The organism is Achromobacter kerstersii (assembly GCF_902859595.1).
GTDB lineage: Bacteria > Pseudomonadota > Gammaproteobacteria > Burkholderiales > Burkholderiaceae_B > Achromobacter > Achromobacter kerstersii.
Genome location: NZ_CADIJQ010000001.1, coordinates 1659917 through 1773116, shown reverse-complemented (window position 1 = coordinate 1773116; position 113200 = coordinate 1659917). Strand labels below are relative to the sequence as shown.

General features: G+C 63.7%; 107 protein-coding genes (2 of these 107 cut by a window edge). 69 read left to right on the top strand and 38 right to left on the bottom strand.

Annotation, left to right across the window (positions count from 1 at the left end; translation table 11 throughout):
• From HV765_RS07745 to aqpZ, 4 genes are all read left to right on the top strand, one after another.
• Positions 1-1534, top strand: partial view of an FAD-binding oxidoreductase gene (locus HV765_RS07745; protein ID WP_175169289.1) — the 3' portion only. 23 nt of this gene lie to the left of the window's left edge; the window shows 1534 of its 1557 coding nt (coding positions 24-1557); its start codon lies off the left edge, out of view; its stop codon occupies positions 1532-1534.
• 2 nt (positions 1535-1536) lie between these two features.
• A complete protein-coding gene (locus HV765_RS07740) occupies positions 1537-2121 on the top strand; it encodes a glycerol-3-phosphate responsive antiterminator (protein WP_175169288.1) in 585 nt (194 codons plus the stop codon).
• Positions 2122-2251: 130 nt separating this feature from the next.
• Positions 2252-2644 (top strand): VOC family protein, encoded by a 393-nt coding sequence (locus HV765_RS07735; protein ID WP_054425085.1) that lies wholly within the window; start codon positions 2252-2254, stop codon positions 2642-2644.
• Positions 2645-2902: 258 nt separating this feature from the next.
• Positions 2903-3616 (top strand): aquaporin Z, encoded by a 714-nt coding sequence (aqpZ, locus tag HV765_RS07730; protein ID WP_054425086.1) that lies wholly within the window; start codon positions 2903-2905, stop codon positions 3614-3616.
• A 73-nt stretch (positions 3617-3689) separates the two neighbouring features.
• Here aqpZ and HV765_RS07725 read toward each other — a convergent pair whose 3' ends face one another.
• Complete coding sequence (locus tag HV765_RS07725) at positions 3690-4907, bottom strand: DUF1444 domain-containing protein (protein ID WP_054425088.1); 1218 nt, start codon at positions 4905-4907, stop codon at positions 3690-3692.
• Between the two features lie 266 nt (positions 4908-5173).
• Between HV765_RS07725 and HV765_RS07720 the strand changes: the two genes are divergently transcribed.
• From HV765_RS07720 to HV765_RS07710, 3 genes are all read left to right on the top strand, one after another.
• Complete coding sequence (locus HV765_RS07720; RefSeq protein ID WP_054425090.1) at positions 5174-5863, top strand: MgtC/SapB family protein; 690 nt, start codon at positions 5174-5176, stop codon at positions 5861-5863.
• Between the two features lie 176 nt (positions 5864-6039).
• Positions 6040-6897, top strand: a complete 858-nt coding sequence (gene kdsA, locus HV765_RS07715; protein WP_054425092.1) for a 3-deoxy-8-phosphooctulonate synthase — start codon at positions 6040-6042, stop codon at positions 6895-6897.
• A 66-nt stretch (positions 6898-6963) separates the two neighbouring features.
• The gene (locus HV765_RS07710) at positions 6964-7272 is read left to right on the top strand and encodes a carbohydrate isomerase (protein WP_054425093.1); all 309 of its coding nucleotides are present in this window, start codon (positions 6964-6966) and stop codon (positions 7270-7272) included.
• On the opposite strand, the gene HV765_RS07705 is transcribed toward HV765_RS07710, so the two are convergent.
• Positions 7269-7763 carry a GNAT family N-acetyltransferase gene (locus HV765_RS07705; protein WP_175169287.1) on the bottom strand — a complete coding sequence of 165 codons (495 nt, stop codon included), beginning with the start codon at positions 7761-7763 and terminating at the stop codon, positions 7269-7271. The two genes, HV765_RS07710 and HV765_RS07705, sit on opposite strands and share 4 nt — an antisense overlap.
• Before the next feature lie 173 nt (positions 7764-7936).
• On the opposite strand from HV765_RS07705, the gene HV765_RS07700 reads away from it, so the two are divergent.
• Together HV765_RS07700 and HV765_RS07695 are read left to right on the top strand one after the other, a co-directional pair.
• Positions 7937-9577, top strand: coding sequence for a PqiB family protein (locus HV765_RS07700; RefSeq protein WP_175169286.1), 1641 nt, complete (start codon positions 7937-7939; stop codon positions 9575-9577).
• A 143-nt stretch (positions 9578-9720) separates the two neighbouring features.
• Positions 9721-9978, top strand: coding sequence for a hypothetical protein (locus tag HV765_RS07695; protein ID WP_054425097.1), 258 nt, complete (start codon positions 9721-9723; stop codon positions 9976-9978).
• 52 nt (positions 9979-10030) lie between these two features.
• Here HV765_RS07695 and HV765_RS07690 read toward each other — a convergent pair whose 3' ends face one another.
• The 3 genes from HV765_RS07690 to HV765_RS07680 form a co-directional block, all read right to left on the bottom strand.
• Positions 10031-10339: a hypothetical protein gene (locus HV765_RS07690; RefSeq protein WP_175169285.1), complete on the bottom strand. Its 309-nt coding sequence runs from the start codon at positions 10337-10339 to the stop codon at positions 10031-10033.
• Between the two features lie 113 nt (positions 10340-10452).
• Positions 10453-11886 carry an MFS transporter gene (locus tag HV765_RS07685; protein WP_175169284.1) on the bottom strand — a complete coding sequence of 478 codons (1434 nt, stop codon included), beginning with the start codon at positions 11884-11886 and terminating at the stop codon, positions 10453-10455.
• Between the two features lie 93 nt (positions 11887-11979).
• Positions 11980-12564, bottom strand: coding sequence for a TetR/AcrR family transcriptional regulator (locus tag HV765_RS07680; RefSeq protein ID WP_175169283.1), 585 nt, complete (start codon positions 12562-12564; stop codon positions 11980-11982).
• 95 nt (positions 12565-12659) lie between these two features.
• Here HV765_RS07680 and HV765_RS07675 point away from each other — a divergent pair, with 95 nt between their 5' ends.
• Entirely contained in the window at positions 12660-13850 is a 1191-nt protein-coding gene (locus HV765_RS07675; RefSeq protein WP_054425105.1) for an MFS transporter, read from the top strand.
• A 66-nt stretch (positions 13851-13916) separates the two neighbouring features.
• Entirely contained in the window at positions 13917-14315 is a 399-nt protein-coding gene (locus HV765_RS07670; RefSeq protein WP_054425107.1) for a RidA family protein, read from the top strand.
• Here HV765_RS07670 and HV765_RS07665 read toward each other — a convergent pair.
• Positions 14312-15232 carry a LysR family transcriptional regulator gene (locus HV765_RS07665; protein ID WP_054425110.1) on the bottom strand — a complete coding sequence of 307 codons (921 nt, stop codon included), beginning with the start codon at positions 15230-15232 and terminating at the stop codon, positions 14312-14314. The genes HV765_RS07670 and HV765_RS07665 overlap by 4 nt on opposite strands.
• A 126-nt stretch (positions 15233-15358) precedes the next feature.
• Between HV765_RS07665 and HV765_RS07660 the strand changes: the two genes are divergently transcribed.
• The 3 genes from HV765_RS07660 to HV765_RS07650 all read left to right on the top strand — a co-directional run bounded on the left by HV765_RS07660 (position 15359) and on the right by HV765_RS07650 (position 17261).
• Positions 15359-16504: a DSD1 family PLP-dependent enzyme gene (locus HV765_RS07660; protein ID WP_175169282.1), complete on the top strand. Its 1146-nt coding sequence runs from the start codon at positions 15359-15361 to the stop codon at positions 16502-16504.
• A 25-nt stretch (positions 16505-16529) separates the two neighbouring features.
• A complete protein-coding gene (locus tag HV765_RS07655) occupies positions 16530-16925 on the top strand; it encodes a RidA family protein (RefSeq protein ID WP_175169281.1) in 396 nt (131 codons plus the stop codon).
• Between the two features lie 63 nt (positions 16926-16988).
• Positions 16989-17261, top strand: coding sequence for a hypothetical protein (locus tag HV765_RS07650; protein WP_054425115.1), 273 nt, complete (start codon positions 16989-16991; stop codon positions 17259-17261).
• A 15-nt stretch (positions 17262-17276) separates the two neighbouring features.
• On the opposite strand, the gene HV765_RS07645 is transcribed toward HV765_RS07650, so the two are convergent.
• On the bottom strand, positions 17277-17579 hold the full coding sequence (locus HV765_RS07645; protein ID WP_054425587.1) for a DUF2513 domain-containing protein: 303 nt from the start codon (positions 17577-17579) through the stop codon (positions 17277-17279).
• A 120-nt stretch (positions 17580-17699) separates the two neighbouring features.
• Between HV765_RS07645 and HV765_RS07640 the strand changes: the two genes are divergently transcribed.
• The 5 genes from HV765_RS07640 (at position 17700) to HV765_RS07620 (ending at position 20379) form a co-directional block, all read left to right on the top strand.
• Positions 17700-18098: a hypothetical protein gene (locus HV765_RS07640; RefSeq protein ID WP_175169280.1), complete on the top strand. Its 399-nt coding sequence runs from the start codon at positions 17700-17702 to the stop codon at positions 18096-18098.
• 96 nt (positions 18099-18194) lie between these two features.
• Positions 18195-18515, top strand: a complete 321-nt coding sequence (locus HV765_RS07635; protein WP_054425120.1) for a hypothetical protein — start codon at positions 18195-18197, stop codon at positions 18513-18515.
• 370 nt (positions 18516-18885) lie between these two features.
• On the top strand, positions 18886-19089 hold the full coding sequence (locus HV765_RS07630; protein ID WP_006220190.1) for a cold-shock protein: 204 nt from the start codon (positions 18886-18888) through the stop codon (positions 19087-19089).
• A 176-nt stretch (positions 19090-19265) separates the two neighbouring features.
• A complete protein-coding gene (locus HV765_RS07625; protein ID WP_217483362.1) occupies positions 19266-19829 on the top strand; it encodes a DUF924 family protein in 564 nt (187 codons plus the stop codon).
• Between the two features lie 343 nt (positions 19830-20172).
• The gene (locus HV765_RS07620; RefSeq protein ID WP_006225311.1) at positions 20173-20379 is read left to right on the top strand and encodes a cold-shock protein; all 207 of its coding nucleotides are present in this window, start codon (positions 20173-20175) and stop codon (positions 20377-20379) included.
• Positions 20380-20498: 119 nt separating this feature from the next.
• Here HV765_RS07620 and HV765_RS07615 read toward each other — a convergent pair whose 3' ends face one another.
• Positions 20499-21044, bottom strand: coding sequence for a TIGR00645 family protein (locus HV765_RS07615; RefSeq protein ID WP_054425124.1), 546 nt, complete (start codon positions 21042-21044; stop codon positions 20499-20501).
• 264 nt (positions 21045-21308) lie between these two features.
• Here HV765_RS07615 and loiP point away from each other — a divergent pair, with 264 nt between their 5' ends.
• From loiP to lon, 5 genes are all read left to right on the top strand, one after another.
• Positions 21309-22064 carry a metalloprotease LoiP gene (gene loiP, locus HV765_RS07610; protein WP_054425126.1) on the top strand — a complete coding sequence of 252 codons (756 nt, stop codon included), beginning with the start codon at positions 21309-21311 and terminating at the stop codon, positions 22062-22064.
• Positions 22065-22228: 164 nt separating this feature from the next.
• Positions 22229-23539, top strand: a complete 1311-nt coding sequence (tig, locus tag HV765_RS07605; RefSeq protein ID WP_054425128.1) for a trigger factor — start codon at positions 22229-22231, stop codon at positions 23537-23539.
• 4 nt (positions 23540-23543) lie between these two features.
• Positions 23544-24197: an ATP-dependent Clp endopeptidase proteolytic subunit ClpP gene (gene clpP / locus HV765_RS07600; protein WP_054425130.1), complete on the top strand. Its 654-nt coding sequence runs from the start codon at positions 23544-23546 to the stop codon at positions 24195-24197.
• A gap of 101 nt (positions 24198-24298) precedes the next feature.
• Entirely contained in the window at positions 24299-25597 is a 1299-nt protein-coding gene (clpX, locus tag HV765_RS07595; protein ID WP_054425132.1) for an ATP-dependent Clp protease ATP-binding subunit ClpX, read from the top strand.
• Positions 25598-25803: 206 nt separating this feature from the next.
• The gene (gene lon, locus HV765_RS07590; RefSeq protein WP_054425133.1) at positions 25804-28254 is read left to right on the top strand and encodes an endopeptidase La; all 2451 of its coding nucleotides are present in this window, start codon (positions 25804-25806) and stop codon (positions 28252-28254) included.
• A gap of 111 nt (positions 28255-28365) precedes the next feature.
• Here lon and lexA read toward each other — a convergent pair whose 3' ends face one another.
• Positions 28366-29016, bottom strand: coding sequence for a transcriptional repressor LexA (gene lexA, locus HV765_RS07585; RefSeq protein WP_054425136.1), 651 nt, complete (start codon positions 29014-29016; stop codon positions 28366-28368).
• Between the two features lie 158 nt (positions 29017-29174).
• Positions 29175-30374, bottom strand: coding sequence for an amino acid aminotransferase (locus HV765_RS07580; protein ID WP_054425142.1), 1200 nt, complete (start codon positions 30372-30374; stop codon positions 29175-29177).
• A 76-nt stretch (positions 30375-30450) separates the two neighbouring features.
• On the opposite strand from HV765_RS07580, the gene uvrB reads away from it, so the two are divergent.
• From uvrB to HV765_RS07525, 11 genes are all read left to right on the top strand, one after another.
• The gene (gene uvrB / locus HV765_RS07575; protein WP_420840104.1) at positions 30451-32583 is read left to right on the top strand and encodes an excinuclease ABC subunit UvrB; all 2133 of its coding nucleotides are present in this window, start codon (positions 30451-30453) and stop codon (positions 32581-32583) included.
• 249 nt (positions 32584-32832) lie between these two features.
• On the top strand, positions 32833-33324 hold the full coding sequence (locus HV765_RS07570; protein WP_006225301.1) for a low molecular weight protein-tyrosine-phosphatase: 492 nt from the start codon (positions 32833-32835) through the stop codon (positions 33322-33324).
• A 193-nt stretch (positions 33325-33517) separates the two neighbouring features.
• On the top strand, positions 33518-34063 hold the full coding sequence (gene iscR / locus HV765_RS07565; RefSeq protein ID WP_175169279.1) for a Fe-S cluster assembly transcriptional regulator IscR: 546 nt from the start codon (positions 33518-33520) through the stop codon (positions 34061-34063).
• 21 nt (positions 34064-34084) lie between these two features.
• Complete coding sequence (locus HV765_RS07560; RefSeq protein WP_054425147.1) at positions 34085-35296, top strand: IscS subfamily cysteine desulfurase; 1212 nt, start codon at positions 34085-34087, stop codon at positions 35294-35296.
• A gap of 33 nt (positions 35297-35329) precedes the next feature.
• Positions 35330-35734: a Fe-S cluster assembly scaffold IscU gene (iscU, locus tag HV765_RS07555; protein WP_006225297.1), complete on the top strand. Its 405-nt coding sequence runs from the start codon at positions 35330-35332 to the stop codon at positions 35732-35734.
• Positions 35735-35736: 2 nt separating this feature from the next.
• Positions 35737-36060: an iron-sulfur cluster assembly protein IscA gene (gene iscA, locus HV765_RS07550; RefSeq protein ID WP_006225296.1), complete on the top strand. Its 324-nt coding sequence runs from the start codon at positions 35737-35739 to the stop codon at positions 36058-36060.
• 3 nt (positions 36061-36063) lie between these two features.
• Positions 36064-36576, top strand: a complete 513-nt coding sequence (gene hscB, locus HV765_RS07545) for a Fe-S protein assembly co-chaperone HscB (protein ID WP_175169278.1) — start codon at positions 36064-36066, stop codon at positions 36574-36576.
• 73 nt (positions 36577-36649) lie between these two features.
• Positions 36650-38512, top strand: coding sequence for a Fe-S protein assembly chaperone HscA (gene hscA, locus HV765_RS07540; protein ID WP_054425150.1), 1863 nt, complete (start codon positions 36650-36652; stop codon positions 38510-38512).
• 9 nt (positions 38513-38521) lie between these two features.
• On the top strand, positions 38522-38863 hold the full coding sequence (gene fdx / locus HV765_RS07535; protein ID WP_006225293.1) for an ISC system 2Fe-2S type ferredoxin: 342 nt from the start codon (positions 38522-38524) through the stop codon (positions 38861-38863).
• Positions 38863-39057 carry a Fe-S cluster assembly protein IscX gene (gene iscX, locus HV765_RS07530; RefSeq protein WP_054425153.1) on the top strand — a complete coding sequence of 65 codons (195 nt, stop codon included), beginning with the start codon at positions 38863-38865 and terminating at the stop codon, positions 39055-39057. Before fdx ends, iscX begins: the two co-directional genes overlap by 1 nt.
• Positions 39058-39180: 123 nt before the next feature.
• Positions 39181-40071, top strand: coding sequence for a methylglyoxal synthase (locus tag HV765_RS07525; protein ID WP_054425155.1), 891 nt, complete (start codon positions 39181-39183; stop codon positions 40069-40071).
• 64 nt (positions 40072-40135) lie between these two features.
• On the opposite strand, the gene HV765_RS07520 is transcribed toward HV765_RS07525, so the two are convergent.
• Positions 40136-40939: an enoyl-CoA hydratase/isomerase family protein gene (locus tag HV765_RS07520; protein WP_175169277.1), complete on the bottom strand. Its 804-nt coding sequence runs from the start codon at positions 40937-40939 to the stop codon at positions 40136-40138.
• Between the two features lie 267 nt (positions 40940-41206).
• On the opposite strand from HV765_RS07520, the gene HV765_RS07515 reads away from it, so the two are divergent.
• From HV765_RS07515 to HV765_RS07480, 8 genes are read left to right on the top strand one after another with little or no spacing between them, the layout of a single operon-like run.
• Entirely contained in the window at positions 41207-42031 is an 825-nt protein-coding gene (locus tag HV765_RS07515; protein WP_054425161.1) for an ABC transporter ATP-binding protein, read from the top strand.
• Positions 42031-42909: a branched-chain amino acid ABC transporter permease gene (locus HV765_RS07510; protein WP_054425163.1), complete on the top strand. Its 879-nt coding sequence runs from the start codon at positions 42031-42033 to the stop codon at positions 42907-42909. Before HV765_RS07515 ends, HV765_RS07510 begins: the two co-directional genes overlap by 1 nt.
• A gap of 3 nt (positions 42910-42912) precedes the next feature.
• Positions 42913-43950, top strand: coding sequence for a branched-chain amino acid ABC transporter permease (locus HV765_RS07505; protein ID WP_175169276.1), 1038 nt, complete (start codon positions 42913-42915; stop codon positions 43948-43950).
• Positions 43951-43998: 48 nt separating this feature from the next.
• On the top strand, positions 43999-45180 hold the full coding sequence (locus HV765_RS07500) for an ABC transporter substrate-binding protein (protein WP_175169275.1): 1182 nt from the start codon (positions 43999-44001) through the stop codon (positions 45178-45180).
• Positions 45181-45238: 58 nt separating this feature from the next.
• Positions 45239-46033: an ABC transporter ATP-binding protein gene (locus HV765_RS07495; protein WP_054425593.1), complete on the top strand. Its 795-nt coding sequence runs from the start codon at positions 45239-45241 to the stop codon at positions 46031-46033.
• A complete protein-coding gene (locus HV765_RS07490) occupies positions 46030-47886 on the top strand; it encodes an AMP-dependent synthetase/ligase (RefSeq protein ID WP_175169274.1) in 1857 nt (618 codons plus the stop codon). Before HV765_RS07495 ends, HV765_RS07490 begins: the two co-directional genes overlap by 4 nt.
• Complete coding sequence (locus HV765_RS07485; RefSeq protein WP_054425171.1) at positions 47883-49037, top strand: thiolase family protein; 1155 nt, start codon at positions 47883-47885, stop codon at positions 49035-49037. The genes HV765_RS07490 and HV765_RS07485 overlap by 4 nt, the downstream gene beginning before the upstream one ends.
• Before the next feature lie 6 nt (positions 49038-49043).
• Positions 49044-49682, top strand: coding sequence for a TetR/AcrR family transcriptional regulator (locus tag HV765_RS07480; protein WP_054425172.1), 639 nt, complete (start codon positions 49044-49046; stop codon positions 49680-49682).
• 7 nt (positions 49683-49689) lie between these two features.
• On the opposite strand, the gene HV765_RS07475 is transcribed toward HV765_RS07480, so the two are convergent.
• The 4 genes from HV765_RS07475 to prfB form a co-directional block, all read right to left on the bottom strand.
• Positions 49690-50019 (bottom strand): preprotein translocase subunit TatB, encoded by a 330-nt coding sequence (locus HV765_RS07475; protein WP_175169273.1) that lies wholly within the window; start codon positions 50017-50019, stop codon positions 49690-49692.
• Between the two features lie 24 nt (positions 50020-50043).
• Positions 50044-51567: a lysine--tRNA ligase gene (lysS, locus tag HV765_RS07470; RefSeq protein WP_054425176.1), complete on the bottom strand. Its 1524-nt coding sequence runs from the start codon at positions 51565-51567 to the stop codon at positions 50044-50046.
• 10 nt (positions 51568-51577) lie between these two features.
• Positions 51578-52333 carry an SDR family oxidoreductase gene (locus tag HV765_RS07465; protein WP_054425178.1) on the bottom strand — a complete coding sequence of 252 codons (756 nt, stop codon included), beginning with the start codon at positions 52331-52333 and terminating at the stop codon, positions 51578-51580.
• 41 nt (positions 52334-52374) lie between these two features.
• A protein-coding gene (gene prfB, locus HV765_RS07460; RefSeq protein WP_175169272.1) for a peptide chain release factor 2 occupies positions 52375-53479 on the bottom strand; the annotation gives its coding sequence in 2 pieces (ribosomal slippage) (positions 52375-53397 and positions 53399-53479; 1104 coding nt in all).
• 263 nt (positions 53480-53742) lie between these two features.
• Between prfB and HV765_RS07455 the strand changes: the two genes are divergently transcribed.
• The gene (locus HV765_RS07455) at positions 53743-55053 is read left to right on the top strand and encodes an MFS transporter (RefSeq protein WP_054425182.1); all 1311 of its coding nucleotides are present in this window, start codon (positions 53743-53745) and stop codon (positions 55051-55053) included.
• Positions 55054-55131: 78 nt separating this feature from the next.
• On the opposite strand, the gene recJ is transcribed toward HV765_RS07455, so the two are convergent.
• Together recJ and HV765_RS07445 are read right to left on the bottom strand one after the other, a co-directional pair.
• Positions 55132-56832: a single-stranded-DNA-specific exonuclease RecJ gene (gene recJ, locus HV765_RS07450; protein ID WP_054425184.1), complete on the bottom strand. Its 1701-nt coding sequence runs from the start codon at positions 56830-56832 to the stop codon at positions 55132-55134.
• Complete coding sequence (locus HV765_RS07445) at positions 56814-57848, bottom strand: hypothetical protein (protein ID WP_175169271.1); 1035 nt, start codon at positions 57846-57848, stop codon at positions 56814-56816. The genes recJ and HV765_RS07445 overlap by 19 nt, the downstream gene beginning before the upstream one ends.
• Positions 57849-58086: 238 nt before the next feature.
• On the opposite strand from HV765_RS07445, the gene HV765_RS07440 reads away from it, so the two are divergent.
• The 4 genes from HV765_RS07440 (at position 58087) to HV765_RS07425 (ending at position 63359) form a co-directional block, all read left to right on the top strand.
• On the top strand, positions 58087-59319 hold the full coding sequence (locus HV765_RS07440) for a lipoprotein-releasing ABC transporter permease subunit (protein WP_245636394.1): 1233 nt from the start codon (positions 58087-58089) through the stop codon (positions 59317-59319).
• Complete coding sequence (gene lolD, locus HV765_RS07435; RefSeq protein ID WP_054425190.1) at positions 59312-60016, top strand: lipoprotein-releasing ABC transporter ATP-binding protein LolD; 705 nt, start codon at positions 59312-59314, stop codon at positions 60014-60016. Before HV765_RS07440 ends, lolD begins: the two co-directional genes overlap by 8 nt.
• A gap of 39 nt (positions 60017-60055) precedes the next feature.
• Entirely contained in the window at positions 60056-60871 is an 816-nt protein-coding gene (locus tag HV765_RS07430; RefSeq protein ID WP_175169270.1) for a TatD family hydrolase, read from the top strand.
• Positions 60872-61082: 211 nt separating this feature from the next.
• Entirely contained in the window at positions 61083-63359 is a 2277-nt protein-coding gene (locus HV765_RS07425) for a TonB-dependent receptor domain-containing protein (RefSeq protein ID WP_175169269.1), read from the top strand.
• Positions 63360-63369: 10 nt separating this feature from the next.
• Here HV765_RS07425 and HV765_RS07420 read toward each other — a convergent pair whose 3' ends face one another.
• On the bottom strand, positions 63370-64767 hold the full coding sequence (locus HV765_RS07420; protein WP_054425194.1) for a sensor histidine kinase: 1398 nt from the start codon (positions 64765-64767) through the stop codon (positions 63370-63372).
• The gene (locus HV765_RS07415) at positions 64764-65480 is read right to left on the bottom strand and encodes a response regulator transcription factor (protein WP_054425197.1); all 717 of its coding nucleotides are present in this window, start codon (positions 65478-65480) and stop codon (positions 64764-64766) included. Before HV765_RS07415 ends, HV765_RS07420 begins: the two co-directional genes overlap by 4 nt.
• A gap of 211 nt (positions 65481-65691) precedes the next feature.
• Between HV765_RS07415 and HV765_RS07410 the strand changes: the two genes are divergently transcribed.
• From HV765_RS07410 to HV765_RS07390, 5 genes are read left to right on the top strand one after another with little or no spacing between them, the layout of a single operon-like run.
• Entirely contained in the window at positions 65692-67713 is a 2022-nt protein-coding gene (locus tag HV765_RS07410; protein ID WP_175169268.1) for a ligand-gated channel protein, read from the top strand.
• 50 nt (positions 67714-67763) lie between these two features.
• On the top strand, positions 67764-68714 hold the full coding sequence (locus HV765_RS07405) for a siderophore ABC transporter substrate-binding protein (RefSeq protein WP_082387146.1): 951 nt from the start codon (positions 67764-67766) through the stop codon (positions 68712-68714).
• Positions 68715-68754: 40 nt separating this feature from the next.
• A complete protein-coding gene (locus tag HV765_RS07400; protein ID WP_175169267.1) occupies positions 68755-69747 on the top strand; it encodes an ABC transporter permease in 993 nt (330 codons plus the stop codon).
• A 52-nt stretch (positions 69748-69799) separates the two neighbouring features.
• The gene (locus tag HV765_RS07395; RefSeq protein WP_054425605.1) at positions 69800-70735 is read left to right on the top strand and encodes an iron chelate uptake ABC transporter family permease subunit; all 936 of its coding nucleotides are present in this window, start codon (positions 69800-69802) and stop codon (positions 70733-70735) included.
• Entirely contained in the window at positions 70732-71490 is a 759-nt protein-coding gene (locus HV765_RS07390; protein WP_175169266.1) for an iron ABC transporter ATP-binding protein, read from the top strand. Before HV765_RS07395 ends, HV765_RS07390 begins: the two co-directional genes overlap by 4 nt.
• Before the next feature lie 104 nt (positions 71491-71594).
• On the opposite strand, the gene HV765_RS07385 is transcribed toward HV765_RS07390, so the two are convergent.
• From HV765_RS07385 to HV765_RS07365, 5 genes are all read right to left on the bottom strand, one after another.
• Positions 71595-72815, bottom strand: coding sequence for an MFS transporter (locus HV765_RS07385; RefSeq protein WP_054425204.1), 1221 nt, complete (start codon positions 72813-72815; stop codon positions 71595-71597).
• 264 nt (positions 72816-73079) lie between these two features.
• The gene (locus tag HV765_RS07380; RefSeq protein ID WP_175169265.1) at positions 73080-75200 is read right to left on the bottom strand and encodes a 5'-nucleotidase C-terminal domain-containing protein; all 2121 of its coding nucleotides are present in this window, start codon (positions 75198-75200) and stop codon (positions 73080-73082) included.
• 158 nt (positions 75201-75358) lie between these two features.
• Complete coding sequence (gene thiM / locus HV765_RS07375; protein ID WP_175169264.1) at positions 75359-76180, bottom strand: hydroxyethylthiazole kinase; 822 nt, start codon at positions 76178-76180, stop codon at positions 75359-75361.
• A 101-nt stretch (positions 76181-76281) separates the two neighbouring features.
• Positions 76282-76869, bottom strand: a complete 588-nt coding sequence (locus HV765_RS07370) for a hypothetical protein (protein ID WP_175169263.1) — start codon at positions 76867-76869, stop codon at positions 76282-76284.
• A gap of 179 nt (positions 76870-77048) precedes the next feature.
• A complete protein-coding gene (locus HV765_RS07365; RefSeq protein WP_175169262.1) occupies positions 77049-77507 on the bottom strand; it encodes a YMGG-like glycine zipper-containing protein in 459 nt (152 codons plus the stop codon).
• A gap of 163 nt (positions 77508-77670) precedes the next feature.
• Between HV765_RS07365 and HV765_RS07360 the strand changes: the two genes are divergently transcribed.
• On the top strand, positions 77671-78645 hold the full coding sequence (locus HV765_RS07360) for a metallophosphoesterase family protein (protein WP_054425214.1): 975 nt from the start codon (positions 77671-77673) through the stop codon (positions 78643-78645).
• Between the two features lie 39 nt (positions 78646-78684).
• Here the strand turns inward: HV765_RS07360 and HV765_RS07355 are convergent, their stop codons facing one another.
• Positions 78685-79194, bottom strand: a complete 510-nt coding sequence (locus HV765_RS07355; protein ID WP_175169261.1) for a hypothetical protein — start codon at positions 79192-79194, stop codon at positions 78685-78687.
• A gap of 346 nt (positions 79195-79540) precedes the next feature.
• Here HV765_RS07355 and HV765_RS07350 point away from each other — a divergent pair, with 346 nt between their 5' ends.
• The gene (locus tag HV765_RS07350) at positions 79541-81928 is read left to right on the top strand and encodes a DNA internalization-related competence protein ComEC/Rec2 (RefSeq protein WP_420840103.1); all 2388 of its coding nucleotides are present in this window, start codon (positions 79541-79543) and stop codon (positions 81926-81928) included.
• A 69-nt stretch (positions 81929-81997) separates the two neighbouring features.
• On the opposite strand, the gene HV765_RS07345 is transcribed toward HV765_RS07350, so the two are convergent.
• A complete protein-coding gene (locus HV765_RS07345; protein ID WP_175169259.1) occupies positions 81998-82951 on the bottom strand; it encodes a LysR family transcriptional regulator in 954 nt (317 codons plus the stop codon).
• A 190-nt stretch (positions 82952-83141) separates the two neighbouring features.
• Here HV765_RS07345 and HV765_RS07340 point away from each other — a divergent pair, with 190 nt between their 5' ends.
• Genes HV765_RS07340 through HV765_RS07315 form a run of 6 tightly spaced genes read left to right on the top strand, consistent with a single transcriptional unit; the run spans position 83142 to position 89433 of the window.
• On the top strand, positions 83142-84347 hold the full coding sequence (locus HV765_RS07340) for an aminotransferase class V-fold PLP-dependent enzyme (RefSeq protein ID WP_175169258.1): 1206 nt from the start codon (positions 83142-83144) through the stop codon (positions 84345-84347).
• 51 nt (positions 84348-84398) lie between these two features.
• Positions 84399-85952, top strand: a complete 1554-nt coding sequence (locus tag HV765_RS07335) for an ABC transporter substrate-binding protein (RefSeq protein WP_175169257.1) — start codon at positions 84399-84401, stop codon at positions 85950-85952.
• Positions 85953-85962: 10 nt separating this feature from the next.
• Positions 85963-86919 carry an ABC transporter permease gene (locus HV765_RS07330; RefSeq protein WP_175169256.1) on the top strand — a complete coding sequence of 319 codons (957 nt, stop codon included), beginning with the start codon at positions 85963-85965 and terminating at the stop codon, positions 86917-86919.
• Entirely contained in the window at positions 86916-87746 is an 831-nt protein-coding gene (locus tag HV765_RS07325; RefSeq protein WP_175169255.1) for an ABC transporter permease, read from the top strand. The genes HV765_RS07330 and HV765_RS07325 overlap by 4 nt, the downstream gene beginning before the upstream one ends.
• Positions 87743-88612, top strand: a complete 870-nt coding sequence (locus HV765_RS07320; protein WP_175169254.1) for an ABC transporter ATP-binding protein — start codon at positions 87743-87745, stop codon at positions 88610-88612. Before HV765_RS07325 ends, HV765_RS07320 begins: the two co-directional genes overlap by 4 nt.
• Entirely contained in the window at positions 88609-89433 is an 825-nt protein-coding gene (locus HV765_RS07315; protein WP_175169253.1) for an ABC transporter ATP-binding protein, read from the top strand. The genes HV765_RS07320 and HV765_RS07315 overlap by 4 nt, the downstream gene beginning before the upstream one ends.
• A gap of 34 nt (positions 89434-89467) precedes the next feature.
• Here HV765_RS07315 and HV765_RS07310 read toward each other — a convergent pair whose 3' ends face one another.
• The 6 genes from HV765_RS07310 to HV765_RS07285 all read right to left on the bottom strand — a co-directional run bounded on the left by HV765_RS07310 (position 89468) and on the right by HV765_RS07285 (position 96900).
• Positions 89468-90391 carry a TonB family protein gene (locus HV765_RS07310; protein ID WP_175169252.1) on the bottom strand — a complete coding sequence of 308 codons (924 nt, stop codon included), beginning with the start codon at positions 90389-90391 and terminating at the stop codon, positions 89468-89470.
• Positions 90392-90555: 164 nt separating this feature from the next.
• Positions 90556-92064 (bottom strand): four-carbon acid sugar kinase family protein, encoded by a 1509-nt coding sequence (locus tag HV765_RS07305; protein WP_175169251.1) that lies wholly within the window; start codon positions 92062-92064, stop codon positions 90556-90558.
• Positions 92061-93338 carry a ribulose-bisphosphate carboxylase large subunit family protein gene (locus tag HV765_RS07300; protein ID WP_175169250.1) on the bottom strand — a complete coding sequence of 426 codons (1278 nt, stop codon included), beginning with the start codon at positions 93336-93338 and terminating at the stop codon, positions 92061-92063. Before HV765_RS07300 ends, HV765_RS07305 begins: the two co-directional genes overlap by 4 nt.
• A gap of 37 nt (positions 93339-93375) precedes the next feature.
• On the bottom strand, positions 93376-93915 hold the full coding sequence (locus tag HV765_RS07295; protein ID WP_054425222.1) for a VOC family protein: 540 nt from the start codon (positions 93913-93915) through the stop codon (positions 93376-93378).
• Between the two features lie 72 nt (positions 93916-93987).
• A complete protein-coding gene (locus tag HV765_RS07290) occupies positions 93988-95868 on the bottom strand; it encodes a TRAP transporter large permease (protein WP_054425224.1) in 1881 nt (626 codons plus the stop codon).
• A 9-nt stretch (positions 95869-95877) separates the two neighbouring features.
• Positions 95878-96900, bottom strand: a complete 1023-nt coding sequence (locus tag HV765_RS07285) for a TRAP transporter substrate-binding protein (RefSeq protein ID WP_054425226.1) — start codon at positions 96898-96900, stop codon at positions 95878-95880.
• A gap of 112 nt (positions 96901-97012) precedes the next feature.
• On the opposite strand from HV765_RS07285, the gene HV765_RS07280 reads away from it, so the two are divergent.
• The 5 genes from HV765_RS07280 (at position 97013) to HV765_RS07260 (ending at position 102801) form a co-directional block, all read left to right on the top strand.
• On the top strand, positions 97013-98074 hold the full coding sequence (locus tag HV765_RS07280) for a LacI family DNA-binding transcriptional regulator (RefSeq protein WP_054425229.1): 1062 nt from the start codon (positions 97013-97015) through the stop codon (positions 98072-98074).
• A gap of 33 nt (positions 98075-98107) precedes the next feature.
• Positions 98108-99391, top strand: a complete 1284-nt coding sequence (locus tag HV765_RS07275) for an MFS transporter (RefSeq protein ID WP_338077789.1) — start codon at positions 98108-98110, stop codon at positions 99389-99391.
• Between the two features lie 64 nt (positions 99392-99455).
• Positions 99456-100652 carry an arsenic transporter gene (locus tag HV765_RS07270; protein ID WP_254600489.1) on the top strand — a complete coding sequence of 399 codons (1197 nt, stop codon included), beginning with the start codon at positions 99456-99458 and terminating at the stop codon, positions 100650-100652.
• Positions 100653-100728: 76 nt separating this feature from the next.
• Positions 100729-101184, top strand: a complete 456-nt coding sequence (locus HV765_RS07265; protein ID WP_054425616.1) for a MarR family winged helix-turn-helix transcriptional regulator — start codon at positions 100729-100731, stop codon at positions 101182-101184.
• An 84-nt stretch (positions 101185-101268) separates the two neighbouring features.
• Positions 101269-102801, top strand: a complete 1533-nt coding sequence (locus tag HV765_RS07260) for an MFS transporter (protein WP_175169247.1) — start codon at positions 101269-101271, stop codon at positions 102799-102801.
• A 13-nt stretch (positions 102802-102814) separates the two neighbouring features.
• Here HV765_RS07260 and HV765_RS07255 read toward each other — a convergent pair whose 3' ends face one another.
• Genes HV765_RS07255 through nirB form a run of 6 tightly spaced genes read right to left on the bottom strand, consistent with a single transcriptional unit; the run spans position 102815 to position 110514 of the window.
• Complete coding sequence (locus HV765_RS07255) at positions 102815-104077, bottom strand: nitrate- and nitrite sensing domain-containing protein (protein WP_175169246.1); 1263 nt, start codon at positions 104075-104077, stop codon at positions 102815-102817.
• A gap of 27 nt (positions 104078-104104) precedes the next feature.
• Positions 104105-104929, bottom strand: a complete 825-nt coding sequence (cobA, locus tag HV765_RS07250) for a uroporphyrinogen-III C-methyltransferase (RefSeq protein ID WP_254600488.1) — start codon at positions 104927-104929, stop codon at positions 104105-104107.
• 16 nt (positions 104930-104945) lie between these two features.
• On the bottom strand, positions 104946-106703 hold the full coding sequence (locus tag HV765_RS07245) for a bifunctional protein-serine/threonine kinase/phosphatase (RefSeq protein WP_175169548.1): 1758 nt from the start codon (positions 106701-106703) through the stop codon (positions 104946-104948).
• 22 nt (positions 106704-106725) lie between these two features.
• Positions 106726-107538 carry a formate/nitrite transporter family protein gene (locus HV765_RS07240; RefSeq protein ID WP_054425243.1) on the bottom strand — a complete coding sequence of 271 codons (813 nt, stop codon included), beginning with the start codon at positions 107536-107538 and terminating at the stop codon, positions 106726-106728.
• A gap of 40 nt (positions 107539-107578) precedes the next feature.
• Positions 107579-107956 carry a nitrite reductase small subunit NirD gene (gene nirD, locus HV765_RS07235; protein WP_175169245.1) on the bottom strand — a complete coding sequence of 126 codons (378 nt, stop codon included), beginning with the start codon at positions 107954-107956 and terminating at the stop codon, positions 107579-107581.
• The gene (gene nirB / locus HV765_RS07230) at positions 107956-110514 is read right to left on the bottom strand and encodes a nitrite reductase large subunit NirB (protein WP_175169244.1); all 2559 of its coding nucleotides are present in this window, start codon (positions 110512-110514) and stop codon (positions 107956-107958) included. Before nirB ends, nirD begins: the two co-directional genes overlap by 1 nt.
• Positions 110515-110989: 475 nt before the next feature.
• Between nirB and HV765_RS07225 the strand changes: the two genes are divergently transcribed.
• The 3 genes from HV765_RS07225 to HV765_RS07215 all read left to right on the top strand — a co-directional run.
• A complete protein-coding gene (locus tag HV765_RS07225) occupies positions 110990-111535 on the top strand; it encodes a sigma-70 family RNA polymerase sigma factor (RefSeq protein WP_420840112.1) in 546 nt (181 codons plus the stop codon).
• Positions 111535-112530 (top strand): FecR domain-containing protein, encoded by a 996-nt coding sequence (locus HV765_RS07220; protein WP_254600487.1) that lies wholly within the window; start codon positions 111535-111537, stop codon positions 112528-112530. Before HV765_RS07225 ends, HV765_RS07220 begins: the two co-directional genes overlap by 1 nt.
• A 142-nt stretch (positions 112531-112672) precedes the next feature.
• Positions 112673-113200, top strand: partial view of a TonB-dependent receptor gene (locus tag HV765_RS07215; RefSeq protein ID WP_254600486.1) — the start only. It continues 1941 nt past the right edge of the window; the window shows 528 of its 2469 coding nt (coding positions 1-528); the start codon lies at positions 112673-112675; its stop codon lies beyond the right edge, outside the window.

Genomic DNA, 113200 nt, shown 5'->3' with positions numbered 1-113200 from the left:
GCGCGGCTACAACCGTGGCAACTACGTGGTGGGGGCGCATACGCCGCCGGCCTATGCCGCCACGCTCACGGCCACCGGCACGGAACCCGGGCTGCAACGCAAGCCCGTGCGCGTCACCGATGCACAGATCGATGCGCTGCGCCATGTGGCCGACGATGTGTTGACGGCAACCGCCGACGTCGTGACGTGGACGCGTGACTGGTGGGCCGGGTCGATGGTGACGGAAACGGGCGGCAAGCCCGCCACGCCGCAAGCGGTGATCGTTACGGTATCGACGGTTGAGCAGGTGCAAGCTGTGATGCGCATTGCGCACGCGGACGCCATTCCCGTCACGGTGTCAGCGGGCCGAAGCAACGTCACGGGCGCGGCCTTGCCCGTGCGCGGGGGCATCGTGCTGGATGTGTGCCAGTTGAACAAACTGATCGGCGTAGACCGCGAAAGCCAGATCGTTGACGTCGAGGCCGGCATGTTCGGCGACGTGTTCGAAGAGACCATCCAGAACGAATACGGCTTGACGATGGGCCACTGGCCGTCGTCGTTTGGCATCAGCACGGTGGGCGGCTGGGCGGCGTGCCGCGGGGCAGGGCAGTTGTCCACGCGCTACGGCAAGATCGAAGACATGGTGTTTGGCATGGACGTGGTGCTGGCGGACGGCAGTCTCATCACCGTGGGCGGGTACTCGCGTGCGGCGGTGGGCGGTGACGTGCAGCAGATGTTCATCGGGTCGGAAGGCACGCTGGGCGTGATCGTGCGCCTGCGTCTGAAGCTGCACCGCTTGCCTGACTACGGCCGCGCCATCGCCTACGGTTTCAAGACCTTCGCCATCGGCCTGGACGCGTGCCGCGAAATCATGCAGCGCGGCGCCAACCCGGCCGCGCTGCGTTTGTATGACGAATTGGAAAGCGGCGTGCAGTTCAATCGCTCCGATCTGAACGTGCTGCTGGTGGCTGACGAGGGCGCGCGCCAGATCGTGGACGCCGTCATGGAAATCAGCGAAGGCGTGTGCGAAGAGCTGGGCGAAAAGCTGGATGGCGACGCCATCTTTGAGCGCTGGCTGGAAACGCGCTATCTCACGGGGAAAAGCGCAGAAGGCTTCAAGCGCAGCCCGGGGTTCGTTGCCGACACGCTGGAAATGTCGGGCCGTTGGAGCGACCTGGCGGCCATCTATACCGAGGTGGTGGACGCGGTGAATGCCGTGCCCGGCACGCTGGCCGGATCGGCGCATCAATCGCACGCCTATGTCGATGGCGCTTGCCTGTACTTTTCTTTGCGCGGCGACGTCGAGGTCGAGCGGCGCGGCCAGTGGTACCGGGCCGCTTGGGATGCGGCCAACGCGGTGCTGATTAAATATAATGCCGCGCTCAGCCATCACCATGGCGTGGGTCTGCTGCGCGCGCCTTATATGCAGGAATCGCTGGGCGGCGCGTTCGACGTGCTGCGCACGGTCAAGCGCGCGCTGGACCCGCAGAACATACTCAACCCCGGCAAGCTGGGCTTGAGCGATCAGCGCTTTTACGATCAGGAAGATCGATAACCATGGATAGGTCATTCGGGGCATGCCTGGCGCGCCATCCGGTCATTGCAACGATGTTCGGGCTTGAGCAGATCAATACCTTTGTGGGCAGCGTGGCCGAAATCGGCATCGTCGCCAACGTGGAATTGCGCAAGCTCGCGCCCGTCATTGCAACGCTGAACCGGGCGGGCAAGTTCGCCATCGTCAACATCGACAGTTGCGAAGGCTTGTCGCAAGACAAGGGCGGCGTGGAGTATCTGGCCGACATTGGCGTGGCGAGCCTGGTATCCACCCGCGTGGCCACGATCCAGCGCGCCAACCGGGCGGGCATGGTCACGATGCAGAAAGTGTTCGTGACCGACCGTTCGACCTGGCCGCGCAGCGTCAAGGCGCTGGAGCAGAGCGACCCCAACCTGGTGCAGCTGATGCCCGCGCCCATGCTCACGCACATGGCTGCGCAAGACCTGAAAGCCTTGCCGCCGATCATCGCGTCGGGCTTCGTGTGCAATCAGACAGATATCGGCATCGCCATGAAGCACGGTGCGGTGGGGGTGTCGACCAGCGATCCGGAGTTGTGGAGCCTGGACCCCCGGCAGCTCAAGGGCTAAAGGGGGCGGGGTTGGCGGGGGCCATCGGTTGAATCAAGATGCTGGATATATAACCAGCATTCTGATTCAATCGTGGCTTGCGGCGGCGGCTACCCCGCGCCGCGCCAACTTCAACTTTCAGGGGATCACCATGAAATTCGGATACACCATCGTTTATGTGCCCGATGTGGCGTCGTCGCTGGCATTCTTCGAACAGGCGTTCGGGTTTTCGACTCGGTTTCTGCACGAGTCCAAGACGTACGGCGAACTCGAAACGGGCGAAACCACCTTGTCGTTCGCCGCGCATGAATTGGCCAGCATGAACTTTCAAACGGGCCACGTCGAAGCGTCGTCGTCGCCCAAGCCGCTGGGCATGGAAGTGGGATTCGTCACCGATGACGTGGCGGCGGCCCACGCAAAGGCCGTGTCCTTGGGTGCGACTGAACTCAGCGCCCCGACGGCCAAGCCCTGGGGGCAAGTGGTGTCTTACCTGCGTTGCCCGGATGGCACGTTGGTGGAATTGTGCACGCCGGTGCACGGCTGATTTCTCGGCATCAATGCATGCCGCTGCGGCCGGCTGAACGAACGGTGCCGCGTGCCGTGAAGCAAGCCTTGGGACAGCACGCGAAGCGGGGTTAATCCCGCATCGTTCGTTTGCTCGATGCCGCAATCTGTAGAGTTGCCCTATGGTCGATACAGACCAGGCATCGGACTTATCTTAAATACTGTCAAACTTATCAAGCCTTTGAAGCTAGGCCGTTTCCTGCGCGCTACCTTGAACATTTCACTTCTGGAGAAGGTCATGGTTTCGCTTTCGAAGCGTTGTGGCGCAGAGTTCTTCGGCACGTTTTGGCTGGTGCTGGGTGGGTGTGGCGCAGCCGTGCTGGCCGCCGGCTTTCCGGAGTTGGGCATTGGCTTTGCAGGCGTCGCGTTGGCCTTCGGCTTGACGGTGCTGACGATGGCGTTTGCCGTCGGCCATATCTCTGGCGGCCACTTCAACCCGGCGGTGACGGTCGGCCTGGTGGCGGGCGGCCGCTTCCCGGCGAAGGAAATCCTGCCCTATGTGATTGCGCAGGTGCTTGGCGCCATTGTGGCGGCGGCGGTGTTGGCGTGCATTGCCAGCGGCAAGCTGGGTTTCGATTTGAAAGGCAGTCACTTCGCGGCCAACGGCTATGGCGCGTATTCGCCGGGCAAGTATTCGATGGTGTCGGCGCTGGTGACCGAAGTGGTGCTGACCGCGGGCTTTCTGTTCGTGATCCTGGGCGCCACGTCCAAGCGGGCGCCCGCAGGTTTTGCGGCGATTCCGATCGGGCTGGCCTTGACCTTGATCCACCTGATCAGCATTCCAGTGACGAATACATCGGTGAATCCGGCGCGTTCGACCGGGCCTGCATTGTTCGTGGGCGGATGGGCGCTAGAACAATTGTGGCTGTTCTGGTTGGCCCCGATTGCCGGGGCCATCATCGGCGCCATAGCCTATCGTCTAGTCAGCGAACCGGCTGCGGAACGTGGCTAACGACGCATGCCAGTGGCGAAGTGCTCAAGGAACTTCAAGGAACTTCAAAGCGCTCACGGCGCTTCAAGGAGCTTCAGGGCACTTCGTCCAATTGCGCGAGCTGTGCGTCTTCCGGAAAGCCTTGCGTGCGGTATCGGACGGGGTAGCCCTTTTCTTCGGCCAGCAACGGCTCCAGCAGATGCGCGGCCTGTTCCCAAGATACAACCCGCACTTCGCCGATATCGTCTTCGGCGTCGGGGCGGACCAACGCCAGCCGGTCCACCTTTGGCAATGAGGTGTCGACACCGCGTGTCCATGACGCCAGCGAGAACGACATCGCCGGATCGTCGTCCGCCGTGAACAGGTTGTAGTTCGCGACGTAGATGTCTGCGCCTTGCTCTTCGTGGATGTGGTCCAGCGCCGCTTTTTGCGCGTCGTATTCGGCTTTTTCCAGCAAGCGGGCCAGATGGGCCAGGCGCTGAGCGAGCCCCGCGTCATCAGGCACATAACGCTGCGCCTGCCGCTCTTCGTAGTGGTACATGTGCGCGCTGACCACGCGGCCGTGTTGCACTGCCTGGTGGCAGAGTTCAACCATGGTGATCAGGCCGGCATCATCGTTGTCGCCGGTGACCAGCAGCACATCGCGCGTGGGCATCATGAACACGGGGCGGCCGCGTACCGGCACGCGTTCAATCATGTCGGGCAACAGCGCGCGGCTGATGTCGTAGCCGTCTGCCCAGGCGCCGCGAAACACCCCCGGCGTCAGTTCTGAAAAATCGTCAGGGGCGTCGCGCAGGTTGTCGACGGCAATGGCCAACGCTTGGTCGAACGTTAATTGCCAGGCGGCTTCGGGGCCATTGGTCAGGGTGGAGATGGCGTCGGGGTGGTCAAGCGCCAACAGCACCACGCAGTCATCGCCAAAGGAAAGAAAGGCAGGGTGGAAGGCCGTGTCGTTGCCTTCGGTGCGCACATGATGCAGGCGGATGTCTTCCAGTGCGCTGCGGCTGCGGATCACGGGGCGAAGCATCGGCCGGGCCTCTGCTGCCTGCTGCGGCGTGGTTTGCGTGCTGCTGGCCAACGCCGAGACGAAGCCTTGCAGCGCGCGCTTTTGTTCGGAGCCGCGCGTGTTGCAGTACGCGTGGTAGGCGTTGTGCAGATTGAAGAACGAGCCTTCGCCCAGCAACAAGCGGAATTCATCAGCCTTGTAGGTGACGTCCCCGTCAAAGCCTTGCCGCCGCGCCGCCGCCACAAACAGCGTGGCGAACTGATCCGGCGAGGGCTTGCGCCGGAACAGCGTATCGAAGAAACCCATTTGCCTGCCTTTGATTCAAATGCGGGACGGCGCAAGCGCCAGTCCGCGACGGGTCATTGTGGACAGGGATGTCCCTGGCGTCCAGCGATAACGCCGCGCGAGGCGGCCCGCGTCGGGGCATGGCCGGGCCGGGCCGGGTCTAGTCTGGCCGGGCCTAACCTGGCCGGGCCTGACCTGGCCGGGCGATAATACGTCGCGGCCGCCAGCCCTTGTTCCTTGCGGCCGTTGATGTATCCAAGAAGAATAAGAAGTACCGGTAGTGATCCATGAGTGAATTCTCCATTGCAATCAATCTCGTCCTGGCCATGCTGTTGGGCGGCGCGGTTGGTGTCGAACGCCAGTGGCGGCAGAACTACGCCGGGATCGTGACGCACGCGTTGGTCTCGCTGGGCGCGGCGGCGTACACCTCATTGCCCGCTTTGTTGGACGCCGGCGCTGACATGCGCCTGGGCAGTCAGGTCGTAACAGGCATCGGCTTTCTCGGCGCCGGCCTGATCATGCGCGATGGCCTGACCATCCGCGGCTTGAGCGCCGCAGCCACCATTTGGGCCACGGGTGCCGTGGGTGTGCTGGCGGGCTACGGCTTCGTGGCCGAGGCCAGCGCGGTGACTGGGCTGATTTTGGTTACGAATGTGCTGCTGCGCCGAGGCGCAAAACTGGTCGACCGGCATGTCCCCGAAGCGGAAACGGAAGAACGCTACTACAACATCGCGCTGACCTGCGCTTCCTCGGACGAGGCCATGGTGCGCGCTGAATTGCTGAACGCCTTGGGCAAGCACAATCTGCGCCTGCGGGGAGTTGAAAGCCAGCAGCGCGACGGCGGCCGCTCGGAAGTGCATGCCGTGGTGTATACGACGCATCAGGAAGACGAGCGGGTTGAAAAGCTGGTCGGCAGCCTGAGCCTGCTGCCTCAGACGTATTCGGCAAGATGGACGTCCGACACCGGTGACGCCTAGGCGCGGTTAGTACAGGCGTACCCGGCTGTCACCATTACTACCTGCGCCACGGGTGCTCGGGCGCATGCTGTCCAGCCGGTGAATCCTGAGGGGAACGGGTGCAGGGGATGAAATCGGGACCGGGCAGGTTGTACATTACGCACTGTCCCCGCCTTATTTCTAGGATGCACCCCATCATGACCGCCCCCGAAGTCGTTATTTCCTCGTCGATCCAATGCGCAAACGATCGCCCCTTTGTGCTTTTCGGCGGCATCAATGTGCTGGAATCCCTGGATCTGGCTTTGCGCGCATGCGAGGAATACCAGCGCGTGACGACGAAGCTGGGCATCCCCTACGTGTTCAAGGCGTCGTTCGATAAAGCCAACCGCTCGTCGATTCATTCCTACCGCGGCCCGGGCCTGGAAGCCGGGATGAAGATTTTCGAAGCCGTGAAAAAGGAATTCGGCGTGCCGGTGATTACCGACGTGCACGAACCCTGGCAGGCCGCGCCCGTGGCCGAAGTGGCCGACATCGTTCAGTTGCCGGCCTTCCTGGCAAGGCAGACGGATCTGGTCGTTGCGCTGGCCAAGACGCAGCGCATCGTCAACATCAAAAAGCCCCAGTTTCTAAGCCCGACGCAAATGCTGAACATCGTCGAGAAGTTCACCGAGGCCGGTAACGACAAGCTGATTCTGTGCGACCGTGGCACCAGCTTCGGTTACGACAACCTGGTGGTCGACATGCTGGGCTTTGGCGTGATGAAGAAAGTCACGGGCAACCGCCCGCTGATTTTTGACGTGACGCATGCGCTTCAACAGCGTTCGGCGCTGGACGCCGCATCCGGCGGCCGCCGCGAGCAAGTGGCGGAACTGGCCCGAGCGGGCATGGCGGTGGGCTTGGCTGGCCTGTTTCTGGAAGCCCACCCTGATCCGAAAAACGCCAAGTGCGATGGCCCCAGCGCCTTGCCGCTGGACAAGCTTGAACCCTTCCTGACGCAGCTCAAACAGCTGGATGATCTGGTGAAATCCTTTGCCGCGATTGATATCGAACCGTGACGCTGGCTGTCATGCCGCCTTCGTCAACTTGTTATACGATCCGGGCCAAACATTAGGGAGGCCTGGATGTCTTTGTACGTGATCGTCGCCGTTCGAAAAGAACCCGTCAGCGGGCAAATCGCCTATGTGCGGTGGGGCCAGGCCGAGCCAGGTGTGCCGGGCTGGGTTACCGAACCCGTTACGGCGGCGGCTTCCGAAGTCATTGATGTCATCAAAGACGGGGTGGACGTGGAAACGGCCATCAGCGTCGATGGCATGCGCGTGGCGCTGCGTCCGGTGCGGGTGCTGGTCGATGGCGACGGACGCGAGCATCTCGCCTCCGTGCCCGTGCCCAGCTCCACGCTGCACACGCTCTTCGACCTGCCCGAGTTTTAAGCGGCGGCGCGGCGCCCTTCGGCGAAATCGCGCAGTGCGCCGTCCGTCAGGCGGTAGCGCACCCATTCATCCAGCGGCCGTGCGCCGATCGATTGGTAAAAATCGATAGCGGGCTGGTTCCAGTCCAGCACGCTCCATTCCAACCGCCCGCAGTCGTTGGCCACCGCTTCCCGGGCCAGGTGGCGCAGCAGGTCGCGTCCGGCGCCGATGCCGCGTTGCTCGGGCGTGATGTACAGGTCTTCCAGATAGATGCCGTTCTTGCCCAACCAGGTGGAATAGCTGTAGAAATAGACGGCGTAGCCAATGGTCTTGCCGTCTACCTCGCACATCAACGCCTTGGCCGGCGCTTCTGGCGCAAACAAGGTGCGGGCGACGTCGTCGGCACTGGCAATCACCTCATGGGCGGCGCGTTCGTAGACGGCCAGTTCAGTGATGAATGCGTAGATCTGGGCCGCGTCCGAGACAGTGGCGGGGCGGATGGCGATATTCACGTTGACTTCCTCCAAAAGGGAAGGCCATGCTACCCGCTAATTTCGGTGTTTGCAGGACGGTGTCCCGGCCCGTTTCCGGGAATTCCCGCACTTGCGCGGGGCAGGCCTCGGCGCGACCCTGACAAGGGAATCCGCCCTCGAGTCCGGACGCGTACACAAAGGGGTTGTCCTCTATGGCTGAGTCTGGTGCTGCCGCAGGTCAAACACCACCGTCCACTGGGCGCAAAGCGCGCCGAGTGTCCTGGATCTGGCTCGTGCCGGTCATTGCTGCTCTGGCGGGATTGTTCCTGGTGCTGCAGGTCTGGTTGAACGCCGGCCCCACCGCAACGATTTACTTTCAGACGGCCGAAGGGCTGGAAGCGGGCAAGACTCAGGTCCGCTACAAGGAAGTCACCATCGGACAGGTCGAGCGCGTTGCGCTGAATACCGAGCGCTCTGGCGTGGTGGTGACCATTCGCGTCGCCAAGGACGCTAGCCACCTGCTGCGCGACGGCACCGTGTTCTGGGTGGTGAAGCCGCGCCTGACGGTAAGCGGTGTGTCTGGCTTGGGAACGCTATTGTCGGGGTCGTACATCGGGCTGGACCCGATCGGCAGCAAGGGCAAGGCAGGCGTCAGCCCCGGCCGGAAGACCGAATTCGTCGGCCTTGAACTCCCGCCCGAAGTGGCACAAGACCGGGCCGGCAAGCGCTTTACGTTGCGCGCGAGCGACCTTGGTTCCCTGGATGTGGGCTCCCCCATCTATTACCGTCGCATCGCCGTGGGCCAGGTGGTTGGATACCAACTGGCGAAGGACGGACGGGGCGTTGAGGTGCAAGTGTTCATTGATGCCCCCAACGATGCTTATGTGAACGATGGCACGCGGTTCTGGAACGCCAGCGGCGTGGATTTCAGCGTGGATGCGCGTGGCCTGCAAATGCGGTCGCAGTCGCTGGTGTCGGTGATTGTCGGGGGCGTGGCGTTCGAAACATCAGCCCAGCGCAGCCACACTGCGGCGGCCGCCAATGCGTCGTTCGATCTCTTTCCCAACGAAGAGGCGGCCCGCGCGCAGCCTGATGGCGTACCGGTGCCGATCCGCATGCGATTCGACCAGTCGGTGCGCGGCCTGGTGGTCGGCGCACCCATCGATGCTTATGGCGTGACGATCGGCAAGGTGGATGCGATCAGCCTGGATTTCGATTCCGAGACCAAGCAGTTCTACGCGGTGGTGTCTGCGACGTTGTATCCCGAACGCCTGGGGGGCGAGACATACCAGGAGATCAAGCAATTTGCCGGGACGGATATGAAACACCCTAGCGGCCGGATACTCGCGGCGATGATTGAGCGCGGCACGCGGGCGCAACTGCGCATCGGCAACCTGCTCACGGGCCAGCTGTATGTGGCGATGGTGGAAATTCCGAACGCCAAACCCGTTACGTTCAAGATGGAAGATCGTCCCTTCCTCCCGACGGCGCCGAACAACCTGGATCAATTGCAGCAGCAGTTGAACAACATTCTGGTCAAGCTGGAGAAGGTGCCGTTCGATGAGATCGGGATGGAACTGAGCGGCGCGCTGAAGGGGGCGTCGCGGCTCGTCAAGAGGATGGACTCGCAACTGGCGCCCGAGCTGCAAGCCCTGTTGCGCCAGGCCAACCGTTCGTTGGGCGTGGTGGGCGGTCTGCTCGCGCCCGACGCGGACTTGCCAGCAAATGCCGATACGGCGTTGCGCGAGCTTGGACGAGCGGCGCGGTCCTTGCGCGAACTATCCGATTACTTGCAGACGAATCCCGATTCGCTGCTGCGCGGGCGGGCGCCTGATCCGGCACTACGCCGGTAGTTTCTGCATTCGATCGGGACGTTTGACCGCAGATTTGGCCTGATAACCGGGCAGCGAGGCGGGTACGGCACTTGCTGAACAGCGGGTGCGACCGGCTGCCGGACAACGGGGCGACGGAGCGGTATTCGAGGGGGGACGATCGAATGGACCATAGTGAAATGATGGCGCGCATGATCTCGCAGCCCGTTGCGCCGGGCAAAGTCGACGGCTGGGATGGCATTCTGTCTGCCTACGCGGATTGCTTGTTGCAAGTCCAAGCCAAACTCTCGGATGCCGATGTGACACGCTTCCTGGCGGTTGGCGCCCTGGTGTTTCGCAGCTGCTGTCAGGAAGAGGCCCGGCAACGCTGGACGGCCGAGGAATTGGCCTCCTTTCACCGCAAGCGGCAGTTCGGCGTCTAGATCGGTAGCGGCCGCCGCTGGCGGCCGCGTGGGCTGACGCCCCGCGCCAGCTTCAGTACAGACACTGACTAAGCGCGAACTTGCGGCCAAACGCGTGGACTTCGTCTCCGTCCACCGAGGCCCCAACGTCCCAGTGATTACCGCGGGTCACAAGAAACGATTGACCCGTCAGCGCATGCCGCAGCGCAAACTGCCAGAACGCGGATTCCGACCCCATGGGTTCCAGATCGTGCGGCCCGATCATGAGCCGCGAAGGGCGGGGGGTGGCGCCCATCGTCCATCGCAGCGCAATCGCCATGAAGGCGAAGCGCGCCGATATCGATGATGGTTGAACGCAAAGCACTCGGATCTTATTGCTCATGAACGTCACCTTCTTCAGGTGCCGTCAGCGTAGCAAAGACGCGTGTGACGTTCCATACCGCGTTTGGTGGATTTCGGTGCGTACCTTCGCAGATTTATCGCTACTTCCCGGGCTCAACGTACCGCGGCTGGCGCCCGCGTGACGCGCGGCAGCAGCAGTAATGCCAGCGCCGGCGCCACGGCGAATGCGGCGAACAGCCAGCGCGCCGCCTGCTGCGCGCCAGCGATGCCGCCCGGGTCGGCCAAGCCGGCGCTGTTGGTGATGACGCCCGCCAGCGCGGCCGTTACTGCCGCCGAATAGAGCTGAACGGTGGTGATCGATGACGACGTCAACGTCTCTTCGCCCTGCGGCGCGGCGTTGAACACCTTCGTCAGCAGGTGGGGCCAAGCCAGGCCGATGCCGAATCCCACGCCCGCCAATGCCAGGACAAACGCCGCGAATCCTGCCAGCGAAGTCAGGATGGATGCCTGCGGCGTCATGATGGCAAGCCCCACCAGCGATGCCAGGATCACGACCGGGCTCAGCCACACCAACCGGTTGGCGGCCGCGCCGCTGCGCGTGGCGCTGGGCATGGCGGCAAGCGTCCAGCCCGCCGCCATGGCCGCCGTCATGTAGCCGGCCGTCAGCGGCGTCATGCCGTGGATGACTTGCAGGAAATACGGCACGAAGATTTCGGTGGTGATGGCGGCCACCACCAAGCACATCACCGCATACAGCGCGCCTAGCGGCGCCCGGATCGAATAGGCGCCGGTAGGCAGCAGGCGCTTGCGCGCCCGCGTGTCCACGAAGGCGATCAGCGCGGCAATTGCCAACCCGCCCGCGATCCCCGCCAGGTTCCAGCCCAACTCCGTCGACAGGCTCGCCAGGGTGACGGCCAGCACCGACGCCACCAACAGGCCCAGTGTGCTCAACGGCAACGAGGACGGCGGGGCAGGGGGAACGGACGCACGCCCGCCGACCTTGAACGTCACGATAAGCGCCAGCGCGGCCGCCACGGGCAGCAGCGCCCAGAACGCCAGCCGCCAATGCCCCGTCTGCGCGAAGATGCCGCCGATTGCCGGCCCGCACAACGTCGCCACGCCCCACATGCCTGACACCAGCGCCATGGCGCGCGACCACAATGGCGCGTCAAACACCAGCCGTATCAGTGCGTAGCTCAGCGCAAACAGAATGCCGCCACCCAGGCCCTGCACGCTGCGCCCGGCCAGCAACGCGGGCATGCTGGGCGCCAAGGCACAGATGACCGCGCCCAGGGTGAAGACCGCCACGGCCAGCAGATAAGCCGCGCGCGGCCCCACGGTTTCGATCAGCTTGGCTGATAACGCGGACCCAATGATGGACGTCACGACGAACAGTGTGGTGTTCCAGGCGTAGTATTCCAGCCCGCCGATGTCCTGGATAACGCTGGGCAGAATGGTGGTGACGATATAGACGTTGATGGCGTGCAGCGCCACGCCGCCCGCGAGCGCAATGGAGCGCAGGGCATTTGCTCCGTGCAGCAGGTCAGCCCATGACGCGCTGGGCTCAGGATGGGGGATGGCAGCCAAAACAATCTCCGGGTTTTATTTATACAAGTTAAGACTTGGATAATACGCGGATTCTGGCCAGTTGATCACCAACGCGCGGATCGCGGTAGGGATTTACCGCCGCAGCAGCCCGCGCAACAACAGATCCACGGCATGCAGCGCGTGTTCAAGACGCGCCTCACCATCCGGAGCGTCGGCAATCCAGAACGCGCTCTCGGTCAGGCTGCCATTGATCAGATGCGCAAGCGCGTGCGGATCGGCCGCGTCGATCACGTGGTCATCCATCAAGCGTTGCAGCAAGCCGCCCAGCGAGGCAATGCACTGTTGCTGCGTCGAGGGCGAGGCGGGTCCGAGCACCGCACGCGCATCCTGCAAGACGATGCGGCGGATCTCGGGTTCAAGCGCCATGCGCAAATAGGCGCGGCAACGTTCGCGCAGCGCCGTCCAGACGTCGGGCGCCTGATCCGAAATCGCGTTCAGCCGTTGATCGATTTCGTCATCGATTTGCGCGGCGACTGCGGCCAGCAAGCCTTTCTTGTCACCGAAATGGTGATACAAAGCCCCTCGCGTCAATCCTGCCGACGCGGTGAAATCGTCCATGGACGTCGCGGCATAGCCGGCTTGCTGAAAGGCAAGGCGGGCGGCGGCCAGCAGTTTGGCCCGGGTGGCTGCGATCATCTCGGCGCGGGAACGCGACATCCAGGTCTCCTATGACATACGGCGCGTAGGTTAATTGACATACGCAATGTATGTGAATACGATTCGGCCGTCTACCCCCGTTTCAAAGGTTATCGGTGCCCAATCCGTATCGCGAGTTGTTCCAGGCGCCTGGCGCTTTAGGTTTTGTGTTGGCTGGCGCCATCGCCCGCCTGCCGTTGCCGATGATCGGCATCGGCATCATTACGATGTTGTCCGAGGTGCGCGGCGCGTACACGCTCGCGGGTGCGGTTGCCGCAACGTTCGCGCTGGCCACGGCGTTGCTGGCGCCGCGGATTTCTCGTCTGGTGGACCGCCACGGCCAGGGGCGGGTGCTGCCGGTGGCGGCCATGGTTTGCGTGCTGGCGCTGATTGGCCTGAGCGCCTGCGTGCATTGGAATGCGCCGGATTGGACTCTGTTTGTCTTTGCCGCCTTGGCAGGCGCCTTGCCCAGCATGCCCGCCATGATCCGCGCGCGCTGGACGGAGATTTTTCGGGATCAGCCTCAGTTGCGCACGGCCTATGCCTTGGAATCGGTGGCGGATGAGCTCAGTTTTATCGTGGGCCCGCCCTTTGCGGTGGGCTTGAGCGTTGCGTTGTTTCCGCAGGCTGGCCCGCTGGCCGCCGCGTTGCTGCTGGCGGTGGGCGTGACCGCATTCGTCCTGCAACGCGCCACTGCGCCCGCCGTGCAGCATCGCGAAGCCGGGCGTGTCGAGTCCGTGCTGCGCATGCCGCCGATGCGTTCGCTGGTGGCCATGATGTCGGCCATGGGCGTCATCGTGGGCACGATCGACGTGTTGAGCGTGGCGTTTGCCCGGGCGCAGGGGGTGCCTGCCGGGGCAAGCCTGATCCTGTCGGCCTATGCCCTGGGTTCCTGCGTGGCGGGCTTGGTGTTTGGGGTGATGAAGTTCCAGATGCCGCTTCCCCGCATGCTGTCCATTGCCGCCGCTGTGACGGCGTTCACGACCTTGCCGTTGCTGCTGGTGAACGACCTGATCACGTTGTCGCTGGGGGTGCTGTTGGCCGGCCTGTCGTTTGCGCCCACCATGATCATCGGGATGGCGCTGGTGGAAACCAGCGTGCCGGGTCAGCGTCTGACCGAAGGCTTGACGTGGCTGGTGACGGGCCTGGGCGCGGGTGTTGCGGCCGGCGCGGCGCTGGCGGGTTGGGTGGTGGACCATTACGGCGTGGGGGCGGGGTTCTGGACCGCCGTCGTGGCCGGCGCTATTGTGCTGCTGGTAGCCGTGGCCGGGGCGCGCGGGGCGGCGGCGGGGCGCGAGGTTTCGTGACACCGGCCCCTCGTTAGAATTTGGGCTCCGGCGCGCTGCGGGGCGCGCCGTTCACAGGAGCACAACATGTCCAGAACCGTCATCAATCCCGATACCGTTTTCAACACCGTCCAGTACGGCTTTAGCCAGGCCGTCATCGTGACGGGGCAGCGCAGGATGCTGCTGTCTGGCCAAGTGGGTGTCGACATCCACGAGCGTACGGTCGGACCCGGCCTGCAAGAGCAAACCGAAGCCGCGCTCGACAACATCGAGCGTGTGCTGGCGGCGGCAGGCGGCAAGATGGCGCAGGTGATCATGCTGCGCATCTACATTTGCGATACGGTCCGTGAAGAGCAGGAAGTCATTGCGCAGGCGCTGCGCGACCGCTTTCCGGCCGACCCGCCGCCTTCGTCGTGGGTCATCGTCAGCGGGCTCTCGTTACCGGAATGGCTGATCGAAATCGAAGCGGAAGCCATGCTGGATTAAGCCGGCTGGGCCTTGTCGCGCCAGGGCGTCGCGGCGAAGGCTTCGCGCAGATGCGCCAGGAAACCTGCGGTGCGCGCAGACAGATCCTGGCGCGATTTCACCAGCGCCACCACATTGGCGTCGGGCAAATTCCAGCCGGCCAGCAAGGGCACCAGCGAGCGTGCCTTCAGATGTTCGGCAACGTCCCATTCCGATCGTGCGACGATGCCGTGGCCAGCCAAGGCCCATTCAAGCGCCGCTGCGCCGGTATTGCTGGACAGCACCGGCGCGATGCGCACGCCCACCGCCGGCCCGCGGCCGCGTTTGAAGCGCCACAAAGTGACGTCCTCGTCGTTTTCGCGCAAGGCGATGCAATCGTGGTCGCGCAGGTCTTCAGGTTTGGCGGGGGCGCCGTGGCGCGCCAGATACGCGGGCGAGGCGCAAAGAATGCGCCGATTCGGCGCCAGCGGATAGGCCACCAGCGTTGAATCCCGCAGCTCGCCGATATGAACCATGACGTCCCAGTTGTCGGTCGCCAGCCGCGGCGGGCCATCGGACAGCGTCAGGCTGGCGGTGACGTTTTCCGCGGTCTTGCGAAAACTGGCGACCAGACCCGCAACATAGCGCTGGCCGAATCCAAGCGGTGCAATGACACGTAAATGTCCCGCCACCACGCCGCGCCGTCCCGCGAGTTCGTCTGCCAGATCGCCCAGCTCCCCACAGATCTGCCCTGCGCGCAGCGCCAGCAGCCGGCCTTCGTCGGTCAGTGCGGTGCCGCGTCCGGAGCGGTTCACCAGCCTCACCCCCAGACGCTTTTCCAGCGCGTGCAGGCGTTGCGTGACGGCGGGCGGCGTCACATCCAGCGCGCGCGCAGCCTGCGCAAGCGACGGCGTAGCGGCCAAGCTCAGGAAAAAACGCAGGTCATCCGTGGTAATCATTCAGATTGATATTAAGTGAAAATTAAGTCCACATTAAACACGCAAAGGCGTGGGCGCGCCATACTGCGAACATCCCCACGCCGCACTGACCCGGCGTTTCTTGATTTGCCTGAACGAGACATACCCATGACTGCCACCGCCACCCTGGATACGCTGGAAACTCCCTGCCTGTTGCTGGACGAAACCCGCATGACCCGCAATATCGAGCGCCTGAACGCCTTGATGGCCGGCCATGGCGTGCAACTGCGTCCGCATCTGAAGACGCCCAAGTCGATCGAGGTGGCGCGCCGTGTCATGAGCCGCCCGCAGGGGCCTGCCGCAGTGTCCACCTTGCAAGAGGCCGAGCAATTCGCGGACGCTGGCGTCACGGATCTGCTCTATGCCGTCGGCATCGCGCCTGCCAAGCTGGAGCGCGTGCTGGCGCTGCGCCAGCGCGGCGTTGACCTGACGGTGGTGGTCGACAGCATCGACGCCGCGCGCGCCGTTGCCGCCCGCGCCAAGGTGGCGGGCGAGGGCATTCCCGCCCTGATCGAGATCGACTGCGACGGCCACCGCGCCGGGGTGCAGCCGGGCAATCACGAACACCTGCTGGCAATTGCGCATGTGCTGAATGACGCTGGCTGCCTGCGCGGCGTGATGACGCATGCGGGCGAATCCTACGGATGCCGCAGCCTTGAAGCCATTGCAGATATGGCCGAACAAGAACGCGCGGCCGCGGTCGGTTGCGCTGACGCGATTCGGCAGGCCGGCTTGCCGTGCCCTGTCGTGAGCGTGGGTTCCACACCCACCGCCCACTTCGCACGCCACCTTGACGGCGTAACGGAGGTGCGCGCGGGCGTGTATGTTTTCTTCGACCTGGTCATGGCGGGCCTTGGCGTATGCGCCGTTGACGACATCGCGGCCACCGTGTTGACCACCGTCATCGGCCATCAGCCCGATAAAGGATGGATTTTGGTGGACGCCGGATGGATGGCCATGTCACGCGACCGCGGCACCGCCAAGCAGCCGGTTGACCAGTTGTATGGTCTGGTGTGCGACGCCCAGGGCAAGCCGTATCCTGATCTTCTTCTGGCGGAAACCAACCAGGAGCAGGGCATCATCAAACTGCGCGCGGGTAGCAATGCAAGCCTGCCTGATCTGCCGATTGGCGCGAAGCTGCGCATCGTGCCCAACCACGCCTGCGCGACCTGCGCCCAGCACGATGCCTACGAGGTCGTGCGTGGCAACGACCCTGGCGTGGTGGCTCATTGGGAACGTTTCCGCGGCTGGTAAGCCTGGCTCTGAAAAGGACGTCGACATGGACATCATTCACACTCCCAACGCCACGCCGCCTGCTGGCCACTATTCGCAGGCAGTGCGTGCCAATGGCTTTGTTTTTGTTTCTGGGCAATTGGGCTTTTTGCCCGCCGCAGAGGCGGGGGCGCGGCCCAGTCTTGCCGTCGGTGCAACGGCCCAGACCGAAGCGGCGCTGCGTAGCGTCAAAGCCATTCTCGAGGCCGCTGGCGCGTCCATGGGCTCGGTCGTCAACGTTACCGTGTACATCCCCGACATCGGGCTGTGGGACGAGGTCAATCGGGTCTACGAACGCGCGTTCGGCGATCATCGCCCCGCACGGGCCGTGGTGCCCACGCGCGAATTGCACTATGGCGCGCTGGTCGAAATCAGCGTCGTCGCGGTTGCCGCTCAAAGGTGATGGCAGGCGCGATCCGACGCCTATAATGCGGGCGCCTCAATGCCTTCGGGGGAGCACGTTCGCATGCAGTACGAATATCTGTTCTGGTCCATGGCCGCGATGGTGGCGGCCGCGCTGATCGGCGGCTCGCTTTGTGGCCGCTTGCGCTCGGTCAAGCATGTGCTGATGGGGGTTGCCGCCTTGGCCGCCGCCATTTTCGCCGCGGTGCTGCTGCTGGCGCGGCATGGGGGGTTTAGCGACTTGGCGGCGATGCTGTCCATCGCCGCCTTCATGTTCAGCCTGGTGATCGGCACAGCCGCATCGCTGCTTACGCGGCGCATCCTGCAGCGCCGCTAAGCCCAGGCGTCGGCCTTATTCTTCGGCGTCGAACTCGTCGGCGTCGTCTTCGTCGTCCTCATCCTGTTCCAGGGCGTCGTAGCCCTTCCAGGTGATGCGCCAGCGCGCCGCGCCTGCGTTGGCGGCGGTTTCGCTCACCTGTTTGACCAGACCGGCATCCTCCAGCAGATCCAGGTGGTGCGCAATGACCTGCAAGCCCTGTTCTTCGGGGTGCGGCGCCAAGGCGGCGTTCTTGATGTCGTGCGTGCTCAGGTTGGGGCCGGGCGCGTCGCGCAGGGCGCCCAGAATCGTGACGACCAGGTCGAAATCGCGTTGCATGATATTCACCGTTTTGGAAATAGGTAGGCCGACAATAGCAGAGTTCCGTGGCGCCGATGCGACAGGGCGCAAGGCCGGGTTACAGTCCAAGGTTCTCGACAACAGAACACGTAAAACTCTATGAAGAAACCCGCTGAACGCGATTGCCTCGCGGTGATCCCTGGCTACACGGGCCAGGCCGCCAAGCTCTTCCTGACGCGCGGCGAAGACGAAAGCATCACTGGCGTGACGGTTTATGACCTGCTAGGCCACATCAAGCTGCAAGCTGATGCTGAGGCCGCATCGGCCTGGATCCGCGACTGGCTCGCCCAGGAAGCCGACAACCGCAAGGCCCGCCGCACGCAGTTGCAGGCCCAGATGTTCATCTGCAAGCTGGTCGGCGATGACAAGGCGGCCTTCCTGGCCGCCCAGAAGCCACTCATCCGCGTCCTGACCAACGCCGGGGTGCGCTGCCGTACCGTGGCAGCAACGTCTGGGGCCGCGCGCCAGTCCCTTGGTCCGAATGTCAGGAAGCATTAGCCTAAGGCTGTTATAGTCGCGCCTGGGCGTGAGATTGCACCTGCACGGTGCGTGCGTCCAAGCGGGCTAGACCCCGCAGATCAAGGAAGAGTGAACATGGAAATAGTAAGTCGGCACCTTGCCGACGTGGCGGGCGGCGTCGAGCTGCTCACGACGCTGGATGGCGAGCCCATCAGCGTCTATGTCGTAGTGGGCGTAACCGATCTCAATGCGATCGCGGACATCGTCCCCATCGAAAAAGTCGAAGCTGGAGCGGATATACACGCTTCAAATGTCGACAATGTTGATAATGCGCAAGAACAAATCGACCAAGTCCTGGAAAATATGAATCCCGGCGACGTGGCGGTTTTCCTTTGCTCGGGTTCCGATACTTTTGGTGCGGCGCTCGATCTGTTGGGTTTACCTATCGACGAGTAAGCCTGACGGCAAACCAAAGTGCCGATCTGAACGGTGTATGAAAGACGTACGCGTTTAGACGGCATTTATATAAGCCTTGATTGTTTTTTTATGTTGTATGGGTGTTTACACCTATGCAGGGACAAGTTTTGCCTATGAAAACGTGTAAATTTTCAACGCAGTTTCTCTTTGTTGCATTATTGGCACGTATTTTTTAGGATTATGTTGACTTGTGAGGGGAACATAACGATAGTGTCGGCACACGATCACAAGCGTTGCGATTTTCGTTCAGTGCCGTGCCTTTTCCGGCTCAGCGTTATTGTTCTACTGTCCCCTCCTTGATTGATTCGTGACCTCCGGGCATTTGCCCATTATCTCTAGGAAATACAGTATGGAAACCGGCGTCGTTAAGTGGTTCAATTCGGAAAAAGGCTATGGCTTCATCACCCCGGAAGCGGGTGGTAAGGATCTGTTCGCTCACTTCTCCGAAATCCAGGGTTCTGGCTTCAAGTCTCTGGAAGAGAACCAGCGCGTCAGCTTTGTGACGGCCAATGGCCCCAAGGGCCCGCAAGCCACGAAGATTCAGGTCCTGTAAAGGTCTGACTTTTCGGAAAAGCCCCTTCGGGGGCTTTTTTGCGTTTGGACGCGGTATTCTCTCTGCGTTCCGTCGTTCAGCTTGTTCGGGCTCCCTGGCCAGATCCTGGCCGCGCCTGGCAGCTTCTCAAGCGCCGCCACGCCTCTGGCGACGCCATCGCCATCAGGACCCTCGCCATGACCTCTTCCTCGCCCCAGCCCCTTGCTATGCGCCCGCAAGACGTCGTTGCGTTCTGGCGGGATGCGGGGCCGCAACGGTGGTACAGCAAAAGCGATGCGTTTGACGCTGAATTCCGCAAGCGCTTCGAGGCGGCTCACTGGGCTGCCGCCGGGCGTGAATTGGATGCGTGGCTGGAAGATGCCGACGGGGCGTTGGCGCTGATGATTTTGTTGGACCAGTTTCCGCGTAATGCCTACCGCGGCACGGCGCATATGTTCGCTACCGATCCGCTGGCTCAGAATTTTGCTGAACGTGCGATCGCCTCAGGGCTGGATTTGGCTGTGGACCCGCAGATGCGACAGTTTTTCTACATGCCGTTTGAGCACTCGGAAAGCCTCATGATGCAAAACCGAGGCGTTGCGCTAATGGAATCTTTGGATGCGGATACGCTGCGCTGGGCCGTGTTGCATCGCGACATCATCAAACGCTTTGGCCGTTTCCCCCATCGCAACGCCGCGCTAGGCCGGCAGACGACGCAGGCCGAGCAACAGTTCCTTGATGCGGGCGGGTTTTCGGGCTGAGGCCGGCGTGGCGGCAAGCCCTGGCGGGCGGCCGGGTTGAACATCGTCTCGGTATCGCCATGTATCTGTTCATACCAATCTGAAAAATATCCCGTGCCGGCGGCCCCCTTGGGCCTGCTGCCGCGTGCTTGCCCGATCCGTATGCACCCGTGCCTGCGTCCTTCCATCATTCGCATATTTGACGTTTTTTGGCGTTCACCAATACACTGGGTTCAGCGAGATTTTCAAGAGACGCGGTCTGCGTTACTTGTCGCCGTCAGTGGTGCTGCGGTTGCTTCCTCTCCCATCCTTGATGATCTGGCGCCCCGCGAGAAATCGCTTCTTCTAGGTTCAAGGACACTCCATGGCAACCGGCATCGTTAAGTGGTTCAACGCCGAAAAGGGTTATGGCTTCATCATGCCCGATGACGGCAGCAAAGACCTTTTCGCTCATTACTCCGAAATCCGCAGCGAAGGCTATAAGTCGCTGCAGGAAAACCAGCGCGTCACCTTCGAGGTCGGTACCGGCCCGAAAGGTCCAAGCGCGAAGAACATCAAGGTCGCGGCCTGATGTCTTTCGGGTAGCGCGCCGGCAAGCCCGGTGTTCGGCCCATAAAAAAGCCCCCATACCTGCGTATGGGGGCTTTTTTTGTCCTGCGTTTTCTAAGTCCGTGTTCTCGGTGCTTTTTTTCAGTGCTTGTGCGCGGGCGGCGTGGCCAGGCGATCCACCACTGCAATGCCGATTGCCGACAGGATGAACAGCGCGTGGATGATGGTTTGCCACATGACGCCGGCTTCGGTGAAGCGCGCATTCGGCGTGCCGATCGTGCCGGCTTCGATGAACGTGCGCAGCAGATGGATGGACGAGATCCCGATGATGGCCATGGCCAGCTTCACCTTGAGCACGCTGGCATTGACGTGGCTGAGCCACTCCGGCTGATCAGGGTGATTCTGCAGGCGCAGGCGCGACACGAAAGTCTCGTATCCGCCGACGATCACCATCACCAGCAAGTTCGAAATCATGACCACGTCGATCAGGCCCAGGACGAGCAGCATGATCTCCATTTCGCCAAAGCTGTTGGCGTGCGTCAGCAAGTGCCACAGTTCTTTCAGGAACAGCATGACGTAGACGCCTTGCGCGACGATCAGGCCCAGGTACAGCGGCAGTTGCAGCCAGCGCGAACTGAAGATCACGCTGGGCAAGATGCCTAAGCGGGGAGGGGGGTTCTCAATCATTGTTGGGTGCGAGCCGTTTTGAGTTTGCAATAAAAGTGCGGCGGCAATTCTATCAATGCCTGACCGCGGCAGGCAGCAGTTTTTTATGACGGATGCGTGACGCAGAAAAAGGGGGCATTAGCACGCTTGCGCAGCGCTTGCAGCGCTTTTATGTAAGCGAAACTGGCATTTGCGAAACTCTGTGGCGAAACGCTTTGAGAGCTTTGGCCGTATATAGAATTGCCGCCTCACTCGCATAGAGCCAGTCAAGAGGAGTTTGTTCCCATGAAGATCCGCTACACCGTTGCCGCGTTGACCGTTGCGCTTGCCCCTTTCTCCGCGTCGCATGCCCTCGATATCGGTGGCCTGGTGGGCGCCGGCAGCAAGGTCGTGCAAGCGGCCACCCTGAGCGATGCTGAAATCAAGACGCTGTCGGACAAGGCTTGCGCGCAGAGCGATTCGCAGGAAAAGATCGCCGCGCCGGGCAGCAAGTACGACGTGCGCCTGCAGAAGATCGCCAAGTCGCTGGGCGGCACGGTCAATGGTCAGAAGGCCAACTACAAGGTCTACATCACCAAGGACGTCAATGCCTGGGCCATGGCCAACGGCTGCATCCGCGTCTACAGCGGTTTGATGGACATGATGACCGACGACGAAGTGCTGGGCGTGGTTGGCCACGAAATCGGCCACGTGGCCCTGGGCCACAGCAAGAAGGCCATGCAGACCGCCTACACGGTGTCGGCCGCGCGTGACGCCGCCGGTGCTGCCGGTGGCGCAACGGTCGCCGCGCTGAACTCGTCGCAGTTGGGCGACCTGACCGAGAAGTTCATCAACGCGCAATTCTCGCAATCGCAGGAAAGCGCGGCCGACGACTATTCGTTCGATCAGCTGCAGGCCAAGAAGCTCAATACCCGTGGTCTGGTGACCGCGTTTCAGAAGCTTGCCGAGCTGGATGGCGGCAAGAGCGATATGATGAGCTCGCACCCGTCCTCGGCTAAGCGCGCTCAGCACATCGAAGATCGCATCGCCAAGGCAAAATAAGACGTCAAATCGACGTTAGCCCTCCCTTTTCGGGCGGAAAACGGGGCGCGAGCATCCGGGCAAATCCGGGGCTCGCGCCCCTTTGCGTCAGGGTTCCGGAAGTTTCCGGTAAAATGCCGCGTTTATCCGCCCGTAATCTCATCTCTCGGAAAATAGGTCTTTTAATGCAGCCTGTGGTTGAAACCCTCTCCGGCCTGGAGCGCCGTGTTGATCTGGCCGTCTCGGTGGCCGACGTCGAAAAGGAAGTCCAGGCGCAATTGAAGCGCGTGGCTCGCACCGCCAAGGTCCCCGGCTTCCGCCCGGGTAAAGCTCCGCTCGCCATGCTCGAGCGCAGCCATGGCCCCAGCATTCGCTACGACGTGATCAATAGCCAAGTTGGCCGTGCCTTCGAACAAGCCATCGACGGCGCGAAGCTGCGCGTTGCTGGCGCCCCGAACCTCGAACCCAAGACTGAAGGCGTTACCGACGACACGCTGGCGTTCACCGCCACGTTCGAGGTCTACCCCGAAGTCGCCGTACCGGATCTGTCGGCGCTGGCCGTCACCCGCTACGACACGGCTGTCACCGACGCCGAAGTGCAACAAACCCTGGACGTTCTGCGCAAGCAGCGCGCCACGTTCGAAGCCCGTGAAGGCCGTGCGTCGCAAGACGGCGACCGCGTCACGCTGGACTTCGCCGGCACCATCGACGGCGTGCCGTTCGAAGGCGGCAAGGCCGAAGACTTCCCGTTCGTGCTCGGCCAAGGCCGCATGCTGCCGGAATTCGAAGAAGCCGCTCGCGGCCTGAAGGCTGGCGAAACCAAGGTTTTCGAACTGAAGTTCCCGGACGACTACCAAGGCGTTGAAGTTGCCGGCAAGACTGCCGAATTCACCATCACCGTCAAGGAAGTGGCTGAAGGCGTTCTGCCCGAGCTGAACAGCGAATTCGCCAAGTCCCTCGGCCAAGCCGAAGGCGACGTCGAAAAGCTGAAGGCCGACATCCGCAGCAACATCGAACGCGAAGTCAAGGTCCGTTCGGCTGGCCGCACCAAGTCCAGCGTCATGGACGCCCTGGTCGAAGCCGGCAAGTTCGACGTGCCGAAGGCGCTGGTCGACAACGACGTGCAAGGCCGTGTCGCCGCTGCCCGCGAAGAGCTGAAGCAGCGTGGCATCCCCAACGCCGAGTCCGTGCCGATCCCGGCAGAAGCCTTCTCGACCGAATCCGAACGCCGTGTCCGTCTGGGCCTGTTGGTGTCGGAACTGGTCAAGCAAGAGCAACTGCAAGCCAAGCCCGAGCAAGTGCGCGCGCGCATTGAAGAGTTCGCAGAAAACTACGAACAACCCGCTCAGGTTGTCAGCTATTACCTGGCTGACCGCCAGCGTCGTGCTGAAATCGAGGCTATCGTGCTGGAAGACAACGTCGTCGCGCACGTGCTGGAAAAGGCCAAGGTCACCGAAGAGAAGGTGCCTTTCGATCAGTTGATGGGGATGGCGTAACACTATGCAGAGATTCACCGATTTCTATGCGGCAATGAATGGCGGGTCTTCGGTGACCCCCACCGGCCTGGGCTACATTCCCATGGTTATCGAGCAGTCGGGGCGCGGCGAACGCGCCTACGACATCTATTCGCGTCTGCTCCGCGAACGGCTCATTTTCCTGGTGGGTCCGGTCAATGACGCAACGGCCAATCTGGTTGTGGCGCAGTTGCTGTTCCTGGAATCGGAGAATCCTGACAAGGACATTTCTCTGTACATCAATTCGCCTGGCGGGTCGGTGTATGCGGGAATGGCCATTTTTGACACCATGCAGTTCATCAAGCCGGACGTATCGACCCTGTGCACGGGCCTCGCGGCCAGCATGGGCGCGTTCCTGCTGGCGGCTGGCAAGAAGGGCAAGCGTTTCACGCTGCCCAACTCGCGGATCATGATCCACCAGCCGTCGGGCGGCGCCCAGGGGCAGGCGTCCGACATCCAGATTCAGGCTCGCGAGATCCTGGATCTGCGCGAACGTCTTAACCGGATTCTGGCTGAGAACACCGGCCAGTCGATGGAGCGCATCGGCCTGGACACGGAGCGTGACAACTTCATGTCCGCCGAAGATGCGGTATCGTATGGATTGGTGGACAAGGTGATGAGCTCCCGCTCGGAAGGCTGACTTCCCGGTTGATCTGAACCCGCTGCCATCAAGTTTGAGTAAGCGCATGCGCCGGGCCCGTTACCGGTCTGGCGCATCTTTACCTGAGATACGAAACAAATATGCCTGAAAAAAAGGGATCGGCAGACGCAAAAGTGCTGCATTGCTCGTTTTGCAATAAAAGCCAGCATGAAGTCCGCAAGCTGATCGCGGGTCCGTCGGTATTCATCTGCGATGAGTGCATCGACTTGTGCAACGACATCATCCGCGAGGAAGCGCAGGCTACCGCGCGCGCGGCGATTCGTTCCGAACTGCCCACTCCGGCTGAAATCAAGACCTTCCTGGATCAGTACGTCATTGGGCAAAATTCGCCCAAGCGCATGCTGGCCGTAGCGGTCTACAACCATTACAAGCGCATTCGTCACGGCGAGATCAAGGGTGACGAAGTCGAGCTCTCCAAGAGCAACATCATGCTGATCGGCCCCACCGGGTCCGGCAAGACGCTCTTGGCTCAGACGTTGGCGCGCATGCTGAACGTGCCGTTCGTCATGGCTGACGCCACCACGCTGACCGAAGCGGGTTACGTGGGCGAAGACGTCGAAAATATCATTCAAAAGTTGCTGCAGAACTGCAACTACGAAGTCGAGAAGGCGCAGCGCGCCATCATTTACATCGACGAAATCGACAAGATTTCCCGCAAGTCCGACAACCCCTCCATCACGCGCGACGTGTCGGGCGAGGGCGTGCAGCAGGCCTTGCTGAAGCTGATTGAAGGCACGGTTGCCTCGGTGCCCCCGCAGGGCGGCCGCAAGCACCCCAACCAGGACTTCGTTCAGGTCGACACGACCAATATCCTGTTCATCGTAGGCGGCGCCTTCGACGGACTGGAAAAGGTCATCCGCGACCGCACCGAGAAATCGGGCATCGGTTTCTCGGCGTCGGTACGCGCCAAGTCCGAGCGCGGTGTGGGCGAGCTGTTCTCCGAAGTTGAACCGGAAGATCTGATCAAGTTTGGTCTGATCCCCGAGCTGGTCGGCCGTCTGCCCGTTGTTGCGACGCTGGACGAACTTGACGAAGCGGCGCTGGTGCAAATTCTGACCGAGCCCAAGAACGCCTTGCTCAAGCAGTTCCAGAAGCTCTTTGCCATGGAAGGCGCCGAACTCGACTTGCGGCCTGCCGCATTGAAGGCGATCGCCCGCAAGGCGCTCAAGCGCAAGACCGGGGCTCGTGGCCTGCGTTCGATTATCGAACAGACCTTGTTGGACACCATGTATGAGTTGCCGTCGCAAGGCAATGTCAAGCGCGTGGTAGTTGACGAGAACGCGATTGAAGGTGAGGGCAAGCCCTTGCTGATCTACGCGGACGAAGCCAGCGAGACCGATAAGCCCGAGCGCGGAGAAGTCCGCGACGCGGCAGCCTGATATTTCAAAAGAGCCCGTTCCTGTAACGGGTTTTTTTGCCTTTCGGCCGCCCTCCCGGGCATTTTTTTTCCCCTTTCGGATATCTGGCAGCCGAGATCTTGAATTTTCGGCTATTGTTCCCATAACAGACGTAACTGACGTGGATAGCCCGGGGTATACCCGGGCCTCCTGTCCCCGATACGCCGAGTCATACAGAGGAACCTCCTATGTCTGCCAGCCAGACCCTGCCTTCCGACCCGATCGACCTCCCTCTGCTCCCACTTCGTGACGTCGTGGTGTTTCCGCACATGGTCATCCCGCTGTTCGTCGGCCGTCCGCGCTCTATCCGCGCGCTCGAGGTTGCGATGGAAGCGGGCAAGAGCATCATGCTGGTGGCCCAAAAGTCCGCCGGCAAGGATGATCCCACCCCCGAAGACGTCTACGAGATCGGTTGCGTGGCCGGTATCCTGCAGATGCTCAAGCTGCCCGACGGCACCGTCAAGGTGCTGGTCGAAGGCACCCAGCGTGCCCGCATCAACAGCATTGAAGATGCGGACTCGCACTTCACCTGCCAGGTGACGCCGATCGAGCCGGACGCCATGCAAGGCTCCGAGACCGAGGCCCTGCGCCGCGCGATCGTCGCCCAGTTCGAACAGTACGTAAAGCTCAACAAGAAGATCCCCCCGGAGATCCTGACCTCGCTGGCTGGCATCGATGATGCCGGACGCCTGGCCGACACGATCGCCGCGCATCTTCCGCTGAAGCTCGAGCAGAAGCAAAAGATGCTCGAGATCGTTGGCACGTCCGAGCGCCTTGAAGGTCTGCTCACCCAGCTCGAAACCGAAATCGACATTCTCCAGGTCGAGAAGCGGATTCGCGGCCGCGTGAAGAAGCAGATGGAAAAGAGCCAGCGCGACTACTACCTGAATGAGCAGGTCAAGGCCATTCAGAAGGAGTTGGGCGAAGGCGAAGAAGGCGCGGACATCGAAGAGCTTGAAAAGAAGATCATCGCTGCCCACATGCCGAAAGAGGCGCGTAAGAAGGCCGATGCCGAGCTCAAGAAGCTCAAGCTCATGTCGCCCATGTCGGCCGAAGCCACGGTGGTGCGCAACTACATCGATACGCTCATCAACCTCCCCTGGAGGAAGAAGAGCAAGATCAACAACTCGATCGCCAACGCCGAGACGGTGCTGGACAACGACCACTATGGTCTGGAAAAGGTCAAGGAACGCATTCTCGAATATCTTGCCGTGCAACAGCGCGTGGACAAGGTGAAGGCGCCGATTCTGTGCCTGGTTGGCCCTCCTGGTGTGGGCAAGACCTCGCTCGGGCAGTCGATCGCCAAGGCGACGAACCGCAAGTTCGTGCGCATGGCGCTGGGCGGTGTGCGCGACGAGGCCGAAATTCGCGGCCACCGTCGTACGTACATCGGCTCGATGCCGGGCAAGATCGTTCAGAACATGTCGAAGGTTGGCGTGCGCAATCCGTTGTTCCTGCTTGATGAAATCGACAAGCTGGGCATGGATTTCCGCGGCGACCCCTCGTCGGCGTTGCTCGAAGTGCTGGACCCGGAACAGAACCACACGTTCCAGGACCACTACATCGAAGTCGACTTCGACCTGTCCGACGTGATGTTCGTGGCCACCAGCAACACGCTGAATATTCCGCCGGCCCTGTTGGACCGTATGGAAGTGATCCGCCTGTCCGGTTACACGGAAGAGGAAAAGATCCATATCGCCCGCGATCATCTGCTGCCGAAGCTGATGAAGAACAACGGCGTGAAGGACAGCGAGTTGACGGTTGATGACAGCGCGCTGCGCGATATCGTTCGCTACTACACCCGCGAAGCTGGTGTGCGTGCGCTCGAACGCGAAGTGGGCAAGATCTGCCGCAAGGTCATCAAGCAGTTGCTGACCCAGACGGATCGTGCCAAGGCCGAAGGCAAGACCCTTGAGGTCAAGCCGGTCAACGTCACGGGCGACAACCTGAGCGACTATCTGGGCGTGCGCCGCTACACGTTCGGTATGGCCGAAAAGGAAAACCAGATTGGTCAGGTGACGGGTCTGGCGTGGACGGAAGTCGGTGGCGACCTGCTGACGATCGAAGTCGCGGACATGCCCGGCAAGGGCGTCATCCAACGCACCGGTTCGCTGGGCGACGTGATGAAGGAGTCGGTTGAAGCGGCTCGTACGGTGGTGCGCTCGCGTGCTCGCCGTCTGGGCTTCGCTGACAGCGTCTTCGAGAAGCACGACATGCACGTCCACGTGCCGGAAGGCGCGACGCCCAAGGACGGTCCGTCCGCAGGCATCGCAATCACGACGGCCATGGTGTCGGCGTTGTCGCGCATCCCGGTGCGCGCCGATGTCGCCATGACCGGCGAGATCACGCTGCGCGGCGAAGTGCTGCCGATCGGCGGCCTGAAGGAAAAGCTGTTGGCGGCGCACCGTGGCGGCATCAAGACGGTCTTGATCCCGGAAGAAAACGTCAAGGATTTGGCGGAGATTCCGGACAACGTCAAGAACCACCTTGAGATCGTGCCGGTCCGTTGGATCGACAAGGTGCTGGAGTTGGCGCTGGAACGTCTGCCGGAACCCCTGGCAGAGGACGAAGCCGTAAAGGAACCTCTGGTTGCCAAGCCGGCCGAGCCGGGTTCGACTGATCCGGTGCTCAAGCACTGATCGTGAAGCCCAGGGCGCCTTCGAAAGCAGGCGCCCAGTAAAAACCCCGCTGCGGCGGGGTTTTTTATGGGCTGATCGTTTCGGGGAAGGGCTCCCACGAAACTCCTGCGATCAGTGCAGAGCGTGAGTTCGGATCAAGCCGACCGCGATGCCTTCCAGCGCGAATTCCTGATCGGCTTCAACAATGATGGTTTGGAAGTCAGGATTTTCGGGCAACAGCTCGATATGGCCGTTTGTGCGTTGCAGCCGTTTGACTGTGACGTCGTCACCCAGACGAGCGACGACGATTTGGCCATTGCGGGCTTCGGACGCTTTCTTCACAGCGAGCAAGTCGCCTTCAAGAATACCCGCGTCGCGCATGCTCATGCCGCGAACCTTCAGCAGGTAATCGGGCGCTTGAGCAAACAGGTGTGGGTCGACGCCCACTTCGCGTTCCACGTGCTCGGCCGCAAGAATGGGGCTGCCAGCGGCCACACGGCCCACCAGAGGCAGCAACAGCTGTGCCAGTGAGGGAAGGGGCAGGGAAGTCTGCGAGGACGCAGCGGCGCTGTCCTTCAAGCGGATGCCGCGCGATGCGCCGGCGGTAAGCTCAATGGCGCCCTTGCGGGCCAGCGCTTTGAGGTGATCTTCCGCTGCGTTAGGTGAGCGAAAGCCCAAAGCCTGGGCAATTTCGGCACGCGTCGGCGGGAAGCCGGTGCGCGTAACGGTTTGCCGGATGAGGTCCAGAATTTGTTGCTGGCGATCTGTAAGTTTGCTGGCCATGGCGATGATCCGGTGCGAGCGGACTGTACATATATACAGCGCCATTCTGGGGGACGCAGCGCAAAAATGCAAGCCGCGGGCGGCGTCCGAAACAAAACGGAGCCCGAAGGGCTCCGTTCTTTGGGGCGCAGGCCGTCCGGCCCGCTCCGATTCGACGCTTACAGGACGGCTGCGATGCCTGCCGCGACCTTGTCGATGTTGCCGCTGTTCAGGGCGGCAACGCAGATGCGGCCGCTGGACACAGCATAGACGCCGTGCTCTTCGCGCAGGCGATCAACTTGGGCCGAGGTCAGGCCCGAGTACGAGAACATGCCGCGTTGTTCCAGCACGAAGCTGAAGTCCTGCTTGCCGCCATGTTCCTTGATCTTTTCGACCAGTTGCTTGCGCATCAGGCGGATGCGGTCACGCATGCCGGCCAGTTCTTCTTCCCACATCGCAAACAGTTCGGGCGAGTTCAGGACCGTGGACACCACCGTGCCGCCGTGGGTGGGCGGGTTCGAGTAGTTGGTGCGAATGACACGCTTCAGTTGGCTCAGCACGCGGACGGCTTCGTCCTTGCTGCCAGCCACAACCGTCAGGGCGCCAACGCGCTCGCCGTACAGCGAGAACGACTTCGAGAACGACGAGCTGATGAACATGGTCATGTCCAGGTCGGCGAACAGGCGCACGACTGCAGCGTCTTCCTTCAGGCCTTCGCCAAAGCCTTGGTAGGCGATGTCGAGGAACGGGACCAGGTTGTTTTCCTTGACCACGGCGGCGATCTGCTTCCACTGATCGGCGGTGGGGTCCACGCCGGTCGGGTTGTGGCAGCAAGCGTGCAGCACGACGACAGTCTTGGCCGGGGCGGCCTTCAGGTCGGCCAGCATGGCGTCGAAGTTCAGGCCGCGGGTGGTGGCGTCGTAGTACGAGTACGTGCCCACTTCAAACCCGGCGCGTTCGAACAGCGCGCGGTGGTTTTCCCAGCTGGGGTTGCTGATCAGGACCTTGGAGCCCGGCAGCAGGTGATGCAGGAAGTCGGCGCCGATCTTCAGTGCGCCGGTACCGCCCAGCGCTTGGGTGGTCAGCACGCGGCCGGCAGCGGCAAGCGCGGAGTCCTTGCCCAGCAGCAGCGCTTGCGCACCCTGGTTGTATCCGGCAATGCCTTCGATCGGCAGGTAGCCGCGGGCGGCAGCTGCTTCAATGCGGGCGGTTTCAGCTTTGCGAACGGCGGCCAGCAAGGGGATACGACCCTGATCGTCGTAGTACACGCCCACGCCCAGATTGACTTTTCCGGGACGCGTATCCGCGTTGTATTGTTCGTTCAGACCAAGAATGGGGTCGCGCGGCGCGAGTTCGACGGAATCGAAAAGGTTGCTCATGGGACTCTGATGAGGATGGGTGGACGCAGTACGATGTGCTGTGGATAATGGGGGGTTTACCCTGGAACAGTCTAGCATGCCCAAGAGCCCAATAGACCCGAGCAGCGCGGGAGATCTGACCGATGATCTCGCTGCGGATCTGACGGCGGCGCCGGCATCGGCTGCGGCCATGCCAGGCGGGGAAGTGAAACCTGGATTTGTCGAGTTTCCGGATAGCCCGTTTCAGCTTTACCAACCCTATCCGCCGGCAGGTGACCAGCCTGCAGCCATCGAAGGCCTGACCCAAGGGGTCGAAGATGGCCTCATGTTCCAGACGCTTTTGGGCGTGACGGGGTCGGGCAAAACCTACACCATGGCCAATGTAATCGCCCGCATGGGGCGACCCGCGTTGGTGCTGGCCCCTAATAAGACGCTGGCCGCGCAGCTTTATGCAGAAATGCGTGAGTTCTTTCCGAAGAACGCGGTTGAGTATTTTGTGTCGTATTACGACTATTACCAGCCCGAGGCCTACGTGCCGACGCGCGATCTGTTTATTGAAAAGGACTCGTCCATCAATGAGCATATCGAGCAGATGCGGCTGTCGGCCACGAAGAGCCTGCTGGAGCGCCGCGACACGATCATCGTGGGTACGGTCTCCTGCATCTACGGTATTGGTAACCCGGGCGATTACCACGCGATGGTGCTGATCCTGCGTAGCGGCGATCAGATTTCCCGCCGCGAGATTCTGGCGCGCCTGGTGGCCATGCAATACACGCGCAACGACGCCGAGTTCACGCGCGGCGTGTTCCGGGTTCGTGGCGAAACCATCGACATTTTCCCGGCGGAAAGCGCCGAATTGGCGCTGCGTCTGACGCTGTTTGATGACGAGATCGAAAGCCTGGAGCTTTTCGACCCGCTGACGGGCCGCATTCGCCAAAAGCTGCCGCGCTTTACGGTTTACCCGGGCTCGCATTACGTGACGCCGCGCGATACGGTCCTGCGCGCCATCGAAACCATCAAGGAAGAGCTGCGTGATCGCGTGAAGCGCTTCGTCGATGACGGGCATCTTGTTGAAGCGCAACGCCTGGAACAGCGCACCCGTTTCGACCTGGAAATGCTTCAAGAGCTAGGCTTCTGCAAGGGCATCGAGAACTACTCGCGGCATTTGTCGGGCGCGGCGGCGGGCGAGCCTCCGCCCACGTTGATCGACTACCTGCCGTCCGATGCGCTGATGTTCATCGACGAAAGCCACGTCACGATCGGCCAACTGAGCGGCATGTACCGCGGTGACCGATCGCGCAAGGAAACGCTGGTTCAGTACGGATTCCGTCTGCCATCCGCCTTGGATAACCGGCCGCTCAAGCTTGAAGAGTTCGAAGCCCGCATGCGTCAGTGCGTGTTCGTGTCGGCGACCCCGGCCGCCTACGAGAAAGAACATACAGATAACGTGGTCGAGCAGGTCGTGCGGCCCACGGGTCTCGTTGATCCGCTGGTTGAGGTGCTGCCTGCCCGCACGCAAGTTGATGACTTGCTGGGCCAGATCAAGGCCCGTGTGTCGCTGGGCGAGCGGGTGCTGGTCACAACGCTGACCAAGCGCATGGCGGAAGATCTGACGGACTTCCTCAGCGAGCATGGCGTGAAGGTCCGGTACCTGCACTCGGACATCGATACCGTCGAGCGCGTGGAAATTCTGCGCGACCTGCGACTGGGGACTTTCGACGTGCTGGTGGGGATCAACCTGCTGCGCGAAGGCCTGGATATCCCCGAGGTGTCGCTGGTGGCGATCCTGGATGCGGACAAGGAAGGTTTCCTGCGTTCGGAGCGCAGCCTGATTCAGACCATTGGCCGAGCGGCCCGCAATTTGAACGGGCACGCGATCCTGTATGCGGACCGCATCACGGATTCCATGCAGCGAGCCATGGAGGAAACCAGCCGCCGCCGCGCCAAGCAGCTGCAATTCAACATTGATAACGGCATCACGGCGCGTGGCGTGCAGAAGGCGGTGCGCGAGCTGATCGACGGTATTGTTGCGCCGGTGCAGCACGACGCCCTGGAAGCGGCGGTTCCCGCCGAGTTCCTCAAAGACGAAAAAGCCTTGGCGCGAGAGCTCAAGCGTTTGGAAAAGTTGATGATGGATCACGCGCGGAATCTGGAGTTCGAGCAGGCCGCCGCCGCCCGCGACGCCCTGACTGCATTGAAGCAGAGGGTGCTTTTGGATGGCGCCGTGTGAGGGAATTGGCGTTTCTGAATGTGTCTGATTGCTGACAGCTAGCTGAACTGTTGTAAAAACTACTGCACTGCAATCAGGCTTTCATAAACCTTGTAATTTATGGGATATCAAGCTAAGAGTTTGGGTGTTAATAAATCAGTAAGATACTGATTTTTAAAGGTAAATTAAGCTGATGTATTTGCTCTGATCCAATCGGGGATTTGCAAAAAAAGCTTGCCTTATCTCGGGTTTTCCCGCACACTTACTCCCATGATGACCAAGGTACTTTTCGTTTGCATGGGCAATATCTGTCGCTCGCCGAGCGCAGAGGGCGTGTTTCGCCATTTGGTGAACGACGCGGGTTTGGGCGACGTCGTTCGCATCGACTCTGCGGGCACGCACGCGTTTCACATCGGCGAGGCGCCTGATGCCCGGGCGCAGGCTGCGGCGCGTAAGCGCGGCTACGAGATCACGCACTGTGAGGCGCGTCAGGTCACCGCGGAAGATTTCCGCGATTTTGATCTTATCCTCGCCATGGACTGGGACAATCTGTCCGCCATGCAGCAGCAGTGCCCCAAAACCTATCAGCACAAATTGATGCTGCTGATGCGCTTCGCCAACGAGTTCGAGGAGGCCACCGTGCCTGATCCGTACTACGGCGGCGCCGATGGTTTCGGCAAGGTGCTCGACTACCTGGAGGACGCCTGTCAGGGTGTTCTTGAACTGGTCCGTAAGCGCGCTACTCAGTACCAAGCAGCTTGATCGCTTTTCCGTAGAGCCGCCTGTAGTGCGGCTCTCGGCGTACTGGGGCAGTGAAAAAACCGCGCAACTGCGCGGTTTTTTCTAGCCGGGAGCCATACCAAATTAGTCGGGAATAGGCTATACTTGACCCAATTACTCGGGTATTGACCGCTGGATTCGCTGGCGGCCATTGCCGAATCACAGGGAACCCACCATGCGGCTAACTACCAAAGGGCGTTTCGCCGTGACTGCCATGATCGATCTGGCTATGCGGCAGCATAGCGGCCCGGTCACTCTTGCGGCCATCAGCCAGCGTCAGAATATTTCGCTTTCCTATCTGGAACAGCTGTTCGGAAAACTGCGTCGCCACGAACTCGTGGATAGCGTGCGTGGTCCGGGCGGCGGTTACTCGCTTGCGCGTCTTGCGCGCAACGTTACCGTTGCCGACATCATCTTTGCGGTTGATGAACCTTTGGACGCCACCAGCTGTGGCGGCAAACGGGACTGTACGAGCGGCAATGACGGCAAGCCGGGCAAGTGCATGACGCACGAGCTCTGGGCCACATTGAATCGCAAGATGGTCGATTACCTGGATTCGGTGTCCCTGCAAGATCTCGTTGATCAGCAGCGCGTGCGCCAATTGCAGGAAGCCAGCAATCAAGCGCAGGCCTGCGCGGTACGTGTGAATCGGGTGGGTGGGGCGAACGCCGCCGCCGCCAATGCCCCGACCACGACCGTTGCCGCCAATGCCACCGTATAAGCAGTATCAGGAGTTGTAGATATGACCACCCGCCCGATTTATTTTGACTATTCGGCCACGACACCCGTCGACCCCCGCGTCGTGGACAAGATGGTGCCCTGGCTGTACGAGAATTTCGGCAATCCGGCATCGCGCAGCCACTCGTTTGGCTGGGAATCCGAAGAAGCCGTTGAGCGCGCCCGCGAAGAAGTCGCCAAGCTGGTCAATGCTGACCCGCGTGAAATTGTCTGGACTTCTGGCGCAACGGAATCCAACAACCTGGCCATCAAGGGCGCCGCGAATTTCTACGCCGAGCGCGGCAAGCACATCATCACGGTGAAGACCGAGCACAAGGCGGTGTTGGACACCTGTCGCGAGCTCGAGCGCCAAGGCTTCGAGGTCACGTATCTGAATGTGAAAGATGATGGCCTGATTGATCTGGACGTCTTCAAGGCTGCGCTGCGCCCTGACACGGTGCTGGTGTCGGTGATGATGGTCAACAACGAGATCGGCGTTGTCCAGGACATCGAGACCCTGGGCGAGATCTGCCGCGAGAAAGGGATCATCTTCCACGTGGACGCCGCTCAGGCGACTGGCAAGGTGGAAATCGATCTGCAAAAGCTGAAGGTCGACCTGATGTCGTTCTCGGCGCACAAGACTTACGGCCCCAAGGGTATCGGCGCGTTGTACGTGCGCCGCAAGCCGCGCATCCGCATCGAAGCGCAAATGCACGGCGGTGGCCATGAGCGTGGTTTCCGTTCTGGCACGCTGGCCACCCATCAGATCGTTGGCATGGGCGAAGCTTTCCGTCTGGCCCGCGAAGAAATGGGCACCGAGAACGAACGCATCCGCATGTTGCGAGATCGTCTTTGGAATGGCCTGTCGCAGATCGAAGAGGTCTATCTGAATGGCGACATGGACCAGCGCGTGCCGCATAACCTGAACGTCAGCTTCAACTATGTCGAAGGCGAGTCCCTGATCATGGCGATCAAGGAACTGGCCGTCTCCAGCGGTTCGGCCTGCACCTCGGCCAGCCTGGAACCTTCCTATGTGCTGCGCGCACTGGGCCGCAACGACGAGCTGGCGCACAGCTCGATCCGCTTCACCCTGGGCCGTTTCACGACCGAAAAGGAAGTGGATTACGCGATCGAACTTCTCAAGAGCCGTGTTGGCAAGCTGCGCGATATGTCGCCGCTGTGGGAAATGGCCAAGGAAGGCATCGACCTGAACACCGTGCAGTGGGCCGCGCACTAAGCGCCCGCGCCAAGAAATACGTGGAGAACTAATATGTCTTACAGCACTAAAGTCCTGGATCACTACGAAAACCCGCGCAACGTCGGTTCGTTCGACAAGTCGGACGAGTCGGTTGGTACCGGCATGGTCGGCGCGCCCGCCTGTGGCGACGTGATGAAGCTGCAGATCAAGGTAAACGAAGCTGGCGTGATCGAAGACGCGCGCTTCAAGACCTATGGTTGCGGTTCGGCCATTGCGTCCAGCTCGCTCGTGACCGAATGGGTCAAGGGCAAGACGTTGGACCAAGCCATGAACATCCGCAACACGCAGATTGCTGAAGAGTTGGCTCTGCCGCCGGTGAAGGTTCACTGTTCCATCCTGGCCGAAGACGCGATCAAGGCCGCGGTGCAGAACTACAAAGAAAAGCACTCGGTTCCGGCCGAAGCGGTGGCAGGCTGATCATGTCCGTTACCCTGACCCAACAGGCTGCCACCCATATCGGCCGCTACTTGCAAAAGCGCGGAAAGGGTATCGGCTTGCGGCTCGGCGTTAGGACGACGGGCTGCTCCGGCATGGCCTACAAGTTGGAATACGTGGACGACTCGGCGCCGGAAGACGCCGTGTTCGAGAGCTTTGGCGTAAAGGTCTTCATCGACCCCAAGAGCCTGGCTTACCTGGATGGCACCGAGCTGGATTACGCCCGCGAAGGCCTGAACGAAGGTTTCAAGTTCCGCAACCCCAACGAGAAGGCGACCTGCGGCTGCGGCGAGTCGTTCACGGTGTAAGTCTTGGCTGGAGACGACCACTTCAGCCTGTTCGGCTTACCGGCACGCTTCGACCTGGACGCGCAAGCGTTGGAATCGTCGTGGCGCGCTGTCGCCGCGCAAGTGCATCCCGACCGTTTTGCCACGGCCAGCCCCGCGGAACGCCGCGTCGCCATGCAATGGGCGGCGCGTGCGAACGAGGCTTACCGTGTGCTGCGCGACCCGTTGTTGCGGGCGCGTTACCTGTGCGAGCAGGCAGGCGTTGATTTGCAGACCGAAAGCAACACGTCCATGGACACCGCTTTCCTGATGCAGCAAATGACCTGGCGCGAGATGCTGGACGATGCGCGAGACGACGCTGCCGCGTTGGCCGCCCTGCAATCGGAGTTGGAAGAGGCGCGCGTTACGATGCGCGCCACGCTGACCCGGCTGCTGGATACCGAACGCGACTACGCGACTGCCGGGCTCAAGGTGCGGGAATGGATGTTCGTGGAAAAGCTGGCTGAAGAGCTGGCGCACGCCCAGCCCGCTGGATAGCCCTACGCTGCGTTGGGGCGCCCCGGAGACGGGCGCCAGGACTTCGCCGCCTACTGACCAGAAAAATAGAATCATGGCCTTATTGCAGATATCCGAGCCCGGTGAATCGCCCGCGCCGCACCAGCGCAAGCTGGCGGTCGGGATCGATCTGGGCACTACCAATTCTCTCGTCGCGGCGGTGCGCAGCAGCGTGGCCGAAGTGTTGCCTGACGCGCAGGGCTATGCCTTGCTGCCGTCGGCGGTGCGTTATTTCCCCGGCGGGAAAGTCACCACGGGCCGCGAGCCTCTGGCTCAGCAAGCCGAAGACCCCTTGAATACCGTTGTGTCCGTGAAGCGATTCATGGGCCGTTCGTTGGAAGAGGCGCGCGCCACGCGTGCCCCCTACGAATTCGTGGATGCGCCCGGCATGGTGCGTATCCGCACGGCGCAGGGTGATCTGAGCCCGGTCGAGGTGTCCGCGCAGATTCTGGCGGTGCTGCGCCAGCGCGCTGAAGACGTGCTGGGCGACGACCTGGTGGGCGCGGTGATCACCGTGCCGGCATACTTTGACGATGCTCAGCGGCAAGCGACGCGCGATGCGGCGCGTTTGGCCGGCCTGAACGTACTGCGCCTGCTGAACGAGCCCACGGCTGCGGCCATTGCCTACGGTTTGGATCACGCGTCCGAAGGTGTGTACGCCGTGTACGACTTGGGCGGCGGCACGTTCGACATTTCGATTTTGCGTCTGACGCAGGGCGTGTTCGAAGTGATCTCCACCGGCGGCGACACCGCGCTGGGTGGTGATGACTTTGATGCGCTGATCGCTGACCACGCCGTGGCCAAGCTGGCGGCGGGCGAGTTCTCGCCGGCGGATCGCCGCGGGTTGCTGATGGCCGCTCGTACCGCGCGTGAAGCCTTGTCGGACGCCGAGACCGCCACGTTGAAGCTGGCTTTGTCTGACGGCCGAGATGTGAATCTGACCCTGACGCGCGCTGAATTTGAAACGCTGGCGCAGCCGCTGATCGAGCGCACGCTGGATTGCGCACGCCGCGCTTTGCGCGATGCGTCGTTGAAACCCGCCGATGTGCGTGGCGTCGTGATGGTGGGCGGCGCAACGCGCATGCCCGTTGTGCGCGCCGCGGTTGGCAAGGTGTTTGGCACCGAGCCGTTGACCGATCTGGACCCGGATCAAGTCGTGGCGCTGGGGGCGGCCTTGCAGGCCAATCTGCTGGCGGGTAACCGCGCGCCGGGCGAAGACTGGCTGCTGCTGGACGTGATTCCGCTGTCACTGGGGCTCGAAACGATGGGCGGCCTGGTTGAGCGGGTGATTCCGCGCAACAGCACGATTCCGGTGGCGCGTGCCCAAGAGTTCACGACGTTCAAGGATGGCCAAACGGCCATGAGCATCCACGTGGTGCAGGGCGAGCGTGATCTTGTGGCGGACTCGCGTTCGCTCGCACGTTTTGAATTGCGTGGCATCCCCCCGATGGTGGCGGGCGCCGCGCGCATTCGCGTGACCTTCCAGGTGGATGCGGATGGCCTGCTGAGCGTTACCGCGCGCGAGCAGAGCACTGGCGTGGAAGCTGCGGTGTCAGTCAAACCGTCGTACGGCCTGACCGACGACGAGATCGCGCAGATGCTGGCCGACAGCGTGGCGCAGGCCGATACCGATGCCCGTGCACGCATGTTGCGCGAGCAGCAGGTGGACGCGCGCCAACTGGTCGAATCCGTTCAGGCCGCCCTGGCGGTTGACGGCGACTTGCTGGAAGCCGACGAGCGCAAGCAGGTGGACGAATGCCTGCAAGCCGCCATCGACGCACAAAACGCGCAGGACGTGGACACGGTGAAAGACGCCGTGCAGGCCTTGTCGGCCGCGACCGATGACTTCGCCGCGCGGCGGATGGATCGCAGCATCCGCGCCGCATTGGCGGGCCGCAAACTTGATGAGATCGCCTGATTAGAAGTTATGCCGAAACTGACTGTATTGCCTCATCCCGATTACTGCCCCGAAGGCGCCGTGATCGAAGACGCGCCCAAGGGCGTGTCGATCTGCCGCGTTCTGCTGGATAACCACATCGACATCGAACACGCGTGCGAGTTGTCGTGCGCGTGCACGACCTGTCACGTGGTGATCAAGCAAGGTTATTCTGCGCTGGAAGACGCGACGGACGACGAAGAAGATTTGCTGGACAAGGCCTGGGGCCTGACGCCGACGTCGCGCTTGTCGTGCCAGGCGCTGGTGACCGATACCGACCTGACGGTCGAGATTCCCAAGTACACCATCAACCACGCGAAAGAGGGCCATTGATGAAGTGGACCGATACCTACGAGATTGCGGCCGCGCTGGTCGACACGCACCCTGACGTGGACCCGAAGACGCTGCGTTTCACTCAGCTGCGCGAATGGGTCATGGCCTTGCCGGATTTCAGCGATGACCCCGCCCACTGTGGCGAGAAGATCCTGGAAGCCATTCAGATGGCCTGGATCGACGAAGCGGACTGACCCGCTGGCAAAAACGCTCCCTACGGGGAGCGTTTTGTTTTGGCGCCTGCGATGCCGCGGCCTTCATGGCCACGGTATTATCAGGGGTCCGATTGTTGTGTTCCTATTTGCCTGAGTCTACCGATGCCCGCTGCCCAATTGCGTTTTGGCCTGGCCGCCAATCGACTGCACCACGAAACTCCCGATGCCGCGCTGTTCACCTGGTTGCGGGCCTGTTCGTCCACCATTCGCGAGATGGGTGTGCAGCTGCACACCGTTGGCCGCACGCACGACGCCATCGTGCGCGAAGGCATGCTGCAAGGCTATAGCGGCCTGGTGCGCTACCCGTATGGGCGCGAAGGCGGCTTGATGAAGCTGGTGGCGCGCGTCACCGAGGGCCGCGATGGGCAGGCGCCGTTTGATGGCGCCATCTATCTGATTGACCCGGTGGACCCGTCGTCGATTTTCCCCGAAGCGTTGGCGCTGAAGCGTCAGTGCATCACGCACGGCCGGCCGTTTATCTCGACGCTGGCGGGCGCCATCGAATGGATGGAAGTCGAACGTGTGCATGCCGGGCTCGCGCCCGATGTGTCGGCATCGCGCCTCTTTAATTTTGCGGGCCAGACGCTGGCGATGATCGCCCACGATGCGCTCAAAGACGAGATGGTGGCGTTCGCCAGCGAGCACTTTGATGTGCTGTCGCAGTTTGCGCGGCGTGTCGCCACCGGCACCACCGGCGGGCGCCTGAACGAGCTGGCGTGGTCGCGCGGCTGGCCGAAGGATACGCCGTGGGTGCATCGTTACCTGAGCGGGCCGCTGGGCGGCGACGCGCAGATTGCCGAGCTGGTGCTGGAGCATCAATGCCAGCGCGTGATCTTCTTTGAAGACCCGCATGTGGCGCGTCAGCATGAAGCGGATATCCAGCTGCTGGAACGCGCCGTGCGCGTGGTGACGGAGTCGGCCACGTGCGCAACGTCGCCGACGGTGGCGCGGCGCTGGGCGCAAGCCGTGGAAAAGCGCGCCGGGCTGATCTGATCTGGCTATTACCCGGGTGAGAGGTGATCGATGATGATCGGCCTTCATCGGCCGTTCCGATTCCTTATTCACCCTTGAACGCCGGCGCCCGTTTTTCGCGGAACGCTTGCACGCCTTCCGCGAAGTCGGCGCGCCGCGCGGAATCCAGAAAGCGCGCGGTCTCGTCCGCCAGCTGGGTTTCCAATGTGGCGTGCGCAGCCGAGCGCAGCAGGTCCTTCGCGCCGGCGATGCCATGCGGCGCGTGGCGGGCAAGGTCCACTGCATATTGTTCCGCTGCAACGCTGAGTTCTCCCGCAGGCGCCACGCGCGTGATGATGCCCCAGGCCAGCGCGTCGCTGGCGGTGAAAGCGTCGTGGCGCAGCAGTAAGTCCAGCGCGCGCTTGGGACCCAGTACGCGTGCCAGCCCGTGCGTCATGCCGGCGTCTGGCGTGGCGCCGAGTTTGAGATAGGCGGTCATGAAGCGCGTGCCCGCATCGGCGATGGCCAGGTCGCACGCCAGCACCAGCGACAACCCCGCGCCCGCCGCGACGCCATGCACTTCGGCCAGCCAGACCTTGTTCATGCGGCCGATGCGCGAGATGAAATCATTCAGCGGCGTGAACAAGTCCAAGAGCGTGTTGCGCACGTCATCCGGCGCGCCCGTGAACATGCTGATGTCGCCGCCCGCGCAGAAGGCTTTGCCCGACGCGCGCAAACGCACCACGCGAATTTCCTTGCGGGTTTCCAGCCATTGGGCGGCGCGTTGCAGGTCGCGCGCCATGGCGACATCAATGGCGTTGAGCGTGTCGGCGCGGTTCAGCGTGACGGTCGCAAGAGTGCCTTTGGCCTCCAGCAGCACCGTCTGAAACGTGGGAAGTCCTTGGGTCATGGCGTGTCTCCGTTATCGGGTAAGTACCAACTGTCGATCCAAAAACCGCGATGCTATGGTCTGAACCGAGCGCTTGCTTGGTTTTGTTTTGAGCACGCTTAGCGTAACGCATCGCAGTACCGCATGAACGATTTTCCGGCGCTGAACAGGCAAAGGTAAAGACAGGTTCGTTGCATCTCCTGGCTCGCGGGTCGCCTGATTCATCGTCTTAAAAAATGTCCGCCCAAGGCGGCAAAAAAACTTCGCGATCATTCAGCGAGGAGACAAATGGTGGATCAGTCCGAGCAACCTCCCTTGCTGGAGGTGGATGGGGTTACCTTGGCGTTTGGCGGGGTCAAAGCGCTGACGGGCGTGGGCTTTCGCGTGGCGCCGGGTTCCATCACCACGGTCATCGGCCCCAATGGCGCCGGCAAGACCTCGCTGTTCAACACCATTTCCGGGTTCTATAAACCCGCCGCCGGGCAGATCCGCTTTGAAGGGCGCGACATTACGCGTGTCGCGGCGCCTGCACGCGCCAAGCTGGGCTTGGCGCGCAGCTTTCAGAACATTGCGCTGTTTCGCGGCATGACGGTGCTGGACAACATCAAGCTGGGCCGCCACGCGCATCTGCGCACCAATGTGCTGGACGCCTTGTTCTACCTGGGCCGCGCGCGCCGCGAAGAGATGGCGCTGCGGGCCGACATCGAAGAACGCATCATCGATTTTCTTGAAATCGACCACATCCGCCACGCGCCCGTCGCGGCCTTGTCGTATGGGCTGCAAAAGCGCGTGGAACTGGCGCGCGCGCTGGCCATGAACCCCAAAGTGCTGATGCTGGACGAGCCGGTAGCCGGTATGAATCGTGAAGAAACCGACGACATGGCGCGCTTCATCCTGGACGCGCGTTCTGAGTGGGGCGTGACGGTGCTGATGGTGGAGCACGACATGGGCATGGTGATGGACCTGTCGGACCACGTGGTGGTGCTGAATTTTGGGCAGGTCATTGCCGATGGCACGCCCAGCCAGGTCCAAGCGAACCCGGAAGTCATCAAGGCGTATCTGGGCGCGGGTGATGTGGGCGACCTGCGCCGCCGCTTGCGGGAGGCTGCCTGATGGACATGCTGTTCTTTCTGGAAGTGACGCTGGCTGGTTTGGGCAGCGGCGGCTTGTATGCGCTGGCGGCGCTGGCGTTTGTGATTGTCTACAAGGCGACGCGCGTGGTGAACATCGCCATCGGCGAATTCCTGATGCTGGGCGCCTATGTGTTCTATGCCTTTGCCACCGGCATGGAATGGCCGATCTGGCTGGCGATTGTGGGCGCCGTGGTGGTGTCGGGCGCCTTGGGCGCGCTGGTTGAGCGCCTGACGATACGGCCCATGTTGGGCGAAGCGCCCATCTCGGTGTTCATGGTGACGGTGGGGCTGGCGTCCATTCTGGTGGGCGTGGTGGAACTGATCTGGACGGCCGACCAACGCCGCTTGCCCGAGTTCATGCCGCGTTCACCCGTGATGGTGGGCGAAGCCTTTGTGGCGCCCAAGGTGTTCTACGGATTCTGGGTGGCGGTGGTGCTGGCCTTGCTGGTGCTGGTGGTGTTTCGCTACTGGCGCGGCGGCGTGGCGTTGCGCGCGACGGCGTCTGACCAAGGCGCGGCGTATGCAATGGGCATCAACGTGCCGCGCGTGTTCTCGTTGGCCTGGGTGGCGGCGGGTGCGCTGGCGGCGGTGTCGGGCGTGATCGTGGGTGCGATTGGCGGCATCTCGTCATCGATGGGCGTGTTTGGCTTGTCGGTGCTGGTGGTGGTGATCGTGGGCGGGCTGGATAGCGTGGCGGGCGCCTTGGTGGGCGGCGTGTTCATCGGCTTGCTGGAGGCGTGGGCGGGGGCGTACCTGGGCGGCGAGTTCAAGCTGCTGGCCACGTTCATCGTGTTGGTAGTGGTGCTGATGGTCAGGCCCTACGGCCTGTTCGGCACCCGTGAAATCGAGAGGCTCTGACCCATGCGCATCGCCACTGCAAAGCAGACTTACCTGGCCGACGAAGCGCTATTCGATACGCGCACGCAGCATGTGTGGCTGGCGTTGCTGGCGGCGTCCCTCGTGCTGTTCCCGTTCGTGGCCGACGCGTACTGGCTGTACCTGGCCTGCCTGGTGGCGATCAACATCGCCAGCGCGACCGGGCTGAATATTCTGACGGGCTACACCGGGCTGGTCAGCCTGGGGCAGGCGGCCTTCATGGGCTTGGGCGCATACACCGTGGCCGTGATGGAGCTGCGCCTGGGGACACCGGTGCTGGTCAATCTGCTGGGCGGTGGCGTGGTGGCGATGGTGGGCGGGCTGCTGGTCGGCATTCCCTCGCTGCGGGTGAAGGGGCTGTACCTGGCCATTGCCACGATTGCCGCCTCGTTCATCGCGCATTTCATTTTCGCCAACTGGCAATTCACGGGCGGCACGAGCGGCTTGCAAGTGCCGCCAGCACGGCTGTTGGGGGTGGACCTGGATACCTCGTTCAAGATCTATTGGCTGATTGTGCCGGTGACGGTGCTGATGGTGCTGGGCGCAGCCAACCTGTTCCGCACGCGCATCGGGCGCGCCTTTATCGCCATCCGTGACCGCGATATCTCGGCCGAAGTGCTGGGCATCCGGCTGCTGCACTACAAGCTACTGTCGTTTGGCTTGTCGTCGTTCTACGCGGGGGTGGCGGGCGGCCTGTGGGCGTATTTCTTTCGCGTCGTCACGCCCGAGAGCTTTCCGCTGATCATGTCGATCTTCTTTCTGGCCGCGATCATCGTGGGCGGCATGGGGTCGATATTGGGCTCCATCCTGGGCGCCATCTTCATGACGATGGTGCCGGAATTGTTGAAGCTGATCGTGGGCTGGCTGTCGGTGGGCGGCGATGCGCTGCGGCTGGTGTCGCCCGTGCGCACCATTGTTTTCGGCCTGCTGATTGTGGGCTTTCTGATCTTCGAGCCGCATGGGCTCGCGGAAATCTGGCGGCGAGTGCGCCGCTTCTTCCACCTGTGGCCTTTCCGGACCTGAGCGCTGACTGGCCGACTGCAATACCCATAAGACCCAAGGAGACACATCATGAAGCGCATCCGGATAGGCAGCGGTTTATCGAAGTTGTTGGCCCCATTGGGCCTGGCGGCGGCATTGGCGGTGGCGCCCGCGGCGCAGGCCGCGGACGATCTGGTGCTGGGCGGGTCGATTCCGCTGAGCGGCGTGTTCGCCTTCGCGGGCCAGGGCATTCACGCGGGCATCACCGACTACGTGAAGATCATCAACGACCAGGGCGGCATCAAGGGCCGCAAGCTGCGCTACGTGCCTGAGGACACGGCCTACAAGGTGGATGCGTCGGTGGCCGCGTTCAAGAAGATCACCAGCCAGAACAAGGTGAATTTCTACTACGGGGACTCGACCGGCTTTTCGAAGACCATCAACGCCGAACTGAACCGCACGGGCGACATCCTGATGACGGGCGCATCGTTCGCGACCGAGCTGAACGACCCGGCCAAGTATCCCGCGCAGTTCATGCTGGGGCCGGACTACACCGAGATGTTCGGCATTCTGCTGCGCTACATCGCCAAGGAACAGCCGGGCGCGAAAGTCGCGTTCGTGTATTCCGATACCGAGTTCGGCCGCGACCCCATTGCGAGTTCGCGCGCGGTGGCTGAAAAGCTGGGGCTGAAAGTCGCCACCGAAATCATGACGCCGCCGGGCAGCGTTGATGTATCGACCGAAGTCATCAAGCTGCGCCGCGCCGACCCTGACTTCACGATCTTCCACGGCTATGTGCTGGCGCCCATTCCCGAATTCGTGGGGCAGGGCAAGCGCATGGGTCTCAAGACACGCTACATGGGCACGTTCTGGACCATGGACAACTCCACGGTGATGCAGATGGGTGAAGACGCCGAAGGCTTCATGGGCGTGATGCCGTACCGGTACTACTACGACACGGACGGCGACGCGCCGATGCTGAAGAAGATTCGCGAAATGCGTCCGCAGTATCAAAGCACGGGCTATATGCAGGGCTTCCTGGCGGCGATGCTGTTTTCAGAGGTGGCCAAGCGCACGCTGGACGCCGGCAAGGAACTGACCAGCGCCAACATGAAGGCCGCGCTGGACGGCATCAAGGACTTTGACACGGGCGGGCTGATCGGCGTGCCGATCACAATCAAGGGCAATTCCATTCCGGTGGGCCGGATCTATCGCGCTGACGTGAAGCAAAAGCAGATGGTGCCGGCGTCCGATTGGATCGTGTTGAAGTGAGGCCACTGTGAACCTGGGACATGACGCGCAACAGACGACGACGGCGCCGCCCGCAGCGGTGCTGGACATCAACAATATCGAAGTCGTCTACAACAAGGCGGTGCAGGTGTTGCGCGGCCTGTCCCTGTCGGTGCCTGCCGGCAGCATCGTGGCGCTATTGGGCAGCAACGGCGCAGGAAAATCCACAACCTTGAAGGCCGTGTCCGGCTTGCTGGACCTGGAAGACGGGGCGCTCGTGCGCGGGCACATCGTCTACAACGGCGGCGACACGGCGGGCGCCAAGCCGCAAAACCTGGTGCGCGCGGGGCTGGCGCATGTGATGGAAGGGCGGCGCGTGTTCGAAGACCTGACCGTGGAAGAGAACCTGGTGGCGGCCACCTACGCGCTGACGGGCAGGCCGGGGGCGCGCGTGGACTTCGATCTGGTCTACGGGTATTTCCCGCGCCTGTTCGAGCGGCGGCGCGGGCTGGCGGGGTATTTGTCCGGGGGCGAACAGCAGATGCTTGCCATTGGCCGGGCGCTGATTGCGCAGCCTCGGCTGATGCTGTTGGATGAACCGTCGCTGGGTTTGTCGCCGATGCTGGTGGAGAGCATTTTTTCCATCATCGCGCGCATCAACGCCGAGCAGGGCGTGTCGATGTTGCTGGTTGAACAGAACGCCTCGGTGGCATTGGCCGTGGCGCATTACGGCTACATCATGGAAACGGGCAAGGTGGTGATCGACGGGTCTGCCGACAAGCTGGCCGCCGACCCGGACGTGCGCGAGTTCTATCTGGGCGTGGGCGGCACGGGCGAGGCGCGCGGCTTTCGCGACATCAAGCACTACAAGCGCCGCAAGCGCTGGCTGTCATGAAGGATAAGACCATGATTGCCCCCATCGACCTTGCCGTCTGGCCCGAGCTGACCTTGCCGCAGATGCTGCGCGAGCAGGCGCGGCGGCAGCCCGCCGGCATTGCCATCCGGCAAAAGGATTTTGGCATCTGGAAGCCGCTGACCTGGGCGGGATATTGGCAGCGTGCCTGCCGCGTGGGGATGGGGCTGCGCGCCTTGGGCCTGAGCCCCGGCGGCCGCGTGGCCATCGTGTCCGAGAACCGCGTGGAATGGCTGCTGACGCAGCTGGGGGCGGGCACCGTGGGCGGCGTGGCGGTGGGCGTGTATTCCACCAGCCCCGCCGAAGAAATGGGCTATGTGCTGGAGCATGCGGACGTCGAGCTCGTCGTATGCGAAGACCAGGAGCAAACCGACAAGGTGCTGCAAGTGGCCAGCCGCCTGCCGCGCTTGCGCCGCATCGTGATGATGGAAACCAAGGGGCTGCGGTCTTATGCGCCGGCCGAGCGCGAACGCATCGTGACCTTTGCCGAGATCGAAGCCGATGGCGCGGCGCGCGAAGCCGCCGAGCTTGCTGCGCTGAATACCGCGCTGGATGCGCAGGGCCTGGATGAAACTGGGCTGATGATCTATACGTCGGGCTCCACGGGCAAGCCCAAGGGCGCGATGCTGAGCTTTCGCAATATGCGCGGCGTGGCCCCGGGCATCGCGGACCGGCTGTCGATGGATGCGCACAGCGTGCATCTGTCTTACCTGCCGCTGTGCCACGTGGCCGAGCAGATGCTGTCGACCTTTGTGCCGTTGTATCTGGGGTCGCAGGTGAATTTTGGGGAGTCGATCCGCACCGTGCAGGAAGACCTGCGTGAAGTGGCGCCGACGATCTTCCTGGGCGTGCCGCGCATTTGGGAAAAGCTGCACGCGTCGATCTCGATCAAGATGCAGGAAGCGGGCCGGCTACAGCAATGGCTGTACCGGCAGGCGCTGGCGCGCTGCGCGCCGTTTCTGGAAAAGTCGCCCGCGCAGTACAACGTGGGCGAACGGCTGACGCATGCGCTGTGGTACGGGCTGGTGCTGCGCGCTTTGCAGAACTTCATCGGCTTGCGGCGCGCGCGTGTGGCAATGACGGGCGCGGCGCCCATTCCGCCCGACGTGGTGCGCTACTTCCGCAATCTGGGGGTGCCGCTGCTAGAGGTGTACGGGCTGACGGAGTCGGCGGGCATGATCTTTGGCCAGCATCCTGACCGTGTGAAGGTGGGCACGGTGGGCGAGCCAATTCTGGGTGTCGATTGGAAAATGGGCGACGCGGGCGAACTGCTGGTGCGTGGCGATATGGTGTTCCAGGGCTATTACAAAAACGCCGACGCCACGGCGGATACGGTGCGTGATGGCTGGTTGCATACGGGTGATGTGGTGGCGGAATTGGATGGCCGCGTGCGCATCGTGGACCGCCTGAAAGACATCATGATCACGGCGGGCGGCAAGAATCTGACGCCTTCTGAAATCGAGAACGCCGTGAAGGGCAGCCCCTATGTGAAGGAATGCATCGTGATTGCGGATGGGCGCAAGTTCGTGTCCGCCCTGATCCAGCTGGAGTTCGATACGGTGGGCAAGTGGGCGGAGTCGCGCCGCATTGCATTCACGCATTTCCGGTCGCTGGCCGAATCGGCGCAGGTGCGCGAGCTGGTGCAGCAGGAAGTGTCGCGCGCCAATGCCGGGCTGGCCCCGGTGGCGCAGATCAAGCGCTTTCACCTGCTGACCAAAGAACTGGATCATGACGACGGCGAGGTGACGGCGACGATGAAGGTGCGCCGCGCCAGCATCTATCGCACGTATGCGAAAGAAATCGAAACGCTCTACGTTGAGGAGACGATGGCATGAATGAAGCCGTGATCGTGGAAGCGGTGCGCACGCCATTCGGCCGCCGCGGCGGATGGTGGGCCGATACCCGGCCCGATACGTTGTTGGCGCAGACCGTGAACGGTTTGCTGGCGCGTGCGGGCTTGCCGGCTGACCGCGTTGAAGATCTGATTGCGGGTTGCGTCAGCCAGGCGGGCGAGCAGGGCGCCAACATCGGGCGGTTGGCCGCCATGCTGTCCGGCTTGCCGGAAAGCGTGCCGGGCGTGTCGTTGAACCGCATGTGCGGCTCCAGCCAACAGGCGGTGCACTTCGGCGCGCAGGCCATCGCGGCGGGCGATATGCGGTACGTGGTGGCGGGCGGTGTCGAGAGCATGAGCCGCGTGCCGATGTTCCTGGACGTGACACTAGGGCAGGGCGAGTTCAAGGGATTTGAATCGCTGAACCCGGCGCTGCTGGAACGCTATCCGTTGATCCATCAGATTGAAAGCGCGGAACGCATCGCCGACCACTGGCAGCTGTCGCAAGCCGCGATGGACGAGTGGGCGCGCGAAAGCCATGCGCGCGCCTGGGCCGCCGCGCGTGCCGGGTGGCATGCGGAATTGCTGCCGGGTCCGCAAGAGGCCGCGCACCGCGACGAAGGCATCCGCGAGAAAACGGACCCCGCGCGCATGGCCGCCATGGCGCCCGCCATGCGGCCAGTGGGGCAGGGCGGCGTCACCGCAGCGAATGCCAGCCAGTTGGCGGATGGCGCTGCGGCGGTGTTGCTGGCCGACCGCGATTGCGCGCTTGCTGATGGGCTGCGTCCGCGTGCGCGATTCCTGGCGCGCGTGGTGGTTGGGTCTGACCCGGTGATGCAGCTGACGGGCGTGATTCCCGCCACGCGGCTGGCGTTGGCGCGCGCGGGACTCAGCCTGGAAGACATCGATTGGATCGAAATCAACGAAGCCTTCGCCAGCGTTGTGCTGGCGTGGCAGCGCGAGCTGGACGCCAAGCTGTCGCGCGTGAATCCTTGGGGCGGCGCGATTGCGCATGGGCACCCGCTGGGCGCGACGGGCGCGGGGCTGATGGCCAAGATGCTGACAGGGCTTGAAGCAACGGAAGGCGAGATCGGCATGCAGCTGATGTGCATCGGCCATGGCATGGCCACCGCGACGATTATCCAGAGGCTGTGACGCGTCATGACCAAGACCGTGGCCGCCGTGCCGCGCGACGAAGGCACCGATTCCGAACGCCGCCGCGAACTGGTGCTGACGGCGGGTCGGCTCTTTTGCAAGCACGGCTATGAGCGCACCACGGTGCGCGAACTGGCGCGCGCGGTCGGGCTGCAATCCGGCAGCTTGTTTCACCATTTCCGCAGCAAGGAAGAAATTCTGGTGGCGGTGATGAACAACGGCATTCAGGAAGTGATCGATGGCGGCGAGCGCGCGCTGGCGCGATACCACGCCCCGGCCGATCGTCTGGCGGCGCTGTTCCGCGTGCACATGTGGAGCATGCTGCAAGGCGCGGGTGGCGATGCGATGAACGCGCTGGTGTACGAATGGCGCAGCTTGTCCGCACCCAGCCAGGCGGCCGTGAAAGCGCTAAGCGACCACTACGAAGCCATGTGGCAGTCAGCGGTGGCGGGCGCGGTGGACGCGGGGCTGCTCCAGGGGGATGCACGCGTCATCAAGCGCTGCGTGCTGGGGGCGATGAACCTGACGGTGCAGTGGTACAAGCCCGGCGGGCGTCTTGCGCCTGCCGAGTTCATTGATGCGATGTTGTTGGCGTCGCTGCCGGCTTTGCCCGCAGGAGCGGGGGCGTGGCCCGTTGCCGCATAACGGCGGCTTAGCCCCGGCGCTTGAGGAAGGCGCCGACGGCGCAGGCGACAGCCAGCGCCAGTAGCGACCCGGACACCGTCAGCAGGTAATCGGCTTCGCCGTGATAGCCGCCACCGGTGACGCCGCCCGCCACGCCACCCATCCACAGCAGGGCGGTCATCAGCGCCGCTACGGCCGAGATCGCGGCGGCGATGCACAGCGCAATGAATACCGGACGTCGCGCTCGCACGGGCGCATAAGACGCGCCCTGCGAGCCCGGCTGGATGCGGCGGGGTTGCTTGATCCAGTAGACCAGCCCCGCCACCACCAGCAGCAGCATCAGGATCTTGAAGATCATGATGCCGCCGTGGCCTTGCGGCCTTTAGTCTTCACGGCGCAGGTGCGGGAAGAGGATGACGTCACGGATGCTGGGGCTGTCGGTCAGCAGCATGACCAGGCGGTCGATGCCAATGCCGCAGCCGCCCGTCGGAGGCATGCCGTATTCCAGCGCGCGGATGTAGTCTGCGTCGTAGAACATGGCTTCTTCGTCGCCGGCGTCCTTGGCTTCGACTTGCGAGCGGAAGCGTTCGGCCTGGTCTTCGGGGTCGTTCAACTCCGAGAAACCGTTGGCGATTTCGCGGCCCGTCATGAACAGTTCGAAGCGCTCGGTGATGCCTTCGCGCGTGTCGGAAGCGCGCGCCAGCGGCGACACTTCGACCGGGTAGTCGATGATGTAGGTGGGGTTCCAGAGCTTGGCTTCGGCCGTCTCTTCGAACAGCGCAAGTTGCAGCGCGCCCAGGCCGGCGCGCGACAGCACGGGGCCGTCAGCGTCCGCGCCCAGCTTCTTCAGTTCGGCGCGTACGAAGGTGGCGTCGTCCAGTTGTTCCTGGGTGTAGCCCGGCGCGTACTTCAGGATGGCTTCGCAGATGGTCAGGCGGTCGAACGGCTTGGACAGGTCCAGCTCGCGTTCCTGATAAGTCAGCACGGCGCTGCCGGTGGCCGAAATGGCGGCCTGGCGGATCAGCTCTTCGGTGAAGTCCATGAGCCAGCGGTATTCCGCAAAGGCTGCATAGAACTCCATCATCGTGAATTCAGGGTTGTGACGGGGGCTCACGCCTTCGTTGCGGAAGTTGCGGTTGACTTCGAACACGCGTTCAAAGCCGCCGACAATCAGGCGCTTCAGGTAGAGCTCGGGCGCAATGCGCAGGTACATTTCCATGTCCAGCGCATTGTGGTGCGTGACGAAGGGCTTGGCCGCCGCGCCACCCGGAATCGGGTGCAGCATGGGCGTTTCCACTTCGAGGAAACCGGCGTTCAGCATGAACTGGCGGATGCTGCCCACGGCCTTGCTGCGCGCTTCGAACGTGCGGCGCGTGGAATCCGTCATGATCAGGTCAACGTAGCGCTGGCGGTAGCGCAGTTCCTGGTCGGCCACGCCGTGGAACTTGTCGGGCAGCGGGCGCAGCGACTTCGACAGCAGGCGGGCGGTGGCGGCGTGCACCGACAGTTCGCCCTTGTTGGTCTTGAAGACCGACCCTTCGATCGCGATGATGTCGCCGATGTCCCATTGTTTGAACGCGGCGTAGTTGTCTTCGCCCAGCGTGCCGCGGTCCAGGTAGATCTGGATGCGGCCGGTGCTGTCTTGCAGCGTGGCGAAGCTGGCCTTGCCCATGACGCGCTTGAGCATCATGCGGCCGGCGACCTTGACGGTGACGGCGGCGGCGGCCAGGGCTTCCTGTTCTTCGCCGTCGTACTTGTCATGCAGGGCCGCGGCGCGGGCGTCCGGGACGAAATCGTTGGGGTACGCGACCCCGGTTTCGCGCAGTTTGGCCAGCTTGGCGCGCCGTTCGGCGATCAAGCGGTTTTCATCCTGGGCGGGGGCCGGAGTGGTCGAGTGGTCGGTCATGGTCGGGGGATCAGTCGTAATTGCGGATGTCGTCGATTTCGGTCGTGCCGAAATCTTCGCGATCCAGGTAGGCGAGGATGCGGGTGGCCACATTGGCGGGCGAAGACAGCTTGCCCGTGGCGTGGAAGTCCTGGAACTTGGCCAGGGCCGGGAAGCTTTCCGGGTCGCTGGAACGGATGGCGACCTGCATGTCGGTGTCGACAATGCCGGGGGCCAGCGCGACGATGCGCGCGCCGTCGGCGCCTTGTTCCTGCTTGACCACGCGCGAGTACATATCGAGCGCGGCCTTGGTGGCGCAGTAAACGCCCCAGCCGGCGTTCGGGTTGCGGCCCGCGCCGGAGGAAATGTTCAGCACGCGGCGGTCGGCCTTCAGGTCTTCGACGGCGGCCAAAAAGCGCGCGGTCAGCAGCATGACGGCGGTGACGTTCAGATTGAAGGCGGCGGTGATGGCCGCGCTGTCGATCAGGGCGTCGGTGCCGGTCACGGGGTGCACCGTGCCCGCATTGTTGATGAGCAGATAGCGTTTGGCGTCGCGCGGCAGGGCCGAGCAGATGCGTTCGGCCGCGGTTTCAGCCGCCTTCAAGTCCGAGAGGTCCACGGACAATTGTTCCAGCTGCACATCCTGCGACCGCGCATAGGCGGCCAGCTCGGGGTCTTCGCGGCGCGCCAGCGTGATCAGGCGCGTGCCCGGTTTGGCCAGGCCGCGCGCCATGGCGGCGCCGATGCCGCGCGAGGCGCCGGTAAGGATTGCGATGGTGTCAGACATTCGTGGACCTCTGGGTACGGTGAGGGGAAAAATCGCGGAACTTAGACGCCTTGCTTCAGGCTGGCCTGGATGAAGGGGTCCAGGTCGCCGTCCAGCACTTTCTGCGTGTTGGAAATTTCAACGTTCGTGCGCAAGTCCTTGATGCGGCTCTGGTCCAGCACGTAGGAACGAATCTGGTGGCCCCAGCCCACATCGGTCTTGGAGTCTTCCAGCTTCTGCTGTTCGGCCATGCGGTTGCGCATTTCCAGTTCGTAGAGCTTGGACTTCAGCATCTGCATGGCTTCGGCGCGGTTGCGGTGCTGCGAACGGTCGTTCTGGCACTGCACGACGATGCCCGTCGGGATGTGGGTCAGGCGCACGGCGGAGTCGGTCTTGTTGATGTGCTGGCCGCCCGCGCCTGACGCGCGGTAGGTGTCCACGCGCAGGTCGGCGGGGTTCACTTCAACTTCGAACGATTCGTCCACTTCCGGGTACACGAACACGCTGGCGAACGACGTGTGGCGGCCGCCGGAGGAGTCGAACGGGCTCTTGCGGACCAGGCGGTGCACGCCGGTTTCGGTGCGCAGGTAGCCGAAGGCGTATTCGCCTTCCATCTTGATGGTGGCCGACTTGATGCCCGCGACGTCGCCTTCGGATTCTTCCAGCACTTCAACCTTGAAGCCCTTGCGCTCGGCGTACTTCAGGTACTGGCGCAACAGCATCGACGCCCAGTCCTGCGCTTCCGTGCCGCCGGCGCCAGCCTGGATGTCCAGGAAGCAGTTCAACGGGTCGGCCGGGTTCGAGAACATGCGGCGGAATTCAAGGTTTTCCAGCTTTGCCTGGAAAGCGTCGGCGTCGACTTCAATGGCTTCGAGCGTGGAATCGTCGTCGTCGGCCGCGGCCAGTTCGAACAATTCATTGGCGTCGGCCAGGCCCGTGCTCAGACCGGTGAGCGTTTCCACCACGTCTTCCAGGGCTTTCTTTTCACGGCCCAGGTCTTGGGCGTGCTTGGGGTCGTTCCAGACGGCCGGGTCTTCGAGCTCGGCGTTTACAACGTGCAGGCGTTCAGCTTTGGCATCGTAGTCAAAGATACCTCCGTAGAGCCTGTTCGCGCTCCGCGTAATCGGCGAGGCGGGCTGCGAGCTGGTTCTGACGTTCGGCTTCCATGATGATTCCTGATGACTTTTGTGCGAAACCTGGCATTTTACCGTGGATGGAACAACTACGCGGGCGCGTGTTGCAAGAAGAGGGACGGATTGGTCTCTAGGGGTTTGCGTGGGGATGACGCGAATCAGCCTTAGTTGTTCAGTTTTTTGTCAACCCGTGGGTTCTAGGCTAGACAAAGCGGCCATTGCGTCCCCGATCAGGGGCGGGGGCCGCAAGATGCCGGCACGCAGCCGGCCTATCCCGCTAGAGGACAGGAGACATAGATGGAAAACACGATGACCCCCGGGGTCACGCCGGCGATCCCGGCGAGTGAGGAGGACCGCATCTACCGCAAGGTAGGCTGGCGGCTGGTGCCGCTGTTGGTGGTGTGCTACGTCGTGGCCTACCTGGACCGCGTGAACGTGGGCTTCGCCAAACTGCAAATGCTGCAGGAGCTTCAGTTCAGCGAAACGGTGTACGGGCTGGGCGCAGGCATTTTCTTCATCGGCTACTTCATCTTCGAAATTCCCAGCAACATCATTCTGCATAAGGTTGGCGCGCGAATCTGGATCGCGCGCATCATGATCACGTGGGGCATCATTTCCGCCTGCATGATGTTCGTGACCAGCGTGCATATGTTCTACGCGTTGCGCTTCCTGCTGGGCGCAGCCGAAGCCGGGTTCTTCCCCGGCATCATCCTGTACCTGACCTATTGGTATCCGGCCGCACGGCGCGGGCGCATCACCACGTTCTTCATGACGGCGGTGCCGATGTCCGGGCTGATCGGCGGCCCGATCTCGGGCTGGATCATGTCCACGTTCCATGGCGACCACGGCTTGTCGGGGTGGCAGTGGCTGTTCCTGCTGGAAGGCATTCCGTCGGTGTTGATCGGGGTGCTGGTGCTGATCTATCTGGATGACCGCATCAACAAAGCCAAGTGGCTGACCGCCAACGAGAAAGCGGTGCTGATCCGCAATATCGCGGCCGAAGAGCAGCAAAAGGAAGACCCCCCGATTCGCGCCGCGCTGACGCGTCCGCGCGTGTGGGCGATGGCGCTGATCTACTTTTCGTTCGTGATGGGGTTGTATGGGGTGGGCTTCTGGATGCCGAGCCTGATCAAGAGTACGGGCGTGCAAAGCCCGCTGGCGATTGGCTTATTGACGGCAATTCCCAACCTGTTCGCCGTGATCGGGATGATCTTGATTTCCCGCAATTCGGATCGGCTGCGTGAACGCCGCTGGCACGTGGCGCTGCCCGCGCTGTTCGGCGCGGTGGGGCTGTTCTTCTCGGCCGTCTGGAGCGGCAATACGGTGCTGGCGATTTTGGCGCTGACGGTGGCCAACATCGGCATCTGCACGGTGCTGCCCCTGTTCTGGAGCCTGCCCACGGCCTTGCTGGGTGGCACGGCGGCGGCGGCCGGCATTGCGCTGATCAACTCGGTGGGCAACCTGGCGGGCTTTGTCAGCCCGTATCTGGTGGGCTGGTTAAAGGACATGACCGGCACGACGAACACCGGCTTGTACATGCTGTCAGGCTGCCTGGTGGTGGGCGCGCTGGTGGCGCTGGCGCAGCCAGCCAAGCTGGTGAATAAATAACGGGGCGGCCCGGAGTCATGCTTCGGGCCAGTTGGAAAACACCGGCGGCGGCTTTTACGAGCCCCCGCCGTTTTGTTTTCACCCCGCGTGTTCAATCACCAATTGCACCGACACCATCCCGTTCCACACGTTTTGCTCCAGCCGGTACGCGGCCTGAATGTGTTCGGGCAGCGACTGATCATGGCCGAACCAGATGGCGTCAAAGCGTTGATGGCCGCGTTCCAGCGACAGCTTCAAGTGCTTTTCACCGACCAGGCGCTGGTTGCGCACGGTGAACTCATCCAGGAACAACGGCGCGGCAAAGCCCGCGCCCCACACCTGTTGTTGCAGCATGCCGGCCACTTCCGCATTGGCGTAACCGGACTCCAGCGAACCGTCGGTTTCGATGACGGGTTCGAAGGTGTCGCGCCCGGTCAGCTCACGCACGGCCGCGTCAAACGCGGGGGCGAAAGCGGGAAAATCTTCGCGGCCCAGCGTCAGGCCGGCTGCCATGGCGTGGCCGCCGAACTTGCGGATCAGGTTGGGATGGCGCTTGGACACGAGATCCAGCGCGTCGCGCAAATGCACGTCGGGAATCGAGCGGCCGGAACCCCGGATTTCGTCGTCGCCCGCGGGGGCGAAGGCCAGCGTGGGACGCCAGAATTTCTCCTTCAAGCGCGACGCCACCAAGCCCACCACGCCCTGGTGCCAGCCGGGGTCAAACACGCAGACCGTGGCGCCCGCTGACGCGTTGGGTTCTTCCATGGCGGCCAGCGCCTGCTCGCGCATCTCGGCTTCGATGGTGCGGCGTTCGCGGTTGATGTTGTCGAGTTCGCGCGCCATTTCCAGCGCTTGGGCTTCGTCGTCGGTGGTCAGGCAGGCGATGCCCAGACTCATGTCGGCCAGACGGCCCGCCGCGTTGATGCGCGGCCCCAGCGCGAAGCCCAGGTCGAAACCATTGGCGCTGCGCGGCTCGCGGCCGGCCACGGCGAACAGCGCACGCAGCCCCGGTTGCAGACGGCCGCTGCGCATGCGTTGCAGGCCTTGGGTGACGAGCAGACGGTTGTTGGCGTCCAGCTTGACCACGTCGGCGACCGTGCCCAGCGCCACCAGATCAGACAGCGCATCCAGGCGCGGGCCGCCGTCGGCGGCATAGACGCCACGGCGGCGCAGCTCGGCGCGCAAGGCCAGCATCATGTAGAAGATGACGCCGACGCCCGCCAGGTTCTTGGACGGGAAGCCGCAGCCGGGCTGGTTCGGGTTCACGATGGCCAGGGCGTCGGGCAGGGTGTCGCCCGGCAAGTGGTGGTCGGTAATGACCACGCCGATGCCGGCCGCGTTGGCGGCGGCCACGCCGTCCACGCTGGCGATGCCGTTGTCGACGGTGATGATGATGTCGGGCTTGCCACTGCGGTGCGTGACGGCCAGGTCCACCACGGCAGGCGACAGGCCGTAGCCAGTCTCGAAGCGGTTGGGCACCAGGAAGTCAACATCCGCGCCCATGGCGGACAGCGCGCGCAGGCCGACCGCGCAGGCGGTGGCGCCGTCGCAGTCATAGTCGGCCACGATCAGCAGCTTCTTGCCGGCCTGGATGGCGTCGGCCAGGACGCCGGCGGCATGCGCCGAATGCGTCAGGCCAGCGGGCGGCAGCAGCGACGGCCAAGCCAGCTTGGTCTGGTCGGGATGGGTGACGCCGCGCGAGGCCCACAGGCGGGCCAGCAGAGGATGAATGCCCGAGGCTTCCAGAACGCGGCAGGCGTCCAGGTCAGCGGGGCGTATCGTTAAGCGGGGTGAGACCACCAGGCGCTCCAGTTTTTCTTGGGCGCGGGCAGCAAGCCAAGCAGGCCCCCACGCGGTTTCAGGGTCAGGGCGACTTGGCGGTCGTCGCCCAACAGCAGCAGGTCAGTGGGCGTATCCGGTACACCCTGCTTGCCGGCCAACGGACGCAGGTGCTGCGCGTCCAGTTCAGCCAACGCGTCCAGCCAGGCGGACCAGTCGCCTGCGCGTTGCGGGGCGTCAAGCCCGGTCAGCACCCGTTCAGGGCCGGCCGGCACGATGGGCCAGGGCCTGCCGCCGCCATATAGCCACAAGGCGTTGACGGGGGGCAGCCCGCGGGCGGCGCGGTCGTCGTTGACGGGGTGTTCGTGCCACGCCATCTGTATTTCATTCAGCAACCGGCGCCACGGACGCATGTCGGCATCCTGGCGCCACCACTCATTCAGCCGGTGGCCGGCCACGACGTGGGGTGAAGCCGTCTGCGGCCGCAGCCCGTCGGGCAGCGTCAGCCGCCAACGCTGCGGCGACAAGGCCTGGACCGTGAAACCGGTGCCGTCGAACAGCGAACGAGCGGTGTCGAGCAGGGCAGCGGTTTCCTCGGGGCGCAGGTCCATCTGGTCCGGGTCCAGCAGGTTGGCCTGATCGGCCCCCAGTGCCAGGTGCACCAGTTCGGCGAGCCAGACGGGGGCGCCCGCCGCGGGAGCGCCTGCCGCAGGAGCGCCTGCCGCAGCACCCGCTGCCGCAGGGCCGCCCGCCGCAGGATCGCCTGCCGCAGGGTCGCCCGCCGGGGCTTGGCCGGCCGCGAGCAGCGGGCCCAGGCCCGCGCCTTGCAGCAGACCGGGTTCGGCGGTGTAGCCGGCGCGGTTCAACTGCCAGGACTCAAAGGCGGTACAGCCGTGGGCGCGCGCATCGAAGGCGGCCGGGCGGGCGGCGCCCGCTTGCAGCCAGCTGTGCAGGGTGGGCGCGCGTTCGGGCAGGAGTTTGGCCAGTTCGGCGGCCACGGGTAGGGCGGGCAAGGCGCCCGGAATGACGATCAGCATGGCGGGGATTGTAGTCCGGGCGGGGGCGGGGACGCAGGCACGCAATGTAGTGGGGAAGGACGCCGCGAAAGGCGCGCGAAAGAAGCCCGGGAACTAAGGCGTGCCAGCGCCTGCCATAGGTTGAAACGGCTGGTCGTGGAACCGCACATTCGCGGCGCGATTGTCGGGCCGTTAATGCCATAATGCGCACGTGCTGAAAATACCCTACGAACTATGGATAGGCGCCCGCTATGCCGGGTTGGCCCGAATCCGCCAGCGACGCGGGCGCCGCGATCGCTTCATCTCCTTCATCGCCGCCAGCTCCATGGCCGGTATCGCGCTGGGCGTCGCCGCCCTGATCGTCGTGCTGTCCGTGATGAACGGGTTCCAAAAAGAAGTGCGCGACCGCATGTTGTCGGTGCTGCCGCACATCGAACTCTACATACCCGGGGCCTTGCCCGAACGGGTGCTGGAGCAGTGGCAGCAGTTCTCTGACGCCGCCAAGAAAAATCCCGAGGTCAAGGCCGGTGCGCCATTCGTGGCCGCGCAGGGCATGCTGGTGCGCGGGCAAGCGTTGCGAGGCGTGCAGGTGCGGGGCATCGACCCTGCCACGGAAGGCAACGTATCTGACCTGCCGCGCCAGATGGTGTCGGGCAAGCTGACCGACCTGAAGGCGGGCGGCTTCGGCGTGGTGCTGGGCAACGAACTGGCCGATGGCCTGGGCGTGAAGCTGGGCGACACGCTGCTGATGATGGCCCCGCAAGGCTCGATCAGCCCCGCCGGTTTCGCGCCGCGCATGCGCCAGTTCACCGTGGTTGGCGTGTTCTCGTCGGGCCACTATGAATACGATTCGTCGCTGGCGTTCGTTGACAACGAAGACGCCGCGCGCGTGTTCCGCGAAAACGGCACGGCCGGCGTGCGCCTGCGTATCGCCGACATGCAGAAGGCCCCCGAAGTGGCCAACGAACTGAAAAAAGTGCTGCCGCCCTACGTGATGGCCAGCGACTGGTCGCGCAACAACCGCACCTGGTTCGCCGCCGTGCAAACCGAAAAACGCATGATGTTCCTGATCCTGGCGCTGATCGTGGCGGTGGCGGCGTTCAACTTGCTGTCGTCGCTGGTCATGGCCGTGAAGGACAAGCAATCGGACATCGCCATCTTGCGCACCTTGGGCGCGGGGCCGGGCGAAGTGGCGCGCATCTTCTTGGTGCAAGGCGCGCTGATCGGCGTGATCGGCACGTTGCTGGGGGTGGCGGGCGGTATCGTCATTGCCTACAACGTGGACGTGATCGTGCCGTTCATCGAGCGTCTGCTGGGCGTGCATTTCCTGCCGCGCGAGGTCTATTTCATCAGCGCCTTGCCGTCTGATCCGCAAGTGGGCGACATCATCACGATTGGCCTGACGTCACTGGTGTTGTCGCTGCTGGCAACGCTGTATCCCAGCTGGCGCGCCTCGCGTCTGCAACCGGCTCAGGTGCTGCGCCATGATTAAGATTCAAAACGCTGACGCCCTGACTCCTGCGCTGCAGGCCGAGAACATCGTCAAGGTCTACGACGAGGGCCCCGCCCGCATCGAAGTGCTCAGCAATGTCAGCCTGTCTGTCGCGCGTGGCGAGATGGTTGCCATTGTGGGTGCATCAGGTTCGGGCAAGAGCACCTTGTTGCATATCCTGGGCTTGCTTGACGTGCCGACCAGCGGGTCGGTGTCGGTGGATGGCCAATTGGCAGTTGGCCTGTCCGAAGCCAAGAAGAGCGCCGTGCGCAACAGCAGCCTGGGCTTTGTCTATCAGTTCCACCATCTGCTGGCGGAATTTTCGGCGCTGGACAATGTGGCGATGCCGCTTATCGTGCGCCGCGAGAACCGTGACAAGGCCCGCGAGGCCGCGCGCGAGGTGCTGGCGCTGGTGGGCCTGGCCGCGCGCCAAGACCATTTCCCGGGTCAGCTGTCGGGTGGTGAACGCCAGCGGGTAGCGCTTGCGCGCGCGCTGGTGACGCGCCCGGTCTGCGTGCTGGCCGACGAACCCACGGGCAACCTGGACCGCAACACCGCGCACAAGATGTTCGAACTCTTGACCCAGGTGAATCAGGAATCGGGTACGGCGTTCGCCATCGTCACCCACGACCAGGAGCTGGCTGGCCGTGCCGACCGCCAATTGCTGATGGAAAACGGCCGCCTGGTATCGGGATAAGGGATGCGGGTGGATAATCCGCAACAGGAGGCCACGCCCATGCTGATCGACACCCACTGTCATCTGGACGCTGCAGAGTTCGACGCCGACCGCCAGCAGGTGGCCGACCATGCCTGCGAGGCCGGCGTCCAATCCATCGTCATCCCCGCCATCGAACGCGCCAATTTCGACATCGTGCGAAACATGGCGGCCGAAGTGGCAGGCGGCGCCTACGCGCTGGGCATCCATCCCCTTTACGTACAGCGCGCCGCTGATTCCGATCTGGACGCGCTGCGCGAAGCCATCAAAGCGTCGCTAGGCGACCCGCGCTTTGTCGCCATTGGCGAGATCGGCCTGGACTTCTTCGTGCCCGAGATATCTTCGGGCGAACCCCGCGAAAAGCAGGAACGCTTTTACGCCGCACAGTTGGCGATGGCCGCCGAATTCAAGCTGCCGGTGCTGCTGCATGTGCGCCGCTCGCAAGACATTCTGCTGAAGTATCTGCGCCGCCATGGCCGCATCGGCGGCATCGCGCACGCCTTTAACGGCAGCGCCCAGCAGGCGCAGGCCTTTATTGATCTGGGGTTTGCGTTGGGCATGGGCGGCGCCATGACCTACGAGCGCGCCTTGCAGATCCGCCGCCACGCGGTGGACGTCGACTTGTCGCATCTGGTGCTGGAAACCGATGCGCCAGACATTCCGCCCGCCTGGCTGCACCCCCCGCAACGCCGCAACCGGCCGGGGGAGTTGGCCCGCATCGCCCAGGTGCTGGCCGAGCTGCGCGGCATCACGGCCGCCCAGGTGGCGCACGTCACCACCGCGAACGCCATGCGGGTGTTGCCGCGTTTGCCGGCCGCGATTCTCGCTGACGACTGAAATCCGTCCCTGAATGTTGCCTGCGCGATAACGTCAGTTGTCGTGCGGATGCATCACATTTCTAAGATTTTTCTCAAAGCTGTCTAAAAACTGAATAAATGCTGACAAAAAGTTGAATGACATATTAGGAATGAATATCATTGCCGTTCATTGAAATTATCAATCAGCGCAATGCGCGCCGCCCTGTTCGGGCGGTTCCCTTTGATTCCCTATGTCGACTCTTCACAGCATCCACGGCTCCGTTCGAGCTCGTCGTTCACCTTCCCATTCCTTCCGTCTATTGCCGCTGGCTTTGCCCCTGACTTTGCCCCTGACGCTGGCGCTGGCAACGATCGGCGCCGCGCATGCGCAACCTGTCGCGGGCGCCCAGGAAGACACCATGGGTGTCGCGCAAATGGACACCGTGGTGGTGACCGCCTCCGGCTTCGAGCAAGACATCAAGAACGCGCCCGCATCCATTTCGGTGATCACGCGAGAGCAGCTGGAGACCAAGCCCTTTCACAATCTGGCCGATGCGGTGTCGGACGTGGAAGGCGTGACGGTCGAGCGGGGCGGCAAGGCGGGCGGCATGAACATCAGCATCCGCGGCTTGCCCAGCGACTACACGCTGGTGCTGGTGGACGGCAAGCGCATGAGCCAGAACAGCTCGGGCGCGCGCCCGAACGGCTTTGGCGACGTGGACACCAACTTCATTCCGCCGATGGCCGCCATCGAGCGCATCGAGGTGGTGCGCGGCCCCATGTCCACCCTCTATGGGTCGGATGCGATGGGCGGGGTCATCAACATCATCACGCGCAAGGTCAGCCAGGATTGGATGGGCCAGATCACGCTGGACGGCACGGCGCAGGGCGACAACACCTTCGGCAACAACTACGGCGCGGCGTTCTACCTGAGCGGCCCCATCAAGACCGACAAGCTGGGCCTGACCTTGCGCGGCGGCCACTATCGCCGCCTGAGCGCCAACGGCAGCTACCCCGTCAATCAGGCCGAGTACAACAGCGGCAACTACACCGGCGACATCGCCAGCTTCTCCGGCCTTGGCGACAGCACGCAGCAGAACGTTGGGCTGCGCCTGTCGCTGACGCCGAACCGCAATCACGACGTTCTGCTGGACGTGGACAGCTACTGGCAGACGTATGACAACGCCAATGGCGAACTCGGCACGCTGAACACCAGTATTGCGCCCAACCGCCAAGGCGGCGGCTACGAACCCGAAATGAAGTTCAACCGTCAGCGCTATGCCTTGACGCATCTGGGCCGATACGGCAATTCCATCAGCTCGGACACGAGCTTTGTGTACGACACCACCGAAACCATCGGCCGCACCAATCCCATGAACGCGCCCCGCAAGCCGACGGACGGCGACAAGCGCGATCTGGAATACGACAACTGGGTGCTGGACACGAAGTGGACGATGCCGCTGTTCAACGACCGGCACAACCTGACGCTGGGCGGCCAGTGGCGCGAGCAGCACTTCAAAGACACGCTGGTGTCCGCGCCGCTGAACCTGCGCCAGTATCAATGGGCATTGTTCGCGGAAGACGAATGGCGCATTGTCGATGACCTGGCATTGACGGCGGGCGCCCGTTACGACCGCAACGAACAGTTCGGCGGCAAGTGGAGTCCGCGCGGCTATCTGGTGTGGAACGCCACGCCGATGTGGACGGTCAAGGGCGGCGTCAGCAAGGGCTACAAGACGCCCGACATCAACCTGATGACCGACGGCATCATCGGCCTGGGCGCGCAAGGCACCATGCCGCTGCTGGGCAATTCGCAGCTGAAGCCGGAAAGCAGCACCTCGTCGGAACTGGGCTTGCTGTTTGACGATGGCGAAGGCCTGTCCGGCAATCTGACCGCCTTCCACACCAAGTTCAAAGACAAGATCGACAGCCAGAACGTGCCGAACTGCCTGGCGGTGGGCGGCCCCGCGCCGGGCTGCCTGGACCTGGGCGTATGGGAGCGCAACGGCATACCGGTGGCGAACTTCTCGCAGCGCGTGAACATCGACACCGCGACCATCCAGGGCTTTGAGCTGGGCGGCAGGATTCCGCTTTATGGCGGCGTGTCGTTCAACGGCAATTACACGCTGACCGCCAGCGAAGTCACCTCCGGCGCCAAGCAAGGCCAGCCGCTGGGTTCGCAGCCTCGCCACAGCTTGAACCTGGGCCTGAACTGGCGCATCAACGACCAGTTCAACGCCTGGGTGCGCGGCGAGTATCGCGCCAAGCAGTTCAATGACATGAACTGGGAGAAGGAACAGGTGTTCTACAACCCGTACTGGCTGGCCAGCATGGGCGGCTCGTATGTGGTCAACAAGAACGTGACGCTGTCGGCGTCGGTGTTCAACCTGTTCGACAAGAACTTCGTCAACTACGGGCCGACCAAAATCGGCACGAGCGAGCCCGCCGCCAATGCGAACTGGGCCAACTCGTACCGCCAGGTGCTGGAAGGCCGCCGCCTGTGGGTGTCGGCGAACATCACGTTCTAAATTGCCGGGGTTATGTCGAAGATTGGCGCGGCAGCTCCATCCGAACGCTCAGGCCTTGCGGAGACATGTTGCGCGCCGATATCCGCCCCTTGTGCGCGGCGATGGCGGCTTGGGCGATGGACAGCCCGAGCCCCGCGCCGGAGCCCGCGGTGTTCTTGTCCGACGCCACACGGTAGAACGGTTCGAACAGCGACTCCAGATCTTGCGCCGGTACGCCCGGCCCGCGGTCTTCGATTTCCAGGCAGGCTTCACGCGCGCTGATCAGCAGCCGCACCCGGATGGCGCTGTGCGCGGGGGCGAAGCGCAAGGCGTTGCGCAGCACGTTTTCAATCGCGCTGGACAAGCTGTCGCGCTCGCCCGTCACCATGACCGGTGCGGGCGCTTCCCAGGTGATGCGCACGTGCAGCGCGTCGGCCTCGAAACGCGCATCGTCCACCACGTCGGACACGATGGCGGTCAGGTCCAGCGTATCGCTGGGTTCGGGCAACGCGCCCAGACGAGCCAGCCGCAAGGTATTGCCCACCAGCGCATCCAGGCGTTCACATTCGCGTTCAATGCGATCCAGCTGCACGTCTTGACGTTCGTCTTTGCGCCGCGCAAGTTCAGACGCGAGCCTTAAGCGCGCCAGCGGCGAGCGCAATTCGTGGGCGATGTTGTGCAGCAGTTGTTCACGCGTATCGACCAAGGCCTTGAGCCGGTCGGCCATGGCGTTGAAATCACGCGCCAGCAAGCCCAGTTCGTCTTTGCGCCTGGCAAGCTTGGGCGGTGTGTGGGCATCCAGCCGGCCCGCCGCCAAGGCCTGGGTGGCGTGGCGCAGCTGCGTCAGTGGCGCGGTGACGTGCCGCGTCAACGCCCAGCAAAAAGGCGCCGTCACGGCCAGCGCAAACAGCAGCAAGGCCAGCGCCACGGGTGATAGCCCCAACACTTCCCAGTGCGAAGAGTCGAACGGCAGGAACAGCATCAGCAACTCTGAGCCATCCGGCAGCACCAGCAATTGAGGTTGCCACCACGACACGCGTTCGCTGACGGCATCGGGTTGCGGGTAGTCTGCGTGCGGGGCAGGGTCCGAGGCCGCGCGATAGGCGCCCAACCAATCGTGCATGCGCGTGGGCAGGGTGCGGCCCAGAATTTCGGTGTCGCGCGTGTCCAGCACGTAGATCTTGAGCGCGGAATAGCGCTGATCCATGGCCTCGACCCAGCGCGTCAGGCCCTCCTTGCCCTGGATGCGCGCCACCTGCCGGGCGTCTTGGGTCAGGCTGGCGGGGTTCAAGCCATCCAGCGAGTTGATGCGATACCAGGCAACCGTGGCGGTGAACAGCATGCCGCACACCAGGATGATCGCCATGGCGCACCAGAAGGTCAGAAAGGCGCGCCAGAAAAGGGACCGCGTGGGCAGCGGCCAGCTCATGCTGCCGCGCCCGCCAGCACGTAGCCCAGCCCTCGCAGGTTACGGATCGACAGCGTGTCGCCGGACGCATCCAGGCGCAGCTTCTTGCGCAAGGTGCTGATGTGGGTGTCGATGCTGCGGTCGTAGCGTTCGGGGCGGCGGCCCAAGGCGTACATGCCGATCTGCTCACGCGCGACCACTTGGCCAGGCACGCGCATCAGCAGTTCCAGGATGCGCTGTTCGGCCCCGGTCAGCAGGACTTCTTCCTGACCCAATCGTGCACGGCCGGACGCCGGGTCCAGCGACAACGCGCCCAGCGTCAGGCAGGGCTTGGTGGTCTCGGGCACTTCTTCAAAGCGCCGCATCACGGCGGTGATACGGGCCTTGAGTTCGCGTGGGCTGAACGGCTTGGCCAGGTAGTCGTCGGCGCCGAACTCCAGCCCCAGCACGCGGTCGGTCTCGCTGCCGTGGGCCGTGAACATGATCACGGGCCGGCGCGAACGCGCGCGGTATTGCTTGAGCAGGTCCAGGCCATTGCCGTCGGGCAGCATCAGGTCCAGCAGCACCAGGTCGTAGTCGTCTTGCGCCAGCAGGGCAAGACCCTGCGCGCCGGTGTGGGCCAGTGTCAGCAGGCAGTGATTGGGTTCGAGGTATTCGCGCAGCATCTGAGCCAGCTCGACATCGTCGTCGATCAGGAGGATGCGGCGCGTAACCGCTGTGTGTGAGAAAAGCATCCGTTATCTGTGTTCCGCACCCGGCAGTTTGGCTGATGGCCGAACTTCCAAGTGTCAAGAAGTGCGAAGAAAGTAAAAGTTGCGGAAAGGCATTTGCCGGATTCCGACAGCCTCAATTCTAATATGAGAATAGTTTTCATTAAGAAATAAGAGGTGGGCCCGGTGTTGCACGTGGGGTGCGGCAGGGTCCGGTACGGGAGAAAGCGGAATCATGAGCAGCAAAGATCTGGCCTTGGGCGGGCGCGTCACGGTGTCGCGTACGCAACTGGCGGCGGCCCTGTGCGCGGCCGGTTTGGGCATGAGCCCGGCGGCCGTTTGGGCGCAAAACGACAGTTCGGCCAAGACCCTGGAAACCGTCGTTGTGACGGCCAGCGGCTTCGAGCAGCAGATTCAGGATGCGCCGGCGTCCATCAGCGTGATCACCCGCGAAGATCTGGACAAGAAGTTCTACCGCGACGTGAATGACGCGCTGATCGACGTGCCGGGCGTCATCATTACCGGCGGCGGCGACCGTCAGGACATTTCGCTGCGCGGCATGGGCCCGCAATACACGCTGATCTTGATCGACGGCAAGCGCCAGAGCTCCCGCGAAACCCGTACCAACTCTGATTCTTCCGGCGTCGAAGGCGGCTGGACGCCGCCGCTTGCCGCCATCGAACGCATTGAAGTGGTGCGCGGCCCGATGTCGTCGCTGTATGGCTCGGATGCCATGGGCGGCGTAATCAACATCATCACGCGCAAGGTGCCCAAGGAATGGCATGGCGAGATCCGCATGGATACGACCATTCAGGAAAGCAGCAAATCGGGCGACATCTACCAGGGCAACTTTTATCTGGCGGGCCCGATCAAGAACGATTTGCTGGGCTTGCAGATCTATGGCCAGGCCTCGCAGCGCGATGAAGACAACATCGTCGACGGCTTCCGCAAGCGCAATTCGGATAGCGTGACCGCCAAGCTTGCGCTCACGCCGAACCGCGACCACGACATCGTGCTGGAAGCCACCACGATGCGCCAGAAAATCCAGGAAACGCTGGGCAAGACGGTTGCGCCGCTGGCGCCGGGCGAGGCCTGCGGGCGTAACGGCTGCCCGGCATCGGCCCAGACGGACTATCGCAGCAACAAGTGGGCGCTGTCGCATACCGGCCGCTGGGGTTGGGCCGTGTCGGACAGCTATGTGCAGCAGGAAGAGTTCGACAACCGTTCGCGGCAAATGAAGGTCAAGAACCTGAACCTGCAATCGAGCTGGACGCTGCCGTTGGGTTCGCACATGTTGACCTTGGGCGGCACGTATCTCAGCCAGCGCCTGAACGATCAAACCGGCAATCAGTTGTCGGGCGGCCCGAGCAAGATCGACCGCTACCAGTGGGCCTTGTTCGCCGAAGACGAATGGCGCCTGACCGACAGCTTCGCGCTGACCGCCGGCCTGCGCATGGACGAAGACGAGAACTTCGGCACGCACTTCAGCCCGCGTTTGTACGGCGTGTGGCACATGGCGGAGCGCTGGACGTTGAAGGGTGGCGTGTCTACGGGCTTCCGTGCGCCGGACCTGCGCCAGACGGTGGCGGGCTGGGGCCAGGTCAGCCGCGGCGGCAACATGTATGGCAACCCCGACCTGACACCCGAGAAGTCGGTTACTGAAGAAATCGGCATCCTGTATGACGACGGCGAAGGCTTCAACGCCGGCCTGACCGTCTTCAACAACGACTTCAAGGACAAGATCACCCGCGTGGCTTGCCCGTTGTCGCAGTGCACGGAAGGCCCCAACCAGTTCGGCTCCAACCCCACCACCTACATGAACGTGGACAAGGCGGTGTCGCGCGGCGTGGAAGCCAGCATGAAGCTGCCGTTGGCGCGTGACTGGTCGTTGACCAGCAGCTACACGCTCACCAAGTCGGAACAGAAGTCGGGCCAGTACAAGGGCGAGCCCTTGAACCAGTTGCCCAAGCATCTGTTCACCACCACGGTGAACTGGGAAGCGTCCGACGCGCTGCAAGCCTGGGCGCGCGTGAACTATCGCGGCAAGGAAAGCCAGCCGACAACCGGCGCCTCGTCGTCGTCGGTGGTGGCGCCGTCCTACACCTTTGTGGATATGGGCGCGTCGTACGCGGTGAACAAGACCGTGTCGGTGTACGCCGGCATCTACAACCTGTTCGACAAGCAAGTCACGTATGACGACTACGCATACGTGGAAGACGGCCGCCGTTACTGGCTGGGCGTCGGCGTGAAGTTCTAAGTTTCAGGAAAGGGGGGCGCTTGCGTCCCCCGCAACACGAAGAGGTTTCTATGACGAAGCAAGGAAAAACGGGCTGTGCCCGCCGCGGGTTGCTGCAAGTTGCCGCCGCCCTGGCCTTGGGCGCCGCGACGACCGTCTGCGCCGCGCAAACCACGGTGCCTGTCAAACATGCGCGCGGCGAAACCGCCGTGCCGGCCAACCCCGCCAAGACTGTGGTGATGGACCTGGCCGTGCTGGACACGATGCATGCGCTGGGTGTTGAAGCCACGGGCGTACCTGCCGTTGCCAAGTGGCCGCCGCAATTGGCGCAGTACGCCGATGAGCGTTATCTGAAAGTGGGTTCCATGTTCGAACCCAACTACGAAGTGATCCACGCCGCGCAGCCGCAGGTGATCTTCGTGGCGGGCCGCTCGGCGCCCAAGTACGACGAGCTGTCCAAGCTGGCGCCCACGGTCGACCTCACGGTTGACGCCAAGGACCTGGTCGGCAGCGTCACGCGCAACACCGAAACGCTGGCCGCCTTGTACGGCAAAGAGGCAGAGGCCAAGCAGAAGCTGGCGGCCTTGCAGGCATCGATCAAGACGCTGCACGACAAGGCCGGCTCGGCCGGCACCGCGTTGATCGTGCTGACCACGGGCGGCAAGATGAGCGCCTATGGCCCCGGCTCGCGCTTTGGCGTGATCCACGACGCCTTTGGCGTCAAGCCCGCCGCACCCGGCCTGAACGTGTCGAACCACGGCCAGGCGATCTCGTTCGAGTTCATTGCCCAGACCGACCCCGACTGGCTGTTCGTGATCGACCGCGATGCCGCCATCGGCCGAGAAGGCGTGTCGGCCCAGCGCATGCTGGACAACGATCTGGTGCGCCCGACCAAGGCGTGGAAGAACAAGCGGGTGGTGTATCTGAATGGCTTTAACTGGTATTTGCTGGGCAGTGCCGGGCTGACGGCGATGCAGCAGAACGTGGACGACATCACTGCGGCGTTGGCACAAGGAAAGTAAGCGGAGTGCGGGAAACGTGGGAAGCGAGGGAAGGCCGCCTGTGAGCTGGCGGCAGACGATTAGCGGTTGGGGCGGCCTGGCCGTCGTGTTGCTGGTGCTGGTGCTGTTGTGCGCGGCCAGCGTCAGCCTGGGCGCGGGGCAGCTGTCATTGACGGCGTTGTGGGGCGAGGGCGATGCCGCCGAACGCGCCTGGCGCCTGATGATGGTCAGCCGCGTGCCACGCACCTTGGCCTTGCTGCTGGCCGGCATGTCGCTGGCGGTGGCCGGGCTGATCATGCAGATGCTGGTGCGCAACCGCTACGTCGAACCCACGACGGCCGGCACCGTCGAGTCCGCCACGCTGGGCATCCTGGTCGTCACCTTGCTGGCGCCCGACACGCCAGTGATCGGCAAGATGCTCACCGCCACCGCCTTCGCGCTGGCCGGCACCTTGCTGTTCCTGGCGCTCTTGCGCCGCGTGCCGCTGCGCACGCCGTTCATCGTGCCCTTGATCGGGCTGATCCTGGGCGGCGTCATTCATGCAATGACCACCTTCGTGGCCTTTCGCTTTGACCTGCTGCAATCGCTGCACGCCTGGACTACGGGCGATTTCTCGGGCGTGTTGCGCGGGCGCTATGAATTGCTGTGGATTGGTTTCGCGCTGGCCTGCGCGGCCTACGCCGCCGCCGACCGCTACACGGTGGCGGGCATGGGCCGCGAGTTCGCGTCCAACCTGGGCCTGAACCATGCGCGCCTGACGCTGGTGGGCCTGCTGATCGTATCGGCCATCTCGGCCGTGGTGGTGGTGACGGCGGGCGCCATTCCTTTTCTGGGCCTTATCGTGCCCAACGCCGTCAGCCTGATTCTGGGCGACAACATGCGTCGATCCATTCCCTGGGTGGCGGGGCTGGGCGGCGTCTTCGTGCTGGCCTGCGACATCATCGGCCGGCTGGTGATTCATCCCTACGAAATCCCTATCGGCACCGTTGTGGGCGTGCTTGGCAGCATCTTGTTCCTGTGTCTGCTGCGCCTGCGGAGGAACCGTCTTGGCTGAACTTGTGAAAGCCGCCTCCGCGCTGCGCGCGACGAAAATCCCGCCCCAACCGATGCGTTTGTTCTGGCTGGCCGCCGCCGCGCTGGCGTGCGTGGCCGCGTTCATGACCTTGGGCGCCAACGGCCAGTGGTCGTTCGTGATTCCATTTCGCGGCGGCAAGCTGATTGCGATGCTGCTGGTGGCGTATGCCGTGGCTGTGTCATCGGTGCTGTTCCAGACGATTACGCACAACCGCATCCTGACGCCCGCCATCATGGGTTTTGACGCGCTGTACCTGTTGATTCAGGCCGTCGTGGTGTTCGGCTTCGGCCAGGCCGCAACGGCAGCGAACCACCCCGTGGCGGCGTTCCTGTTGGAAGTCTGCGCCATGACGGCGTTTGCGTGCCTGCTGTTTCGCTGGTTGTTTTCAGACGCAGTACGCAGCCTGCACCTGATGATGCTGGTGGGCATCATCTTCGGGCTGCTGTTTCGCAGCCTGTCCAATTTCATGGTGCGGCTGATCGACCCCAACGAATTTCTGGTGCTGCAAGACCGCATGTTCGCCAGCTTCAATTCGGTGCGCGTGTCGCTCTTGCCGATTGCGTTTGCCGCCGTGTGTGTGGCCACGCTGGTGATCTGGCGCATGCGCCATCGCTACGACGTGCTGGCGCTGGGCCGCGAGATTGCGGTGAACCTGGGCGTGGACTATCGCCGCAGCCTGATGCTGACGCTCGGCGCCATCGCCGTGCTGGTGTCGGTGTCTACCGCGCTGGTGGGGCCGGTGACGTTCTTCGGCCTGCTTGTCAGCAACCTGGCGTATCAGGCGATGGGTTCTGACAAGCACAAGCACACCATTCCCGCCGCCACGATGCTGAGCATCATCTTCCTGGTGGGCGGCCAGACGCTGCTGGAACGCGTGCTGGGCCTGAACACCACGGTCAGCGTGGTGATCGAATTCGTAGGCGGCGTGATGTTCCTCGTCCTGATTTTGCGCAAGGGGCGCCGATGATTGAAATAACCGAAGTCAGCAAGCAGTACGGCGACAGCGTGGTCGTTGATGGCGTCAGCTTGCAATTGCCGGCCAATGGCGTCACCGCCATCATCGGGCCAAACGGCGCGGGTAAATCGACCTTGCTGTCGATGGTCAGCCGCTTGCTGCCGCTATCGGCGGGCCAGATCCAGGTGGATGGGCTGGACGTGACGAAGGCCGACAGCCGCGAGCTTGCACGCCGCCTGTCCATCTTGCGGCAAGACAACCATCTACCCTTGCGGCTGACGGTGAAGGACTTGGTCGCGTTTGGCCGCTACCCGCACACGGGCGGCCGGCTCACGCTGGACGACAAGACCCACATCGACCGCGCCATTGCTTATTTGAACCTGGAGCCGCTGGCAGACCGCTATCTGGATGAGATGTCGGGTGGACAGCGTCAGCGCGCGTTTGTGGCGATGGTGCTATGCCAGGACACGCGCTACGTGCTGCTGGACGAACCGCTGAACAGCCTGGACATGAAGCACGCGGTGGCCATGATGGGCACCCTGCGCCGCGCGGCGGATGAGCTGGGCAAGACGGTGGTGCTGGTGCTGCACGATATCAATTTTGCGTCCACCTACGCCGACCGCATCGTGGCGATGCGGCAAGGCAAGATCGCGCATCAAGGCACGCCGGATGCATTGATCCGGCCGGAGGTGCTGAGCCCCTTGTATGAATTGCCCATCGACGTGCACGAGATCGGCGGCAAGCGGATCTGCGTGTATTACCGGTAGGGGCAGGGCGGGCGTAGCCCACCCCGCCGGATCGTGAGCGCAGTGCGCTCAGGCAGCGCGCTCAGGCAGCGCGTTCCGCCAGGGTGTTAAGACTGCGCGCAAACTCAGCGCGCCGATTCCGTGCTGGCGACCAGCCCGCTGCGACGCGCGGCGCGATGCTGGCGTTCCAGCAAGACGGCCCACAGCCACAAGGGCAAGCTGGCCAGCGCCAGCAGGCTGCCGACCCAGCCGGTCGACGTCCAGCCATAGCCCGCGGCAATCGCCAGGCCGCCCAGTAACGGGCCCAACGCGTTGGCGGTGTTGAAGGCCGAGTGGTTCAGGGCCGCGGCCAGGCCTTGCGCATCGCCCGCGACGTCCATCAGCCGGGTTTGCAGCACGGTGCCCAACGCGCCGCCCACGCCCACCAGGAACACGTTCAGCGTGATCAGCCAGACGTTGTGCGCCATCAGCGGGAACAGCGCCAGCACCACGGCCGACCACACCAGCAGCAGGCCGGCCGTGCGCATGACGGCGCGATCGGCAAAGATCGGCACCACCATATTGCCCACGGTCAGGCCCACGCCAAACGCGCTGAGCACGAACGGCACCACCGACGGCGACACCTGCGTGACGGCGGTGAGCGTGTCGGCCAGATACGTGTAGACCGAGAACAAGCCGCCAAAACCCACGGCGCCGATCGCCAGCGTGATCCAGACCTGGCCGCGGCCCAGCGCGCTCAATTCGCGCAGCGGGCTGGCCTTGTGGTCGGCGGGCGTGTCGGGCGCGTAGATGGCCACGCTGATCATCGTCAGCACCGCCAGCAACGACACCAGGCCGAAGCTCCAGCGCCAGCCAATCACCTGGCCCAGCCAGTTGGCCAGCGGCACGCCCACGATGGTGGCGACGGTCAGCCCCAGAAACACCCGGCCCACGGCCATCGTGCGCCGGTTGGCGGGCACGAGCGAACTGGCCACCAGCGATGCAATGCCGAAGTACGCGCCATGCGGCAAGCCGCTAAGAAAGCGGAAGAACAGCATCCAGTGGTAATTGGGGGCGATGGCGCTCAAGCCGTTGCCGACGGCGAACAGCGCCATCAGCGCAATCAGCAAGCGGCGGCGCGGCATTCTGGCGCCCAGCACAGCAAGAATGGGCGCGCCAACGACCACCCCCAACGCATAGGCGCTGATGACGTGGCCCGCGGTGGGCGCATCAATGCCCAGCGATTGAGAGAAATAGGGCAGCAGGCTCATCGTGGCGAACTCGGTGGTTCCGATGGCGAAACTGCCGACAGCCAGAGCAAGCAGCACCAGCGCGGGCCGGTGCTGCGTAGAAGAGGGGTGAGACATGAATGGACTAGGGGAGATTCGGCGGATGTTGCGGCGCAACAGCGCTATTGTAAGCACCGAAAGCTGTCATTTGTCTGTGTCGGCATTGACCATGCTTACAAGCTTGGGTCATCAGGCGGGGCGGGGCGCCTCGACCGCGAAGGGGGGCAGCCCGCAACGCCCTGTCCGCAACGCCCCGCCTGCAACGCCCCGCCTGCAACGCCCCGCCCGCAATGCCCCGCCCGCAACACCCCGCCTTCCTCGCCGCCCCGCCGATAGGTCGGGCTACCGGCTGAGATCCACCGCGTAGCGCGACAATTGCGTGGTCGCGTCAGGCGTGGCGTCGTACACGGACACGTTCGTCACGCCATGCGCGGCGGCCATCGCCACGGTGCCAGGCACCGACCAGAACACCACCGGGCCGGCCAACGTGGCAAGCGGCTTGAAGCGCCAGCTGCGGTCCAGCCCATAGGTGGCCAGATCCAGCGTCGGGTTCTTCTTGATGTAGCTGATCAGCACATCACGGCTGGCGTCCGGCGCTTGCAGCACGATGTCGCCCTTGCCGCCGGCCAGGCCGGGGAAGTCGCCGCCGCCGCTTGCGCGGTAGTTGTTGGTCACCACTAGGAACTGCGCGGCTGGGTCCAGCGGTGCGCCTTGGTACGTCAGCCCCGAAATGCGCGAGCCCTTGGGTTGGCTGACGTCTATCTCGTACTTCAGCGCATTGCCCGCGGCGTACAGCACGTCGAAGTTGAACGTGGGAAAGCTTGTGTCCACCAGATCTTGCGGCGCGACCTGGGCGGGGTCGATCTGCTTGAACTGTTCGGCCGTCTTCTCCAGCCACTGGCGCACGGTGTCACCCGTGACGCGCACCACTTGCAGCGTGTTGGGATACAGATAGAGGTCGGCAGCATTGTTGATCGCCACATTGCCTTGCTTCACGAACGTGAAGTCGCCCGGGCCGTTACGCCCGCCCTTGAAAGGAGCGGCGGCCGACAGAATAGGCAGGCTGGCGTACGACGGATTGTTCTTCGCGATGTAATCCGTCAGGTAGTCGATCTGCGCCATGTTCACGATCTGCAACGCCGACACATCGCCCGTCAACGCGTAATAAGTCGCCATGTCGAACTGGCTTTGGCCGATGGGCGTCTTCACGTAGTTGATAGTGGCGGCGTGTTCGGCCTGCACCAGCTGCTGCACGGCGGCGTCGGGCGCCACGTAGGTGGCCGGCGTGGTGCCGCTTTGCGCGGTCAGGCGCGTCGAGATGCGCGAGACCGTCGTGGCGTCCTTCTGCACCTGCCAGCCCTTGTCATACGCCAGTTTCAGCGTGATCTGACCCAGGTTGTTGCCCCATTGGCCGGCCTGCACGGCAGGCACCCCGTTGATCAGGCCCTTGGCCAGATCAATGCCCGGCTGGCCCGCGAATTGAGACGTCGTGCTGGTGTCGGGAAACAGCAAGTGCTGGTGGCCGGTGATCAGTGCATCGATGCCCGGCACCTGGCTCAGGTAGCCCGCGCCGTTTTCCATCGACGGGCTATACGCCGTCTTCATGTCGATACCGCCATGCGCCAGCGCCACGATGATGTCCGCGCCCGCGGCCTTCATGTCGGGCACATAGCGTTGCGCGGTCTCCTTCCAGCCCGTGACCTCGACATGGCCTTCCAGATTGGCCTTGTCCCATTGCAGAATGGGCGGCGGCGCAAAGCCGATGACGCCCACCTTCAACGGCACATCGATGGTCTTGCCGCTGGCGTCCGTGGCCTTGAACGTCTTGTCCAGCACCACCCAGGGTTTGAAGATGGGTTGCTTGCTGGCGGCCGACACCACATTGGCCAACACGAACGGAAAGCCCGGTGCCGCGCAATCGCGCGCGCCTGCGGGGTTGGTCTGCGCCGTGCCTTTGCCAATGCCGGCCAGGCCGAAGTCCACGTTCGTGATCTGCGACAAAAAGGGCAGGCCGTAATTGAATTCGTGATTGCCCATCGTGCCGGCGTCATAGGCCAGCAGCTTCATCTGCTTATAGACGGCAATCATGTCCGAGCACTGCACGGGCGAGACCAGCGCCTGGTAGTCGGACAGCGCGGTGCCTTGGATGGTGTCGCCGTTGTCAAACAGCAGCGTGTTGGCGTGCTGCTTGCGGGCGTTGGCGATCAGCGTCGCGGTGCGATCCACGCCGTAGCTCTTGTCTTCGGCCAGCTTGTAGTAGTCGTACCCCAGCACGTTGGCGTGCAGGTCTGTCGTGGCCAGAATCGCAACGTCCAATGCCGCGCCTTGCGGCACGCTGGCCGCGGGCGGCGTGACCGCGCCGATGTCGTCGTCGTCATCATCATCGTTGCCGCAACCGGCCAGGCCGGTCAGGAGCAGCACGCTGGCGGATACCGCAAACAGTTTTCGTACGTGTGGCTTCACTGTCTTTCCTTCCGTGTCATGAAGGAAATCGATTTTGGGGACAGTGTGTGACCTGGGCGTGACACGGCCGCAGTGCGGAGCCGCTGCCGCGATCCATGCCTTAGCGCAGCGCGGTGCATCAGCGCATCGTCGCATTCCTGAATCGACGCGTCGATGCCTTAGCGCAGTGGCGATTCCCGCGTCAGGCTTTCCTCTTCCAGCGCCGCCAGCGCATCCAGGAATCGCCATGCGAATGATCCCGGGCCTTGGGCCAGCATGCCGGCGCGCTCGCCTGCAATCGCAAAGCAGGACAGGGCGGCGACAGCGGCGGTGAACGGGTCATCCTTCGCCACCGCCGCAAACGCGCCAACCAATGCGGTCAGCGCGCAGCCGGTGGCGGTCACGCACGGCATCAGCGCCGACCCGCCTGTGATGTGCACACCACGCGTGCCGTCGGTGACGTAATCCGTTTCACCCGTCACGGCCACGACTGTGCCATGAGCGCGTGCAATGATGTCGGCCGATTGTTCCGCTTGCGCCACCGCGTCGCGCGCATCCACGCCGCGGCCACTGCTTTGGCCGCCGGCCAGCGCGATGATTTCCGAGGCGTTGCCACGGATGATGGCGGGGCGCAGCGCCAGCAACTGCTGCACGGCGCTGCGGCGAAAGGCCGTGGCGTGATGAGCCACCGGGTCGAGCACCCAGGGGATGCCGGCCTGGTTGGCCGATGCGGCGGTAAGCAACATGCTTTCCAGCCAGGGAGCGGACAACGTGCCGATGTTGATCACGACCGCACCGGCCAGGCGCGCGAACTCCGGCGCTTCGTCCGTGGCATGCACCATGGCGGGGGATGCACCCATGGCCAGCAGCACATTGGCGGCAATGTTCATGGACACAAAATTCGTCAGGCACTGCACCAGCGGCGCATCACGGCGCACGGTGGCGTAGAGGTCTTGCGAGGCTTGGGCGAGGGGGGCGAGTTCGGTGGAAGCGTCAGTCATGCGTTGGAATGTAGGCGTCTTGGCGTCGCGCGCCGGAGGATTGGTGTATGTTCTGGCGCGCGCCGGAGCTTGTCAAACGAAGGGGGCACACGCGCGGTGCTCTAGTTTGCCGCACGCGCCACAAACCACGCTTCGGTGTGGTTCGTCAGATAGCGGCCATCGATGCCATCGAAGCGTGCGGCGGCATCCGGCCACGCGATCAGCTTGCGTTCGGCCCGGCGTGCGGTTTCGCCGCTGGCACGGTCCACGGCATACACCTTGCGCGCCTGCGCCGCCGTGTCGAAAGCCAGGTCCGCAAACGCAGCGGAAGCGGTGTCGGCAGTCGGGATGGAAGCGCGGAGCTCACCATTCAACAGGCAATCCGGCGCATAGTTTGCCCGTACGCCGCGCAGCAGACTGATCAGCCCGCTGCCCACCATGGCGTATATCCACTGCTCGCCGCCAGGGTGGCGCACCACGTATCTTGCGTGGAAGGTGGGTTCTGAAATCAGATTCGAATCGACGAACGTGACGAGGCGGCCCGCGCACTCGGCAATATCCGTCTGATAGCGGGGTGTTGCCGAGTGCGTCTGTTGCGAAACATCAATGCAGCGTATGGCTGGAAACCGCGCTTGAAGCGCACGGAAGAACGCGGCTTCGTCAATAGCGGTCATGAACACGCCCAGTTGGCGCGTCTTGCTTGTTCCCATCTCGTGCTCCGGCTCCTTGCGGTGTTCAAGATGGTATCGCTTTCTGGATACAGGGCCATTCCTATCCAGGAACGGCTTTCGCCGTGGGTGATGAGGGAGCGTGGCCCCAAGATGGCGGCTTTCGCCCGGGATGCGGCGCTACGGTCTATGTGTGGGCGCCGCCTGTCATTTACCGTGACTCACTGAGTGACCTGGTAGCCACGTTGTTGCATGCAGCTGGTGTAAGCCGACGACGCGTTGGCATTCGTCTTTGCGTCTTCGCGCCGATCCTGGCGCTGCCGGGAGCCGCCTACCACAGCGCCCGCCACGGCGGCATTTTTCGCCTTGTCTTGCCGGTAGTCCTGCTTGCGGTCATCGTCGACGCGGTCAGAGATCTCGTCGTGTTGATTGGTGCGCGCGCCGGCGACGGCCGCGCCGGCCACCGCGCCCGTCGCGGCGCCCCGGGCGCGTCCGCCGGATTGGGGCTCGCTGGGGGTGCTGGTGACGCCCGACTGCGATTGGCATGCCGCCACGTCTTGTTGAGTCATTTCGGGCGATTGGCCTTTCATCGGCGTCACGGTCTGCGCCGTGGCAATAACACCGTAAAGCAGCAAGGAAGGAAGTAAGGAAACGGCACAGGGGAAGATGGACTTTTTCATGAAAACTCCATTGAGGTGTTGGGTGTCCCCGGAAGTTTCAGTCTAGCTTGGCAGGTAGACACCGTGCGCGAATCATCCATACCCCAGATGGGGTATGGGCCTTTCAAGGGCCGTATGGGCAAGATCATGGCCGCCCTTGCACCAGCCACCTTAAGGACCTGTTATGCGCATCGCGTTTGCATCCTGTATCGCCACCAATGTGTTCAGCGATCAACCCGTCTGGGAATGGATTGGTGCGCACGCACCCGATCATTTGATTCTGCTGGGCGACAGTATGTACCTGGACATCCACGTCGAGCAGGCAGGGCATCCCAAAGACATGAGCGAAAACGACTTTGCCAAACATGCCTTTGGCCGATACCGGGAATTGCTTAGCCAACCCCAGTTTTCAGCGCTGGTGAAATCTTTGCCGAAAGGGTCGGTCTGGGCTACGTGGGACGACCATGACTTTCTTTGGAATGACGCCTTGGGAGCGGTCGCCGCGGCGAACCCCCAGCATGCGCCAAAGATCCGCATGAGCACCGCTTTGCATGAGGCGTATCGACGGACGCTAGGGCTTGGGTTGGCCGCCGGTTCGTTTCCTGAGTCCTATGCCGCGCCCGAGCTTTGGAACGTCAATCAGCCGGTTCTGGAAACGCCCAGCGTCTGGCTATCGGATGACGTGATGCTGCATCTTGCGGATGTTCGCACCTGGCGCACCGGCACGTGGCTCGTGCCGAAGAAAATATGCACCTTGTTGGGCGCCCCACAACGCGCTGCGTTCGATGCGGCGATGGATGCGGAGCCAAATGCGGTCCATCTCTTTGCAAGCGGCTCGGTCTGTGCCGACTACAAAATCGGGTACGCGGCAGACTGGAGCTGGCTGCTCGGCAGGGCCGCCGTGAGCAAAACCCTGGTGCTCAGCGGCGATATCCATCGCAATGAGTCGGATGCCTTTTTCACGGGCGGGTGGCCCCTGCATGAGGCAACGTCGTCGGGCGTGGCGGTGAAGGACGCCGTGACGGTAGGCCAAACGTGCAGAAACTACGGCCTTGTCGACATCGATAACAAGCACGTGTCGTTTTCTTTCTTCGCGGAAAATCAGCTTGAACCGCTGCATTCACGCACGTTGAGCCGCAAGACCTGGCTTCCGGTTTAAGGCGGGTGTGCGGTGACTCTGACGTGGGTGTCGCGCTGACTATGCCTGCGGCGTCTGGGGTATTTCGACGTGAAACGCCGGGTCGCCATTGGCAGGAGAATAGAACTTTGTGATGTCACCCGCGGCCTTTGCATTTTCAAGCGCCTCGAGAAATCGCGTTCGGTTTGCAATGGACGACGGCGCAATATCAATGACGTTCAGCGTAGACGGGTCCGCACAATGGCGGCTGACCTTGCCCGGCCCGAGCTCAAGAATTTTCGCCTCCATCGCGCCGAGTATCACTTGTTTGCCATGGCCCAACGGTTTCAGGCGCTGGTATTCGCGAATGACGGTCTGCCCGGCGGGGCCGTACAGGTCGAGCTGCTTCTGAATGCTTGCGGCCTCGATGTTCACGAACATGGCGCGGGCTTGGCTAGCAGGCGTGCGCACGGTGCTGGTGATGACGCAGGATGGCAGCCCGGCGGAATCCAGGATTGAACTCAGGATTGAACGGGAGTGCTCGCTGACGACGGACGCGTCTGCGCTGGGAATGAATTTGATGCTGGCCATCGTGTCGGTCTCCTCGTGTAAGTACTAAGGATCAGGCGCGGGCTTTGCGTCCTGTGCGCGCCATTGGAACTTCAACGCGGGGCGCCGCAATGCCAGCGGAGAGGATGATGAGGTGACTTTGCTCGCCCCGTACATACGCAGTTTTTGGTATGTACCTTGAAAGCTGAATTGGGTAGCCCACCGCACGACGTATTGAGACGCTTGCGGCTTGCCGAGGTGGACAATTCCATTCACTGGATGACCCGCTCGCCCTGTCCTCGTCCTACGCTCCTGGCTTTAGGAGAAGGACATCACCGGCCGTTCATTTTGCTTAGGGCTAGTGGCGGGCGCGGCGGGTGTGCAGTGCTTGCCGACGTTGCCTGGGTTTTTTTCTTTGCTGTTAATTACCGGCTCAGGTGCTGTTGCGTGCGTGGTTTGGGTCCGCTGCCGGGGTGACACCGTTCGCGTCTTTTGTTCTTTGTTGCTGGGTCTTAGCAGCAGCACGCTCAACGCCAGTGTTCAGGCTCATGTTCGCCTGAATGACGCGTTGTCAGACTTGCATCAAGACCAGGTGTCCCGCTTGATTCTGCGCGTGGCGGAGCTGCCGGATGGTGATGACCGGCATCAGCGTTTCGTCGGCGAACTTGCGGAGCCGCCGCGCGCGGGCATTCCTTCGCGCGTGCAAGTCACATGGCAGACGCCGCCGGGCGCATCGTCCGCCATGCCGGCTTTGGTTCCGGGTCAGGTCTGGCGCATGGCCTTGGTGTTGCGGCGGCCGCATGGTGTGCTGAACCCGGCAGGGCCCGACGCCGAAGCGCGAATGTTTGCGCGTGGGCTGCGTGCGGTGGGCACCGTGCGGGGGCAACCGCGCTTGTTGGATGATCAGCCCTGGGCGTCGGCGGGCATCGCCATCGAACGCGCGCGGCATCATGTGCGGGCGGGTTTGCGTAAGGCCTTGGGAGAACACCGCTATGCGCCGGTGTTGATTGCGTTGGCGATCGGGGATCAGGCAGGGGTGGCGCGCGATGACTGGCGCATCTTCAACCGCAGCGGCATTACGCATTTGGTCTCGATCAGTGGTATGCACGTGACGTCCATCGCGGGTATCGCGGGCGTGCTGGTGGCGGCGTTGTGGCGGCGGGCGCGATGGCGGGGCGCGGGGTTGGCGGAGTTTGCGCCGTCGCGCATTGCGGGCGGCGCGGCGGCGGCCGTGGTGGCCTTGCTGTATTGCCTGCTGGCGGGGTGGGGCGTGCCGGCGCGGCGTACGTTTTTCATGTTGTCGGTGGTGTTGGCGGCGGCGCTATCGCGCTTGCCGTTGACGGCGGGCAGGGTGCTGGCGGGTGCGGGGGCGGCGGTGGTGGCGCTGGACCCCTGGGCGCCGATGTCGCCGGGGTTCTGGCTGTCGTTCGGGGCGGTAGCGATTCTGCTGCGCATTGCCGACATGCCATTCGATGCCGAGGCCCCTTGGCACAAGCGCTGGGCCAGCCGCTTGGAACAGGCCACGCGTTTGCAGTTGATCGTCACGTTGGGGCTGACGCCATTGCTGGCGTTTCTGGTGCATCAGGTGTCGGTTGGGTCGCCGCTGGCGAACGCGGTGGCGATTCCGTCCGTGACGTTCATCGTGACGCCGCTGGCCTTGTTGTGCGCGGCGTTATCCGTGGTGCCGGGCGCACAAGCCGTTGCGGGCTGGGTGGGGCAAATTGGGCTGGCGGCGTTTGATTACACAATGGTGCCGGTCGCGTGGGTGGGCAACGCGCAGTGGGCAAGCGTGTCCGTCGCGGCGGCGCCCTGGCCGTGGCTGCTGTGGGCGGTGGCGGGCATGGTCTGGGCCTTGCAAGTGCGGGGCTGGCCGGCGCGGCACCTGGGCTGGGTGTGCATGCTGCCCTTGTTGTGCTGGCGGCCCGACCGTCCTGAACCCGGCCATTGGCGGATGAGCGCGTTGGATGTGGGGCAGGGCAGCGCGATTCTGGTTGAGACCGCCAGCCAGACCTTGCTGTTTGATGCTGGGCCACGGCATTACGGCGGCAGCGACGCAGGCGAGCGCGTTGTCGCGCCGTTCCTGCAAGCACGCGGCATTGGGGCGCTGGACGTGCTGGTGTTGTCACACGCTGACCAGGACCACGTGGGCGGCGCGCGTGCGGTGCTGGCGGCAGTGCCGGTGCAGCGCAGCTACGCCTCGTTTGATGTGGCGGCGTTTGTGCGGCGGGACGCCAGCGTGTGGCCGGAGCCAGGTAAGGCCTCGCCCGGCACGCAAGCCACGTTGCCCGATCGCATGCTGCGCTGCCGTCGCGATGACGCTTGGGAAGTCGACGGCGTGCGGTTCACATTTCTGCATCCGGCCGATGGCGGCAGTGGCGCACCGGCAGACCGCAATGCCGATAGCTGCGTGCTGCGCGTGCAGGGCGCCAGCCACTCGCTACTGTTGACGGGTGACATTGGCGTGGCGCAAGAGCGGCAACTGGTCGCCCGCGGCGTACCGCCTACCGACGTCGTCCTGGCCCCGCACCATGGCTCGGCGTCGTCATCTGGCCGTGATTGGGTGATGGCGGTAAAGGCCAGCCATGCGATTGCGCAGGCCGGCCACTTGAACCGCTTTCGTCATCCCGCCCCGGCAGTGGAACGGCGTTGGTTGCGGGCGGGGGCGGCGTTCTGGCGCAGTGATCGTGACGGGGCGGTGATGGCGGAGTCGACCGAGCGCGCGCTGGGCGTGTGGTCGCAACGGGATCGCGCGCGGCGGTACTGGCATGGGAGATAAGCGCTAGGCGAGATAAGCGCGGCGAGATAAGCGCCAACCCGGTCAAGCCATTGAATGAATCTTGGATATTCAGCCGTTGAATGAATCCGCGAGCAGCCCTTCATCATCGCCTGTTGCCCCCGAAACAAGCTCCACCCGGTCTGGCGCGGTTTCCTTGACGATACGCACAAACAGTTGGGCGAATTCACGAGCCTGTTCCGACGGTGCGTAACTGGCCGGTAAAAGGAAGCCGTAAGGGATGCTGAGTTGCGGTTCAAAGTCGCGAAGCACAATGCCCGGCACGTTGGCCGCCAGAATCGGATCGGCCAGCGCGATGCCGACGCCCAGCGCAGCCAACTGGCACGCCGACTGCCCTGACGATGTTTCCATGATCAACCGCAATGGCAAGCGCTGCTTTTCCATCAGGTCGTCGATACGCTGGCGCAGCAGGGTGAAAGGGCGCAGTGCAATGAACGGCTCGTCTTTGATGTCGTCTGGGGTCAGGATGGTCTTGGCGGCCAGGCGGTGGCCTTCCGGCATGGCGATGACCAGCCGCACATTGGCAAAGGTGCGGGATCGGATGCCTGGAAAATCGATGGGCAGCGCCGCCAAGCCCAGGTCGAACTGCTGGCCCGACATCCAGAGCCCCACGTCCACGCGTGACCGGACCTCTAGCGACACCCGGATATTCGGGTGGCTGCGCGAGAATTCCGCGATGGCGCCCGGGGTGACGCTGTAGGCAAAGTACGGCTGAGTCAGGATGCGCAGCCAGGCATCCTGTTTATTGCGGATCGAATCCGCAATGCGCGATACCTCTTCAAAGCCCGCCAGGATGTGCCGTGTACCTTCGTAAAAGCGCAGGCATTCCTGAGTCGGTATCAGTCCGCGCCCCTGTCGCAGAAACAGCGAAAAGCCCACTTCCTCTTCCAGCGCCGAGATCAGCCGGCTGATCTGTGGCTGCGTCCGGTGGATACGCCGGGAGGCTTCGGTGACGCTGCCGGTTTCAAGCACGGCGCGCAAGGCTTGCAGACGATTCAACCGCATAGGGAGATACCCGAACAGAAGGAAAAGGGGACGTACAAGACCCGCACGGATTGCCCGCCAGCCCATAGGGCAGGGCACGAAGCCGAGACTGACGCATTACAAAAGTGCATGAATCGATACCCCAAACGAAATTGACGCATGGATTCGTGGAATCTTAGGATCATCGCACCTTCAATGAAAGAGGCGCGGCGTGAATATCCTAGACAACGCGGTATCCGTGGGCGGCCCCCCGGCACTGTTTCCCGGTGACCGCAATGGCATCGAGCAGCTCGACTGGAGCAATGTGGGGCAGATGTTTCCCATCAAGCAGCGGCGGGCCTACCTGAACAATGCGTCCATCGGCGCGCTGAGCTTGCCGGTGGTGGCGGCCGTGAACCGATTCATGGAAGACGTGCGCGACAACGGCCGCAACGCCTATCCTGATTGGTGCCGTTTTGCCGAAGAAACCATCAAGGCCCGCATCGGCCGGTTGATCGGCGCGCATCGCGACGAAATCGCCTACGTGAAGAACACCACGGAAGGGCTGGTCAACGTGGCGAACGGGTTTCCGTGGCGCGACGGCGACAACATGATCCTGGCGGACATTGAATATCCATCCAACGTCTATTGCTGGATGAAGCTGGCCGCGCGCGGCGTTACGATCCGCTGGGTGAAGAACCGCAATGGCCGCATTCTGGTAGATGACATCCGCAAACTGATGGATGACCGCACGCGGCTGGTGTCGCTGAGCGCGGTGCAGTTTTCCAATGGCTTCAGGCAAGACCTGGAGGCCACGTCCAATCTGTGTCACGAGCGTGGCGTGTACCTGAATCTGGACGCCATCCAGTGGGCCGGTTCGTTGGAGCTGGACGTGGAAAAGCTGGGTATCCACTTTCTGGCGGTCGGCGGCCACAAATGGATGCTGGCGCCCATCGGCACCGGCTATTTCTATTGCCGCAAGAGTGTGCTGGGTCTGCTTGACCCGCCCAGCGTGGGCTATCACAGCGTGGACAGCACCGAAGACCACATGCATTACCTGCTGGAATACCGGCCCAATGCTGGCCGGTTCGAAGAGGCGTTGGCGAACTTCACCGGGATCTGGGGCCTGGACGCCGCGGTGCGCATCCAGCTGGCGCTGACGCCGGCCCGCATCGAATCACACATTCTGGAACTGACGGACTACGCCAGCGCAGGCTTGCAGCGCAAGGGCTACCAGATCGTCAGCTCACGAGTGGCGGGCGAAGCCTCGGGAAACCTGTCCTTCAAGCACGCGGGCTACGACGCGCAAGAGGTGTCGGAACGCTTGCGCGACGCGGGCGTGGACCTGGCGGTGCGCGGCGGAAACCTGCGCATCTCGCCGTCCTATTACAACGATTCAAACGAAATCGATCGCCTGATCGAGGCGCTGCCCTCCTGACGCGACGCGTGTTTCCGGCTGACGATTCATCACTATGAGCAAGGGGAAAAAATGACGATGCAACAAACATGGCGCCGGCTGGCGCTGGGGCTGGGCACTTGCGCGCTGGTGGCGTTGGCGGCGGGTGCGCAGGCGGCTGACGCGCCCAAGAAGGGGGGCACGCTGCGCTACGGCACCGTGTCCGAAGTGGTGTCGCTGGATCCGCATGTCTATGGCGGCAGTGCCTGGAAAGTGTTGATCGAAGCGCTGTACAGCCCCTTGGCGGGCTATGACAAGACCGGCGCCGTTGTGCCGCGCCTGGCCGAACGCTGGGAACAACCCGACGCGCGCAGCATCATCTTTCATCTGCGCCCCGACGTGAAGTTCCAGGACGGCACGCCCGTCACGGCGGACGACGTGAAGTTCTCGCTGGAACGCATCCTGGACCCGGCCACCGGCGCCTCGTTGCGTTCGAACCTGATGGGCGCGACGGTCAGCGTGATCGACGCTGCCACCGTTAAGGTGGAAAAGCCGTCTGCGGATGCAACGCTGCTGGGCGTGCTGGCCTTGCCCGAGGCGGCCATCGTCTCGCGCAAATGGGTGGAAGGCGGCGCCAACCTGAAGCTGGCCGCCAACGGTACGGGCCCGTTCCTGTTGAAGAACTACGAACCGGCCGTGCGCGCCAGCCTGGCTCGCAACCCCAGCTACTTCATCGCCGGACAACCGTACCTGGATGGCGTGGATTTTCGCATGATCAAGAGCGACGACGCCCGCGTGAACGCGCTGCGCAGCCAGTCGCTGGACATGATCGACTTCGTGCCGTGGAAAGACATCGACGTGCTGCGCCGCAACGCGGGCATGAAGATCGATATGGCAGGCGGCGCCTTCATGAGCGTCTGGTTCAACACCAGCAAGAAGCCCTTTGACGATGCCCGCGTGCGTCGCGCGGTGTCCTACGCCATCGACCGCGAGGCGGTCTCGAAGGCGGCCTTCTTCGGTCATGGCCAGCCTATCTATGGCGCGCCCACGCCGGAAGATTCGCCTTACTACAACAAAGCGCTGGACGGCACCTACAAGCGCGACGTCAAACAGGCACGTGCGCTGCTGGCCGAAGCGGGCTACGCCAATGGCATCGATGCATCGATGGTGGTGTTCCAGGGGCTGGGCATCTACACGACGATGGCGCAAGTGGTGCAGGCCAACCTGAAAGAAGCCGGCATCAATCTGAAGCTGGAACCGGTGGAATGGGCCACGTTGGTCGAACGCAAGAATCGCGGCGACTACGAATCCATGATCTACGGCGTGTCCGTCAAACTGCCGGACCCGGACGCCTATGCCTATTACCTGGGCGGCGATTCCAGCTACTGGGCCAAGCCCATCGGCTACCGCGACCCCGAATTGGAAAAGCTGCTGGCCGACGGCCGCGCGCTGACGGACCCCAAGGCGCGCCAGCCCATCTACGCGCAAGTGGAAAAGCGGATTCTGGACACCACGCCATGGGCCTTCGTGAATTGGCGCGAACAGGCGCAAGGCTATCTGCGCAAGGTGCAGGGCTACACGCAGCTGGGCGGGGCGTTAAGCGAAAGCAGCCCAGGCATTTCGCTGCCCACCATGTGGCTGAACTGAGCGCATCGGCATGCTGCCTTTCCTGCTAAGACGGCTGTCGTCAGCCGTGATCACGCTGGCGCTGGCCACCGGCGTGGTCTTCATTGCGATCCATCTGCTGCCCGGTGACCCTGTGGCCATCATGCTGGGCGACCAGGCCGGCAGCGACCCGGTTGCCGTGGCGCGCGTGCGGGCGCAACTGGGGCTGGACCTGCCGCTGGTCACGCAATTCACGCACTGGGCGGGCGCGCTGGTGCAAGGAAACCTGGGCGTGTCGCTGCGCACGGGCGAACCGGTGGCTGATGAATTGGCGCGGCGCATTCCCCGCAGCCTGGAGCTGATTGGCGCCGGGCTGTTGGTGGCCGTGTTGCTGGGCGTGCCGCTGGGTGTGGTGGCGGCGCGGGCGCGGGGCCGGTTGGCGGGCGTGGCGGCGTCCGTGCTGGCCGTGGCCGGATTCTCGGCGCCTGTCTTCGTGCTGGGCATCCTGCTGGTGCTGGTGTTCAGCCTGGGGCTGGGCTGGCTGCCATCGTCCGGATTCGTATCGTTTTCGGACGACCCCGTGCAACATTGCCTGTCGCTGATTCTGCCTGCGCTGACCATTGGGCTGAACTTCATGGGCGTGGTCGCCCGCATGACCCGCGCCAGTCTGGCCGACGTGATGGGCAAAGATTTCGTCAAGCTCGCGCGCGCCAAGGGCTTGCCGCGCAGCAAGGCCATCTTCCGCCATGCCCTGCCGAATGCGTTGGTGCCGGTTATCGCCATCGTCGGCATCCGGGCGGGCAACCTGCTGGGCGGCACGGTCATCATCGAAGCGCTATTCGACTGGCCGGGACTGAGCTCCTTGCTGGTCAGTGCTGCGTTTTCGCGAGACTACCCCGTCATCCAGGGGGCCTTGTTGGCCGTTTTCGCCATCTTCATCCTGATCAGCCTGGTCATCGACCTGGCGCAGGGCCTCGTTGACCCCCGCATTCGCAGGCCGTCTACATGATTGCATTGCTTCGACTTTATTCAGGCGGCGTGTCCGTCCGGCTTGCTCTGGGATTTCTGATCGTCGTTGTGGCAGCCGCGGCGTTTGGCCCGATGTTGGGCCTTGCCGATCCCTATCAGATCAACGCGGCCAACCTGCTGTCATCGCCGTCGTGGGAGCACTGGCTGGGTACCGACGAGCTGGGGCGCGACCTGTTGGCGCGTGTCATCTACGGCGCTCGCGTTTCCTTGACGGTAGCCGCGGCCGCGGTCATTCTGGCCGGCGTGTTGGGCGTGGCGGTTGGCGTGGGGGTGGCGTTTCTGGGCCGGCGCGCGGAAGCCGCGGCCATTCGGGTGGTGGACGTATTTGTGTCCTTGCCCGAGATATTCGTTGCGCTGGTCGTGCTGGCTTTCATTGGCGGCAACCTGCCCACGCTGGTCGCCACCATCGGCGTGCTCTACGCGCCGCAGTTCGCCCGCGTTACCTGGGGCGTGGCGCGTGGCATCCGGGCGCGCGAGCATGTGCTGGCCGCTAGTTCGCTGGGCGCCGGCAACGGCTGGATCATTTGGCATGAAGTGCTGCCGAACATGCGGTCGATCATTGCCGTCCAAGCATCGTTCACGTTTTCCTTTGCCATGCTGCTGGAAGCGGGCTTGAGCTTTCTGGGGCTGGGCGTGCGGCCGCCGATTCCATCCTGGGGGCAGATGGTGGGGGCGCTCAAGGATTATCTATTCACCAATCCCTGGCCGGTGCTGGTGCCCGCGCTGGCGCTTTTCTTTACCGTGCTGGCTGTCAATGTGCTGGGCGACTGGCTGCAAGATCTGTTGAACCCGGAGCTGCAACGATGACCCGCGACCCGAACGTGCTCCTGACCGTGCGGAACCTGACGGTCAATTTCGATACCGCCCACGGCACGGTGGCGGCGGTCAAAGGTGTGGACCTGACGGTACGGCGGGGTGAAGTGGTTTGCCTGGTCGGCGAGTCCGGGTCTGGCAAGTCTGTGACCGGCTTTTCGCTGATGGGGCTGGTGGACCCGCCCGGACGAGTCGCCGCGGACGATCTTTGGTTCGACGGCCGGGATCTGATGCACGCAACGGAGCGGGACAAGGATGCGCTGCGGGGCAAGGACATCGCCATGGTGTTCCAGGAACCCATGACCGCCCTGAATCCGGGGCGCAGCGTTGGCGATCAGATTGCCGAAGTGATCCGCATCCATGACAAAACGTCGAGCCGCAAGCAGGCGTGGAGCAGGGCGGTGGCCCTGATGGACCGGGTTGGCATACGCGACCCCGCGCAACGCGCCCAGGCCTACCCGCATGAACTCTCGGGCGGCATGCGCCAGCGCGTCATGATCGCAATCGCTTGTGCGCTGACGCCCAAGCTGATCATTGCCGACGAGCCAACGACGGCGCTGGACGTCACGGTGCAGGCGCAGGTGCTGGCGTTGCTGTTTTCAATCCAGGCCGAGACCGGCGCCGCCGTGCTGTTCATCACCCATGATTTGGGCGTTGTGGCGGAAATTGCCGATAACGTGGTGGTCATGCAGGCGGGAAGGGTAGTTGAGGCGGGCGATGTCGAACAGATATTCAAGCATCCGCAGCACCCGTACACGCAGGCGTTGCTGGCTGCCGTGCCAGATGTCGATGCGCCCCGCGACCGCACGCGCCGCCTGGCGCCGCGCCAAGCCCCCCTTGTTCAAGGAAACACGCCATGAACGACCTGATCTTGCGGGCCGACGCCGTGACCAAGGACTATGTCGTCGGCCGCAGCCTGATGGGCAAACCTAGCCGGGTCGTGCACGCCGTGCGCGGCGTCAGCTTATCGATTGCACCCGGCGCTACCTTGGCGCTGGTCGGCGAATCCGGTTCCGGCAAAAGTACGTTGGGGCGCTGTATTGCCGGCTTGGTGCAGCCGACGTCCGGCAACATCCGCTTGGCCGGCCACGACGTGGGGCATTTGTCAGGCGCGTCCCTGATGTCGTTCCGCCGCCAGGTGCAGACCATCTTTCAAGACCCGTATTCCAGCCTGAATCCACGCCGTACCGTTGGCGATGCAATCATGGACGGAATGGTGATCCACAAGCTCTACACCCCCGACGAGCGCCGGGCGCGCATGCAGGCCTTGCTGCTGCGAGTCGGTCTGCAGAGCGATCACGCCAAACGGTTTCCCCACCAGTTTTCCGGCGGCCAGCGTCAGCGCATCGCCATCGCTCGAGCACTGGCGCTGGAACCGCGCTTTATCGTTGCAGACGAAGCGGTGTCAGCGCTAGACGTATCGGTGAAGGCCCAGGTGCTGGATCTGCTGGCGGACCTTCAGGCAGAGAAAGGGTTGACCTATCTTTTCATTTCGCACGACCTGGGGGTGGTGCGTCATATTGCGGATCGCGTCGCGATTATGTCCGCCGGACAACTGGTAGAAGAAGGCGAATGCGATCAGATTTTCGACGCGCCGGCCCACGACTACACCCGTGAGCTGATCGCCGCGGTACCCAGGCCAGACCCCAGCCGGCGACGGCTTCGGAGCGCGCCACGGTGAAGACACTGAGACACCACGCGGACGACGCAACGTATCAGCGCCCGCTGATGCCAACGCCATCCCGAATCTGCCGGAACGCTGGCAACGCGCTGGCCATCGCTGCGCGTGTCGTCGCACACGCAAGGACGGCGCGGGCTTGCGGCGCGTCGTACAGCGCGGTGTATTGACGAATGTCACCGGCTCCCGCATTGCCTTGCATGCCGGGCGCCACCACGTAATCCACGCCATGGATGCCGGCCAGAACGAAACTGTCCAGCGTTTCCAACGTGGCGCCTTGCGCGGCCTGCACGTTGCGGACAGCGGCCAGTCTGGCGGCTTGGGCTTCAGGGGAATCGGGGGCGTGCTTGCTGGTGGCTTTCGTGACGCGGGTGGTTTGGTAGCCGACCGTGCAGACGATGTTGCCGCCGCCCACCGCAGGCGGGCCGCCGCTGGCGCTGGCGATTTCCACCAGCACGTCGTAGCGCGAGGTCTTGCGATGGCCCGCGATGTGGAAGGGAGCGGGCACGCTGATCTGTAAGCCCAGCGCGTCGTTGGCATAAGTGCGTTGGGCGGCCGGCGCGGGTGCGGCCGCACGCGGAGCGTTGCCGCTGCCTTCAACCACATACCGTACGGGCAGCATCAGGCTTTGCTTTTCCGATTTGATATCGGGCGTGAAAGCGGGCAGGCGGCCCGCGCGGCGGATCATGGCGATGGTGGCGTCATCGACGGCGGGGTCGCCGGATGAGCGGCTGACCGTCACGGCATCGAGCGTGCCATCAGCCAGGATGTCGATGCGCACCTGGACGTCAAGCGTCCGGCCGGCGCGCAGGACGGCCGGCGGCGTGACGATCTTGCGCTGCACTTGCTTGCGGACGGCGGTGTTCCACTCGGCCTGTGTCGTCAACGTGTTGGCCGCGACGGGGGCGGACAGGCTAAGGACTAGCGCGGCAATGCAGGTTGCGCGGAACCGCCAAGGCATGGGGTGATCTCCTGGTTGGGGGGCGTGCGGCATGCTGCCGGACAAATCAGGGGGCAGCATAACCGACATGAATCCAACGCCAACCTACGGCCCAAACTGCGGCCCAACCTGCGGCCCAACCTAAGGCCCAACCTAAGGCCCAACCTAAGGCCCAGCCTGCGGCGTCAGGCCGTGCCCGTCACGAGATCATCGAACAGCAAATCACCGCCCATCTGTCCGCCCTTGAGCATCAATTCCACGCCGTCGACCAACGCATTGTCGCTGCGGGCAATGCTGACGGTGACGCCGGGCGCGAGCACGCAGCGGAATGCCAGGCCCCAGAGTCCCAAGGCGAGCGTTGCCTGGCTTGAGGTGTCGCCGCCCGCGATACCGATGCGCGACAGGCGCGTGCCGCGTTCCGCGCTGGCGGCGATGATGTTCGCCGCCAATTGCGCGGTGGCGCGCGCGGTGGATGCAGCCTGATCCGCGGTGACGGCCTGATCGGGCCGGTCGGTGTGGACCAGCACGTTTTGGCCGCGTTGCAAGATGGAGGCTGCGTGCTGGATTTGAGCGGCCGCATACGCCGGGTCATTCAGCAGCTGCTGCACGTTCAAAGGTTGATGCACGTAGCGCTGACACGCTGCGATCTGCCGGGCGGTGACGGGCGACATGCTGCCCGCCACGACCAGCACCGGCCCCGATGCGGGTGGCAAAGGTGGGGCGGCAGGGCCGGCGGGGTCCAGGTGGCCGGTGTGACCGGTGTGGCCGGTGTGACCGGTGTGACCGGTGTGGCCAGTGTGACCAGTGTGACCGGTGTGGCCAGCGTGACCCGGTGAAGCGGCCCGCGCCAGCGCCTGTTGCACGCTGCTGGGGCCAACCGCCAACAGCGGCACGCACGCGGCGGCGCGCCAGATCAGGCGGCCGATGACGGCAAGCTGCTCATCATCGGTCAGGTCGAACAGCACGGGGCCGTCGGACGTTTCGATGATGTTGTCGATCCAGTCTTCCACGCGCGGCGCGTCATCCGCCATACGCAGGCGAGGGTAGGCGGTGTGCGGCACCGAGCGGATATCGGGCAGCCCCTGCGCGGCCAGATGCCGGCGCAAGTCGGCCTCGTGCATCGGTGTGACGGGATGCTGGCTCATGACCGGATGGCGGTCGATGCGATGGATCTCGGGCGATGCGCCGGCGCGCGCGAACAACTGCGCGAAGCTGCAATAGCGCCCGATGCTGGGCTGCCCGCCAACGATGGGCACCAGCGGGTTGGGCATGTGGCGGCGCAGTTCGCGGATGGCCACGCCGATGCTGCCGACGTGCGGCGCGCTGTCAAAGGTGGAACAGCATTTGTAGTGCAGCACGCGCGCGCCGGTGCCGGCCATGAAGCGGCCGACGGCGCGCAGTTCGGTTTCCATGTCGGCGGGCGTCATGGCGCGCGCGGCGCCGGCGATGCCGATGGCGTCCAGCGGACCGGCGCGGCGCAGTTGCTCGGGCGATGGCACGCCCAGGAACAGCAGGCCGCGCAGGCCGGCGCGCGCCACTTCGGCCAGCGTGTCGGTGGCGCCGGTGAAGTCGTCGCCATACCAGCACACGCGCGGCGCGTGAACAACGGGCGCGTCGCGATGGGCCTCGCCCTGGGATTCACCCCCGGATTCGGTGGGGGACTTGGCCCGGGCTTCGTTACCTGCCGCAGTCATGCGCGGCTTCCGAAGAAGGCCAGCGCGCGTTGCAACTCCGGCGCATTCCGCGCGAAGTCGTCCAACGGCTGGCCTTCGCGCACCGCTTGCCAGGCTTGGCGGATGCTTTTCACGCCCGCAGCCGGGCCATCCGGGTGGGCCAGGATGCCGCCGCCGGACATGAACATCAGGTCGTCGGTGCGCACGGCGGCCCAGGTGGCGGGCACGGTGCCGGCCCATTGGCCGGACGAGAACGCGGGCATGACGGCGTCGTCGATGCCGGGCGTCAACGATGCCAGGCAGTCGCGCGCGGAGTCGACCACTTCGCGGTCGTCTTGCGCAAATTTTCCTTGCAGGCCGTGCACATGCATGTGGTCCACACCCGCCAGCCGCCACAAGGTTTGATACGCCTGAAAGCCCATGCCCAGGAGCGGATCGCGCGACAACGCGCCGTAGCCATTGCGATGGCCGTGCAGCGCCAGCGGTGTGCTGCGGCGCAGCGTCTGGATGGCCGAGAAGCCGCACCAGTTCAGGCTGGCCATGACGCAGGTGCCTTCCTCGCGTTCGATCAGTTCTGCATGGCGGCGCATGGCGTCGGTTTCGTCGCTGATGTTGAAGGCCACCATGACTTGCCGGCCCGTGCGGTCGCGGTGCGCGCGCACCACCGCCATGACGGAGGCCACCCGTTGCGCCAGCGGCGCGTGGGCGGGGTTGGCGCAGACTTCGTCGTCCTTGATGAAGTCCACCCCCGCCGCGCACAGCTGCGCCACCAGATGCGCGGTTTGTTCGGGCGACAGGCCGACGTTGGGCTTGATGATGGTGCCCACCAGCGGCCCTTGCGCCACACCCGTCAACTGGCGTGTGCCGGCGATGCCCACTTGTGGCAGTTCAAACTGCGCGCGGTAGTTGGCGGGCAGCTCCATGCTTTCCAGGCGCAAGCCGGTAACTTCGCCCAGGTCGTACAGGTTGCCGCCGACGGTGGCAGCCAGCGTCGCCAGGTTGGCGCCAACGTTTGCCACCGGAAACGAAATGCGCACGCGGGCGCGCTGGTACGTGCCCGGCATGCCGCCCGGCTGGCGCGCCAGCCACGCGTTGGGCAGGCTGGGCGCGGGAACGGTGTCCAGCAGTTCAATGGACTCGACACGCGCGCGGGCCCGGGCGCGCAGTTCGTCGGTTTCACCCTGGACGCGGGTGAAGGTGCCGCAGGACTGTTCGCCCGCCATGACCTCCGCGACCCGTGCGGGGTCCATCGGGGTTTCGATCAGGTAGGTGGCGCTAAACGATTGGGAATTCATGGTGGCGGCGGACAACGTTGTCGAGTCGAAGGGGGCTTCAGAGGCGGGACAGATCGGGGAAGGGGCGGACGGGGTCTTTGCCATCCCAACCCGAGGCGCTTTCGCGGATCAGGTCGAACAAGCGGCCTTTGGGGCCGGCCACTTCAGACAGTTCGATCACCGTGCCGGGGTGGTATTCGGTATCGAAATAAATGAAGCGGCCTTTCTCGCCGACTTCGCCACTCATCTTGGGCTTGAAGCCTTGGGCCAGCAGGCGCTCCAGATCGGCGTCGTAGCTTTCGGTCCAGTAGGCCACGTGTTGCAGGCCGGTGCGGCCGGCTTGCAGGAAGTCGCGGTACATGGACGGCACGTCGTTGCGAGTCTGGATCAGTTCCACCTGCACGAAGCCGGAGTTCGCCAGCGCAACCGAGTTGTGCGGTTCGTAGTGTTCGCCGTCGTACTGGTAATTCACGATCGGCACGCGCGGGTTGTAGTACCACGGGCCCACGCCCAGCGTGGTGCTCCAGTACTCCATGGCGGCTTCGATGTCGTGCACGACATACCCAAGTTGGCGGATCTCGCCCAGGAAACGACTCATGATGGATCTTTATAAAGAGGGAGACGGAAGGGGAAGCGGCCCGACGCGCAATCACGTCCGGGCCGCGTCAGGTCACAGGAAGCCGATGGAGAACCAGGGGAAGGCCGCCACAACGATCAGCCCGATCAGCAGCGCGCCGATGTAGCCCCAGATCGGGCCGATGCCCTCGTTGGGGTCGACGCGGCTGATGGCGCAGGCGCCGTAGTAGCCCACGCCAAAGGGCGGTGCGAACAGGCCGATGCCCATGGCGAAGATCACGACCATCGCGTAGTGCACTTCATGCACGCCCGCCTGCACTGCGATCGGGAACAGCAACGGCCCGAACAGCACGATGGCGGGGATGCCTTCCAGCACGCTGCCCAGAATGATGAAGGCCACGATGGACACGGCCAGGAAGCCGTAGCTGCCGCCGGGCATGCCGGCCATCAGGCGGGCCAGATCGCCCGAGAAACCCGATTGCGTCAGCGCCCACGCCATGGCGGTGGCGCAGCCCACGATCAGCATGATGGCGCCCGACAAAGATGCCGTTTCGATCAGCATGGGCTTCAAGCGCGCCCAGTCAAAACGGCGATAGATCAGGATGCCGATCACTGCCGAATACACGATGCCGATGGTCGAGACCTCGGTGGCGGTGGCCACGCCTTCGACGACCGCTGCGCGGATCACGAAGGGCAGGGCGACGGCGGGCAGCGCAATCACGAAGAAGCGGCCGATTTCCTTGAAGGAAAAGCGCTGCACAAGGCTCAGGTCTTCGCGGCGATAGCGCCACCACACCACCGAGCACAGCGCCAGGCCCAGCACCACCGCGGGCAAGAGGCCGCCCGTGAACAGCGCCGCAATCGACACGCCCGTGACCGAGCCAATCGTGATCAGCACAATGGACGGCGGGATGGTTTCAGTTTGCGCCCCGGTGGCCGACAACAGCGCCACCAGATCGCCCGGCTTGGCGCCGCGCTTCTGCATTTCCGGGAACAGCACGGGCGCAATGGCCGCCATGTCGGCGATCTTCGAACCCGAAATGCCCGACACCAGGTACATGGCGCCGATCAGCACATACGACAGGCCGCCGCGCACATGGCCCAGCAGGCTCGCCAGGAACTGGATCATGGCGCGCGCCATGCCGGTCATCTCAATCAGCGAACCCAGGAAGATGAAGAGCGGCACCGCCAGCAGCATCAGGTGCGACATGCCTTCGTCCAGCCGGCCCACCATGACTTCCATCGGCGTGTTGGTCGTCAGCGCCAGGTACGAGAACGTGGCCAGCGCGAACGAGAACGCAATCGGCACGCCCGAGAACACCGTGGCCGCCACAATGCCCACAAAGAAGATCACCAGGTTCAGCTTGCCCAGCCCCTTGAACAGCGGCTGCGCGAACCAGAATAGGGCGACGACGACCGCCACGCCCGCCAGCGCCATCAGCACTTGCGGCAAGGGCTGCGTGCGCAAGAGACGCAACAACGCCACCACCGCCATCAGCGCCATGCCGATGGGAATGGCCGATGCGCGCCACGCGTTGCTGAGCTCAAGCGCGGGCGTGATGATGAAGTGTTCTTCGTGCGCGTACTCGATGGCGGGCGCCAGGATCATCACCAGAAACGCCAGCGATGCCGCCAGCGCCACGGTTTCCAGCTGTGCGCGCCGTGCGGGGCTGACGTTGTTGACCAGCGCCGTCATGCGCATGTGCTCGCCGCGCCGCAACGCGACCACCGCGCCCAGCATGGACAGCCACAGGAACAGGATCGAGGCGAGCTCATCGGACCAGACCAGCGGGCTGTGGAACGCGTAGCGCGCCACCACACCCGCAAACAGCACGATGATTTCGACGAGCACAATCGCGGCCGCGACGTGTTCAACCACGCAGCCAAGCGCGCTGTCCAGGGCGTTGGCCGCCCGCCGCAAGGGGTTGGCGGGCAGCACCGGGGCGGCCGTGTGGGGGGCGGACAAGGAAGACATGGCGCGACCTCAGGCCAGCTTGCCGACGCTTTGTTCCAGCAGCGACCAGGCTTCGTTGCCGAAGCGGCCTTGCCATTCCTTGTAGAAGCCCGCCGTGCGCAGTTGTTCGCGGAAGCTGTCGGCGGCCGGCTGATTGAATTGCAGGCCCTTGGCTTCCAGGTCGGACTGCACCGAGGCGTTCAGCTTCTTGATGTCTTCGCGCTGCGCAAGACCGGCTTCGTTGATGCCGCGCGCAACAACCGTCTTCAGGTCTTCCGGCAGGCCTTCCCACATGCGGCCGTTGGCGATGAACCAGTAGCCGTCCCAGATGTGATTGGTCAGCGAGCAGTACTTCTGCACTTCGTACAGCTTGGCGACCTGGATGATGGGCAGCGGGTTTTCCTGCGCGTCCACGACCTTGGTCTGCAACGACGAATAGACCTCGCTGAATTGCAGGCTGGCGGGCGCGGCGCCCAGGCCCTTGAACATGGAGATCGGCAGCGAGCTCACGGGCACGCGGATCTTCAGGCCGTTCATGTCGGAAGCGGAAGCCACCGGCGCCTTGCTGCTGGTGGTTTGGCGAAAGCCGTTGTCCCACATCTTTTCAAAGGCGTAGAGCTTGCGCTGCGCGATGGCGGCGCGCACGTGCGCACCGAGTGCGCCGTCCATGGCGCCCCAGACCTGGTTGTAGTCCTTGAACGCGAAACCCACGGCGTTGATGGCGGCCACCGGCACCAGGGTGGCGATCACCAGCGCCGACGGCGTGAAGAAGTCGATGCCGCCCGAGCGCACTTGCGCCAGCATGTCGGTGTCGCCGCCCAGCTGGTTGTTCGGGAAAATCTTGATGTCCACGCGGCCGTTGCTTTCCTTCAGGATGCGTTCGGCGGCTTCCTGGGCGCGTACGTTCAGCGGGTGCGTCACCGGCAGGTTGTTGCCGTACTTGAGCGAGTAGTCGGCGGCGCGGGCAATCAGCGGGAAGCCCCCGCCCAGGGCGACGGCGGCGGGAACGGCGCAAAGGCGGCGCAAGGCACTGCGGCGTGTCAGCAGCTTCATGGTTGTCTCCATAATCGTAGTTATGATGTTTTTTGATGTGCCACAAATACGCCAATACCATGCGGCAGACTGGACAATAGTGAATAGGCAGTATCATCGTCAAACCTTATTCATGATGGTTTTTGATGTGAATAAACCTGCTCCCGAACGCAAGCTGGCGCGCTTGGCCGATGTGGCCGAGCGCGCTGGCGTCTCCACCGCCACGGCCGACCGCGTGTTGAACCGCCGGCCCGGCGTGCGCGCCAATACGGCGCAAAAGGTCTTCAAGGCCGCCATCGAACTGGACTACCTGCCTGAACAGGAGCTGAGCGCTGCGGCGCCCGCGGAACCGATGCGGCTGGTGTTCCTGCTGCCGCGCGGCAGCAACCGCTATCTGCGCATGCTGGGCGACACCGTCAGCTACGCTCATGAACATTTCGGGCCGCTGAACGCCAAGTGCCAGATCGAATACGTGGAAAGCTTCAACCCCGATGCGCTGGCGCAGGCCTTGGCCAAGCACGGCAAACGCGCCGACGGCATTGCCTTCATGGCGCTGGAGCACCCGGTGGTGCGCGAAGCCGTCAATGCGCTGGCGCAGCAGGGCGTGCCCACGGTGACCTTGATTTCCGATATCGCCAATAGCGCGCGAACGGCCTATGTGGGGCTGGACAACCGCGCCGCCGGCCGCACGGCGGGCTATCTGATCGCGCGCTTCATTGGCTTGCGCGCGGCGCACGTGGCGCTGATTGCCGGGTCGCGCCATTACCGCGCGCATGAGGAACGCGAAAGCGGTTTCCTTCAGCTGTATGCCGAACAGTTCCAGGCGATGCAGGTGGTGGACCTGCGCGAAGGCTATGACGACGCGCAGCGCAACTACGAACAGACGCGCCAGCTGCTGGAGCAATATCCGAACCTGGCGGGTATCTACAACATCGGCGGCGCGTCCGACGGTGTCGCCCGCGCACTGAAGGAAGCGGGCCTGCAACATCGCGTGGTGTTCATCGGCCACGGCCTGACGCCCGACACCCGTTCGTTGCTGATCGACGGCACGATGGATGCCGTCATCACGCAAAGCCCGATGGAAGCGCTGATGAGCTGCGTGCGCATTTTCTGCAACCTGCGCGACAAACGCAGCACGATGAACGGGGTGGAACTGGCGCGCAGCCAGGTGATCTTTCGAGAGAATCTGCCGTAGCCGCGTGAAGGATTGAAACGGCAATTCTTTTTATTGCCATGCCTGTCTACAATCCGCCATCTGCGGCCCACGGCTTTCATCGCTACCTTGCCATCTCCATCCTCTGCTTCGCGTCCTTTGGACTGGCTGAACTTTTTCGCGGCCGATGTCCGGGATGGCCTTGGGCCATATCTGGCCATCTATTTGCTTGCGGTGCACCAGTGGCGGCCTGACAGCATCGGTCTTGTCATGACCATTTCCGGGCTGGCGGCGCTGGCGGCGCAAACACCGGCTGGCGCGCTGGTCGACCGCACGGCGAACAAGCGCAGGCTGTTGATGGCGGCCGCCATCCTGGTGACGGTGGCGTGCATGGCGGTGCTGGCGAATGACAATTTTGCGTGGGTCACGGTCACGCAGGCGCTGGCGGGCATCGCGTCGTCGGTCTTCGCGCCGGCGATCGCGGGCATCACCTTGGGGCTGACCGCCGCCAACGGATTTACCCGGCGTATCGCGCGCAACGAATCGTATAACCATGCCGGCAACGCGTTTGCCGCCTTGCTGGCCGGCGGCCTGGCGTATGTGTGGGGGCCGGTGGCCGTGTTTTACCTGATGGCGGCGATGGCGCTGGCCAGCCTGGCCGCGGCGTCGCGCTTCCCCGCGCATATTGATGTGGACCGGGCTCGCGGGCTGGACCACGATGCCGCTGCCGACGCCCACCCCGTTGCGCTGCGCCAGTTGCTCAGCAACCGATCACTGCTGTTGCTGGCCTTGAGCTGCGCCTTGTTCCACCTGGCCAATGCCGCCATGCTGCCGCTGGTGGGCCAGAAGCTGGCGCTGGCGAACCCCGCGCTTGCCACGCCGCTGACCGCCGCCTGCATCGTCGCCGCGCAATTCGTCATGATTCCGGCGGCGATGGCGGTGGGGCGCTATGCCGACCTCCTGGGCCGCAAGCGCTTGTTGCTGATCGGATTCCTGATTCTGCCGTTGCGCGGCGTGCTGTACACCTTTTCGGACCACACCACCTGGCTGGTCGCCGTGCAGTTGCTGGACGGCGTGGGCGCGGGTATCTTCGGGGCCGTCCTGCCTTTGATGGTGCTGGACCTGACCCAAGGCACCGGGCGTTTCAACGCCAGCCTGGGCGCGGTGACCACGGTGTTTGGCATCGGTGCGTCGCTGAGCAACGGCGTGGCCGGCGTGATCGTTCAGCAGGCGGGCTACAGCGCTGCTTTTCTCGCTTTGGCCGGCATCGCGGCGCTCGCGTGCGTCACCTTGCTGGCCTTGCCGGAAACGCGCAAGGCGCTCGTAAAACCCACCACTTCCGTCTCATCCCTTTCCTGATTTCTTGCCGGTAAGCATGTCTTTGTCCAATGCACTGATCTGGTTGATTGCCGCGGCAACCACCATGGCTATCTTGTTTCGCCCCTGGCGGTTGCCTGAATACGTCTGGGCCTGTGCGGGCGCCGTCGCGCTGGTGGGGTTGGGCTTGCTGCCGGCCGCCCAGGCGGGCAGCGCCATCCTGGAAGGCACGGATGTCTACCTGTTTTTGATCGGCATGATGCTCGTGGCCGAGGTTGCCCGGCAGGCAGGGCTGTTCGACTGGCTGGCGGTGGCGGCGGCCGATCATGCGGGCGGCTCGGCGCGGCGGCTGTTCGATCTGGTATTCCTGGTGGGCACGGTGGTCACGGTGCTGCTGTCCAACGATGCGACGGCGGTGGTGCTGACACCGGCCGTCTATGCCGTGGCGCGCGTGGTGGGCGCGCCGCCTTTGCCGTATCTGTACGTGTGCGCCTTCATCGCCAACGCGGCAAGCTTCGTGCTGCCGATTTCGAATCCCGCCAATCTGGTGGTGTTTGGCGACCGCATGCCCGCACTGATGCCTTGGCTGGCGCACTTTGCGCTGCCTTCCGTACTGGCGATTGCGTCCACCTACGTCACGCTGCGGCTGGTGTTTCGCGACGACTTGCGACAGCCGCTCAAGCCATCGCCGCCGCTGCCGCCGATGACGCCGGCCTTGCGGATTGCGGCGGTCGGCGTGGCGGGCACGGCGTGCACCTTGCTGATCACGTCGGCGCTGGGCTACCGGCTGGGCATGCCCACCTTGGTCGCGGGGTCCGCCTCGGCGGTGCTGGTGCTGGGCGTGACGCGGTCCAGCCCATGGCGCCTGATCAAGGGCGTCGCCTGGGGCGTTCTGCCCTTGGTGGCCGGCTTGTTCGTATTGGTGCAAGGCATGGCTGCAAGCGGCGTGCTGCAAGACCTGGCTCAGCTGATGCGAGGCCTGTCCGCCAACGCCGCGCTGTGGGCCAGCGGCATCGGCGCGGCGCTGTCGGGCAACGTCATCAACAACTTGCCGGCGGGTCTGATGGCGGGGTCGTTGGCGCGCATGGCTGACCTGCCCAGCGGCACAACCGCCGCGTTGCTCATCGGTATCGACCTGGGTCCGAACCTGTCCGTGAGCGGCTCGCTCGCCACCTTGCTCTGGCTGTTGGCCGTGCGCCGCGAGGGCATGCATATCAGCGCGTTCAGTTTCCTGCGCCTGGGCCTCGTCGTGATGCCTCCCGCCCTGTTGCTGGCCCTGGCGGCGTTGCACCTGACGAATTGACGCAAGCGCTTGTGTTTTTACTGCCTAGGCAGATAAAATCCGGGAATCGCGTTTCGCCTTGATCTCCCAGACCGCCATGTCGCCTGCCAAACCTTCCGTGCTGGACAGTTTCTACACCGGTGAACTCGGCTTCATGGTGACGTCCGTGCGCGCCAGCATTCACGATGCGCTGGAGCGCGAACTGGCGCCGTATGACCTGACGACGCCGCAGTACGTGGTGCTGAACTGTCTGGCCAAGGGCTGGGGCCGTACGCTTAGCGACTTTTGCCGGGTGCTGGCTTATGACTCGGGTGCGATGACCCGCTTGCTGGACCGCATCGTGGCCAAGGGCTTTATCCGGCGGGTCGAGAACGAGGCGGATCGGCGCAGCTACCTGATCGAACTGACCGAGCTGGGGCAGGCCGCCTTGCCGCAAGCGCTGGACGCAACCGAAGTCGCCATGCGGCGTTTGCTGCAAGGGTTTTCAGAAGACGATGCCGAGACTCTGCACAAGCTGTTGTCGCGGCTGCTGATCAACGCGGGCAAGGGCTGAATCGGTCCGTCCGCATTTTTTTTATCTATTTATCTGCCTAGGCATATACAGCCTGGGCATAAATTTAAGAACACTCGCCGCACCATGCAAGCTTCCCCGCATCCTCCCATTCCCCCCGCCTTGCTGATGACGATCGGAGCGCTGACGTTTGTCGACTTCCTGCAAAACGGCATGGTCACGTTCGCGGCCTCGCCCATCATGGGTGAGATCGGCGCCAGCCCCGAGGAATACACCACCGTCGCGGTCATCTATGCCTGCGTGGCCGTGGTGATGATTGCGCTGCAAGGCTGGCTGGTGCATCACTTGGGCTTGCGGCGTTATCTGCTGGCGTCGTTGGGCGCGGCGGCGGCGGGGGCGGTGGTGTGTGCGCTGTCGCGCAGCGAAGCGGGGTTTCTGCTGGGCCGGGTGCTAATGGCAATGGGCTGCGCAGCAATGCTGACGTCATCGCGGCTGACGGTGAACCTGATTCCGCCAGGCCCCGCGCGTTTTCAGGGCATCAAGGCCTTGGCGACGGGGTTGTGCACGGGCACGGCGCTGGGGCCGTTGCTGGCGTCGGTGGCGGTGGATCAAACGGGCTGGCACGTGATGTTCTGGCTGGTCGCCGCGTTGTCGTTGCTGGCGATGATTCCGGTAGCGCTCGCCATGCCCGATCACGGTGGCGTGACGGTGGCAGGGCAGGCGCGGCTGGCGCCGATTGCAGCCCTGGGGCTGGGCAGTTTCTTGCTGCTGCACGCGTTGCAGCGGTCTTATTACGACTTTTTCAGCGACCGCCATCTGCTGGTGCTTTACGCCGCAGCGGGCTTGGCGGCGCTGGCGTTTTTTGTGCGCTCGGAAACGCGTCATGGCGCGCCGTTGCTGAAGCTGGGCGGCATGAAGGAAGTGCGCTTTCTGAGCGGCCTGGCGCTATTCATGTTTTGCTATCTGATGCTGGGCGCCAACGGCTATCTGGTGCCGCTGATGCTGCAACGCGCGCTGGGCTTGTCGTGGGCGAACACGGGCGTGTTCTTTGCGATGGGGCTGGGCGCGGGCGTGCTGACGTTTGCAGTGATGTCGCAGTTGCTTGCCCGCTGGCCGTCGCCGCGCAAATTCTTCGTGGCGGGTTTTACCGCGCTGGCGGCGTTTGCCGTGTTGATGTCGCGGCTGACGCCTTCGGCTGACCCGTGGACGGATGTGTTGCCCGCGCTGGCCTGCTACGGCGTGTTCATCATGATCGTCATGCCGGCCACCGCCATGAACACTTTCACGGGGCTGACCCATGACCCCGCGGTGTTCGCGCATGCGCAGCAGGTGAAGAACATGCTGGCGCAGGTGGGGCAGGCGCTGGGCATCATGGTGGCGACGGTGGGCCAGCAGTGGTTCACGTCGGAACACTACAACGTGCTGATGGCGGGCATCGCCCAAGGCAACGCCAATTTTGAAGCGGCCAAGGCGCAATTGAGCGGCGTCTACGCTGCGGCGGCCGACCCCGCGCGGGCGCAGCAGATGGCCATGGCGCATATCTCGCAATGGCTGGACCAGCAATCGGTGCTGCTGGCGAACCTGGATCATTTCCGGGTGCTGGCCGTGCTGGCGTTGGCCGGGGTGGTGGTCAGCGTTACGCAGCGGGTGTTTCGCTAGGCGGCGCGGTGGATCAATTCCCGGCCAGCTCGCCGATCACCTGGCGCGCCACGTCCGACAAGGACAGGCCGCCATCCATCGCCGCGCGTTGCAGCCGTTCGTGCGCGGCGTGCTCGGTCAGGCCGTAATGGCTGATCAGCAGCAGCTTGGCGCGATCAATGCGCTTCTTTTCTTCCAGCGCCCCGCGCATGGTGTGCAGCGCGTCGTCGGCGCGCTGCATGCGCAGCGTCTGCTCGCGCATCATGTCCAGAATCGACCGCTCCAATTCGCTGCCTACACCGTCAGGCGCGGGGGTGTCGACGATGCGGCTTTGCACGCTGAAGACCATGCTGGGCGCCTGGCCGCTGGCGTGCTCGGCATAGCGGCTGAGCAGCAGGCGGCGGTCGTCCAGTTCTTTGCGGGTGTCGGCGATACGGCGTTCGCACTGCTGCGCCAACGCCTGGGCCAGCAGGCTTTCCACTTCGCGCATGGCGTCGATGCGCGCGGTACACAGGTCGAACCACAGTTCGGCAAGGCTGCCGTCTACGCGTTGCCCGTCGGCGGTGCGCTGCGCCATGTCGCGCATGCGTTCTACGGGTTCGCCTTGTTGCTGGATCTGTTCCCAAACCGTGCGCGGCGCGCCGTCAGCGTGTTCGGCGTAGATATCAAAACTGCGGCGCTGGTTGGCCGCCAGGCCCAGCATGCGGGCCTTTTGCGCGTCGCTGAAAAACCCGGCTGTAAATCCCATCACACCGCAAGCGCGTTCCTGCCCGCTCAGCTCTTTGCCTTGCATGAAGTTCAAGAGCGCGACCAGGATGCGGGTGACGCCGGGGTCCAGCGCCGAATCGGCCGCTTCGAACACCACGGCCAGCAGGCTGCCGATGACCTGTGTGAAGCGCGCATCGGCGTCCGCCACGGCGATGGCGCGGTCGCGGATCTGGCGGCGCAGGGCGGGCAGTTCGTCCAGCCGGAACAGGGCGAAGGCGATACCGTTGAGCAAGCGGGCCTTGCCGCTGCCATGCGCGGGGTCGGCCGCCAAGCCATCCAGGAAATGGCGCGCGTCGGTCTCGATGCGGACGGCGGTGTCGCTCAAGCCCGCCAGCGTTTGCTGCAAGCGTTCTTGCGGGCTGCACAGCGTCAGGTTGGAGTAGCCGCGTTCCTTTTGCAGCGCGTGTACCAGCGCGCTGATGCGCACCACCAATTCACAGGTGCCGGCCAAGGCTTCCAGCCCGTGGAGCTCGCTGCGCCGGGCGGCAAGCAGAAAGCGCAAGGGCGGCGGCATGTGGCGTTCGGCCATGGCGGTCTCTTTGTCAGTCTCGGAAAGTCAGGCGCGGCGGCGCAAAACGGGTTCGGTGGACGTCAGCATCGGCGTATCTTTGGTGGACGTCACCATCGGCGTCTCCATCGGCGCATCCATTGGCGTATCCATGGCGCCGAAGACCTGGCAGGCGGCAACGTTGCCGATGACCAGCACGGCGGGGCTGCGCAATTGAAAGTCTTGGGCGTCGTGCGTCATGGCGGCCAGTGTCGAGCGGCATTCACGCTGGTCGGCCAATGATGCGCGTTCGATCATTGCCACGGGGGTGTCGGGCGCCATGCCGGCCGCCAGCAACTGGCTGCTCATGTCGTGCAATTTGGCCACTCCCATGTAGACCACCAGCGTGGTGCCGCTGCGTGCCAGCCCCGTCCAGTCGGGCATCGTGCCGTCCTGGGAATGAGCGGTGATCAGTGTAACGCCCTGAGCCATGCCGCGTTGGGTCAATGGGATGCCGCAGGCGGTGGCGGCGGCAAGGCCAGCGGTGATGCCGTTGATGATTTCGCAGCCTACGCCGTGGTCGCTGAGCCATTGCGCTTCTTCGCCGCCACGGCCAAAGATGCAGGGGTCGCCGCCTTTCAGGCGCGCCACGCGCAAGCCTTGCCGGGCATAGCGCAGCATCAAGCGCTGGATGAAGGCTTGCGGCGTGGAGCGGCAGCCGCCGCGCTTGCCGACATGGACCAAGCGGGCTTGCGCGCAGTAGTCCAGCACCTGCGGGTTGACCAGATCATCCACCAGCACGACGTCGGCCAGTCCCAGCGCACGCACGGCTTTGAGGGTCAGCAGTTCCGGGTCGCCAGGGCCGGCGCCAATCAACCAGACGGAAGGGTTCATGAGAGGGCTCCTGGATTCAACGATCAAGAAAAAGGATAAGGATCACGATCAGCTGCACCACGCACAGGCCTTTCCAAAAGGCGAGCGGATTGCGTTCCAGCAGCGGCAGGCGCGCTTGGTGGGCGGCGGACGCTGGCGGGTGACGCAGTACATGCGTGAATTCCGATAGCTCGGGCGTGCGCTCGGCCGGGTCGGGATGCAGGGCGCGGCTTAGCACGCCGTCAATCCAGGCGGGCAGTTCGCGCTCGCGGTCCAGCACTGACACATAGTTCAAGCGCAACTGCGCGGCGCGGCTGCGGGCGCGCGCCACGTCGGCGCCATAAGGCAGACGGCCGGACAGCATCTGGTAGAGCATTGCGGCCAACGAATACAAGTCAGACCGCGCCGTGCCGGCTTCGCCCAGGAACAGCTCGGGCGCGGCGTATTGCGCGGTGCCCAGCATCGGGGGCGCGTCGTCATCTTGCGCGCTGCGGTCCAAGAGGCCGGCGGCCTGCGTGGAGCCCAGGTCGATGATCGTGGCCTTGCCGTCGTCGCCCACCAAAATGTTGTCGGGCCGCAAATCGTTGTGCACGATCTCCAGCCGGTGAAACGCTTGCAGGCCGCGCGCAATCTGTTCGATCAGCGCCACCGCTTGCTCCAGCGTGGGGCGGGGGTGGTCGGCCATCCACCGCGTCAGCGTGCGCCCTGCAATGCACTCGCTGACCGTGTATAGATAGCGGCGCGCGCGCGGCATCGGCCAGGCGCGCACCACGTGGCGGCTGTCGATGCGGCGGGCGATCCACTCTTCGGTCATCAGCCGTTCCAGATACGCCGGGTCATGCCGCAAGTCCAACGACGGAATCTTGATGACCACGGCGTCGCCGCTGGCAATGTCTTGGGCCAGGTAGACGTGGCTGCGATGGCTGGCGCGCAGTTCATCCTGAATGCGGAAGCCTTCAAATTCCATGCCGGCGGCCAGCAACGGCGGGCAGGGCAGGTTCAGGCTGTAGCGCGCAATTTCGTCGGCGCGGCGCGGGGGCAGGGCGTCGATGCGTACCAGCTGCACGGTCAGGTTGTCGTCGCTGCCGCGTTCGAACGCCAGTTGCACCAGTGCGCGCGCCGCATCGTCCAGCGCGTCGGGATGCAGCGCGATGGCGTGCGTGACGTCCTGCGCATGGATGTGTTCGTACACGCCATCGGTTGCCAGCAGGAACACGTCGCCCAGCTCCAGCGGCTGGGTGTGATAGTCAATCTCCAAGTGCGGCGCCAAGCCCAGCGCGCGGCCCAGATAGCTTTTGTCTTGCGAGATCCACACGCGATGGTCGTCGGTTAGCGGTTCCATCGCGCCGCCGCGCAGCCGGTAGATGCGCGCATCGCCAATGTGCAAGATGTGCGCGGTCGTCGCCTTCAGCACCATCACGGTCAGCGTGCAGACGTAGCCGCGGTCGGCGTCGCGCGGCTGGTCGGGGTGATGGCGCTGGCGGGTCTGCGCATGCAGCCAGCCGTTGGTGGCGCTGAGCACCTTGTGCGCCGACTTCTTCACCGACCACGTTTCGGGCGTGCAGTAATAGTCTTCCAGGAAGCTGGCCACGGCGGTTTCGCTGGCGATGTGGCTGACCTGGCTGCTGCTGATGCCGTCGGCCAGCGCGATGGCGATGCCCTTGGCGCCCAGCAGCGGTTCGGCCGGCACGCACAGGCCGTGAAAGTCCTGGTTGACCGGCTTGCGCCCCGGCTCGGTGTGCTGGCCCACCGCCACCTGCAAGCAGGCGGCGGCGCCGGGGGCGGGGCGGTCCATCACGGCGCGCGTCCTGGCGGGATCAGTTGAAGCGGCGCTTGGGCGCGGTCTTCATGTGCGTCGTGTAGAGCGTCAGGCCGGTCAGAGAGATGCCGCCGATCAGGTTGCCCAGCACCACTGGGATTTCGTTCCAGATCATGTAGTCCATGATCGAGAAGTTGCCGCCCATGATCATCGCCGACGGGAACAGGAACATGTTGACGATGGAATGCTCGAAGCCCATCGCAAAGAACAGCATCACCGGCATCCACATGGCGATGACCTTGCCGCTGACCGACGTCGAGATCATCGCGCCGACCACACCCAGCGACACCATCCAGTTGCACAGCACGCCGCGAATGAAGATGGTCAGCATGCCGCCCGCGCCGTATTCCTTGTAGCCCAGCGTGCGGTTTTCACCGATGTGCGAAATGACCTGCCCGACCTTGTTGGGCGGCACGGAAAAACCGTAGGTGAACACGATGGCCATCAGCACCGCCACCGTCAGCGCACCGGCGAAGTTGCCGATGAAGACAAAACCCCAATGCTTCAGGATGGCTTTCACGGTGACGCCGGGCCGCTTGTCAAAGAGCGCTAGCGGCGTCAGCACGAACACGCCCGTCAGCAGGTCAAAGCCCATCAGGTACAGGATGCAGAAGCCCACTGGAAAGAGGGCGGCGCCCAGAATGGGCGACTCGGTTTGCACCGTGACCGTCACGGCGAACACGGCGGCAATCGCCAAAATGGCGCCGGCCATGAAGGCGCGGATCAGGACGTCACGGGTCGCCATGTAGATTTTCGACTCGCCCGCGTCCACCATTTTGGTGACGAATTCGGAAGGTACCAGGTAGGACATGATGATTCCCTATTGCGTTGTAGGTAAGAGGGCGTGGCGCTCAGGCGACTTCGACGGCGTCGCCGTTGAAGCGCGCCTGCCAGGTGCGCAAGCGTTGTTCGGGGTATTGCACGCACGTGCCGTCGGCCAGACGGAAGTGCTGCTTGTAAAGCGGCGAGGCCACGATCAGGTCGCCGCCCAGTTGGCCGATGAGACCGCGTCCGATGACGTTGGCGCCCGATTTCGGGTCGCGGTTGTCGAGGGCGTACAAGGGCGCGCCGTCGGCGTCAGGCAGGTAGAACAGCGCGATCTGCTGGCCGTCCAACAGGGCGACGACGCCAGAGCCGGCGACGAGGTCGTGGCGGGAGCAGACGGCGCGCCAGTTCGGGGCGGAGGCCGGGCTCAATGCGGCGTTCAACGCAGGTTTTATGGCAGCCATCAGACGATCTCCTCGGCAATCGGAATGACACGCGCAGCACGAACCGGGGCCGGCCGGGGTTGGCCGCGTTCCTGCACGAATTGGATGTCGGGGTCGCCGCCGCGCTCGTTGACGAAGGTGCGAAAACGCTTGAGCTTTTCCGGGTCGTTGATGGCGTTGGCCCATTCGCATTCGTAGCGGTCCACCACCAGCTGCATCTGCGCGTCCAGTTCGGCGCCCAGGCCCAGGCTGTCGTTCAGCACCACGTCTTTCAGATAGTCCAGCCCGCCTTCCAGCGATTCGCGCCAGACGGATGTGCGTTGCAGTTTGTCGGCGGTGCGGATGTAGAACATCAGCACGCGGTCGATGGTGCGGATGAGCGTGGCGTCATCCAGGTCGGTGGCGAACAGCTCGGCGTGGCGCGGGCGCATGCCGCCGTTGCCGCACACGTAAAGGTTCCAGCCGTTTTCGGTGGCGATGACGCCGATGTCCTTGCTCTGCGCTTCGGCGCATTCGCGCGTGCAGCCCGACACCGCAAACTTCAGCTTGTGCGGCGCGCGCAGGCCCTTGTAGCGGTGCTCGATGTCCAGCGCCATGCGCACGCTATCCTGCACGCCGAAGCGGCACCACGTGCTGCCCACGCACGACTTCACGGTGCGCGTGGACTTGCCGTAGGCGTGCCCGGTTTCGAAACCGGCGGCGATCAGTTCGGCCCAGATGTCGGGCAATTCATGCAGCTGCGCGCCGAACAGGTCGATGCGCTGGCCGCCCGTGATCTTCGTGTACAGCTGGTACTTCTTGGCCACGGCGCCGATGGCGATCAGGCCATCGGGCGTGATTTCCCCGGCGGGTATGCGCGGCACCACCGAGTACGTGCCGTTCTTCTGCATGTTCGCCATGAAGGTGTCGTTGGTGTCTTGCAGCGGCACCAGGTGCGGGTCTTGAATGGGGCGGTTCCAGCACGACGCCAGAATCGAACCCACGGCCGGCTTGCAGATGTCGCAACCGACGTGGCCCTTGCCATGGCGGGCCAGCAATTCGTCGAACGTTTCGATGCCGCCCACGCGCACCATCGCGTAAAGCTCCTGGCGCGTGTAGGCAAAGTGTTCGCACAGGCTTTTGTCGACTTCCACGCCCCGGCTGGCCAGTTCATGTTCCACCACCTGCTTGAGCAACGCGGCGCACCCGCCGCAGCCCGAGGCCGCCTTGGTGCATTGCTTGACGCTGCCTAAGTCGGTGCAGCCGCCATCAATGGCCGCACTGACCGCGCCTTTGCTGACGTTGTGACAGGAGCAGATTGTGGCGGTGGCGGGCAGCGCGTCCACGCCGAGTGCGGGCGCGGCCTTGCCCAGCGGCAGGATCAGGCTGGCGGGGTCGGCGGGCGGCGCGATGCCATTCTGCGCGTATTGCAGCAGGGTGTCGTAGTAGCGGTTGTCGCCCACCAGCACGGCGCCCAGCACGCGCTTGCCGTCGTCGGACACCACCAGGCGGCGGTAGCTGGAGCCGGCTTCGTCGATGTAGCGGTAGCTGCGTGCGCCCGGCGTGACTCCGTGCGCGTCGCCGATGGAGCCCACGTCCACGCCCAGCAGCTTCAGCTTGGTGGACATGTCGGCGCCGGTGAAGGGCGTTTCTTCCGCGCCGCACAGGTCGGCCGCGACGATGCGCGCCATCTGATAGCCCGGCGCCACCAGGCCGAACACGGTGCCGTTCCAGGCCGCGCATTCGCCGATGGCGTAGATGCGTTCATCGCTGGTCAGGCAGCGGTCATTGATGGCCACGCCGCCGCGTTCGGCCAACGTCAGCCCGGCTTTGCGCGCCAGCGTCACGTGCGGGCGGATGCCGGCCGAGAACACGATCAAGTCCGTTTCCAGGGGCTCGCCTTCGGCAAAGCGCATGCGGTAGCGGTAACGCGTGCCCGGCTTGATGTCTTGCGTGGCGCGAGACAGATGCACGCCGACGCCCAAGGCTTCGATGCGCGCCTTGAGCGCCGCGCCGCCCGCCTCGTCCAGTTGCACCGGCATCAAGCGCGGCGCGAATTCCACCACGTGTGCTTCCAGGTTCAATGACTTCAAGGCGTTGGCCGCTTCCAGCCCCAGCAGGCCGCCGCCCACCACCACGCCGCGCCGCGCACCGCGTGCGGCGTCGCGGATCAGGTCCAGGTCATCGATGCTGCGATACACCAGGCGCGACGCGCCTTCCGCGCCCGCGATGGGCGGCACGAATGGGTACGAGCCCGTGGCCAGCACCAGCTTGTCGTAGGCCACGCGGCCGCGCTGCGTGACGACTTCCCGCGTGTGGCGGTCGATCTCAAGCACCGGTTCGCCCAGATGCAGATGCAGCCCCTCTTGTTCATAGAAGGCCGCCTCGCACATCGCCATTGATTCGGCGTCGCGGCCGTTCAGGTATTCAGACAGATGCACGCGGTCATACGCGCGCCGCGTCTCTTCGCCGTAGACGTGAATGCGATAGCGCTCAAGTGCGCCGCGCGCGATCAGTTGCTCGACGCAATGGTGTCCCACCATGCCGTTGCCGATGACGACGAGCGTCTGCAAGGAATCGGGAGAGGCCGCTGCTTTCATGAATATCCCCAAGCGCTGAATGTGAATCAAAAGACAAAAGGCGCCCTGGACCTGTTGGTCGGGGCGCCTTTGCCGGTACTGCTCAAGTTGTGGTGCGGCCTTGCGGCCTGCATGAACCATTAAGCAAAGACCGTGCCAACGCGGCAGGTCCGTCATGACGGGGGCACGTTTTAACGCGCGGCTCATAGGGGAATAGGGCAGTCGACAGGCAGCGTGTGCCCGCAGGCTGCATAGCGTTGGGATCGCGCGGGATCAGGCTCGCGCGCCAAACTGGTGCACCGCGTTGTGCGTTGCCGCACCGATTTGGGTCCGCGCCCACCCGCGCCGTTGCATCGATACCACTCACGCGGCGTTGCCAAAGCGCTTTCTGCCGGGCCATAATCTGCCCTTCGTTGGATTGATAACCGTTCGCATTCACATTGATGCTGAATTGCGGCAAGAACGGGCGCAGGGCGTCGGGTCAGGAGCGGGCAAGATCGTGAGTGGATCGCAAAGTGTGTCGCAGGAATTCGAGCAGCTGTACGGCAACCATCACCACTGGCTGCTGGCTTGGGTGAACTGGCGTCTGGGCAACGCTGCGGATGCGGCCGACCTGGCGCATGACGCGTTTGTGCGCCTGCTGACGCGGCCCTGCCACTTTGATGACGCCAAGCAGGCGCGCACCTATTTGCGCAAGATGGCCAACGGCATGTGCGTGGACCTGTGGCGCCGCCGCACGCTGGAGCAGGCCTGGCTGGAAGAGTTGGCCGCGCAACCCGAGCCGACGGCGTCCTCCGCCGAACAGCAGGCCATGGTGCTTGAGGCGCTGGGCGAGATCGACGCGATGCTGCGCGAACTGCCGCCTAAGGCGGCGCATGCATTCGTGATGGCGGTGGCGTGCGAAATGACCGACGACGAAGTCGCGGCCGTGCTGAAGGTGTCATCCCGGATGGTGCGCAAGTACGTGGCGCAGGCCATGTTGTGCTGCATGAAGCTCGAAGCGCGGCTGGCCGCTGGCGGCACAGACTTGGCGATGGCGTGATGGGCCGGGTCGAGGCGTCTGGGCAGGAACCGTCGCACCAGGTGATGGAGCAGGCGGCCGAGTGGTACGCCTTGTTGCGTACCGGGTCGGCGTCTGCGTCTGAGCAGCGCAAGTGGAAACAATGGCTGGACAACGCGGCGGAGCACCAGCAGGCATGGCGTTATGTGGAACGCGTGGGCCGTCGCTTTGAACCTTTGCATGCCAGCCCGGACCGTGATGCGGCGGTCAGGGCCTTTGGCCAGGCGGCGAACGGGGCGCCGCGCAGGCGCCGCGCCGTGCTGCTGGGCTTGGCCGGCCTGGCCGCGGGCGGCTTGGGCTGGGGCGCGTGGCGGCACACGGCGCTGCCTGTCATGGCGTCGACGTGGGGCGCGGACCATCGCGCGGGCGTGGGCGAAACCGCGCGCGTCGCGCTACCCGACGGCACCCAGGTCTGGCTCAAGGCGCTGAGCGCATTCAACGTGGACTTCAACCCCACGCAGCGCCGGCTGCAATTGGTGAGCGGTGAAATGCTGATCGATACGGGCCGAGATCCGCTGCGCCCATTTCTGGTGGATACGGAGCAAGGGCGTCTGCAAGCGCTGGGCACGCGCTTTACCGTGCGCCAGGACGCTGGCGATACCTTGGTGACGGTGTTTGAAGGCGCGGTGCGCGTCGACGCCGCGCGCTCACATGCGACAGGCATCGTCCCGGCGGGCCAGCAGCTCCGGTTCACCGCCCATGCCCTGCAAACCATGGCGCCCGCCAATCCTGCGCACGAAGCCTGGGCGCATGGCGTGCTGGTGGCCGACAACACGCCGCTCTTAGAAGTGGTGGCGGAGTTGCGCCGTTACCGCTATGGCCATGTGGGGCTATCGCCGGAATTGGCGCGCATGCGCGTGTTCGGCAGCTACCCCATCAACGATGCCGACCGGGCGCTGGACATGCTGTCGTCGGTGCTGCCGATTCGCGTTCAACGCACGCTGCCCTGGTGGATCAGCGTTGAACCGCGGGGCTGAAATAAAAAATCTGCATCTGGCGGTTCCGGAAATCGCCATCTCGTTCGATTAAGGATAGTGAGAGTCTGCCGAGCCCGAGGTTTGGCCGGCGTATCGCCCCTCTCTTTCCTTACCTTCCTTCGCACGAGAGCACAGGCCAGTCATGCCCCATCGCACCCCTCTTTCCCGCACGGCGTTCGCCGCCGCGCCCGCTCGCCCCATGGCGTTGACCCGCAGCGGGGCGCGAGCCTTGGGCTTGCCGCTGGCGTTAGTCGTGGCGCTTGCGGCCTGGGATCAGCCGGCCCGGGCGCAAGCGGCATCAGCGGGCGCCGCCCAAACGTCGGACGTCTTGTCGTTTGATATCCCGCCGGGCGCGTTGAACCACGTGCTGGCGCGGCTGGCCAATGAATCGGGCATCTTGCTGGCCGCGACACCAGACCTGGTGGCGGGCCGCCAAAGCGGCGGCGTGCGGGGGAACTACTCGCGAGCGGACGCGCTGCGCCAGGCCTTGGCCGGCACGGGCTTGAGCGCCACGCGCCAGGCGCCGAATCAATTTCGCTTGAACGCGACGCCAGAAGCAGGCGCCACCGTGCTGGATACGGTGACCGTTACCGGCAGCGCGCTGTCCAGCGGGTTGCCGCCCGAGTACGCCGGCGGCCAGGTGGCGCGCGGCGGCCGTGTCGGCCTGTTG

Bases quoted from the DNA above. Each gene is read 5' to 3' on its own strand.
- HV765_RS07740 (WP_175169288.1), top strand. From the start codon at position 1,537: ATGGATAGGTCATTCGGGGCATGCCTGGCGCGCCATCCGGTCATTGCA.
- HV765_RS07735 (WP_054425085.1), top strand. From the start codon at position 2,252: ATGAAATTCGGATACACCATCGTTTATGTGCCCGATGTGGCGTCGTCG.
- aqpZ (WP_054425086.1), top strand. From the start codon at position 2,903: ATGGTTTCGCTTTCGAAGCGTTGTGGCGCAGAGTTCTTCGGCACGTTT.
- HV765_RS07725 (WP_054425088.1), bottom strand. From the start codon at position 4,907: ATGGGTTTCTTCGATACGCTGTTCCGGCGCAAGCCCTCGCCGGATCAG.
- HV765_RS07720 (WP_054425090.1), top strand. From the start codon at position 5,174: ATGAGTGAATTCTCCATTGCAATCAATCTCGTCCTGGCCATGCTGTTG.
- kdsA (WP_054425092.1), top strand. From the start codon at position 6,040: ATGACCGCCCCCGAAGTCGTTATTTCCTCGTCGATCCAATGCGCAAAC.
- HV765_RS07710 (WP_054425093.1), top strand. From the start codon at position 6,964: ATGTCTTTGTACGTGATCGTCGCCGTTCGAAAAGAACCCGTCAGCGGG.
- HV765_RS07700 (WP_175169286.1), top strand. From the start codon at position 7,937: ATGGCTGAGTCTGGTGCTGCCGCAGGTCAAACACCACCGTCCACTGGG.
- HV765_RS07695 (WP_054425097.1), top strand. From the start codon at position 9,721: ATGGACCATAGTGAAATGATGGCGCGCATGATCTCGCAGCCCGTTGCG.
- HV765_RS07690 (WP_175169285.1), bottom strand. From the start codon at position 10,339: ATGAGCAATAAGATCCGAGTGCTTTGCGTTCAACCATCATCGATATCG.
- HV765_RS07680 (WP_175169283.1), bottom strand. From the start codon at position 12,564: ATGTCGCGTTCCCGCGCCGAGATGATCGCAGCCACCCGGGCCAAACTG.
- HV765_RS07670 (WP_054425107.1), top strand. From the start codon at position 13,917: ATGTCCAGAACCGTCATCAATCCCGATACCGTTTTCAACACCGTCCAG.
- HV765_RS07665 (WP_054425110.1), bottom strand. From the start codon at position 15,232: ATGATTACCACGGATGACCTGCGTTTTTTCCTGAGCTTGGCCGCTACG.
- HV765_RS07660 (WP_175169282.1), top strand. From the start codon at position 15,359: ATGACTGCCACCGCCACCCTGGATACGCTGGAAACTCCCTGCCTGTTG.
- HV765_RS07655 (WP_175169281.1), top strand. From the start codon at position 16,530: ATGGACATCATTCACACTCCCAACGCCACGCCGCCTGCTGGCCACTAT.
- HV765_RS07650 (WP_054425115.1), top strand. From the start codon at position 16,989: ATGCAGTACGAATATCTGTTCTGGTCCATGGCCGCGATGGTGGCGGCC.
- HV765_RS07645 (WP_054425587.1), bottom strand. From the start codon at position 17,579: ATGCAACGCGATTTCGACCTGGTCGTCACGATTCTGGGCGCCCTGCGC.
- HV765_RS07640 (WP_175169280.1), top strand. From the start codon at position 17,700: ATGAAGAAACCCGCTGAACGCGATTGCCTCGCGGTGATCCCTGGCTAC.
- HV765_RS07635 (WP_054425120.1), top strand. From the start codon at position 18,195: ATGGAAATAGTAAGTCGGCACCTTGCCGACGTGGCGGGCGGCGTCGAG.
- HV765_RS07630 (WP_006220190.1), top strand. From the start codon at position 18,886: ATGGAAACCGGCGTCGTTAAGTGGTTCAATTCGGAAAAAGGCTATGGC.
- HV765_RS07625 (WP_217483362.1), top strand. From the start codon at position 19,266: ATGACCTCTTCCTCGCCCCAGCCCCTTGCTATGCGCCCGCAAGACGTC.
- HV765_RS07620 (WP_006225311.1), top strand. From the start codon at position 20,173: ATGGCAACCGGCATCGTTAAGTGGTTCAACGCCGAAAAGGGTTATGGC.
- HV765_RS07615 (WP_054425124.1), bottom strand. From the start codon at position 21,044: ATGATTGAGAACCCCCCTCCCCGCTTAGGCATCTTGCCCAGCGTGATC.
- loiP (WP_054425126.1), top strand. From the start codon at position 21,309: ATGAAGATCCGCTACACCGTTGCCGCGTTGACCGTTGCGCTTGCCCCT.
- tig (WP_054425128.1), top strand. From the start codon at position 22,229: ATGCAGCCTGTGGTTGAAACCCTCTCCGGCCTGGAGCGCCGTGTTGAT.
- clpP (WP_054425130.1), top strand. From the start codon at position 23,544: ATGCAGAGATTCACCGATTTCTATGCGGCAATGAATGGCGGGTCTTCG.
- clpX (WP_054425132.1), top strand. From the start codon at position 24,299: ATGCCTGAAAAAAAGGGATCGGCAGACGCAAAAGTGCTGCATTGCTCG.
- lon (WP_054425133.1), top strand. From the start codon at position 25,804: ATGTCTGCCAGCCAGACCCTGCCTTCCGACCCGATCGACCTCCCTCTG.
- lexA (WP_054425136.1), bottom strand. From the start codon at position 29,016: ATGGCCAGCAAACTTACAGATCGCCAGCAACAAATTCTGGACCTCATC.
- HV765_RS07580 (WP_054425142.1), bottom strand. From the start codon at position 30,374: ATGAGCAACCTTTTCGATTCCGTCGAACTCGCGCCGCGCGACCCCATT.
- uvrB (WP_420840104.1), top strand. From the start codon at position 30,451: ATGCCCAAGAGCCCAATAGACCCGAGCAGCGCGGGAGATCTGACCGAT.
- HV765_RS07570 (WP_006225301.1), top strand. From the start codon at position 32,833: ATGATGACCAAGGTACTTTTCGTTTGCATGGGCAATATCTGTCGCTCG.
- iscR (WP_175169279.1), top strand. From the start codon at position 33,518: ATGCGGCTAACTACCAAAGGGCGTTTCGCCGTGACTGCCATGATCGAT.
- HV765_RS07560 (WP_054425147.1), top strand. From the start codon at position 34,085: ATGACCACCCGCCCGATTTATTTTGACTATTCGGCCACGACACCCGTC.
- iscU (WP_006225297.1), top strand. From the start codon at position 35,330: ATGTCTTACAGCACTAAAGTCCTGGATCACTACGAAAACCCGCGCAAC.
- iscA (WP_006225296.1), top strand. From the start codon at position 35,737: ATGTCCGTTACCCTGACCCAACAGGCTGCCACCCATATCGGCCGCTAC.
- hscA (WP_054425150.1), top strand. From the start codon at position 36,650: ATGGCCTTATTGCAGATATCCGAGCCCGGTGAATCGCCCGCGCCGCAC.
- fdx (WP_006225293.1), top strand. From the start codon at position 38,522: ATGCCGAAACTGACTGTATTGCCTCATCCCGATTACTGCCCCGAAGGC.
- iscX (WP_054425153.1), top strand. From the start codon at position 38,863: ATGAAGTGGACCGATACCTACGAGATTGCGGCCGCGCTGGTCGACACG.
- HV765_RS07525 (WP_054425155.1), top strand. From the start codon at position 39,181: ATGCCCGCTGCCCAATTGCGTTTTGGCCTGGCCGCCAATCGACTGCAC.
- HV765_RS07520 (WP_175169277.1), bottom strand. From the start codon at position 40,939: ATGACCCAAGGACTTCCCACGTTTCAGACGGTGCTGCTGGAGGCCAAA.
- HV765_RS07515 (WP_054425161.1), top strand. From the start codon at position 41,207: ATGGTGGATCAGTCCGAGCAACCTCCCTTGCTGGAGGTGGATGGGGTT.
- HV765_RS07510 (WP_054425163.1), top strand. From the start codon at position 42,031: ATGGACATGCTGTTCTTTCTGGAAGTGACGCTGGCTGGTTTGGGCAGC.
- HV765_RS07505 (WP_175169276.1), top strand. From the start codon at position 42,913: ATGCGCATCGCCACTGCAAAGCAGACTTACCTGGCCGACGAAGCGCTA.
- HV765_RS07500 (WP_175169275.1), top strand. From the start codon at position 43,999: ATGAAGCGCATCCGGATAGGCAGCGGTTTATCGAAGTTGTTGGCCCCA.
- HV765_RS07490 (WP_175169274.1), top strand. From the start codon at position 46,030: ATGAAGGATAAGACCATGATTGCCCCCATCGACCTTGCCGTCTGGCCC.
- HV765_RS07485 (WP_054425171.1), top strand. From the start codon at position 47,883: ATGAATGAAGCCGTGATCGTGGAAGCGGTGCGCACGCCATTCGGCCGC.
- HV765_RS07480 (WP_054425172.1), top strand. From the start codon at position 49,044: ATGACCAAGACCGTGGCCGCCGTGCCGCGCGACGAAGGCACCGATTCC.
- HV765_RS07475 (WP_175169273.1), bottom strand. From the start codon at position 50,019: ATGATCTTCAAGATCCTGATGCTGCTGCTGGTGGTGGCGGGGCTGGTC.
- lysS (WP_054425176.1), bottom strand. From the start codon at position 51,567: ATGACCGACCACTCGACCACTCCGGCCCCCGCCCAGGATGAAAACCGC.
- HV765_RS07465 (WP_054425178.1), bottom strand. From the start codon at position 52,333: ATGTCTGACACCATCGCAATCCTTACCGGCGCCTCGCGCGGCATCGGC.
- HV765_RS07455 (WP_054425182.1), top strand. From the start codon at position 53,743: ATGGAAAACACGATGACCCCCGGGGTCACGCCGGCGATCCCGGCGAGT.
- HV765_RS07445 (WP_175169271.1), bottom strand. From the start codon at position 57,848: ATGCTGATCGTCATTCCGGGCGCCTTGCCCGCCCTACCCGTGGCCGCC.
- lolD (WP_054425190.1), top strand. From the start codon at position 59,312: ATGATTAAGATTCAAAACGCTGACGCCCTGACTCCTGCGCTGCAGGCC.
- HV765_RS07430 (WP_175169270.1), top strand. From the start codon at position 60,056: ATGCTGATCGACACCCACTGTCATCTGGACGCTGCAGAGTTCGACGCC.
- HV765_RS07425 (WP_175169269.1), top strand. From the start codon at position 61,083: ATGTCGACTCTTCACAGCATCCACGGCTCCGTTCGAGCTCGTCGTTCA.
- HV765_RS07420 (WP_054425194.1), bottom strand. From the start codon at position 64,767: ATGAGCTGGCCGCTGCCCACGCGGTCCCTTTTCTGGCGCGCCTTTCTG.
- HV765_RS07415 (WP_054425197.1), bottom strand. From the start codon at position 65,480: ATGCTTTTCTCACACACAGCGGTTACGCGCCGCATCCTCCTGATCGAC.
- HV765_RS07410 (WP_175169268.1), top strand. From the start codon at position 65,692: ATGAGCAGCAAAGATCTGGCCTTGGGCGGGCGCGTCACGGTGTCGCGT.
- HV765_RS07405 (WP_082387146.1), top strand. From the start codon at position 67,764: ATGACGAAGCAAGGAAAAACGGGCTGTGCCCGCCGCGGGTTGCTGCAA.
- HV765_RS07395 (WP_054425605.1), top strand. From the start codon at position 69,800: ATGCGTTTGTTCTGGCTGGCCGCCGCCGCGCTGGCGTGCGTGGCCGCG.
- HV765_RS07390 (WP_175169266.1), top strand. From the start codon at position 70,732: ATGATTGAAATAACCGAAGTCAGCAAGCAGTACGGCGACAGCGTGGTC.
- HV765_RS07385 (WP_054425204.1), bottom strand. From the start codon at position 72,815: ATGTCTCACCCCTCTTCTACGCAGCACCGGCCCGCGCTGGTGCTGCTT.
- thiM (WP_175169264.1), bottom strand. From the start codon at position 76,180: ATGACTGACGCTTCCACCGAACTCGCCCCCCTCGCCCAAGCCTCGCAA.
- HV765_RS07370 (WP_175169263.1), bottom strand. From the start codon at position 76,869: ATGGGAACAAGCAAGACGCGCCAACTGGGCGTGTTCATGACCGCTATT.
- HV765_RS07365 (WP_175169262.1), bottom strand. From the start codon at position 77,507: ATGAAAAAGTCCATCTTCCCCTGTGCCGTTTCCTTACTTCCTTCCTTG.
- HV765_RS07360 (WP_054425214.1), top strand. From the start codon at position 77,671: ATGCGCATCGCGTTTGCATCCTGTATCGCCACCAATGTGTTCAGCGAT.
- HV765_RS07355 (WP_175169261.1), bottom strand. From the start codon at position 79,194: ATGGCCAGCATCAAATTCATTCCCAGCGCAGACGCGTCCGTCGTCAGC.
- HV765_RS07345 (WP_175169259.1), bottom strand. From the start codon at position 82,951: ATGCGGTTGAATCGTCTGCAAGCCTTGCGCGCCGTGCTTGAAACCGGC.
- HV765_RS07335 (WP_175169257.1), top strand. From the start codon at position 84,399: ATGACGATGCAACAAACATGGCGCCGGCTGGCGCTGGGGCTGGGCACT.
- HV765_RS07330 (WP_175169256.1), top strand. From the start codon at position 85,963: ATGCTGCCTTTCCTGCTAAGACGGCTGTCGTCAGCCGTGATCACGCTG.
- HV765_RS07325 (WP_175169255.1), top strand. From the start codon at position 86,916: ATGATTGCATTGCTTCGACTTTATTCAGGCGGCGTGTCCGTCCGGCTT.
- HV765_RS07320 (WP_175169254.1), top strand. From the start codon at position 87,743: ATGACCCGCGACCCGAACGTGCTCCTGACCGTGCGGAACCTGACGGTC.
- HV765_RS07315 (WP_175169253.1), top strand. From the start codon at position 88,609: ATGAACGACCTGATCTTGCGGGCCGACGCCGTGACCAAGGACTATGTC.
- HV765_RS07310 (WP_175169252.1), bottom strand. From the start codon at position 90,391: ATGCCTTGGCGGTTCCGCGCAACCTGCATTGCCGCGCTAGTCCTTAGC.
- HV765_RS07305 (WP_175169251.1), bottom strand. From the start codon at position 92,064: ATGACTGCGGCAGGTAACGAAGCCCGGGCCAAGTCCCCCACCGAATCC.
- HV765_RS07300 (WP_175169250.1), bottom strand. From the start codon at position 93,338: ATGAATTCCCAATCGTTTAGCGCCACCTACCTGATCGAAACCCCGATG.
- HV765_RS07295 (WP_054425222.1), bottom strand. From the start codon at position 93,915: ATGAGTCGTTTCCTGGGCGAGATCCGCCAACTTGGGTATGTCGTGCAC.
- HV765_RS07290 (WP_054425224.1), bottom strand. From the start codon at position 95,868: ATGTCTTCCTTGTCCGCCCCCCACACGGCCGCCCCGGTGCTGCCCGCC.
- HV765_RS07285 (WP_054425226.1), bottom strand. From the start codon at position 96,900: ATGAAGCTGCTGACACGCCGCAGTGCCTTGCGCCGCCTTTGCGCCGTT.
- HV765_RS07280 (WP_054425229.1), top strand. From the start codon at position 97,013: ATGATGGTTTTTGATGTGAATAAACCTGCTCCCGAACGCAAGCTGGCG.
- HV765_RS07270 (WP_254600489.1), top strand. From the start codon at position 99,456: ATGGCTATCTTGTTTCGCCCCTGGCGGTTGCCTGAATACGTCTGGGCC.
- HV765_RS07265 (WP_054425616.1), top strand. From the start codon at position 100,729: ATGTCGCCTGCCAAACCTTCCGTGCTGGACAGTTTCTACACCGGTGAA.
- HV765_RS07260 (WP_175169247.1), top strand. From the start codon at position 101,269: ATGCAAGCTTCCCCGCATCCTCCCATTCCCCCCGCCTTGCTGATGACG.
- HV765_RS07255 (WP_175169246.1), bottom strand. From the start codon at position 104,077: ATGGCCGAACGCCACATGCCGCCGCCCTTGCGCTTTCTGCTTGCCGCC.
- cobA (WP_254600488.1), bottom strand. From the start codon at position 104,929: ATGAACCCTTCCGTCTGGTTGATTGGCGCCGGCCCTGGCGACCCGGAA.
- HV765_RS07245 (WP_175169548.1), bottom strand. From the start codon at position 106,703: ATGGACCGCCCCGCCCCCGGCGCCGCCGCCTGCTTGCAGGTGGCGGTG.
- HV765_RS07240 (WP_054425243.1), bottom strand. From the start codon at position 107,538: ATGTCCTACCTGGTACCTTCCGAATTCGTCACCAAAATGGTGGACGCG.
- nirD (WP_175169245.1), bottom strand. From the start codon at position 107,956: ATGGCTGCCATAAAACCTGCGTTGAACGCCGCATTGAGCCCGGCCTCC.
- nirB (WP_175169244.1), bottom strand. From the start codon at position 110,514: ATGAAAGCAGCGGCCTCTCCCGATTCCTTGCAGACGCTCGTCGTCATC.
- HV765_RS07220 (WP_254600487.1), top strand. From the start codon at position 111,535: ATGGGCCGGGTCGAGGCGTCTGGGCAGGAACCGTCGCACCAGGTGATG.